Origin of the sequence: Nocardioides caeni, from assembly GCF_004912195.1 — a bacterium.
Classification (GTDB): domain Bacteria; phylum Actinomycetota; class Actinomycetes; order Propionibacteriales; family Nocardioidaceae; genus Nocardioides; species Nocardioides caeni.
Genome location: NZ_STGW01000001.1, coordinates 625,851 through 740,319, shown reverse-complemented (window position 1 = coordinate 740,319; position 114,469 = coordinate 625,851). Strand labels below are relative to the sequence as shown.

105 protein-coding genes, 1 pseudogene and 1 riboswitch (1 of these 107 running past the window's edge) are annotated in these 114,469 nt (G+C 70.8%); of the genes and pseudogenes, 26 read left to right on the top strand and 80 right to left on the bottom strand.

All coding sequences use genetic code 11. From position 1 onward, the window contains the following. The 7 genes from E9934_RS03575 to E9934_RS03545 all read right to left on the bottom strand — a co-directional run. A protein-coding gene (locus tag E9934_RS03575; protein ID WP_136561406.1) for a riboflavin synthase crosses the window boundary here: on the bottom strand, positions 1–572 show its 5' portion. Its footprint begins 49 nt before the window's first position; the window shows 572 of its 621 coding nt (coding positions 1–572); its start codon is at positions 570–572; the stop codon falls past the left edge of the window. A gap of 4 nt (positions 573–576) precedes the next feature. Next, positions 577–1,620: a bifunctional diaminohydroxyphosphoribosylaminopyrimidine deaminase/5-amino-6-(5-phosphoribosylamino)uracil reductase RibD gene (gene ribD / locus E9934_RS03570; protein ID WP_136561531.1), complete on the bottom strand. Its 1,044-nt coding sequence runs from the start codon at positions 1,618–1,620 to the stop codon at positions 577–579. 134 nt (positions 1,621–1,754) lie between these two features. After that, positions 1,755–1,913, bottom strand: a riboswitch (FMN riboswitch). Between the two features lie 76 nt (positions 1,914–1,989). After that, entirely contained in the window at positions 1,990–3,165 is a 1,176-nt protein-coding gene (locus E9934_RS03565) for a lipid-transfer protein (protein ID WP_136561405.1), read from the bottom strand. After that, entirely contained in the window at positions 3,162–3,539 is a 378-nt protein-coding gene (locus tag E9934_RS03560) for a MaoC family dehydratase (protein WP_136561404.1), read from the bottom strand. The genes E9934_RS03565 and E9934_RS03560 overlap by 4 nt, the downstream gene beginning before the upstream one ends. Further along, positions 3,536–3,955, bottom strand: a complete 420-nt coding sequence (locus E9934_RS19985; RefSeq protein WP_238694733.1) for a Zn-ribbon domain-containing OB-fold protein — start codon at positions 3,953–3,955, stop codon at positions 3,536–3,538. The genes E9934_RS03560 and E9934_RS19985 overlap by 4 nt, the downstream gene beginning before the upstream one ends. After that, positions 3,952–4,497, bottom strand: coding sequence for a MaoC family dehydratase N-terminal domain-containing protein (locus tag E9934_RS19980; protein ID WP_136561403.1), 546 nt, complete (start codon positions 4,495–4,497; stop codon positions 3,952–3,954). The genes E9934_RS19985 and E9934_RS19980 overlap by 4 nt, the downstream gene beginning before the upstream one ends. Further along, a complete protein-coding gene (locus E9934_RS03545; protein ID WP_136561402.1) occupies positions 4,494–6,653 on the bottom strand; it encodes an acyl-CoA dehydrogenase family protein in 2,160 nt (719 codons plus the stop codon). Before E9934_RS03545 ends, E9934_RS19980 begins: the two co-directional genes overlap by 4 nt. An 80-nt stretch (positions 6,654–6,733) precedes the next feature. Here E9934_RS03545 and E9934_RS03540 point away from each other — a divergent pair, with 80 nt between their 5' ends. Next, positions 6,734–7,687: an alpha/beta fold hydrolase gene (locus tag E9934_RS03540; RefSeq protein WP_136561401.1), complete on the top strand. Its 954-nt coding sequence runs from the start codon at positions 6,734–6,736 to the stop codon at positions 7,685–7,687. On the opposite strand, the gene E9934_RS03535 is transcribed toward E9934_RS03540, so the two are convergent. Continuing rightward, on the bottom strand, positions 7,668–8,744 hold the full coding sequence (locus E9934_RS03535) for a DUF475 domain-containing protein (RefSeq protein WP_136561400.1): 1,077 nt from the start codon (positions 8,742–8,744) through the stop codon (positions 7,668–7,670). The genes E9934_RS03540 and E9934_RS03535 overlap by 20 nt on opposite strands. Before the next feature lie 129 nt (positions 8,745–8,873). Further along, complete coding sequence (locus E9934_RS03530; RefSeq protein WP_136561399.1) at positions 8,874–10,289, bottom strand: WS/DGAT/MGAT family O-acyltransferase; 1,416 nt, start codon at positions 10,287–10,289, stop codon at positions 8,874–8,876. 93 nt (positions 10,290–10,382) lie between these two features. Here E9934_RS03530 and E9934_RS03525 point away from each other — a divergent pair, with 93 nt between their 5' ends. Next, positions 10,383–11,648: an alpha/beta hydrolase gene (locus tag E9934_RS03525; protein WP_136561398.1), complete on the top strand. Its 1,266-nt coding sequence runs from the start codon at positions 10,383–10,385 to the stop codon at positions 11,646–11,648. Here the strand turns inward: E9934_RS03525 and E9934_RS03520 are convergent. Continuing rightward, positions 11,637–13,679, bottom strand: a complete 2,043-nt coding sequence (locus E9934_RS03520; protein WP_136561397.1) for an acyl-CoA dehydrogenase family protein — start codon at positions 13,677–13,679, stop codon at positions 11,637–11,639. The genes E9934_RS03525 and E9934_RS03520 overlap by 12 nt on opposite strands. 50 nt (positions 13,680–13,729) lie before the next feature. Here E9934_RS03520 and E9934_RS03515 point away from each other — a divergent pair, with 50 nt between their 5' ends. Then, the gene (locus E9934_RS03515) at positions 13,730–14,404 is read left to right on the top strand and encodes a class I SAM-dependent methyltransferase (RefSeq protein ID WP_238694732.1); all 675 of its coding nucleotides are present in this window, start codon (positions 13,730–13,732) and stop codon (positions 14,402–14,404) included. Here the strand turns inward: E9934_RS03515 and E9934_RS03510 are convergent. From E9934_RS03510 to E9934_RS03500, 3 genes are read right to left on the bottom strand one after another with little or no spacing between them, the layout of a single operon-like run. Beyond that, complete coding sequence (locus E9934_RS03510) at positions 14,375–15,526, bottom strand: prenyltransferase/squalene oxidase repeat-containing protein (RefSeq protein WP_136561396.1); 1,152 nt, start codon at positions 15,524–15,526, stop codon at positions 14,375–14,377. The two genes, E9934_RS03515 and E9934_RS03510, sit on opposite strands and share 30 nt — an antisense overlap. Then, positions 15,523–16,272, bottom strand: a complete 750-nt coding sequence (locus E9934_RS03505) for a class I SAM-dependent methyltransferase (RefSeq protein ID WP_136561395.1) — start codon at positions 16,270–16,272, stop codon at positions 15,523–15,525. The genes E9934_RS03510 and E9934_RS03505 overlap by 4 nt, the downstream gene beginning before the upstream one ends. Further along, the gene (locus E9934_RS03500) at positions 16,259–17,554 is read right to left on the bottom strand and encodes a glycosyltransferase family 4 protein (protein ID WP_136561394.1); all 1,296 of its coding nucleotides are present in this window, start codon (positions 17,552–17,554) and stop codon (positions 16,259–16,261) included. Before E9934_RS03500 ends, E9934_RS03505 begins: the two co-directional genes overlap by 14 nt. A 140-nt stretch (positions 17,555–17,694) precedes the next feature. Between E9934_RS03500 and E9934_RS03495 the strand changes: the two genes are divergently transcribed. Then, positions 17,695–18,315, top strand: coding sequence for a TetR family transcriptional regulator (locus tag E9934_RS03495; protein WP_238694731.1), 621 nt, complete (start codon positions 17,695–17,697; stop codon positions 18,313–18,315). A gap of 9 nt (positions 18,316–18,324) precedes the next feature. Here E9934_RS03495 and E9934_RS03490 read toward each other — a convergent pair whose 3' ends face one another. The 30 genes from E9934_RS03490 to E9934_RS03345 form a co-directional block, all read right to left on the bottom strand. Next, positions 18,325–19,080, bottom strand: coding sequence for a glucose 1-dehydrogenase (locus E9934_RS03490; RefSeq protein ID WP_136561393.1), 756 nt, complete (start codon positions 19,078–19,080; stop codon positions 18,325–18,327). Positions 19,081–19,091: 11 nt separating this feature from the next. Continuing rightward, a complete protein-coding gene (locus E9934_RS03485; protein WP_136561392.1) occupies positions 19,092–20,003 on the bottom strand; it encodes a 3-oxoacyl-ACP reductase in 912 nt (303 codons plus the stop codon). Between the two features lie 2 nt (positions 20,004–20,005). After that, positions 20,006–20,200, bottom strand: a complete 195-nt coding sequence (locus E9934_RS03480) for a ferredoxin (RefSeq protein WP_136561391.1) — start codon at positions 20,198–20,200, stop codon at positions 20,006–20,008. 12 nt (positions 20,201–20,212) lie between these two features. Further along, the gene (locus tag E9934_RS03475) at positions 20,213–20,686 is read right to left on the bottom strand and encodes a pyridoxamine 5'-phosphate oxidase family protein (protein ID WP_136561390.1); all 474 of its coding nucleotides are present in this window, start codon (positions 20,684–20,686) and stop codon (positions 20,213–20,215) included. A 6-nt stretch (positions 20,687–20,692) separates the two neighbouring features. Next, positions 20,693–21,727 carry an NAD(P)/FAD-dependent oxidoreductase gene (locus E9934_RS03470; RefSeq protein WP_238694730.1) on the bottom strand — a complete coding sequence of 345 codons (1,035 nt, stop codon included), beginning with the start codon at positions 21,725–21,727 and terminating at the stop codon, positions 20,693–20,695. A 19-nt stretch (positions 21,728–21,746) separates the two neighbouring features. Next, entirely contained in the window at positions 21,747–22,640 is an 894-nt protein-coding gene (locus E9934_RS03465; protein WP_136561389.1) for a hypothetical protein, read from the bottom strand. 11 nt (positions 22,641–22,651) lie between these two features. Beyond that, entirely contained in the window at positions 22,652–23,302 is a 651-nt protein-coding gene (locus E9934_RS03460; RefSeq protein WP_136561388.1) for a hypothetical protein, read from the bottom strand. After that, positions 23,299–24,570 (bottom strand): MCE family protein, encoded by a 1,272-nt coding sequence (locus tag E9934_RS03455; RefSeq protein WP_136561387.1) that lies wholly within the window; start codon positions 24,568–24,570, stop codon positions 23,299–23,301. The genes E9934_RS03460 and E9934_RS03455 overlap by 4 nt, the downstream gene beginning before the upstream one ends. Continuing rightward, entirely contained in the window at positions 24,567–25,889 is a 1,323-nt protein-coding gene (locus E9934_RS03450; protein WP_136561386.1) for an MCE family protein, read from the bottom strand. The genes E9934_RS03455 and E9934_RS03450 overlap by 4 nt, the downstream gene beginning before the upstream one ends. Next, the gene (locus tag E9934_RS03445; protein WP_136561385.1) at positions 25,889–27,112 is read right to left on the bottom strand and encodes an MCE family protein; all 1,224 of its coding nucleotides are present in this window, start codon (positions 27,110–27,112) and stop codon (positions 25,889–25,891) included. Before E9934_RS03445 ends, E9934_RS03450 begins: the two co-directional genes overlap by 1 nt. Positions 27,113–27,126: 14 nt before the next feature. Beyond that, positions 27,127–28,107 carry an MCE family protein gene (locus tag E9934_RS03440; protein ID WP_136561384.1) on the bottom strand — a complete coding sequence of 327 codons (981 nt, stop codon included), beginning with the start codon at positions 28,105–28,107 and terminating at the stop codon, positions 27,127–27,129. Positions 28,108–28,114: 7 nt separating this feature from the next. Next, entirely contained in the window at positions 28,115–29,233 is a 1,119-nt protein-coding gene (locus E9934_RS03435) for an MCE family protein (RefSeq protein WP_136561383.1), read from the bottom strand. Further along, positions 29,230–30,558, bottom strand: coding sequence for an MCE family protein (locus E9934_RS03430; RefSeq protein ID WP_136561382.1), 1,329 nt, complete (start codon positions 30,556–30,558; stop codon positions 29,230–29,232). The genes E9934_RS03435 and E9934_RS03430 overlap by 4 nt, the downstream gene beginning before the upstream one ends. 6 nt (positions 30,559–30,564) lie before the next feature. After that, positions 30,565–31,401 (bottom strand): MlaE family ABC transporter permease, encoded by an 837-nt coding sequence (locus E9934_RS03425; RefSeq protein ID WP_136561381.1) that lies wholly within the window; start codon positions 31,399–31,401, stop codon positions 30,565–30,567. Further along, a complete protein-coding gene (locus E9934_RS03420) occupies positions 31,401–32,123 on the bottom strand; it encodes an MlaE family ABC transporter permease (RefSeq protein WP_136561524.1) in 723 nt (240 codons plus the stop codon). Before E9934_RS03420 ends, E9934_RS03425 begins: the two co-directional genes overlap by 1 nt. A gap of 175 nt (positions 32,124–32,298) precedes the next feature. After that, complete coding sequence (locus E9934_RS03415) at positions 32,299–33,591, bottom strand: MFS transporter (protein WP_136561380.1); 1,293 nt, start codon at positions 33,589–33,591, stop codon at positions 32,299–32,301. Then, positions 33,588–35,717: an excinuclease ABC subunit UvrB gene (gene uvrB / locus E9934_RS03410; RefSeq protein WP_136561379.1), complete on the bottom strand. Its 2,130-nt coding sequence runs from the start codon at positions 35,715–35,717 to the stop codon at positions 33,588–33,590. Before uvrB ends, E9934_RS03415 begins: the two co-directional genes overlap by 4 nt. 47 nt (positions 35,718–35,764) lie before the next feature. Continuing rightward, on the bottom strand, positions 35,765–36,301 hold the full coding sequence (locus E9934_RS03405) for a carboxymuconolactone decarboxylase family protein (RefSeq protein WP_136561378.1): 537 nt from the start codon (positions 36,299–36,301) through the stop codon (positions 35,765–35,767). After that, entirely contained in the window at positions 36,298–37,191 is an 894-nt protein-coding gene (locus E9934_RS03400) for an SDR family oxidoreductase (protein WP_136561377.1), read from the bottom strand. Before E9934_RS03400 ends, E9934_RS03405 begins: the two co-directional genes overlap by 4 nt. A 9-nt stretch (positions 37,192–37,200) precedes the next feature. Next, positions 37,201–38,463, bottom strand: coding sequence for a phospholipase D-like domain-containing protein (locus tag E9934_RS03395; RefSeq protein WP_238694729.1), 1,263 nt, complete (start codon positions 38,461–38,463; stop codon positions 37,201–37,203). Between the two features lie 5 nt (positions 38,464–38,468). Continuing rightward, on the bottom strand, positions 38,469–39,086 hold the full coding sequence (locus E9934_RS03390) for a hypothetical protein (RefSeq protein WP_136561376.1): 618 nt from the start codon (positions 39,084–39,086) through the stop codon (positions 38,469–38,471). Continuing rightward, positions 39,083–40,177: an MCE family protein gene (locus E9934_RS03385; protein WP_136561375.1), complete on the bottom strand. Its 1,095-nt coding sequence runs from the start codon at positions 40,175–40,177 to the stop codon at positions 39,083–39,085. Before E9934_RS03385 ends, E9934_RS03390 begins: the two co-directional genes overlap by 4 nt. Position 40,178: 1 nt before the next feature. Further along, positions 40,179–41,255 (bottom strand): MCE family protein, encoded by a 1,077-nt coding sequence (locus tag E9934_RS03380; protein WP_158294914.1) that lies wholly within the window; start codon positions 41,253–41,255, stop codon positions 40,179–40,181. 11 nt (positions 41,256–41,266) lie between these two features. Next, the gene (locus E9934_RS03375) at positions 41,267–42,292 is read right to left on the bottom strand and encodes an MCE family protein (RefSeq protein ID WP_275106606.1); all 1,026 of its coding nucleotides are present in this window, start codon (positions 42,290–42,292) and stop codon (positions 41,267–41,269) included. Positions 42,293–42,300: 8 nt separating this feature from the next. Continuing rightward, positions 42,301–43,275, bottom strand: a complete 975-nt coding sequence (locus tag E9934_RS03370) for an MCE family protein (protein ID WP_136561372.1) — start codon at positions 43,273–43,275, stop codon at positions 42,301–42,303. 5 nt (positions 43,276–43,280) lie between these two features. Continuing rightward, on the bottom strand, positions 43,281–44,297 hold the full coding sequence (locus E9934_RS03365) for an MCE family protein (protein ID WP_136561371.1): 1,017 nt from the start codon (positions 44,295–44,297) through the stop codon (positions 43,281–43,283). Next, positions 44,294–45,355 carry an MCE family protein gene (locus E9934_RS03360; RefSeq protein ID WP_136561370.1) on the bottom strand — a complete coding sequence of 354 codons (1,062 nt, stop codon included), beginning with the start codon at positions 45,353–45,355 and terminating at the stop codon, positions 44,294–44,296. The genes E9934_RS03365 and E9934_RS03360 overlap by 4 nt, the downstream gene beginning before the upstream one ends. Positions 45,356–45,364: 9 nt before the next feature. Further along, positions 45,365–46,234, bottom strand: a complete 870-nt coding sequence (locus E9934_RS03355) for an MlaE family ABC transporter permease (RefSeq protein ID WP_238694728.1) — start codon at positions 46,232–46,234, stop codon at positions 45,365–45,367. Continuing rightward, positions 46,234–47,058, bottom strand: coding sequence for an MlaE family ABC transporter permease (locus E9934_RS03350; protein ID WP_136561369.1), 825 nt, complete (start codon positions 47,056–47,058; stop codon positions 46,234–46,236). Before E9934_RS03350 ends, E9934_RS03355 begins: the two co-directional genes overlap by 1 nt. Positions 47,059–47,130: 72 nt before the next feature. Beyond that, positions 47,131–48,069 (bottom strand): DNA-3-methyladenine glycosylase family protein, encoded by a 939-nt coding sequence (locus tag E9934_RS03345; RefSeq protein ID WP_136561368.1) that lies wholly within the window; start codon positions 48,067–48,069, stop codon positions 47,131–47,133. Positions 48,070–48,202: 133 nt separating this feature from the next. Here E9934_RS03345 and E9934_RS03340 point away from each other — a divergent pair, with 133 nt between their 5' ends. The 3 genes from E9934_RS03340 (at position 48,203) to E9934_RS03330 (ending at position 51,130) form a co-directional block, all read left to right on the top strand. Then, the gene (locus tag E9934_RS03340) at positions 48,203–48,808 is read left to right on the top strand and encodes a TetR/AcrR family transcriptional regulator (protein ID WP_158294912.1); all 606 of its coding nucleotides are present in this window, start codon (positions 48,203–48,205) and stop codon (positions 48,806–48,808) included. A 26-nt stretch (positions 48,809–48,834) separates the two neighbouring features. Then, positions 48,835–50,370: an ATP-dependent DNA ligase gene (locus E9934_RS03335; RefSeq protein WP_136561366.1), complete on the top strand. Its 1,536-nt coding sequence runs from the start codon at positions 48,835–48,837 to the stop codon at positions 50,368–50,370. Positions 50,371–50,440: 70 nt separating this feature from the next. Continuing rightward, positions 50,441–51,130 (top strand): TetR/AcrR family transcriptional regulator, encoded by a 690-nt coding sequence (locus E9934_RS03330; protein WP_136561365.1) that lies wholly within the window; start codon positions 50,441–50,443, stop codon positions 51,128–51,130. 57 nt (positions 51,131–51,187) lie between these two features. Here E9934_RS03330 and E9934_RS03325 read toward each other — a convergent pair whose 3' ends face one another. Further along, the gene (locus E9934_RS03325; protein ID WP_136561364.1) at positions 51,188–52,468 is read right to left on the bottom strand and encodes an acetyl-CoA C-acetyltransferase; all 1,281 of its coding nucleotides are present in this window, start codon (positions 52,466–52,468) and stop codon (positions 51,188–51,190) included. A gap of 96 nt (positions 52,469–52,564) precedes the next feature. Between E9934_RS03325 and E9934_RS03320 the strand changes: the two genes are divergently transcribed. Then, positions 52,565–53,899, top strand: a complete 1,335-nt coding sequence (locus E9934_RS03320; protein ID WP_136561363.1) for a 3-oxoacyl-ACP reductase — start codon at positions 52,565–52,567, stop codon at positions 53,897–53,899. Between the two features lies 1 nt (position 53,900). After that, positions 53,901–54,770 carry a MaoC/PaaZ C-terminal domain-containing protein gene (locus tag E9934_RS03315; protein ID WP_136561362.1) on the top strand — a complete coding sequence of 290 codons (870 nt, stop codon included), beginning with the start codon at positions 53,901–53,903 and terminating at the stop codon, positions 54,768–54,770. Between the two features lie 64 nt (positions 54,771–54,834). On the opposite strand, the gene E9934_RS03310 is transcribed toward E9934_RS03315, so the two are convergent. From E9934_RS03310 to E9934_RS03235, 17 genes are all read right to left on the bottom strand, one after another. Next, positions 54,835–55,704, bottom strand: a complete 870-nt coding sequence (locus E9934_RS03310) for an acyl-CoA thioesterase (RefSeq protein WP_136561361.1) — start codon at positions 55,702–55,704, stop codon at positions 54,835–54,837. Further along, complete coding sequence (locus E9934_RS03305) at positions 55,701–56,657, bottom strand: PAC2 family protein (protein ID WP_238694727.1); 957 nt, start codon at positions 56,655–56,657, stop codon at positions 55,701–55,703. Before E9934_RS03305 ends, E9934_RS03310 begins: the two co-directional genes overlap by 4 nt. Positions 56,658–56,680: 23 nt before the next feature. Then, entirely contained in the window at positions 56,681–57,952 is a 1,272-nt protein-coding gene (locus tag E9934_RS03300) for a gluzincin family metallopeptidase (RefSeq protein WP_136561360.1), read from the bottom strand. Further along, complete coding sequence (gene dxs, locus E9934_RS03295) at positions 57,933–59,840, bottom strand: 1-deoxy-D-xylulose-5-phosphate synthase (protein WP_136561359.1); 1,908 nt, start codon at positions 59,838–59,840, stop codon at positions 57,933–57,935. The genes E9934_RS03300 and dxs overlap by 20 nt, the downstream gene beginning before the upstream one ends. A 10-nt stretch (positions 59,841–59,850) precedes the next feature. After that, positions 59,851–60,822, bottom strand: coding sequence for an SMP-30/gluconolactonase/LRE family protein (locus E9934_RS03290; protein WP_136561358.1), 972 nt, complete (start codon positions 60,820–60,822; stop codon positions 59,851–59,853). Then, a complete protein-coding gene (locus E9934_RS03285; protein ID WP_136561357.1) occupies positions 60,819–61,247 on the bottom strand; it encodes an NUDIX domain-containing protein in 429 nt (142 codons plus the stop codon). The genes E9934_RS03290 and E9934_RS03285 overlap by 4 nt, the downstream gene beginning before the upstream one ends. Beyond that, positions 61,247–62,014, bottom strand: a complete 768-nt coding sequence (locus E9934_RS03280; RefSeq protein WP_136561356.1) for a DUF3105 domain-containing protein — start codon at positions 62,012–62,014, stop codon at positions 61,247–61,249. Before E9934_RS03280 ends, E9934_RS03285 begins: the two co-directional genes overlap by 1 nt. Beyond that, entirely contained in the window at positions 62,011–62,310 is a 300-nt protein-coding gene (locus E9934_RS03275) for a thiamine-binding protein (protein ID WP_136561355.1), read from the bottom strand. Before E9934_RS03275 ends, E9934_RS03280 begins: the two co-directional genes overlap by 4 nt. A gap of 70 nt (positions 62,311–62,380) precedes the next feature. Next, a complete protein-coding gene (locus E9934_RS03270; RefSeq protein WP_136561354.1) occupies positions 62,381–63,667 on the bottom strand; it encodes an HNH endonuclease signature motif containing protein in 1,287 nt (428 codons plus the stop codon). A 75-nt stretch (positions 63,668–63,742) separates the two neighbouring features. Beyond that, a complete protein-coding gene (locus E9934_RS03265) occupies positions 63,743–65,566 on the bottom strand; it encodes a hypothetical protein (protein WP_136561353.1) in 1,824 nt (607 codons plus the stop codon). Positions 65,567–65,725: 159 nt separating this feature from the next. Next, a complete protein-coding gene (gene acnA, locus E9934_RS03260) occupies positions 65,726–68,404 on the bottom strand; it encodes an aconitate hydratase AcnA (protein ID WP_136561352.1) in 2,679 nt (892 codons plus the stop codon). 182 nt (positions 68,405–68,586) lie between these two features. Next, the gene (locus tag E9934_RS03255; RefSeq protein WP_136561351.1) at positions 68,587–70,467 is read right to left on the bottom strand and encodes an ABC transporter ATP-binding protein; all 1,881 of its coding nucleotides are present in this window, start codon (positions 70,465–70,467) and stop codon (positions 68,587–68,589) included. A 111-nt stretch (positions 70,468–70,578) separates the two neighbouring features. Continuing rightward, entirely contained in the window at positions 70,579–71,553 is a 975-nt protein-coding gene (locus tag E9934_RS03250) for an ERCC4 domain-containing protein (protein ID WP_136561350.1), read from the bottom strand. Between the two features lie 2 nt (positions 71,554–71,555). Beyond that, positions 71,556–71,690 carry a hypothetical protein gene (locus E9934_RS20420; protein ID WP_275106605.1) on the bottom strand — a complete coding sequence of 45 codons (135 nt, stop codon included), beginning with the start codon at positions 71,688–71,690 and terminating at the stop codon, positions 71,556–71,558. 17 nt (positions 71,691–71,707) lie between these two features. Next, entirely contained in the window at positions 71,708–72,424 is a 717-nt protein-coding gene (locus tag E9934_RS03245; RefSeq protein ID WP_136561349.1) for a helix-turn-helix domain-containing protein, read from the bottom strand. Between the two features lie 20 nt (positions 72,425–72,444). Beyond that, entirely contained in the window at positions 72,445–73,644 is a 1,200-nt protein-coding gene (locus E9934_RS03240; RefSeq protein ID WP_136561348.1) for a class I SAM-dependent RNA methyltransferase, read from the bottom strand. Further along, positions 73,641–75,683 (bottom strand): APC family permease, encoded by a 2,043-nt coding sequence (locus E9934_RS03235; RefSeq protein WP_162851526.1) that lies wholly within the window; start codon positions 75,681–75,683, stop codon positions 73,641–73,643. Before E9934_RS03235 ends, E9934_RS03240 begins: the two co-directional genes overlap by 4 nt. A 64-nt stretch (positions 75,684–75,747) precedes the next feature. On the opposite strand from E9934_RS03235, the gene E9934_RS03230 reads away from it, so the two are divergent. Continuing rightward, on the top strand, positions 75,748–76,416 hold the full coding sequence (locus E9934_RS03230) for a potassium channel family protein (protein ID WP_136561346.1): 669 nt from the start codon (positions 75,748–75,750) through the stop codon (positions 76,414–76,416). Then, positions 76,416–77,090, top strand: coding sequence for a potassium channel family protein (locus E9934_RS03225; protein WP_136561345.1), 675 nt, complete (start codon positions 76,416–76,418; stop codon positions 77,088–77,090). Before E9934_RS03230 ends, E9934_RS03225 begins: the two co-directional genes overlap by 1 nt. Here E9934_RS03225 and E9934_RS03220 read toward each other — a convergent pair whose 3' ends face one another. The 4 genes from E9934_RS03220 to dut are packed head-to-tail and all read right to left on the bottom strand — an operon-like array spanning position 77,091 to position 79,404. After that, positions 77,091–77,861, bottom strand: coding sequence for a DUF3159 domain-containing protein (locus tag E9934_RS03220; RefSeq protein ID WP_238694726.1), 771 nt, complete (start codon positions 77,859–77,861; stop codon positions 77,091–77,093). Next, complete coding sequence (locus tag E9934_RS03215) at positions 77,858–78,214, bottom strand: OB-fold nucleic acid binding domain-containing protein (RefSeq protein WP_136561344.1); 357 nt, start codon at positions 78,212–78,214, stop codon at positions 77,858–77,860. The genes E9934_RS03220 and E9934_RS03215 overlap by 4 nt, the downstream gene beginning before the upstream one ends. Before the next feature lie 11 nt (positions 78,215–78,225). Beyond that, on the bottom strand, positions 78,226–78,909 hold the full coding sequence (locus tag E9934_RS03210) for a DUF3710 domain-containing protein (protein WP_238694725.1): 684 nt from the start codon (positions 78,907–78,909) through the stop codon (positions 78,226–78,228). 15 nt (positions 78,910–78,924) lie between these two features. Beyond that, the gene (dut, locus tag E9934_RS03205; RefSeq protein ID WP_238694724.1) at positions 78,925–79,404 is read right to left on the bottom strand and encodes a dUTP diphosphatase; all 480 of its coding nucleotides are present in this window, start codon (positions 79,402–79,404) and stop codon (positions 78,925–78,927) included. Positions 79,405–79,457: 53 nt separating this feature from the next. Here dut and E9934_RS03200 point away from each other — a divergent pair, with 53 nt between their 5' ends. Continuing rightward, entirely contained in the window at positions 79,458–79,928 is a 471-nt protein-coding gene (locus E9934_RS03200) for a DUF3093 domain-containing protein (RefSeq protein WP_238694723.1), read from the top strand. A gap of 28 nt (positions 79,929–79,956) precedes the next feature. Beyond that, positions 79,957–80,247, top strand: a complete 291-nt coding sequence (locus E9934_RS03195) for a DUF4235 domain-containing protein (protein WP_136561341.1) — start codon at positions 79,957–79,959, stop codon at positions 80,245–80,247. A gap of 10 nt (positions 80,248–80,257) precedes the next feature. Here E9934_RS03195 and E9934_RS03190 read toward each other — a convergent pair whose 3' ends face one another. The 3 genes from E9934_RS03190 to E9934_RS03180 form a co-directional block, all read right to left on the bottom strand. Beyond that, complete coding sequence (locus tag E9934_RS03190; protein ID WP_056752675.1) at positions 80,258–80,548, bottom strand: DUF4193 domain-containing protein; 291 nt, start codon at positions 80,546–80,548, stop codon at positions 80,258–80,260. 135 nt (positions 80,549–80,683) lie between these two features. Continuing rightward, positions 80,684–81,481 carry an inositol monophosphatase family protein gene (locus E9934_RS03185; RefSeq protein WP_136561340.1) on the bottom strand — a complete coding sequence of 266 codons (798 nt, stop codon included), beginning with the start codon at positions 81,479–81,481 and terminating at the stop codon, positions 80,684–80,686. Further along, entirely contained in the window at positions 81,471–82,541 is a 1,071-nt protein-coding gene (locus tag E9934_RS03180; RefSeq protein ID WP_136561339.1) for a ferrochelatase, read from the bottom strand. Before E9934_RS03180 ends, E9934_RS03185 begins: the two co-directional genes overlap by 11 nt. A gap of 32 nt (positions 82,542–82,573) precedes the next feature. Between E9934_RS03180 and E9934_RS03175 the strand changes: the two genes are divergently transcribed. The 5 genes from E9934_RS03175 to E9934_RS03155 all read left to right on the top strand — a co-directional run bounded on the left by E9934_RS03175 (position 82,574) and on the right by E9934_RS03155 (position 88,820). Next, positions 82,574–83,803: an MFS transporter gene (locus tag E9934_RS03175; protein WP_136561338.1), complete on the top strand. Its 1,230-nt coding sequence runs from the start codon at positions 82,574–82,576 to the stop codon at positions 83,801–83,803. Continuing rightward, entirely contained in the window at positions 83,766–85,091 is a 1,326-nt protein-coding gene (locus tag E9934_RS03170; protein ID WP_136561337.1) for a D-arabinono-1,4-lactone oxidase, read from the top strand. The genes E9934_RS03175 and E9934_RS03170 overlap by 38 nt, the downstream gene beginning before the upstream one ends. An 83-nt stretch (positions 85,092–85,174) precedes the next feature. Next, positions 85,175–86,185: a septation protein SepH gene (sepH, locus tag E9934_RS03165; protein WP_158294910.1), complete on the top strand. Its 1,011-nt coding sequence runs from the start codon at positions 85,175–85,177 to the stop codon at positions 86,183–86,185. 47 nt (positions 86,186–86,232) lie between these two features. Continuing rightward, positions 86,233–88,278, top strand: a complete 2,046-nt coding sequence (locus E9934_RS03160; protein WP_136561335.1) for an SDR family oxidoreductase — start codon at positions 86,233–86,235, stop codon at positions 88,276–88,278. 83 nt (positions 88,279–88,361) lie between these two features. Next, the gene (locus E9934_RS03155) at positions 88,362–88,820 is read left to right on the top strand and encodes a hypothetical protein (RefSeq protein WP_136561334.1); all 459 of its coding nucleotides are present in this window, start codon (positions 88,362–88,364) and stop codon (positions 88,818–88,820) included. On the opposite strand, the gene E9934_RS03150 is transcribed toward E9934_RS03155, so the two are convergent. Beyond that, positions 88,808–90,283, bottom strand: a complete 1,476-nt coding sequence (locus E9934_RS03150) for a glutamate-cysteine ligase family protein (RefSeq protein WP_136561333.1) — start codon at positions 90,281–90,283, stop codon at positions 88,808–88,810. The two genes, E9934_RS03155 and E9934_RS03150, sit on opposite strands and share 13 nt — an antisense overlap. A 9-nt stretch (positions 90,284–90,292) precedes the next feature. After that, on the bottom strand, positions 90,293–90,931 hold the full coding sequence (locus tag E9934_RS20150; RefSeq protein ID WP_238694722.1) for a DUF4192 domain-containing protein: 639 nt from the start codon (positions 90,929–90,931) through the stop codon (positions 90,293–90,295). 508 nt (positions 90,932–91,439) lie between these two features. Between E9934_RS20150 and E9934_RS03135 the strand changes: the two genes are divergently transcribed. From E9934_RS03135 to E9934_RS03125, 3 genes are all read left to right on the top strand, one after another. Beyond that, positions 91,440–92,810 carry a DNA polymerase IV gene (locus tag E9934_RS03135; protein WP_136561330.1) on the top strand — a complete coding sequence of 457 codons (1,371 nt, stop codon included), beginning with the start codon at positions 91,440–91,442 and terminating at the stop codon, positions 92,808–92,810. A 9-nt stretch (positions 92,811–92,819) separates the two neighbouring features. Further along, positions 92,820–95,033 carry a S9 family peptidase gene (locus E9934_RS03130; RefSeq protein WP_136561329.1) on the top strand — a complete coding sequence of 738 codons (2,214 nt, stop codon included), beginning with the start codon at positions 92,820–92,822 and terminating at the stop codon, positions 95,031–95,033. A 157-nt stretch (positions 95,034–95,190) separates the two neighbouring features. Further along, positions 95,191–96,168: a sigma-70 family RNA polymerase sigma factor gene (locus E9934_RS03125; protein ID WP_136561328.1), complete on the top strand. Its 978-nt coding sequence runs from the start codon at positions 95,191–95,193 to the stop codon at positions 96,166–96,168. Between the two features lie 19 nt (positions 96,169–96,187). Here the strand turns inward: E9934_RS03125 and coaE are convergent, their stop codons facing one another. Both coaE and E9934_RS03115 read right to left on the bottom strand, forming a co-directional pair. Next, positions 96,188–96,778, bottom strand: a complete 591-nt coding sequence (coaE, locus tag E9934_RS03120) for a dephospho-CoA kinase (RefSeq protein WP_136561327.1) — start codon at positions 96,776–96,778, stop codon at positions 96,188–96,190. A 28-nt stretch (positions 96,779–96,806) separates the two neighbouring features. Next, positions 96,807–97,841, bottom strand: a complete 1,035-nt coding sequence (locus E9934_RS03115) for a GDSL-type esterase/lipase family protein (protein WP_158294908.1) — start codon at positions 97,839–97,841, stop codon at positions 96,807–96,809. Between the two features lie 131 nt (positions 97,842–97,972). Here E9934_RS03115 and E9934_RS03110 point away from each other — a divergent pair, with 131 nt between their 5' ends. Further along, positions 97,973–99,280, top strand: coding sequence for a class I adenylate-forming enzyme family protein (locus E9934_RS03110; RefSeq protein ID WP_238694721.1), 1,308 nt, complete (start codon positions 97,973–97,975; stop codon positions 99,278–99,280). On the opposite strand, the gene E9934_RS03105 is transcribed toward E9934_RS03110, so the two are convergent. Both E9934_RS03105 and E9934_RS03100 read right to left on the bottom strand, forming a co-directional pair. Next, complete coding sequence (locus tag E9934_RS03105; protein ID WP_136561325.1) at positions 99,270–99,938, bottom strand: response regulator; 669 nt, start codon at positions 99,936–99,938, stop codon at positions 99,270–99,272. The genes E9934_RS03110 and E9934_RS03105 overlap by 11 nt on opposite strands. After that, positions 99,935–101,122, bottom strand: coding sequence for a sensor histidine kinase (locus tag E9934_RS03100; protein ID WP_136561324.1), 1,188 nt, complete (start codon positions 101,120–101,122; stop codon positions 99,935–99,937). Before E9934_RS03100 ends, E9934_RS03105 begins: the two co-directional genes overlap by 4 nt. A gap of 132 nt (positions 101,123–101,254) precedes the next feature. On the opposite strand from E9934_RS03100, the gene E9934_RS03095 reads away from it, so the two are divergent. Continuing rightward, positions 101,255–103,348: an MMPL family transporter gene (locus E9934_RS03095; protein ID WP_136561323.1), complete on the top strand. Its 2,094-nt coding sequence runs from the start codon at positions 101,255–101,257 to the stop codon at positions 103,346–103,348. A 321-nt stretch (positions 103,349–103,669) separates the two neighbouring features. Here the strand turns inward: E9934_RS03095 and E9934_RS20145 are convergent. The 5 genes and pseudogenes from E9934_RS20145 to E9934_RS03065 all read right to left on the bottom strand — a co-directional run. Next, positions 103,670–103,723, bottom strand: a pseudogene (locus E9934_RS20145) (NAD(+)--rifampin ADP-ribosyltransferase); the annotation flags it as partial. A 250-nt stretch (positions 103,724–103,973) separates the two neighbouring features. Next, the gene (locus tag E9934_RS19490) at positions 103,974–105,296 is read right to left on the bottom strand and encodes a DUF222 domain-containing protein (protein ID WP_238694720.1); all 1,323 of its coding nucleotides are present in this window, start codon (positions 105,294–105,296) and stop codon (positions 103,974–103,976) included. A 60-nt stretch (positions 105,297–105,356) separates the two neighbouring features. Beyond that, positions 105,357–106,361, bottom strand: a complete 1,005-nt coding sequence (locus tag E9934_RS03075) for a phosphatase PAP2 family protein (protein ID WP_136561320.1) — start codon at positions 106,359–106,361, stop codon at positions 105,357–105,359. Between the two features lie 74 nt (positions 106,362–106,435). Further along, positions 106,436–109,432: a PQQ-dependent sugar dehydrogenase gene (locus tag E9934_RS03070; protein WP_136561319.1), complete on the bottom strand. Its 2,997-nt coding sequence runs from the start codon at positions 109,430–109,432 to the stop codon at positions 106,436–106,438. 88 nt (positions 109,433–109,520) lie between these two features. Then, the gene (locus E9934_RS03065; RefSeq protein WP_136561318.1) at positions 109,521–110,465 is read right to left on the bottom strand and encodes a helix-turn-helix domain-containing protein; all 945 of its coding nucleotides are present in this window, start codon (positions 110,463–110,465) and stop codon (positions 109,521–109,523) included. 94 nt (positions 110,466–110,559) lie between these two features. Here E9934_RS03065 and E9934_RS19485 point away from each other — a divergent pair, with 94 nt between their 5' ends. Further along, positions 110,560–110,724 carry a hypothetical protein gene (locus E9934_RS19485; protein ID WP_158294906.1) on the top strand — a complete coding sequence of 55 codons (165 nt, stop codon included), beginning with the start codon at positions 110,560–110,562 and terminating at the stop codon, positions 110,722–110,724. Between the two features lie 84 nt (positions 110,725–110,808). On the opposite strand, the gene rpsA is transcribed toward E9934_RS19485, so the two are convergent. Then, positions 110,809–112,284, bottom strand: coding sequence for a 30S ribosomal protein S1 (rpsA, locus tag E9934_RS03060; RefSeq protein WP_136561317.1), 1,476 nt, complete (start codon positions 112,282–112,284; stop codon positions 110,809–110,811). A gap of 148 nt (positions 112,285–112,432) precedes the next feature. Between rpsA and E9934_RS03055 the strand changes: the two genes are divergently transcribed. Together E9934_RS03055 and E9934_RS19480 are read left to right on the top strand one after the other, a co-directional pair. Next, complete coding sequence (locus tag E9934_RS03055) at positions 112,433–113,326, top strand: class I SAM-dependent methyltransferase (RefSeq protein WP_136561316.1); 894 nt, start codon at positions 112,433–112,435, stop codon at positions 113,324–113,326. 81 nt (positions 113,327–113,407) lie between these two features. After that, the coding region (locus E9934_RS19480) for a hypothetical protein (protein WP_158294905.1) at positions 113,408–114,469 on the top strand (1,062 nt) is incomplete at its 3' end.

The window sequence follows — 114,469 nt, the reverse complement described above, 5'->3', positions numbered from 1 at the left end:
TTCTCGACGTGCTTGGCGATGACGTCGACCTCGAGGTTGACCCGGTCGCCGACGGCGCGGAAGCCGAGCGTGGTGCGGGCGAGGGTCTCGGGGATCAGGCTGACCGTGAAGCTGGCGTCGCCGGCCTCGACCACGGTCAGGGACGTGCCGTCGACGGTGATCGAGCCCTTGTCGACGAGGTAGCGGCCCATCTCCGCGGGCAGGGCGATCTCCACGACCTCCCAGTGCTCGCTGGGCGACCGCGACACGATCTCGCCGACACCGTCGACGTGGCCCTGGACGATGTGGCCGCCGAGCCGCGTCTCCGCGGTGACGGCACGCTCGAGGTTGACCTGATCGCCGACGGCGATGCCGCCGAGGCTGGTCTTGGCGAGGCTCTCGGCCATCACGTCGGCGGTCCAGGTCGTGGCCGTGAGGTCAGCGACGGTGAGGCAGCAGCCGTTGACGGCGATCGAGTCGCCGAGCGCTGCGTCGCTGATGGCGACGTCGCAGGCGATGGTCAGGCGGACCGCGTCGCCCTGGTCCTCCACGACGGTGACGGTGCCGAGCTCCTCGACGATGCCGGTGAACATCTCCTCAGTTCCTCTCGTCGGTCGAGGTGCGAGCTTGCGAGCCTCGAGACCCAGGCCTCATGACGAGGCGGACGTTGGCCTCCTCGCCCGCGCCGAGCACGGTCGCGTCGACCAGCTCGAGACGCAACGCCTTGTCGATCGTGCGGATTCCGAGCTTGCCGACGCTGGACCTCCCGGCGCCCAGCAGCATCGGCGCGACGTAGGTGACGACCTCGTCGACGAGTCCGGCCTTGAGGTAGGCCGCGGCGAGGGTGGGCCCGCCCTCCAGGAAGACGTGGTGCCGGTCGTGCTCGGCATAGAGGGTCGCCAACGCCTTCGCGGGGTCCTGGGTGCGCAGGTGGACCGTCGGGGCCGCGTCGTCGAGGACGCGACGGGCGGGATCGAGGTCGCGCTCCCCCATCACCACCCGCAGTGGCTGCACGGGCGCGAGGACGTCGTCGGCGTCACGGACGGTCAGGTGCGGGTCGTCGACCTCGACCGTGTTGGTGCCGACGAGCATGGTGTCGCACAGCCCGCGCAGCAGGTGCGTGTCCAGCCGGGCCGCCCGGGACGACACCCAGCGGGAGGTCCCGTCGGAGGCGGCGCTGCGGCCGTCGAGCGTGGTCGCGAACTTCCAGGTCACGAACGGCCGGCCGTGCACGTGCGCGAAGGTCCACGCGGGGTTGAGGGCCAGGGACTCGTCGGCCAGCAGTCCGGCGTCGGTCTCGACGCCCGCCGCCGCGAGGACGTCGAGGCCGCCCTGGGCCTCCGGGTTGGGGTCGCGCTGGGCGACCACGACCCGCGCCACGCCGGCCTGCAGCAGCGCCTGCGAGCAGGGTCCGGTGCGACCGGTGTGGTTGCACGGCTCGAGCGTGACGACCGCCGTCGCGCCGCGGGCGCGCTCACCGGCCGCGGCCAGCGCCTCCACCTCCGCGTGCGGGGTGCCCGCGCCGTGGTGGAAGCCCTCACCGACGACCTCCCCCTCGGGGGACAGCAGCACACAGCCGACCCGCGGGTTGGGGTGGAGGGGTACGCCGGGCGTGGCCGCCAGCACGAGGGCGCGACGCATGGCGTCGTACTCCCGAGCGAAGCTCTCCGGCGGAGTGGTGGTCACTGCTGGCCTCTCTGGTCCGTGGTGTCACGGGCTCCGGGGCTGGCAGGACGTCGCGGGGTGGGCGGACTGCGCTCACCGTCACGACGCTCGTGCGTGCACTTCCCATCCGGACTTTGACCGTCGGTCCAGGATTTCCACCTGGTCAACCGATCACTGGCTGCGATCGGGTCGCGGACTTCTGAGCGAAGCGACGAGGCTTCGGATCAGTCACCGCCGGCTCGGAGTTTCACCGACCCCAGAGCACGCGAGCTCTTGCTCCCATCGTCCCACACCGCGCGGGCTGCGCGCTGTGGCGGGTCTCACCCCGGACGATCGGCATCTCCGTCAGGCCGACAGGATCAGCCCCGAGGTCGGCACGCCCGTGCCGGCCGTGACGAGCACGTGGTGCGCGTCGGCGACCGGGTTGACCGAGGTGCCGCGGATCTGCCGCACACCTTCGGCGATGCCGTTCATGCCGTGGATGTAGGCCTCGCCGAGCTGCCCGCCGTGGGTGTTGATCGGGAGCCGGCCGCCGACCTCGAGCGCGCCGTCCTTGACGAAGTCCTTCGCCTCGCCGCGGCCGCAGAAGCCGAGCTCCTCCAGCTGCATGAGGACGTAGGGCGTGAAGTGGTCATAGAGGATGGCCATGGGCAGGTCCGCGGCCGTGATGCCCGCCTGCTGCCACAGCTGTCGTCCGACCACGCCGATCTCGGGGATGCCGATGTCGTCGCGGTAGTAGGACGTCATGACGAACTGGTCGCGCGCCGATCCCTGCGCCGCAGCGGCGATGTGTGCCGGCCGCTGCGCCAGGTCCCGCGCCCGCTCGGGCGAGGTCACCACGATCGCGACCGCGCCGTCGGACTCCTGGCAGCAGTCGAGGAGGTGTAGGGGGTCGGCGATCATCCGCGAGGCCTGGTGGTCCTCGAGGGTGATCGGCTTGCCGAAGAAGAACGCCTTCGGGTTGGTGGCAGCGTGCTTGCGGTCGGCGACCGCGACCCGGCCGAAGTCCTCGGAGGTGGCGCCGAACTCGTGCATGTAGCGACGCGCCTGCATGGCCACGGTGGCCGCCGGCGTGCTGAGGCCGAGCGGATAGGTCCAGGCGTTGTCGAGGCCGTTGGTGTTGACCTGGACTGCCGCCCAGTTCTGCACCTGGCCGAAGCGCTGGCCGGATCGTTCGTTGAATCCGCGATAGCAGACGACGACGTCCGCGACGCCGGTCGCCACCGCCATGGCGGCCTGCTGCACCGTGCCGCAGGCGGCGCCGCCGCCGTAGTTGATCCGGCTGAAGAAGCGGAGCTCGGGGATGCCGAGCTCGCGGGCGACGGCGATCTCCGAGGAGGTGTCCATCGTGAAGGTGACCAGACCGTCGACGTCCGCGGGCGTGAGACCGCAGTCGGCGAGCGCGTCACGGATCGCCTCTACGGAGAGCTGCAGCTCCGAGCGGCCGGACTCCTTGGAGAACTCGGTGGCGCCGATGCCGACGATCGACGCCTTGCCCGACAGTGTTCGGTCGCCGGTCATGCCGCGACCCGGACCGTGCCGATGACGTGGTCGCCGAGGGACACCGACCCGACGACCTTGAGGGTGATCTCGCCGTCCTCCACCGCGGTGACCTCACCGGCGAACGTGAGCGTGTCGTAGGGGTGGGCCGGAGCGCCCAGCCGGATCGAGATCCCCTTGATGAGGACGTCGTGACCGAGGGCGTCGGCGACGTACTTCTCCACCAGGCCGTTGCTGGTCAGGATGTTCATGAAGATGTCCTTGGAGCCGGCCGCCTGCGCGATGTCGCGGTCGTGGTGGACGTCCTGCCAGTCCCTGGTCGCGATGGCCGTGCTCACGATCGTGGTCGGCGTGAGCGGGAGGCTCCACTCCGCCAGACGGTCCCCGACCTTCATGCCCTGCTCCCCTCGACCCGACGCCAGATCGGCAGGGTCAGCTCGTCGTCGATCACGTTCCAGTCCACGGCGAGGCGCTCGCCGATCTGCAGGCCGTCCGGGCCCTCGGGTGGCACCCCGGCAACCTCGGCGACCATCCGCACGCCCTCGTCGAGGTCGAGCAGGGCGATGACGAGCGGCAGCTCCTTGCCCGGCACCTGTGGCGCGTGGTGGACCAGGAACGAGAACACCGTGCCGGTGCCGGCCGCGACGACGTGGCCACGGTCGAACGCACCACAGTCCGGGCACGCCGGCCCGGGCGGGTGCCGGAGGACGCCGCAGGCGTTGCACTTCTGCAGGCGCAGCTCCTGATCGCGCGTACCTTCGAAGAAGTAGGCGTTGTCCCGGTTGACGACCGGGCGCACCGGGCCGGTCACGACTGCGCCTTGGTCCGCGGGATGAACTTGAGCACACGGAAGAGCATGGTCGCGACCTTCTCGGACGTGCCGTCCTCGCGATCCACGTACCAGGTGTTGCGCGAGGTCACGAAGTAGCCGACGCCCATGCCGGTCGCCTTCGGACCCACCACCGACTCGAGCGCCGTCGTCACCCGCGGCTGCTCACCGACCTTGAGGTAGCGCTCATAGGTCTGCTCGCAGTTGGTGCCGAGGACGGCAGTGAAGCCCTCCGCGGTGAGGACGCCCATCATCGAGTGCAGGGGGTCGTCGTCGGAGCGCTTGCGCCCCAGGCCCGGCATGGTCCAGACCTGGGCCATCGACGGCGGTGCCTCGCCCTCACGGAAGCGTGCGTTGTCATAGCCCATCGCGTCGAGCCAGGTCCCGATCGTCGCCTGGTTGACCGGGTACGGCGCGAGGGTCTCGGCGGTCTCGCCGTAGCCGGCGATGCGGTCGGCCTCGGCGGTGATCCGGGCGTGGACATCCGCCGGGACGAGCTCCCGGGCCTCCTCGGCGGCGCTCATCGCGGAACCCGCGGGAGACCGAGGCCGAACATCGAGATCAGCTCGCGCTGGACCTCCTGGACCCCACCACCGAAGGTGATGACGAGGTTGCGCTTGGCCTGGCCGTCGAGGTAGTCGAGCAGCTCCCTGGTCGCCGGGTCGCCCGGATCGCCGTGGCGGTGGACCAGCGAGACCAGGTCGGCGAGCAGGTGCTGGACCTGGTCGGACGCGAAGACCTTGGACGACGACGCGTCGGCCACCTTGAGCTCGCCCGAGGCCGCGGCACGCGCGACCTCCCAGTTCAGCAGCTCGTTGATGCGGAAGACGGCGGTGGTCTTTCCGAGCAGGTCGCGCACGTCGGGCTCGTCGCGGACACCCGCCGCGTCGGCCCACCGGACGACCCGGTCGCGCAGGCCCTCGATCCTGCCGGCCGGGCCGAGCATGACCCGCTCGTGGTTGAGCTGGGTCGTGATCAGCCGCCAGCCCTGGTTCTCCTCGCCGACGAGCATGTCGACGGGCACGCGGACGTCGTTGAAGTAGGTCGCGTTGACGTGGTGGGAGCCGTCGGCCGTGATGATCGGCGTCCAGCTGTAGCCGGGGTCCTTGGTGTCCACGATGAGGATCGAGATGCCCTTGTGCTTCGGCGCGTCCGGATCGGTGCGCACCGCGAGCCACAGGTAGTCGGCGTGGTGGCCGCCGGTGGTCCACATCTTCTGGCCGTTGACGACGTAGTGGTCGCCGTCCCTCCTCGCGGTGGTCCGCAGGGAGGCGAGGTCGGTGCCGGCGTCGGGCTCGGAGTAGCCGATCGCGAAGTGCACGTCACCCTCGAGGATCCGCTTGAGGAACAGGTCCTTCTGCTTCTCGGTGCCGTAGCGGATCAGGGTGGGGCCGACGGTCTGCAGCGTGACGGACGGCAGGTGCACGTCGGCGTACTGCGCCTCGTTGGCGAAGATCGTCTGCTCGATCTCGCCGAGCCCGTGGCCGCCGTACTCCTTCGGCCAGCCGACGCCCATCCAGCCGTCGGTGCCGAGCTGTCGGATCAGTCGGGAGTACGTCGGGCCGTGCCGGTCCCACGCTCCCTCGACCGGATCCGGGTCGTGCTGGCCGGCGTACTCCGCGGCGACACCGCCGAAGTAGTCGCGCAGCCGTGCCTTGAGGGCGCGCTGCTCGTCGGTCAGCTCCAGGTTCTTCGTCGCGCTGGACTCGACCGGGACCTGCGCGGCGGTCGTGTCGAGCACGTGGGCGAGGTCGGTGCCCCAGGTCGTGTAGCCGACCAGCGGATAGGTGATGTCGACGCCCATGCCACCGTGCAGGTGGTGGCAGGTGCGGAAGGCGTAGGGCGCCACCTGGCTGGCCCAGTAGCCGGCGACGGCGAGGTCCTCCCCCGCCGGCAGTCCCTCCGCCACCCGCCAGACCGCGTTGTCGGCGGCGAGGTCGAGGGTGCGCGAGGCGACGTAGACGTCGGCCATCTGGAGCGACACGGCCTGGAACTCGGCAAGGGCACGCCCGAACTGGCGACGTCCCTTGACGTAGTCGGCGGTCAGGTCGCGAGCGCCCGCGAGCACGCCGGCCGCCAGCACGGCGAGGCCCGCCCGGGCCAGGTCGTCGAGGCGGGCGGCGGCGCCGTCCTCCAGGACGTCGGCGGGGGCGTCGTCGAGGACGACGGTGTGCTGCGGGGTCGCGCTCGATGCGCTCGCGGGCAGCAGCGTGACGCCGGGGCCCTGCGGGTCGACGAGGGCGACGACGTCACGGTCGCCGTCACGGGCGGTGACGAGCAGGCGGTGCGCCGCATCGGCGTGGGTCACGGCGACCTTGCGGCCGGACACGCGCCCGTCCGCATGGCTCGCCTCGCCCCGGAGGGCGGGCGTCAGGACGATCTCGCCGGCGGCGACGCCGGGGAGCAGCTCCTTGCGCTGCGCCTCCGTGCCATGGGACGCCAGGGTCAGCGCTCCACAGCAGAGGGTCTCCCACGCGGGGACCTGCACGCCGGCGCGGCCGGCCTCGCGCAGCAGGACGGCGATCTCGGTGAGCCCGAGACCCTCGCCACCCTGGTCCTCCGGCACCGCCAGGGAGGTGAGTCCGGAGCTGGCCCAGGCCGTCCACGACCCGGCATCCGCCTCACGCTCGAGCACCTCGCCGACGACGGCGCGAACTGCGTTGATCGCCTCTTCATCCACGAGGAAACTGTAACGTGTTCTAGTTCGAAATGCAGGGCGTGTCCCACGCGCGACCTGCAACGTGTTCTAGTCTCCGGGCCATGGCCTCGCCCCTCGACCTCGCGCGGAACCGGGTCTACGTGCCGTGGACGTCGATCCCCGCGGGACGCATGGTCGAGCTGCCGGGGCGGAGCGGGGCGACGTACGTCACCGACACGCCGGGCCCCGACCCGAAGTCCCCCACGATCGTGTTGCTGCACGCACTCGGCACGACCGGGCTGCTGTGCTGGTTTCCCTGCATCCACCCCCTCGCCCGGCGGTTCCGCGTCGTCACCCTCGACCTGCGCTGGCACGGACAGGGCATCAAGAGCGACGAGTTCTCGCTCGTCGACTGCGCCGACGACGTCGCGGCACTGCTCGACGTGCTCGGGATCGACCAGGCCATCATGGGCGGCTACTCCATGGGCTCGATCGTCGCCCAGCGGATGTGGCGCCAACACCCGGACCAGGTCACCGGGCTCGTCCTGGGAGCCACCACCGACCGGTTCCAGATGAATCCCGTCGAGCGGGCGTTCTTCCTCGGCACGAGCGCCACCATGCTCGCCCTGCGCGGGATGTCCAGTGCGCGGTCCGCCGAGGCCGGAGTCCGCGCCACGGCAGCGAAGGACGGGTTCGTGCCCGTCGACATGCACGAGTGGGCCCTCAAGGAGTTCCGGTCGACGAGCCCGTGGGCAGTCGGTCAGGCCCTCGCCGCGCTCGGGCGGCACCATTCCCGGCCGTGGTTGCCCGACATCGACGTCCCGACCGCCGTGGTGGTCATGATGCGCGACCGGGTCATCCCGACGGCCCGGCAGATCGCCCTGGCCCGCGCCATCCCCGGCGCGACCATCCACGAGGTCGACGACGGGCACGCCGGATCGGTGCTGCGCTCCGAGCGCTTCGTCCCCCGCTTCGTGGAGGCGGCGGCCACCGTCAACGCGCGTGGCCGGGACTTCACCCGGCCACGCGACGCCCAGCCTGGCGGTCCTCCGCGGGTCAGCCGGCGAGTTCCTTGACCGACTCGGCGGCCTCGCGCTTGTTGGCCCGGATGCTCATGAAGAACGCGGCGCCGATGAAGGCCACGCCGATGAGACCGGTGATGACCTCCGGCACGTGGTAGCCGATCGAGACGATCAGCAGCGCGGCCAGAGCGCCGATGGCCCAGTGGGCGCCGTGGTCGAGGTAGCGGTAGTCCGACAGCGTGCCCTGGTGGACCAGGTAGATCGTGATCGACCGGACGTAGAACGCACCGACGCCGAGACCGATGGCGATGATGATCGGGTCGGTCGTGACCGCGAAGGCGCCGATGACGCCGTCGAAGCTGAAGCTGGCGTCGAGGACCTCGAGGTAGAGGAAGAGGAAGAACGCGGCCTTGCCGACGACCTTCATCACGTTGCCACTGGCGTCCTCACCGAGGTGCTCGAGCTCCTCCTCGTCGGGCCCGAAGGCCTCGGCCAGGCCATTGACGACGAGGTAGGTGAGCAGGCCGGCGAGACCAGCGGTCAGGACGGACGCCTCGTGCTCGCTCCCGAGGGTCTTCGCGGCGATGAACAGGGTGGCGACGGCGACGATGATCGAGAGCGCGTCGATCTTGCCGGCCTTCTCGAGCGGCTTCTCGATCCACGACAGCCAGGTGATGTCCTTCTCCTCGAAGAGGAAGTTCAGGAAGATCATCAGCAGGAACATGCCACCGAAGGCCGCGATCGTGTGGTGCGCGTCGGCCAGGTAGTAGCCGTAGGTGCCCGGCGTGTCCGGGTCACCCTTCTCCAGCGCGAGGTCGATGACCTCCACCGGGGAGAGGCTCGCCGCCAGCGCGACGACCACGAACGGGAAGACCAGCCGCATGCCGAAGACGGCGATGAGGATGCCGACGGTCAGGAAGATCTTCTGCCAGAAGTCGGACATCCTCTCGAGCACCTTGGCGTTGACGACCGCGTTGTCGAAGGACAACGAGATCTCGAGCACGATGAGGATCAGCGCGAGCACGATCCCTTCGGTGCCGCCGTACCAGAGGGCACCGGCGACGCCCAGCGCGGTGAAGAGGAAAGACCACCCGAAGGTGCGGAAGATCATGGCGTTGGGGTCCTCGATCGGTTGGCGACAACGTCAGGCCCGACACTGCCGCGACCGCGGACCGTGTCGGTCACGCCGGAAGCGGATCCGCAAGGACGCAAAACACCCCAGACCGGCGTCAGCCCCGCCTCACGCCGGGTCTTCGGCGCTGCTCCCGAGACGTGCCAGCTCTGCCGGGAAGTGCCGCACCAGGGCATCGGGGTCGGGCATGGACTCACGACAGGCGATCACTCCGACGTGCATGTTGCCGGCATTGGACATGACCGTCACGTTGAGGCCCGCGCCGTGGAAGACCGGTCCCAGCGGACAGAGCGCCTCGATCCGCGCGCCCATGAAGAAGAGCGGGATCGGCGGGCCGGGGACGTTGGAGATGACGAGGTTGTGCACGACCGGGTGCCGCTCGGCCAGGCGCAGGTTGGCGTAGGTGCGCACCGCGAGCCCGAAGGTCCGCGGTGCGGCGAACTCCGCCCAGTCCTGCAGCGAGTCCGCACTGATCGCGTTGTGGTGCTCCTTCGCGTGCCGGTTGCGCTCGGCGATCATCGCCAGCCGCTCGAGCGGGTCGTCGATGTCCGTGCCCAGCTTGGTGAACAGCGCGGAGACCTTGTTGGCGCCGGTCGTACGACGGGAGCTGTCCCGCACGCTCACGGGGACCGTGGCGAGGAGGGACGAGTCGGGGAGCTCGTCGCGGTCGGCGAGATAGGCGCGCAGGGCGCCACCGGCCACCGTGAGGACGACGTCGTTGACGGTCGTGCCGGTCGCCTTCTTGACGCGCCGGATCTCGTCGAGGTCGAGGTCGGCCATCCCGATCGCGCGGTGGCTGGTGATGGTGCCGTTGAAGGAGGTCCGCGGAGCCGAGAAGGGCGCGGCCATCGCGGTGCCCTGGCGAGCGCGCCCGACCGTCTTGGTGACGAGCTGGGCGGACGGCTTGAGCACACGGGCCAGCGTCAGCGGACGGGACGCGGTGCCGATGACCGCCCGGCCGAGGAGCTCGCCGCGCCCCGGGTCCCGAGGGTGCGGCTGCTTCTCGCCCAGGTCCAGCGGCGGCGCGTCGGGCTCGAGGGAGCACAGGTGCGAGAGCAGGTTGGCGCCCGAGACGCCGTCGACGGTCGCGTGGTGCATCTTGGTGAAGGTGACGACCCGCTCCGCGCCGTCCGGGCCGTCCGGCCGGTAGCCCTCGATGATCCACATCTCCCACAGCGGTCGCGACCGGTCCAGCGGCAGCGAGGCCAGGTGGGCGCAGAGCTCCATCAGCTCGCCGTACCCCCCGGGCGTGGGGAGGGCCAGGCGGTGGACGTGACGCTCGATGTCGAAGCTGGTGTCGCGCACCCACACCGGGTGGTCCAGGCCGAGGGGGACGCGACGGACCTTCCTGGTGAAGGTGGGCATCTCCCGGACCCTGTCGTCGATCCCGGCCTGCACGGTCGCGAACGAGTAGGGCGTTGACATCGTCGACGGGTCGAGGACCATCACGGCGCACACGTGCATCAGCTGTGCGGGCGTCTCCAGGTAGAGGAAGCTCGCGTCCAGCCCGGACATCCGGTCCATACCGCCCTCGTCTCTCGTCGCGTCCTGGGCCACGATAGACCCGGGAGGTAGAACAGGTACCAGTCCACCCAACGACCCCGATATCCTCGGGTCATGGGTTTCGTACGGCGCCAGGTCGTCACCGCAGCGCTGACCGCCAACGCCATCCGTCCACTGCCGGGCTATCGCACCGGCATCCCGGCCTTCTTCGCCGGCTGGCTCACCGGTGAGCTCGCGCCGCAGGTGCTCGGCCTCACCGTCGCCGACGCCGCCGCGCATGCGACCGGCTCGCGCCGCGACGTCCGGGGCCTCGCTCTCGCGGGGCTGTCCACGGCCGGGCTCGCCTACCTGGTCCGGCAGAGCCGACAGGCCGTGTCCGACGCAGAGGACGCCCTGGTCGAGGGGCTCGGTGTGGACTACCTCGACCAGCTCGACGCCAAGCCCACTCCGGCAGAGCTGGCGACCCCCTGGCGCCGCATCGCCAACCCGTTCGCCTTCCGACGAGCCGCCCGCAAGGCCGGTGTCGAGGTCACCGGCAACATCCCCTTCGCGCCCTACGGCGCGCGCGGGACGCTCGACGTCTACACCTCCGAGGTGACCCCGCCCTCCGGCGCACCCGTGCTGCTGCAGGTGCACGGTGGCGGGTGGACCATTGGCAAGAAGGAGCAGCAGGGGCTGCCGCTGATGCAGCACCTCGCCGCCAAGGGCTGGGTCTGCGTCGCGATCAACTACCGACTCGCTCCCCGCCACAAGTGGCCCGCCCAGATCGTCGACGTGAAGGCGGCGATCGCCTGGGTGAAGGACAACATCGCGGCCTACGGCGGCGACCCCGACTACATCGCGATCACCGGACAGTCGGCCGGCGGACACCTCACGGCGCTGGCCGCGGTCACCCCGAACGCTCCGGAGTTCCAGCCGGGCTTCGAGGACGCCGACACCACGGTGCAGGCCGCGGCGCCCTACTACGGCGTCTACGACCTCGCGGCAGCGAGCGGCCTGCGATCGGCACGGCTCCTGCGCGACACTTTCCTGGCGCCCTGGGTCTTCGGCAAGGACCCGGGCGCAGACCTGACCACCTTCGAGGACGCCAGTCCCCTGCTGCGAGTCACCGCCGACGCCCCCGACATGTTCGTCGTGCACGGCGCCCGCGACACCCTCGTGGACGTGGGGCAGGCCCGGGCGTTCGTCGAGGCGCTGCGCACGACCTCGAAGAGGTCGGTCACCTACGCCGAGCTTCCCGGCGCCCAGCACGCCTTCGACATCTTCCCGTCGATCAGGTCGCAGCACCTGGTCCGCGCCACCGACCGCTTCCTGCACTGGCACTGGAACGGCTGGCGGCGGGAGCGCGCGGCCGCGCCCGCCGAGCACTCAGCGGGGTAGACCCAGGATCCGCTCCCCCGCGACGTTGCGCAGGATCTGGGTCGTGCCGCCGGCGATCGACAGGCACCGGGTGTTGAACTGCTCCCACACGTCGGCGGCCAACGCCTCGCCCGTGGTCTTGTCGACCCCGTCGAGCAGCGCCAGCGCGTCGCCCTGCAGCTCCACGACGAGCTCCGAGGACTCCTGACGCGAGCGCACGCCCAACAGCTTGGCCACGCTCGACTCCGCCCCCGGCCCCCGCCCGCCCAGCGCCCGCAGGGTCGTGCGGACACCGAGCAACCCGCAGACGGTGGCGAGGGCGACCTGGTGGCCGACCCGTGCCTCGTCGACGGGTCCCAGCGCGCCGGTCGAGGCGATCTCGACGGCGCGCTCCACGCTCTTGGTCAGCCGTGCGCTGGCCATCGCGACCCGCTCGTTGGCCAGCGTGGTGCGCGCCAGCCGCCAGCCGTCGCCGGGCTCGGCGACGACGCAGTCGTCGGGCACGAAGACGTCGTCGAGGAACACCTCGTTGAAGAGCGCCTCCCCGGTGATCTCCCGCAACGGCCGGACCTCGATGCCGGACGACTTCATGTCCACGAGGAAGTAGGTGATGCCCTTGTGCTGCGGCGCGTCCGCGTCCGTGCGGGCCAGGCAGATGCCCCAGTCAGCGCGCTCGGCGACCGACGTCCACACCTTCTGCCCGCTCAGCGACCAGCCACCCTCGACGCGGACGGCGCGCGTGCGCAGGGAGGCGAGGTCCGAGCCCGAGCCGGGTTCGGAGAAGAGCTGGCACCAGGTGAGCTCGCCCATCAGCGAGGGCCGCACGAAGCGCTCTCGCTGGGCGTCCGTGCCGTGGGACAGGATGGTCGGGACCGCCCAGCCGGCGATCACCAGGTCCGGTCGTACGACGCCCGCCCGGCCGAGCTCCTGGTCGATGACGATCTGCGTGGTCGGGTCGGCGCCCAGCCCGAACGGCGCCGGCCAGTGCGGCGTGAGGTAGCCGGACTCCACCAGCTGCGCACGCTGCCCGGCTGCCGGCAGTGCCGCCAACCGCTGCGCTGTCGCCCGGATCTCGGGCCGGATCGCCTCGTCGCGCCCCTCGAGGTCGACGTCGACCCGGCGGCGCACGCCCTGCACCGCGGCGGCGGTCAGCCGGGCGGCCGCCTCGTCGGCCGGACCGACCAGGGCGCGGAGCGTGGTCGCTCGTCGCAGGTAGAGGTGGGCGTCGTGCTCGAAGGTGAAGCCGATGCCGCCCAGCACCTGGATGCACGACTTCGCGACGTCCACGGCGCCGTCGAAGCAGATCGCCCGGGCGACCTCGACCGCGAAGGCCCACTGCTCCTCGTCGCCACCGTCGCCACCCCCGGCGGGAGGGGCGGAGGCCGCAGCGTCCCACGCGGCCGCAGTGACGGCCTCCGCGGTCTCCAGCATCTCCGCGCACAGGTGCTTGATCGCCTGGAAGGAGCCGATCTTGCGGCCGAACTGCTCGCGCACGCCCGCATACTCGACCGCCGTCTCCAGGCACCAGCGGGTCACGCCCGCGGCCTCAGCGGCGGCGAGGGTGATCGCGATCCGGCGCCGGGCCTCGTCGGTCCGGCCGGGCGTGCCGTCGACCAGACGTGCGTGCCGCGACGTCAGATCGACCCCGGCGCTCGCCCGGAGCGTGCCTCCCTCGTCGAGCAGCAGGTGCTCTGTCGCCGTACCACCGTCCCAGACGGCGCCCCCCGTGCGCACCTGCACGCCGAACCGACCGGGACGTCCCGTGAGGACGGAGCCGATCGCGGCGCCGAGGAGCCCACCCGGCAACAGCTCGTGTGCGGCGGCCTCGAGCGCGATCGCCTGGTCGAGCAGGGTCCCGCCACCGCCGCCCGCGGACTCCGGGGCCGCGATCGCGGCGATGCCCATCTCCTCGGTGGCCGACCACAGGTCGCCGAAGCCGGCACCGGCGTCCCCCTCGGCGGCGCGGGCGGCGGCGATGGGGTCCAGGCTCGCGGCCCACTTGCGCAGGGTGTCGCCGAGCTCGACCTGCTCGTCGCTGATACCGAGGGACATCGGGACTCCTTGAAAACTAGAACGCGTTCTAACTCTACTAGAGTGGTGACGTGCCCGACACCATGCCGTCCGACCTGCTGGAACTCGCCCGCGCCACCAAGGGCTTCATGCCCGAGGACGAGGGCGCCCTGCTCCACGCCGTCGCTCACCGGCGCCTCCCCCACGGCCCGGCCCTCGAGGTCGGCACCTACTGCGGCAAGTCGGGGATCTACCTCGGCGCGGCCGCTCGGGCGGTGAGCGGGCCGGGCGCGCCCGCGGTGGTCTTCACCGTCGACCACCATCGCGGCTCGGAGGAGAACCAGGCCGGCTGGGAGCACCACGACGCCAGCGTCGTCGACCCCGAGTTCGGGCTCATGGACACCCTCGGTCAGTTCCGCAAGAACATCGCCCGCGCCGGTCTCGAGGACCACGTGATCGCGGTCGTCGGGCAGTCGACGACGGTCGCCGCGCACTGGCGCACCCCCCTGTCGCTGCTGTTCATCGACGGTGGCCACGGCGAGCAGCCGGCGCGCGACGACTTCCTCTCGTGGCCGCGCTGGGTGCAGCCCGGCGGCTACCTCGCGATCCACGACGTGTTCGCCGACCCTGCCGACGGCGGGCGGCCGCCGTACGAGCAGATCTATCTGCCGGCACTCGCCAGTGGCCAGTTCACCGAGGTCGAGGCCGTCGGATCGCTGCGTGTGCTGGAGCGCACGTCAGGCGCGACTGGCGACCCGCTCGCCTGACGGGCAGTCGCACTCGAGCGCGATCTCGTCGAAGTGCGGCGCCAGCGAGGTGCCGCGCATGATCCCCGAGCCGGGCGTGCCGTGGCCGTGGGTCTCCCCCAGCGCGTCGACCGCGAGGATCACGGCCGCCGCGGTGTAGGTCGTGTGCTCGTCGGGCCAGTGCACGTTGCGGGGCTCGTCGTCGGGCGCGGGGCGGGCGGGGTCGTCGTAGACCCAGCCGGTCCAGTAGCGGCCGTCGTCCTCGCGCAGGTGCTGCATGTCCGTCACCAGCGCCAGGGCGCGGCGACTCGACTCGGGGTCACCGAGGATGTCGAGCGCCATCGCCAGCTCGCAGGTCTCCGCGCCGGTCACCCACGGGTTGGTGTCGACGCAGTGGATGCCGAGCCCGGGCTTGACGAAGTCGTCCCACCGGCGTGCCAGCAGCTCGCGGGCGGCGTCGCCGCGGACCGGACCGCCGAGGACCGGGTAGTACCAGTCCATCGAGTACGACGACTTGTCGGCGAAGCGGTCGGCGTGGTGCCGCACGGCGTGCCCCAGGCGCCCACCGGCCAGCTCCCACTCCGGCTGGGGGTCGTCCATGAGGTCCGCGAGGGCGCCCCCGGCACGCAGCGAGTGGTAGATGCTCGAGTTCCCGGTGAGCAGGCAGAAGTCGTCGACCGGCGTCCAGCGGATGCCGCCGAACGGCTCCTGCAGCGACACCACGAAGTCGAGTCCGGCACGGACCGAGGGCCAGTAGCGCTCGATGAAGCGGATGTCGCGTCGCACCAGCCAGTGGTGCCACAGCCCCACGGCGAAGTACGCCGACATGTTGACCTCACCGCGCTCGTCGTCGGCGACGCCGTTCACGATCTTCATCGGCCACGAGCCGTCCGCGCGCTGCATGGTCGGGATCCAGGCGTAGGCGCGCTCGGCGGCCTCCACCTGGCCACCGACCAGCATGGCCATCGCCGCCTCCACGTGGTTCCAGATGTCGACGTGCTCGCCGGTGGTCCACGGCACGGCACCCCACGGCTCCTGCATGGCCGCGATGGCCGCCGCCGTGTCGGCGACCTGCTGAGCGGTGAGCAGGCCGTCGACGTACGGCAGGCGGCCGAGCGCCACCTCGGGGACAGCGGGGGTCATGCGGCCTCGGGCTTCCGGAAGTAGAGGACCATCGACTTGCCGATGGTCGGGTCCAGCACCTTGCCGGCCAGCTGGAGGGCCTTGGGCTGCTTCATGATCTCCCACACCAGCAGCTTGTGATAGGCCTTCGCGAGCGGGTGGGCGTCGTTCTCGACCCCCACGGCGCACTTGATCCACCAGTACGGCGTGTGCAGGCCATGGGTGTAGCTCTTGCCCTCGAAGAGCATCGCGTCACCGGGGGTGCCGTCGTTGAAGCGCCCGCCCTTGGTCACCTTGTCGATCAGCTCGTGGTCGGTGTAGATGCGGATGTGACCGCCCTCGGCGTTGTGGTAGTCGGGCGACAGGCGCCAGTTGATCACCTCGGGCAGCCAACGGGGCACCGTCACGGCGAGCGTGCCGCCCGGCCGCAGCACGCGGATCAGCTCCCGGATCGCGGCGACGTCGTCGTGGATGTGCTCGAGCACCTCGGAGCACACGATCCGGTCGAACTCGCCGTCACCGAAGGGCAGGGCGAGGGCATCGCCCTGCTTGACGTCGGCCTCGGCACCCTCGGGAACCTCGCCGGCCTGGGCCATCGCGACGAACAGGTCCTTCACACCGGCGAGCTCGTCGGCGTCGAGGTCGAACGCGATGACGTCCGCCCCACGCCGATACATCTCGAAGCTGTGGCGGCCCGCGCCGGCGCCCATGTCGAGGACGCGGTCTCCTGCCTCGAGACCCAGGCGGTCGAAATCAACGGTCAGCATCGGCATTCTCCTGGTGGTACTGGGTGATGACCTCGTCGAAGACATCGGCGGTCTTGGCCGCGACAGCGGTCCAGCTGAAGAGCTCCTTGACCCGCTGGCGTCCGGCAGCCCCCATGCGGGCGCGGCGCTCGGGGTCGTCGAGCAGTGCGGCGACAGCGTGCGCGAGGGCCTCGACGTCGCCGGGCTCCACCACGTCGGCGCACAGGCCGTCGGGACCGACGACCTCCGGGATGGCACCGGCGCGGGACACCACGAGCGGCGTCTCGCAGGCCATCAGCTCGGCCGTGGGCAGGGAGAATCCCTCATAGAGGGAGGGCACGCAGGCGAGCTCGGCAGAGCCCATCAGCGCGACCAGCTCGTCGTCCGTCAGCCCGCTCGCGAAGGTCACGTGCTCACCGATGCCCAGCTTGTCGATGAGCTTCTCGGTGACGCCGCCCTCCTTGGGCCGCGTCACGAGCACGAGCTCCAGGTCACGTTCGGTGAGCAGCTTGGCGAAGGACTCGAGCAGGATGTGGATGCCCTTCAAGGGGGCGTCGGCGCTCGCCATCGCGAGGATCCGCCCCGGCACGCGCGGCTCGGTCGGCGGGGCGAAGCGCTCGTCCACGCCGAGGAGGATCGTGGTGATCCGGTCGGCGTCGACCTTGAACTCGCGGACGACGTCGCGCTTCGAGGACTCTGACGGCACGATCACGCGGCGGATCAATGGTGCGGTCGCCTTCTGCTGACGCAGGAAGGAGTACCAGCGCCACACCCCGATCTTGGGCAGCTCGATCCTGATCCGGGATCCGGGCTTGCGCCGGATCCACGTCGCGGTGTCGAACTCGATGGCGCGGTCGAGGGTGATCGGGTGGTGGATCGCCGCGGTCAGCGGCAGACCGATGGTCGAGGGGTCCTCGATCTCCAGGAGTGGAAGGGCCAGCGTCTGGTTGTCGAAGACGATGTCGAAGTCGTCGCGGCGCTGCCGCAGCAGCTTGACCACGCGCTTGGAGAAGGTGAGCGGCTCGGGGAAGGCGCCGGTGCGCATCCGGACCCACTCCTCGACGTCGACCAGGTCACGGAACTCGCCGGGCCGCGGGTTGCGGAACTCGTCGCCCGGTCGATAGAGATCGAGGCTGGGCACCTTGGTCAGCGTCACGCCCTCGTCCAGCTCGGGATAGGGCTGGCCGGAGAACACCTCGACGGTGTGGCCGAGGGCGACGAGCTCCCGGCTCAGACGCCGGATGTAGATGCCCTGGCCGCCCACGTGCGGCTTGCTGCGGTAGGACAGCATCGCAATTCGCATCAGGTCTTCCTCCCCTGGACTGCTCCGGGGAAAGTGACCGGAACGAAACTGGAACGTGTTACTGATTTTGCACTACCTGCAAGTAGCCTATAGCCGTGGGGCCAACGACCCCGCTTTTCCCCACCAGCACAGGAGACCCGGTGACCATCGCGAACCCGTCGACGAGCACGTCGACCGAGGAGCCCGGTTCGGCGGCTCAGCGCGACCGGCGCAAGCGCATCCTCGACGCGACCTACGATCTCGCGGCGGCCGGCGGCTTCGACGCGGTCCAGATGCGCGCCGTCGCCGAGCAGGCCGACGTGGCGCTCGGGACCCTCTATCGCTACTTCCCGTCGAAGATCCACCTGCTGGTCTCCGCGCTGGGACGCCAGTTCGACGAGGCCTCGGCTCGACTCAACGAGCGCGAGATCCCCGGCGACACCCCCGCTGATCGCGTCCTCTACGTCCTCAAGCGGATGGCCCGCGGCATGCAGGGCGACCCCAAGCTGACCGAGGCCCTGACCCGCGCCTTCATGTTCGCCGACAGCACGGTCACCAACGAGATCCACGTGGTCGGCATGGCGATGACCTCGATCGTCACCCACGCCATGCACGGCGGCGAGCCCGCCGAGGGGGCCCTCACCGACGAGGACGTCGCGATCGCCCGGGTGATCGGCGACGTCTGGCTCTCCGCGCTCGTCGCCTGGGTGACCGGCCGCTCCACCGCCGCGGAGACCGCGGCCCACATGGAGACGGCCGTTCACCTCATCCTCCGCGACTGACGGTCGGGATCACGCACCGAACGCGTGCGTGGACGTGACGCCGCCGTCGACAGCGATCTCCGCGCCGTTGATGTACGACGACTCGTCGCTGCCCAGGAAGACGTAGACCGGGGCGATGTCCTCCGGGTGGCCGACGCGACGCAGGGGGACCCGGCTGGCGCCGAACTCCATCGCGGCGTCGCCGCCGTGCACCCGCGTCATCGGGGTGTCGATCATGCCCGGGTGCACCGAGTTGACCCGGATGCCCTTCGGTCCCAGCTCCATCGCCGCGCACTTGGTCATGCCGCGAATGGCCCACTTGGTGGCGGCGTAGGCCGTGCAGGAGGGCATGCCCGCGAGCCCCTCGACGGAGGAGGCGTTGATGATCGAGCCGCCGCCGTTCTTGCGCATGGTGCGGGTGACTGCCTGCATGCCGAGGAAGACGCCCATCTGGTTGATGCGCCACAGCAGCTCGACCTCCTCGGCCGGCTGACGCTCGATGTCGCCGAAGCGGAGGATGCCGGCGTTGTTGGCGAGCACGTTGACCGGACCGAAGCGGGTGTTCACGTCGTCCACGACCGATGCCCACGAGGCAGCGTCGCTGACGTCGTGGTGCACGAAGTGCGCGGCGTCGCCGAGCTCGTCGGCCAGCGCCTGGCCGTGATCCTTGGCCACGTCGGCGATCAGGACCTGCGCGCCTTCGGCCACGTAGGAGCGCACGATCGACGCACCCTGTCCCTGCGCACCACCGGTGACGATGGCGACCTTGTTGTCCAGACGTCCCATGTTCGTTCCTCTCAGACGCTCAGGCGCATGATCGAGTCGGCGGCGAAGCCGACCGACGGGTCCCGGTCGGCAAAGAAGCCACCGAGCTGCTTCTCGAGGTCGTCGCCGGTCCACAGGTCGCCCGAGGCGTCGAAGCGCTGCTCCACCACCGGCGCCGCGACCAACGCGACCATGCCGCCGTAGACGACGAACACCTGACCCGTGATCCGCTCGGCCGCGGGCGAGGACAGGTAGGCGACGAGCGGCGCGACGTGCTCGGCCGAGTAGGGATCGACTGCCTGGCCGGACTCGTCCTCGCCGAAGACGGCCGAGGTCATCGCCGTGCGCGCCCGGGGACAGATCGCGTTGGCGCGGACGCCGATCTTCGACAGACCGCGCGCCGTCGACAGTGTCAGGGCGGCGATGCCCGCCTTGGCGGCGGCGTAGTTGGCCTGGCCGGGCGATCCGCCGAGGAAGGCCTCGGAGGCGGTGTTGACGATGCTGCCGTAGACCGTGCCGCTCTCGGACTCCTTCGCCTTCGTCCGCCAGTAGGAGGCCGCATTGCGTGAGAGCAGGAAGTGCCCCCGCAGGTGGACCGCGATGACGGCGTCCCACTCCTCGTCGGAGAGGTTGAAGAGCATCCGGTCGCGGGTCATGCCCGCGTTGTTGACGACGATGTCGAGGCCACCGAGGCCCACCGCGGTCTCGACCATCGCGTCGGCGGTGGAGCGCTCGCTCACGTCGCCGGCGACGACGACGGCCTCGCCGCCGAAGCCACGGATCTCGTCGACGGCATCGTCACCGGCACCCGGCAGGTCGTTGACAACGACCTTGGCCCCGGCGCGGGCGAGTGCCACGGCCTCCGCGCGGCCGAGACCGGCACCGGCTCCTGTCACGATCGCGACCTTGCCGTCGAGGTCCGTCGTTGCGGCGCTGCTGGGCATGCTCACTCCTCGACCAGCGTGATGGCGGCGCGCGGGCAGGCCGCGACGGCACTCTTGACGCTGGCGATGTTGTCGTCGGTGGTGTGCTCGGCGTGGAGCTGGAGGAAGTCGTCGTCGTCCAGCTCGAACACGTCGGGAGCCATGGCCTCGCAGAGTCCGTTGGACTCACAGAGGTCGAAGTCGACCTTGATCTTCATGGGGGGTGCCTCCTAGGTCATCTTCCGGTGGTCCCAGGTGGCCACCTGCTCGGGATGGATGATCACGGCCACCCGCTTGGTGGCCTGCTTCTCGACGGTGGCGCGGCCGAAGTCGCCCAACGCCTCGAACGACTCGGCGTTGAGCATCCGGGTGGCGACGGCCGAGCCGATCTCGAAGATCCGGTCGCGGTCACGCACGATCTCGGCGCGTCCTCGGATCGAGACCCCGCGGAGCTCGAAGTAGTCGGTGCCGTCCTCGACGAGCGCCGTCACGCGGTCGTCCCGCTCGAGGTTGCGGATCTTTTGGCTGCGGCCATAGGTCCAGAACGCGATCCGGCCCTCGTGCACGATGTAGAACAGCGTCGTCAGGTGGGGGAAGTCGTCGTGACCGTTGGAAGCCACCTGGACCTTGAGGTTCTCGGCCAGCAGGGCCTGCACCTCCTCGTCGGTCAGCTTGACCGCGTCGCGTCCTGCAGCTCGACTCATGGTGGCTCAGCTTCCTTCCGAGGAGTGTCCGGGGAACACGTGGGCCGACGGGTCGATGACCACGGCGGCGTTGTTGACGGCGGTGGCGGCCTCGCCGAAGCCGACGGCGATGAGGCGCACCTTGCCGTCGTAGTCGGTGATGTCACCGGCGGCGAAGACGCGCGGCAGGTTGGTCCGCATCGCCGAGTCGACCACGAGATGCCGGCGGTGCGTCTCCAGTCCCCACTGCTGCAGTGGCCCCAGGTCGGCCACGAAGCCGAGCGCTGCGACGACGGCCTGGACCGGCACGCTCTCCTGGACCCCGTCGACCGTCAGGTCGGCCCGCGCGAGCGGTCCCGCCGTCGCGCCGTCGGCGTCCACGAGCGCGCTCACCTCGGCCTTGGTGACGATGCGGACCGATGAGTTGCGGACCTGCTCGACGGTCCGCTCGTGCGCGCGGAAGGCGTCGCGGCGGTGGACCAGGGTCACCGAGCGGGCGATGGGCTCCAGGTGGTGCGCCCAGTCGAACGCACTGTCGCCGCCACCGACGATGAGGACGTCCTTGTCGGCGTAGGGAGCGAAGCTCGGGACGAAGAACTCGACGCCACGACCGATCCAGTCACCGGCCGCCGGCAGCGGTCGCGGGCTGAACTTGCCGATCCCGGCGCTGATGATCAGGGTGGCGGCGGCCACGATCGTGCCGTCGTCGAGCGTCAGCCGTACGCCGGACTCCTGGTCGGCCGTGAGGCCGACAGCCGTGCGCCCGAGGAGCTGGACCGGCTCGGCCGTCAGCGCTTGCGCGACCAGGCCGTCGACGAGGTCACGGCCCTTGACGTCGGGGAAGCCCGCGACATCGAGGATCGCCTTCTCCGGATACATCGCCGTGATCTGGCCGCCGAGCTCGGGCAAGGAGTCCACCAGCGCGACGCGGAGCCCGCGGAATCCGGCATAGTAGGTCGCGAACAGGCCGGTCGGACCGGCGCCGATGATCACGAGGTCGACCTCGATCGCCTCACCGTCGGATGCGGCATCGTCGCTGAGCATCGGTGCTGAGGTGGCCACGGCCAAACTGTAACGTGTTCTAGTTGCTCTTGTCTCGCGGCGCGTCGGTGTCGAGACCGTCGACCAGCCATCCCTGGTCCGTGTGGACCATCGTCACCAGCACCTTGAACGGCGTGTAGACGGTCTCAGGCTCGCCCTCACGGACCCGGGAGACGACCTGGTTGAGGAAGACCAGCGCCTGCAGACGGGTCAGGTTGGCGCGGACGACGCCCTGCGCCACGACGGTGGCCTGCACCTGGGTCTGGTTCGCGACGAACTGCTCCTGGATGCCGGCGGTCGTCTCGCGGTACTGCTCCTCGAACTGGTCGGTCATCAGGTCGGCTGCCGCGTCGACCTCGTCGTCGAACTTGCGATGGTCGACGGCGACGATCTCCAGCGCTGCCTTCGCTGCGGCGTCGACGCCCTCGCGGACGGCCTTGTCGTCAGCGATGACCGGTCGCTCGTCGGTCGTCTCCACCGACGACGCCTCGCTGGCATCGACCTGCGGCTCGTCGCGTGCCAGGTCGACGATCAGGATCGCGCACTGCAGCGCCAGGGCGAGCGCGACCACCACCAGGGTGGCGATCAGCATCCGGGTCGTCTTCGCACGGGCCAGGACGCCGGGCCGGTCGGGCCGCTCCCCCGCGCCCACCCGCCGGACGCTGGGGCCCTGCGGCGAGACGGTCGAGGACGACGACGGTGGCGACGACGGTGGCGACGACTTGCGCAGCGACACCGACGGCGCCGCCTTCGTCGTGGCGGCCTCCGACACGACGGTGTCGTCGCTGTTCTCGTCGGTGATGTCGTCGACGCTCTCGTCGACGCTCTCGTCGACGGGGGCATCCGGACGCACGGTCGCCTGGCCGGCCAGGCGCCGCGGACGGGGCGTCGTGCCGCGCGAGCTCGCGGGACGGCGGGGGGTGGGGCGGCTCATCGGATCCCTTCTCAGCCCAGCTCGACGAACTGGAGGTCGTTGGCCAGCCAGTCGTCGCCGTCGCGGACCAGCTGGACCTGGATCCGGTAGTTGACCGACTCCTCCTCGAACTTCGTGGTCTTGTTCTTCACCGTGCCCGAGGTCGCGACGATCACGGTCGCCGAGTCGTCGTCGCCGGCGACCAGCCCGCTCCAGACCACGGCCGAGACCATGGTCGACTTCGCCTTGACAGCCAGCTCCTCGAGCTCGGCCGCCCCCTTGTCGTACTGCTCCTGGAAGTCGCCCGTGGCGAGGGATCGGACCACGTCCATCGACGCGGCGGGGTCGGCGTGGTCCAGGTTGGCGAATGCGTCCACCAGGCGGGTGGCAGCGGCGAGCTGCTCGCCGATGCGGTCCTGGTCGGACTCGGGAGCCTGGTCGACCGCCTCGACCACGCCTCGTCCGACGTCGACGCCCTCACCCGGACGCTCGGCGGACGCCTTCTCACCGCTCCAGAAGTCCGCTGTCCAGAACTTCACGTCGACGTCGTCGTGGCGCAGCAGCACACCGAGGAAGACCGCCACGCAGGCCAGCGCCACCGTCGCGACGTAGAGACCGACGTTGAGCCGGATCCGGCTGCGCTCGTCGTCGTCGTGTCGAGGTGCTCCGGCTCCTGCCGTCACCGACTCGCCACCGGACCGACCAGCAACCACTTCCACGCATCCCCTCCCAGGACGGACAGGTCCTCCGGCTGGTTCAGCCGCACCGGATTGCCTGCTGCGTCGACCAGCCCCGGAACCTCACCGGTGGACGGGTCGTAGACGCCACTGTAGACGCGCCCGTTGGACGCCTTGTTGTTGCGTACGCCGGGGGCGTACTTGCTGCCCCGCATCGAGTACGGCGCGCCAGCGGTGCAGCTGACCTCGGCGGCGACCGCGTCGGTGAGGTCCTGCGTCGAGCGCCACTGCTCGGGAGGCACGTAGCCCTGGGTGCACGGCGGGACGCTGTAGTCGAACTGCAGGTTGACGTGGCCCCACCCGTCCGCCGTGCTGCCCGTGGGACCGCCGGAGATCAGCGCCGGATAGGTCACGAGGAGCTGCTCGATGCCGTCGAGCTCGCTCACGAGCACCTGCCCGACACCCACCAGGTCGCCGAGCAGGACCGGGATCGTCGGCTCCAGCTCACGCAGCAGCCGGGTGACGGCGCGCGCGGCACCCGGAGTCTCGCTCAGGACCGTCCGCAGGGCGCCGTCGCTGCGCCGCAGCGCGGACGTGATCGTCGCGAGGTCGGACGCGAAGCGGCGGATGTTCTCCTTCTGGCCGCGCTGGGTCCGCAGGACGGTCAGGCCGTTGTCGAGCAGCGCGATGGTCTCGTCGGTGTGCTCGCTCGCCTCCGCGATGAAGGCCGAGCCGCCGTCGAGGAGCCGCTGGAGGTCCTGCCCGGTGTCGGTGAACATCAGGCCGAGCTCCTTGACGACGTTCTGGAGCGCTTCCTTGTCGACCGACTGGACGAACTTGTTGATGTCGACCAGGAGGTCACCCTCGTCGACCGGGAGCGAGGAGTCGTCACCGACGTAGTGGGCGCCGTCCTCGGCGTAGGGCCCGTCCTTGCTCTCCGGCTGGAAGTCGAGGTACTGCTCCCCCACGGCCGAGAGGTTGTGCACGTACATCGTCGCGTCGAGCGGCAGCTCGGTGCCGGGCTTGAGCTCGATCGACAGGTCGACGCCCTCACCCGTGGCGTCCATCCGGGAGACCTTGCCGATCTTGACGCCGCGGTAGGTCACCTCGCTCCCCTCGAACAACCCGCCGGACCCGGGGAGGCTCGCCGTCACCGAGATCTGCCGGCCGGTGACCTTGTCGACCACGCCCAGGTAGGCAGCGGTGATGTAGGTGATCCCGACCGCGCTCATGACGACGAAGGCCATCAGTCGGATCCGCACTCCGCGCGTCATGCGACACCCCCCAGCAGGGTCTCCGTGCTGGTGGCGCCATAGGACGTCGGCCGACCCAGCAGACCGCCCAACAGGCCGCCGAGCAGGCCGTCGTCCCCGGTGAGCAGATCGTTGAGATCGATCTCGGGCAGGGCGTTCAGCAGCTTGCAGACCGGGCTGTCGCGCAGCTGCTTGGTCTTGCACTGGTCCTGCAGGTCCTTGAGCAGGTTGATGTCGTTGAGCACCCGCGAGCAGGCGGTGCTCGTCAGCCGGCCGCTCTGCAGGCAGCGGACGACCTGGTTGGCGACATCGGCAAGGTCCGGAAGCTGGATCTCGGGCAGCCCGAGCGACCGGTAGAGATTCTCGAAGTTGATGTCGACGCGGATGATCGTGTCGGCATAGTCGCCCTCGACGATCTTGTTCGCCGCCTGCGGGAACGGGAAGCTGACGAGCAGGTTGAGCCCCGGGGCCAGCTGCTCGTCGGCGGACCGCAGCTTGCGGAGGATCGGGCTGAGGTGGCGCAGGATCTTCAGGATGTCCGACTTGCTCGCGTTGATGACCCGGGTGCCGACCTCGCCCAGCTCGTCGAGCGCACCGAGGACCTCGATCAGCTCGTCGTGCTGGTCGGCGAGGACGTCGATCGCGGGACCGGTGGCGTCGAGTGCCTCACCGATCGTGTCCTTCTCGGCGTTGAGCGTCGCGGTCAGTCGGTTCATCGACTCGAGCGCCTTGATGATGTCGCCCTTCTGCTGGTCGAGGGTGCCCACGACGGAGTCCAGCGAGGACAGGAGGCTCTTGAGCCGGTCCTCGCGGCCCGACATCACCAGGTTGGCCTCCTCGGTGATCTGGCCCAACTGGGCCACACCCCCACCGCTGAGCAGGAAGGACAACGCGCCCAGGACCTCCTCGACCTCCGGGTTCCTGCCGGTCGCTGCCAGCGGGATCGTGTCGCCGTCGGCGAGCTCCCCGACAGGTGCCTGCTCGGTCGGCTCGACGAGAGCGACGTACTTCTCGCCCAGCAGTGAGACCTGGCGGATGTCGGCGATGGTGTTGTCGGGCAGCTCGATGTCGTCGCGGATCAGCAGCGTCACCTTGGCGTTCCAACCGGACCGCTCGACCTCGTCGACCTCGCCGACGACCACGTCGTCGACCATGACGGGCGAGCGCGGCACGACGTTGAGCACGTCCCTGAAGTAGGCGGTGACCTCGTAGGCGTCGTCGGCGTCGACCTCGTGGCCCGGCAGGGGCAGGTCGTAGGCACCGTCGAAGTCGCAGCCCGTCAGCAGGACGGCTCCAGCGAGGAGCGCGACGGCGCTGCGCAGGTGCCGGTGAAGCCGCATCACGATCCACCTCCCAGCAGGTCGTCGACCGACGAGCCGCTGCCGTAGGTCACCTCGGCCGTCTCGGGCACCTTCACGCCCTGGGACGTGTTGGCCTGCTCGGGCAGGTACGACGCGTACTCCGGCGGCAGGAAGGGCAGGCCGGCCAGCAACGGCTCGATCAGCTTCTCCAGGAGGCCGCAGGCAGTGTCCTTGAGGGCGGCGGGCATGGCCGGGTTCTGCTGGACGATCGCGCAGATGAAGCCGTCGGCGTCCCAGACGTTGCCGCCGATGCCGATCCGCGAGCTCTGGGTGCCGCTCACTGGCTCGAAGCCCATGTGCAGGTTGCCCATCGCGACGGGTGCGATCTTGACCGCCGTGTCGATGTTGTCCTTCTCCGAGATGATCGTGTTCATCACCCGGGTCAGCTTCTCGACGTCGGTGACCAGCTTGTCGCGGTTGTCGGTGACGAAACCGCGCACGCTGCCCACCGCGCGGGCCACGGCAGCGACGGCCCGCTGGAGCTCGTCGCTCTCCTCGGCGAGCATCGCCGAGACGCCGGTGAGGTCCCTCATGAAGGCCCGGACGAGCCGGTCGTTGTCGGCGAGGGTCTGGGTGAACTCGGCGAGGTGCGTGACGGTTTCGAACAGCGGACCGGCTCCGTCACCGAAGGTCTCGGCGGCCTCAGCGAGGTCGCGGATCATCTGGTTGCCGCGCCTGCCCTGACCCGAGAACGCCTTCTCGCCGGCCTCGAGCAGATGGTCGAGCGTGCCGTCGGCGTTGACGCCGTTGGGCCCGAGGGCTCGGGTCAGCGACTGGAGGCTGGCGTAGATCCGGTCGAGCTCGACCGGGACGCCGGTCTCCTCGAGCGGGATGTCGGCACCGGTGGCCATCACCTCACCGCCGGTGAAGACGGGCGTGAGCTGGACGAAGCGGTCGGCGACCAGGGTCGGAGTGACGATCACGGCCTTGGCGTCGGCCGGGACGTCGTAGGACGCGTCGTACTCCATGTCGACGCGGACGGAGTTGCCCTCGGGGGTCACCGCCGTCACCTCCCCGACGTTGACACCGAGGATGCGGACGTCGGTGCCCTCGTAGACGCTGACCGCCCGCGGGAAGTGGGCGGTGACGGTCTTCATCTCCGCCGGTGAGCGGAAGACGTTGACGAGGACGGCGACCAGGGCCACCACCCCCAGGACGATGAGCAGGCGGCGGTCGATGCGCTTGATGATCGTGGACACCATGTCGTTGCGCCCCCTCAGCCCGTGAACCCGGGAACGAACTCACCGGTGGGGATGGCCAGCAGGTTCGAGGCGTAGGCGTCGAACCACGGACCGGTGCCGATGATGTTGCTGAGGATGGAGACGTAGGGGCCCAGCGCCGCCAACGTCTCCTTGAGCTTCTTCTCCTTCGAGACGAGGAACGAGAGCAGGCCGTCGACCTCCGTCAACGCGGGCCCGATCTGGGCCTCGTTGTCCTTGACGAGGCCGCGGAGCTCCTGGGCCAGGATGCGTGCGTTGACGAGGAGGTCGTGGACCGACTGCTTGCGCTCGGTCAGCTCCTGGAACACCAGGTCGCTGTTCTTCATCAGGGACACGATGTCCTCGCTGCGGTCCGCGAGGACCTGGGTGACCTCCTGGGAGCTCTCGAACAGCGACTGGATCTCGGCGTCGCGTGAGGCGACCGTGCGCGAGAGCCGGGCGATGCCGTCGAAGGAGGCCTGGATCTCGGGCGCGGCCACGTCGAGGGTGTCCGCGACCGAGCTGAGCGCCTGCGAGAGCTGCTCGGTGTCGATCTCCTCGGTCGTCGTCGTCAGGTCGCTGAACACACCGACGATGTCGTAGGCGGACTGGGTGTTCTCCACCGGGATCGTGCCACCCTCGGCGAGCTGGCCCTCCCCGACGGGCTGCAGGTCGAGGAACTTCTCCCCGAGCAGGTTGAGCACCTCGATGGAGGCCGTGCTGTCCTCCCCGAACTCCACGCCGCCGTCGAGCTCGAACTTGACCTTGACCCGGTCACCGGCCAACGTCACGTCGGTCACGCGACCGACACGGATGCCGCCGACCTGGACGATGTTGCCCTTGTGGATGCCGCTGGCGTCGCTGAACTCGGCGTAGTAGGTCGTGCCGCGGAAGCCGGGGAACTTCCCGAGGTTGAAGGTCGCCGCCGTGATCAGGGCCATCAGCACGAGCGTGATGACCCCGAGGCGGAGGACGCGGGCGTCGCTGGGTCGACTCATCGGATGCTCACCTGTCCTGGCACCGGGGCGCGGTGGAGTGGAAGTCGAACTTCTCGATGTATTCCTGCAGCTCCTTGAGGATCGGCAGGTTCGCGATGATCGGCAGCCGGATCCGGGCAGAGACGCCGCAGACGTAGTAGCTGTACCACGATCCGTAGGTGCCGGTCCGCGTCTGGTCCTGCATCGTCTCGGGCATCCGGTCGAGCAGCTCGGACAGGTTCGCGCGGTTCTCCTTCTTGTTGAGGAGCTTGGCCAGCGAGCGGAGCGCAGCGAGGTCCTCCTTGAGGAGCGGCCGTCCCTGGCGCAGGAAGTCGGCCACCGTCACGGTCAGCTGGGAGATGTTGTCCAGCGACGAGCCGATCGTGTCCCGGTCGCGTGCCAGGTCCTTCATCCAGTCCTTGAGCTCGACGATCAGCGTGCTCAGCTGGTCGTGCCGGGCGTTGACCGTGCCCAGGGTCTCGCTGAGGTTCGTGACGACGTCGCCGATCAGCTGGTCGCGGTCGGCGAGAGCCGTCGTCAGCGATGCCGTGTGGTCGAGCAGGCTCTTGACCGTGCCACCCTCGCCCTGCAGGACCTGGACCAGGTTGAGGCTGAGCTCGTTGACCTGGTCGGGCGTCAGCGCGGCGAAGAGCGGCTTGAAGCCGTCGAACAGCACGGTCAGGTCGAGCGCGGGCTTGGTGTTCTCGATCCGGATGGTCGCGCCGTCCTCGAGCTCGTCGGCGGCGTCGGCCCCGGTGCCCTCCACGAGAGCGAGGTAGCGATCGCCCACCAGGTTGAGGAAGCGGATCTCGGCGCGCGAGGCGGTCGTCATCTCGACCCCCGCATCCACCTTGAAGGTGATCCGCGCCTTCGACCGCTCGTAGTGCTCGACCTTGCTCACCTCTCCGACGCTGACGCCGGCGACGCGTACGTCGTCGCCCTCCTCGAGCATCGTGGCGTTGGCGAAGATCGCGTGGAACTCGTTGCGGTCGCCGAAACCGATGTTGCCCATGATGATCGTCAGCACGCCGGTGACCACGAGCGAGACGGCCGTGAAGACGGCGAGCTTGATCGCGGCGCTGGTGGTGGCGGCGTTGCGGCGGTGACGCAGTTTCGCGACGTCGACCGACCCGGGAGGCTGGCTCATCCGGCGGCCCTCCCCTCGCGCACGACGGGACCGTAGAGCAGCGAGCCGAGGGAGCCGTAGGCCTCCGGGTCCGCGCCGGTCCGGGCGGCGAGCACGGCGTTGACGACCTGCTGGTCCGCCGAGGAGCCGGCGTAGCCGCTGTCGATGCCGCTGGACGTCAGCTTGATCGGGTCGAAGAGCCCCAGCGTCGGCAGCGGCAGGGTCCCGGTGTTCTCGTCGATGTCGGACCCCTGGTCGAGCGGGTGGAAGTCGGCGGGGATCTTGAAGCCGGGCAGGCCGGCGCACCACGGACCGTGACCGACCTCGCCGTACTCCGGGAGGTCTCGCTCGTCGAAGTGGCGGTACTGCGGCTGGAAGAACTCGATGTACTGCTTGACGACATTGCCCTCGAAGGTCTTCGACAGGATCGGCTCGTAGTTGGCCGCCCCGCGAATCAGGCAGGGGAACTCCGGTGAGTACTCCGCGAGGAGGCCGAGGACCGGCTCGGTCACCTCGCCCATCCGGATCAGGTTCTGCTCGTTGGTCTCGAGCACCCGGGTCGCGGTGCGCGCCAGACCGGTCAGGTCGGAGAAGAAGACGTCGAGGTCGGCTGCCTTCTCGGTCAAGGTCTTGCTGGTGACGGTCACGTTGTCGAGGACGTCGAGGAGATCGGGCGCCGCGAGGTCGTAGGCGTCGGCCACCTCGGCCAGCGCAATCAGGTCCTGACGGAGGGTCGGCAGGTGCTCGTCGATGGCGCCGATGTAGTCGCCCAGCTGGTCCATCGTCTCGCCGAGGTTCTCCCCACGCCCCTCCAGCGCCGTGGACACGGCGTGCAGCGTCGCGTTGAGGTCGGCCGGGCGCACCGACCGCAGCAGCGGGAACAGGTCCGCGAGCACTTGGCTCAGCTCGACATTGGTCACGACCCGCTCGGCCGGGATGACGTCACCGTCCCGGAGCGGTCGCGCGGCCTCCCCCTCGGGTGGCGTGAGCGCGACGAACTTCTGACCGAAGAGCGTCGTCGGGAGGATGTGAGCGCCGACGTTGGACGGGATCTCGTCGGCCGCGTCGGGGTCGAGGGCCAGGGTGATCTCCGCCTGCTCGCCGTCCTGGTCGATCTTCTGGACCCGGCCGACGAGCACGCCGTTGATGCGCACGTCGCCGAACTTCGCGAGCTGCAGGCCAGCTCGGTCGGCCTTGACGATCACGGTGGTCTCGCTGGCGAAGGTCTTGTTGTAGATCGCCACCGACAGCCAGATGAGCAGCGCGATGGCCGTCAGGAACGCGACGCCGGCCACCAGCAGGCGACGGTGCTCGCGGGGGGTGTCGTGATGGATGTTGATCAGCATCGGCGCCTACCCCGTGATCCGGACGGTCGTCGTCGAGCCCCAGATCGCGAAGCTGAGGAAGAAGTCGGCCACCACGATGGTCACGATGCTGGTGCGGATCGCGTTGCCGACCGCGCGACCGACCCCGGCCGGTCCTCCGGACGCGGTGTAGCCGTAGTAGCAGTGGATGAGGATCACCGCGACCGCGAGGAACAACAACTTGAAGAACGACCAGATCATGTCGATCGGCGGGAGGAACTGCAGGAAGTAGTGGTCGTAGGTGCCGGCCGACTGTCCATAGATCAGCGTGACGATCAGTCGCGGCGACAGGTAGGACGCACACAGCGCCACGATGTAGAGCGGGATGACGGCGATGAAGGCCGCGATCATCCGGGTGGTCACCAGGAACGGCAGCGACGGGATGCCCATGACCTCGAGCGCGTCGATCTCCTCGGAGATCCGCATCGCGCCGAGCCGGGCGGTGTAGCCGCAGCCGACCGTTGCCGCGAGCGCGATGGCCGAGACCAGTGGCGCGACCTCACGCGTGTTGAAGTAGGCCGAGATGAAGGCCGAGAACTTGGCCACGCCGATCTGGCTGAGCGAGGCGTAGCCCTGGATGCCCACCTCGGTGCCGGCGAAGAAGGCCATGAAGGCGATGACGCCGACCGAGCCGGCGATCAGGCTCAGTCCGCCGGCGCCGAACGCGACCTCCGCGAGCGTGTTGCTGATCTCGCGGGGATAGCGGCGGATGGCCCGAGGGACCCAGGCGAGTGCCTTGACATAGAAGAGCAGTTGGTCGCCGTAGCCCTCGAGGGAGTCGCGACGCGCCTTCGCGGCGCCGGTGACGATCTCGGTCAGTGCCATCACAGACCCACCGGCGGGGAGATCTGGAAGTAGATGGCGGTGATGACCGCGTTGAGGAAGAACAGCGCCATGAACGCGATGATCACGGACTCGTTGACCGCCCGTCCGACGCCGCTGGGCCCGCCTCCGGCGTTGAGGCCCTTGTAGGCGCCGATGATCGCCGCCAACCAGCCGAAGATCAACGCCTTGACCATCGCGATGTAGAGGTCGGGCAAGGACGCGAGGGCCGTGAACGACGACAGGAAGGCACCGGCGGAGCCGCCCTGGACGATGACGGTGAAGAAGTAGCCGCCGCCGATGCCGGTGCCGATGACGATGCCGTTGATCATGAGCGCCACGAACATGGTCGCCACCACCCGGGGCGCGACGAGTCGCTCGAGGGGGTCGATGCCGAGGACCTCCATGGCGTCGATCTCCTCGCGGATCTTGCGGGCACCGAGGTCGGAGCAGATCGCCGAGCCCGCAGCGCCGGCGATGATCATCGCCGCGGCCATGGGTGCGGCCTCGCGGACGGTGGCGAGGACGGCCGTCGCGCCTGCGAACGACTGTGCCCCGAGCTGACCGGTCAGGTTGCCGACCTGCAGCGAGATGACCGCGCCGAAGGGAATCGAGACCATGATCGTCGGCATCAGGGTCACGCTCGTGATGAACCAGGCCTGCTCGAGGAACTCACGGAACTGGAACGGCCGGGTGAAGATGCGCTTGGTGACCTCGACCACCATGACCGCGATCTCCCCTGGGCCGCGGACGACCGAAACGGCGTTGATCGCCACGCCCCGTCTCCTCTCCCATGTGAGCGCTACCCGGGCCTCCCCGCCCGGTTACGGACTGTATTAGAACACGTTCTCATTTTGTGACCAAGGTGACACGGGGACAACGTGCCTCGGACGGTGTTGGTCACGCCGGCGTCGACTCCACCGCGACCATCGTGGACCCGGCCTCGACCTGGTCGCGTCCCACGGCCTGGCGGACGCGTCGCCGCCACCGCAGGACCTGGACGACCCCGAGCCCCCAGAGGAGGTACTGGAAGGCCAGTGCCCACCGGAAGGCCTGTGGCGAGTAGGACGACTCCCCCGGGGTCTGCAGGTCGAGCAGGATGCCGACCGCGACGATCACGATGAGCGAGGAGGTGAAGCCGCCGACGTTGATGATGCCGCTGGCGCTCGCGGTGCGATGGCCGGGATTGCTGGTGCGGGCGACGTCGAAGCCGACCATCGACCCGGGGCCACCGGCACCCACGACCAGCACCAGCACGACCAGCAGCCACAGCGGCGCGTCGCCCGGCCACAGCAGGACGACGGCCCAGGTGGAGGCCATTGCCCCCACGATCACCAGCGTCACGGTGGATCGGTGCCACGGATGCCGGCCGACCAGCCACCCCAACAACGGGCCGTAGCCGAGGTTCGTGAGCACCAGCAGCGAGATCAGGGCGCCCGCCACCGCCTCCGAACGGTGCTCCGCCGCCACGAAGAACGGGAAGCCCCAGAGCAGCCCGAGCAGCGCAGGGCTGAACGGCGTCGAGAAGTGGATCCACAGCCCGAGGCGCGTGCCGGGTTGCGACCAGGAGGCACCCAGGCTCGCCGCGAGCGCGCGAGCCGTCATCGGCACACCCCGCAGGTGCGCGCGGTCCGGTGCGTCGTGCAGCACCAGCCGCAGCGCGACCAGCGCCACCGCGCCCACCACAGCGCTGGCGAGGTAGGCACGCGTCCATCCGAGCTCGCCCAACGCCCACGTCATCGGCGCCGCGGCCGCCAGGGCGCCCAGCTGGCCCAGGTTGCCGGTCAGCTGGCTGACGAGCGGGATCTGCCGGGCGGGGAACCACGACGTCACGAGCCGCAGGACACAGATGAAGGTCATCGCGTCCCCCGCGCCCACGAGGACCCGTGCACCCAGGGCCACCGGATAGCTCTCGGCCAGCGCGAAGGCCGTCTGGCCCAGGCTGACCACGATCACGGCGGACGTCAGGACCGTGCGCGATCCGAACCGGTCCACCATCAGCCCGACCGGAATCTGCATCGAGGCGTAGACCAGCAGCTGAAGCATAGTGAACGACGCCAGCTGGCTGGCGGAGATACCGAAGCGCTCGGACGCCGCGAGACCCGCGACGGCAAGGCTGCTGCGGTGGAACACCGCGAGGCCGTAGAGGAGGAGGCCCACGCTCCAGACGAGGTGGCGTCGGGAGACACTCACTTCGTGGCTGCCACCATCTGCCGCAGCTCCTTCTTCAGCTCCCCGATCTCGTCACGCAGGCGAGCCGCCAGCTCGAACTGCAGCTCCGCGGCGGCCGCCTTCATCTGGTCGGTGAGGTCCTGGATCAGCTGTGCCAGGTCGCTGCTCGGCATCCCTGCCAGCTCAGCAGCGTGTCCACCGATGTCGGTGCTCCGCAACTGCGGGGTGGGCGCCACCTTCGGCTTGACCCCGCCGGCCCGCCCCTTCTGCCCGACGTCGGCCCAGGTCTGCAACAGCTCCTGGGTGGACTCGTCCTCACGGGCGAGCATCTCGGTGATGTCGGCGATCTTCTTGCGCAGCGGCTGCGGATCGATCCCGTTGGCCTCGTTGTAGGCGATCTGCTTCTCGCGCCGCCGGTTGGTCTCGTCGATGGCCGACGCCATCGACGGCGTCACCCTGTCGGCGTACATGTGCACCTCGCCCGAGACGTTGCGGGCCGCGCGCCCGATCGTCTGGATGAGGGACTTGTCGGAGCGGAGGAAGCCCTCCTTGTCGGCGTCCAGGATCGACACCAGCGACACCTCGGGGAGGTCCAGGCCCTCCCGGAGCAGGTTGATGCCGACGAGGACGTCATAGAGCCCCAGGCGCAGGTCCCGCAGCAGCTCGATCCGCTTCAGGGTGTCGACCTCGGAGTGCAGGTAGCGCGTGCGGATGCCGGCATCGAGCAGGTAGTCGGTGAGGTCCTCCGACATCTTCTTGGTCAAGGTCGTCACCAGGACCCGCTCCTCCCGCTCGGCGCGAGCCCGGATCTCGTCGATCAGGTCGTCGATCTGGCCCTTGGTCGGCTTGATGACGACCTGCGGGTCGACGAGTCCCGTCGGCCGGATGATCTGCTCGACGACGTCACCGCGCACCTTGTCGAGCTCGTAGTCGCCGGGCGTCGCGGACAGATAGACCGTCTGACCGATGCGGTCCAGGAACTCCTCCCACCGCAGTGGCCGGTTGTCCATGGCGCTCGGCAGCCGGAACCCGTGCTCGACCAGGTTGCGCTTGCGCGACATGTCGCCCTCGTACATCCCGCCGATCTGCGGTACGGCGACGTGCGACTCGTCGACGACGAGCAGGAAGTCCTCGGGGAAGTAGTCGATCAGCGTGTTGGGCGCGCTGCCACGGCTGCGGCCGTCCATGTGCATCGAGTAGTTCTCGATGCCGGAGCAGGACCCCACCTGTCGCATCATCTCGATGTCATAGGTCGTGCGCATCCGCAGCCGCTGCGCCTCGAGCATCTTGCCCTGGCGCTCGAACGTCTCCAGCTGCTCGGCGAGCTCGGCCTCGATGCCCCGGATGGCGCGCTCCATCCGCTCCGGGCCCGCGATGTAGTGGCTCGCCGGGAAGACGTAGAGCTCCTGGTCCTCGGTGAGCACCTCACCGGTGACCGGGTGGAGCGTCATCAGCCGCTCGATCTCGTCGCCGAAGAACTCGATCCGGACCGCCATCTCCTCGTAGACGGGAAAGATCTCGAGGGTGTCGCCACGGACGCGGAAGGTGCCGCGCGTGAACGCGAGGTCGTTGCGGGTGTATTGGATCTCCACCAGGCGCCGCAGCACCGAGTCGCGGTCGTGCTCCTCGCCGACCCGGAGCCTCAGCATGCGGTCGACGTACTCCTGCGGGGTGCCGAGACCGTAGATGCAGGAGACGGTCGACACCACGATGACGTCGCGCCGGGTGAGCAGGCTGTTGGTCGCGGAGTGCCGGAGCCGCTCGACCTCCTCGTTGATCGAGGAGTCCTTCTCGATGTAGGTGTCGGTCTGGGGGACGTAGGCCTCGGGCTGGTAGTAGTCGTAGTAGGAGACGAAGTACTCCACCGCGTTGTCCGGGAACAGTTGCCGCAGCTCGTTGGCGAACTGGGCGGCCAGGGTCTTGTTGGGCTGCAGCACCAGCATCGGCCGCTGCACCTGCTCGGCGACCCAGGCCACCGTCGCGGTCTTGCCCGTGCCCGTCGCCCCCAGCAGCACGATGTCCTGGACGCCGTCGCCCAGCCGCTTCGAGATCTCCTTGATGGCGGCCGGCTGGTCACCGGACGGAGAGTAGTCGGACTGGACGTGGAAGGGCGCGACACGACGTTCGAGATCGGTGACCGGGCGCATGGTGGCAGCCTACGAGGGAGCGCCGACATCACCGGAGCGGAGGCGGATCAGCGGGAGCGGTCCGGCTGCACGCGCAGCACGTGCAGCGCTGTCGCGAGCATGGCGTAGTGCCCCACCAGCATGACCATCTCGATCCGTTCGCGATCGTCGAAGTGGTCCCCCAGCTCGGCCCACAGCGGATCGGAGACGTCCTGGTCCACGATCAGCTCGTCCGTCACCGCGAGCAGCAACCGCTCCCGGGCCGAGAAGCCGGCTCCCCGGCCACCGGACTCGATCTCGGCGATCTCGTCCCCGGAGAGGCCCGCGCGGCGACCGAGTCTCCGGTGCTGGGTCAGCTCGTACGTCGATCCGCGGCGGCTCGCCACTCGCAGGATCACCAGCTCCGACTCGCGGCGCGAGAGCCGACCGCCCGGCATCAGGCGTCCGGCGAAGTGCAGCCAGCCCCAGAACAGCCGACGGTGGCGACCCAGGGTCAGGAAGACGGCAGGCGGCTCGGTGCCCTGCACCCGACCCGCGATCCGGGCGAGACCAGCGACGGCGGGTCCGACCTCCCGCCAACCGCCCGGCTGGATCCGGGCGGTCACGACGGCTCCGGGCGTCGCGCCCGGTCCACCGCCGGCAGCACCCGGTTGGCGCCGTAGTTGAAGACCCGCATCGCCAGCGCGTAGCCGGGCGGGAAGTAGCGCTGCAGCCAGTGCACGAGTCGGATGTCAGCCGAGGTGTAGACCCAGTAGCGGTTGCGCAGCGCGCCCTTCCACAGGGCTGCCGCCGCCTGCTCGGGCGACACCGCTCGCCGCTGGAATGCCTTGCGCGCCCGCACGAACGAGCGGCTCTGCTGATCGATGCCGGCGATCCGGATGGTCTCGACCAGCCCCGTGTCGACGCCGCCCGGGCACACCAGGCTGACGCCGATCCGGTGGCGCCGGAGGTCGTAGCGCAGCACCTCGGACACACCCCGGATCCCGAACTTGGTGGCGCTGTAGGCCGCATGCCACGGCATCGCGATGATGCCGGCGGCCGACGACACGTTCACCAGTTGACCGCCACGTCCGGCGTCGATCATGGCCGGCACGAACTCCTCGATCACGTGGATCGGACCCATCAGGTTGACGTCGACGAGACGCTGCCAGTGCTCGGGCTCGAGGCTGCGGACGGTGCCCCAGATCGCGATCCCGGCCACATTGGCCACCACGTCCATCGCGCCGGCCTGCGCGGTGACGGTCTCGGCGAGGCGGCGCACCTGCGCGTGGTCGGAGACGTCGGCGGGCTCAGCGGTCACGACGGTGCCGCCGCGGGCCCGGATGCCGTCGGCGACCTCGGCGAGCAGGTCGGCTTGCAGGTCCGTGAGGTGCAGCAGCGCGCCGCGCTCGGCGGCGTACTCGGCAACGGCTCGACCGATACCGCTGGCGGCGCCGGTCACGAGCACCTGCTTCCCGGTCAGGTCACGGACAGGTGCGCGGAACCACATGGACATCGGCCTTTCTCACAGGAGCGGTCGCAGCGGCGCGAGGACCAGCTCGGTGAACTTGCGGTGCAGGTCACGGGCCTCCCACTCGCCACTGGTGAGCTCGAGACAGTGTGCCTGGTCGGTCTCGAAGATCGCCTCCAGCTCGGCGGCGAAGTCCTCGTCGATGATCTCGACGTTGATCTCGAAGTTGCCCTGCAGGCTGAGCCGGTCGATGTTGGCCGTGCCGACCGTCGACCAGGTGCCGTCGACCGTGGCGGTCTTGGCGTGCACCATCGCGTCGCGGTAGCGCAGGATCCGCACCCCGGCGTCGAGCAGCTGGGAGAAGTAGCCCCGCGAGATCCAGTCGGCGACGATGTGGTTGGACTTCAGGGGCAGGACGAGACGCACGTCGACTCCCCGCCGCGCGGCGTCCTTCACCGCGTCGACGAAGTCCTGGTCGGGCAGGAAGTAGGCCTGGGTCATCCACACGTTGCGGCTGGCCCGGTTGATCGCCTCGATGTACATCGCCCGGATCGGGAACATCCACAGCCGCGGCACGTTCCGCTGGACCCGCACCCGCGGCTCCCAGTCGGAGGCCGTCTCGAGGAGCAGCGGTCGCTCCGACCCACGGAGACGACGGCGCCGGTTGAGGTTCCAGAAGTCGGCGAAGGCGCGCTTGAGGTCCCACACGGCCGGACCGGTGATCCGGACATGGGTGTCACGCCACTCGGTCTCGTAGGGGGTGCCGACGTTGTAGCCGCCGACGAACCCGACCCGGTCGTCGATGACGAGGATCTTGCGGTGGTCGCGGCCATAGCGGCGCAGGTCGAAGAAGCGCCATCCGGCCGGATAGACCGGATAGCGGAGCACCTTGACGTTGGCGGGAAACCGCTGGAAGGCAGGATTGACGACGAGGTTGGCGAAGGCGTCGTAGATGCAGTAGACCTCGACGCCGCGGTCGGCCGCCGCGATCAGGGCGCGCTTGAAGCGCTCCCCCATCGCGTCGCCCTTCCAGATGTACGTCTCGAAGAGGACCTGCCGCTGCGCACCCTCGATCGCGGCGAGCATGTCCTCGAACAGGTCGCCGCCATAGGTGTAGGTGGTGATCTCGCCGTCGCCGACGGTGACCGCACGAGGCGCGGTCGTCGGGAACGCCTTGGGCCGCTTGCCGCGTCGTCGGTAGGAGTCGATCAGCGACATCGCGATGGCGACGACGAAGGGAACCCCGACCAGCGTGACCAGCGTGCGGCGCAGGATCCTTCGCAGGCCCGTGAGTGGGTCCTCCTCGCGTCGCGACACGCGGGTCAATCTAGAGCACGCTCGTCTTCCGCCTGACCGAGACCGCCCGACTGGAACACCAGGTCGTCGACGAGCCACTCCCCGTCCGTGCGCTGCATGGTGACCACGATGCGCATCTGGTCGATGCTCACCTGGTCGTCATCGGCGCGGGCCAGCAGCTGGTCGACGAAGGCGAGAACCTCCACCCTCGAGGGGTCCACGACCCGCGCAGCGGCGTCCACGACCTCGCCCTGGGCGGTCAACCTCTGGTCGACGATGCTCTCCTCGAGACCGACGATGGCCTCCTCGATGCCGCTGCGGACCTCGGCGTTGCCGAGCTTGTCGAGCCAGGCGAAGTCGTGCTCCCCCTCGCGCCAGGAGTACGTCGTCGCGGTGGCCAGGAACGCCTTCGCCTCGGCCAGGGCATCCCGCCCGGCGACCTTCTCCTCGCGCAGGGCCTCGAGCTCGGCCGAGCTCGAGGCGGGGGCGTCCGAGGAGGACTCCGGCCGGTCCACGAGCAGCCAGATGATCGCACCGAGCGCGACCGTGAGTGCAGCAGCGAGCGCGATGACGGCCGTCGCGGTCCCGGAACCTCCGCGACCCCGGGGGGAGCCGGCGTTCGGCCCCTTGACGGTCACGCTCACCGGACGGGACCGGGGGCGTGGGCCGCCCCCCGCTGCAAGGTCGCGAACGACCCGTCACAGGCGCCGTTCTTCTGCAGCGGACGACGTTCGTCGACCGTGGGCTTCACCCGGGAGTTCGCCGTGTAGCGGCATCGCGGGTCCTTGTCGGGGATGAGGGCGATGTGGAGCTCGCCGCCATAGATCTTGTCCAGCAGCGAGCGCAGTCCGGGCGAGTAGTTGCGCAGCAGGGCCCGCAGGTGCGGGTCGTAGGACCGGAACACGTCGGTGAAGCTGACCCCCGTCGAGAGGAAGCCGGGCAGCACCTCGTTCGCCTCCTGCACCAGCGCGATCAGCTCGTCGAGCTGGCCGGGGCCGCGCTTGAGGATGTCGCGCAGCTCCGGGTCGTAGTCGCGCAGGAACTCGGCAAAGCGCTTCGACGAGCGGGCCAGGACCCGAAGGGAGTCGGCGTTGTCGGTGGCGATGGAGAGCACCGGGCCGGCGTTGGTGATGATCCGGTCGGTCTCCGGCCACACCCGGTCGAGGGTGGCGAGCAGCTCGGTGCCCTGGTCGAGGATCCGGCCCAGGTCGTCGCCGGTGCCCTTCAGGCCGGTGCTGAGCTCGTTGAGCACGATCTTGAGCTTCTTGTCATCGATCTGGCGCAGCAGGTCATTGACCGCGATCACGGTCGAGCTGAGGCTCTTGGGCAGGTCGGTGGACTCTGCCGGGACGACGTCACCATCGGCCAGGAACGGACCGTCCGGGGTGTTCGGCTGGAAGTCGAGATACTGCTCACCGACCGGCGACAGGCTGCGGACTCGCGCGATCGAGTCCTGGGGGATGTCGGTGCCGGTCGTGATGGAGACGGTCGCGAGGACCCCGCCCTCGGCCGGGACGATCGTGGAGACCTTGCCGACCTTGATGCCGCGGTAGGTCACGGCAGAGCCCTCGAACAGGCCACCGGTCTGCGCGAGCTCGACCTTGACCTGCACCGGCCGGGACGTCAGGGGCTGGTCGAGGACCGCCGCGAAGATGTAGGCCACGGTGACGACCAGCACCACGATGATGCCCACGAGGCTGAGGTAGAGCTTGTCGGTCAGGATCTTGCGCACCATCTCAGTTCCCCCCGCCCAGCAGGCCACCGAGGAGGCCGCCGAGGTCGATGCCCAGGTCCGACAGGTCGATGCCGGCCAGACCGAGCAGTCCGGCGAGCGTGCCCTCCACGAGGCCGTCGGCCTGGAGGCCCGACAGCCGCAGGTTGAGGCTGATGTTGAGGTAGTCGGTCTGGACGGCTTCGTCCGCAGCACCGGCAGCCTCGATCAGCGCCTGGAGCGAGGAGTCGAAGGTGCCGCTGTTCTTGGCGAACTCGGCGAGCACCGGCTCGACCTCCTTGAGGAGGTTGAGCAGCTGCGTGCGCGTCGCCGAGACGGTGTCGTTGGCGGCGCCCGTGAACTTCTCGATCTCCGCCAGTAACGTCGTGAAGTCGGGGGTGTTCTCCCGCAGGACCCTCGCCGCAGGCGTGATCTGTCGGACCGCGCGGTTGATCGTGTCCTCACGGTCGGCGAGCGTGCCCGACAGGGAGTTGAGCGACGTGAGCACCAGGTCGATGCTCTGCGTGGTCTGGTTGGCCTGGGTGAGGAAGGTCGAGGCCTTGTCGAGCAGGGCGCGGTAGTCGGACTCGTTGCCGCTGAGGGCGGTGTTGAGCTCCTCGGTCACTGTCTGCAGCTGCTCGAGCCCACCGCCGTTGATCAACAGCGAGGCCTGGGCCAGCGTGTCCTCCACCGACGGTGCAGTATCGGTGTCGGACAGCTCCAGGACGGCACCGTCACCGAGGTCCGCCCCCTCCTCGGGGTTGGTCACGTCGACGAAGAGCTCGCCGAGCGGGGTCGTGTAGCGCAGCCGTGCCCGCGCGCCCTCGCGCAGTCCGGCCTCGGCCTCGAGCGTCAGGGTCGCCTCGGCCCTGAAGTCCGCAGCCTGGATCTCCTTGACCTTGCCCATGTCCACGCCGTTGACCTTCACCGGTGCGCCCACGGCGAGGTTGAGGGCGTCGTCGAACTCCGCCGTGACCTCGATCGTGTCGCCCGGGACGCCCGTGCCGGGAATCGGCAGGTCACGCATCGTCGTACCGCATCCCGTCAGGGCGGCGGTCGCGAGCGTGGCCGCGACCAGCCAGGACGTCGTGGATCGCCTCATCGTCATGGCCCTCACCGACCGAACTCCGTTCCGCTGAGGATCTCGCACAGGTTGCCGGGCAGCTGCTCGCAGATGTCGCCGAGGAGGCCACCCAGCGGGTCGAGGATCATCAGCGGGTCCATCCGGACCGGCAGCCGGTTGCCCTCGATCATCTTGATGTTCTCCAGTGCGAGCGGCATCGCCCGAAGGATCTCCTCGAGCCGGTCCTGCTTGCCGAGGACCGTCTTCATGAAGGTCGTCGAACCCTTGACGCCGCGGATGATCTGCTCCCTGTTGTCGACCGCGAACTGCGCGACCGTCGTGACGGCGTCGTCCAGTGAGCGCAGCGCCTGGCGGAAGTTGGTCCGCTCGTCGGCGAGCAGCTCGGAGGCCGCGGACACCTGGCGGATGAAGCGGCTCGCCGTCGACTCGTTGCTCGCGATCGTCGTGAGCAGGACGTCCAGCGACTGCAGGGTCGCGGCCACGTCCTCACGCTGCGACGACAGGCCGTCGACGCCCTCGGCGAGGGAGTGGATGGTCTGGTTGAGCAGCGGTCCGCGACCCTCGAGGGCGCGGGTGCCGGCGTCGATGAACTTCTTCACCGCCCGCGTGGTCTCGCGGTTTCCTCCGATGCCGGTGGCGAACTCGTTGAGCGCCTCGAGCACCTGGTCGAAGTCGACCGGCGTCTGGGTGCGATCGACCGGGATGGTGTCACCGCTCTCGAGTCGCTCACCCTCGCGGTAGACCGGCGTCAGCTCGACATAGCGGTCGGTCGCGACCGAGCGGGCGACCACGACGGCGCCGGCGTCGGCCGGGATCGGCTGGTCCCCGTCGATCTCCATGGTCACGAGCACCTGGTCCCCGGCCGGCTCGATCGCGGTGATCTCGCCGATGGTCACGCCGAGGACACCGACGTCGTTGCCGACGAAGAGCCCGGCCGAGTCGGCGAAGTAGGCCTTGACGGTCGACGTGTCCGACCCTCCCACCAGGCCACAGCCGCTCAACAGCGCACCAGATGTCATGGTGGCAATGACAAGCGCGATGACCCCGCGCGGCATCCGGGCCCTCATCGCACGCACGTCCCCTCGAGCTTGCAGTTGATGTCGTCGGCCTTCAACGCCGGCGGGTAGGCGTAGAGCGGCACGAACGGCCCGCTTCCTGTCGCGTTGGCCAGATAGCGCAGGGACGGACCCATGACCTCGAGCAGGTTGGTGAGCTGCTTGTCCTGCGCGTTGAGGGTCTTGAGCACCGCGTTGATGTCGGCCAGCGCCGGCTTCAGCTTGCCCTTCGTGGAGTCGACCACCGCCGTGAGCGCGGTCGACAGCTCCGTCGTCTCGACCAGCAGGCGGTGGATCGCCTGCCTGCGGGCCGTGATCTCGGAGACGACGAGGTTGGTCTGCTTCATCAGGCCGACGATGTCGTTGCTGCTCTCGGACAGCTGGTCGGTGACCTCGCGGGTCGCGGCCAGCAGGTCGCCGACCTGGTCGGACCGGCTCGCGACGACCTCGGAGAGCCGGGCCACGCCCTCGAGCGCGGGACCGATCTCCTCCTGGCTGGCCCCGAGGGTGCCGGCCATCGCGGTGAGCGCCTCCGCGAGGAGCTCGGGGTCGAGCTCGTCGAGGGCTTCGGTGCCCGACTCGATGACGTCCTGGAGGTTGTAGGGCACCGAGGTGCGCTCGAGCGGGATCTGGTCGCCCGCGAGAGCGCCCGAACCGCCCGGGTCCACCTCCAGGTAGTGGGTGCCGAGCAGGGTGGACACCTTCACCGTGGCCGTCGTGCGCTCCCCCAGATCGATGTCGGAGTCGAGCACGAAGGTCACGAGCACGATGTCGTCCTTCAGTTCGATCCCGGTCACCTTGCCGGAGATGACTCCGTGCACCTCGACGTCCTCGCTGGTGCGCAGGCCCGCGGTGTGCTCGAGCACCGCCGTGTATTCCTTCGTGCCGAAGGTGGCGAAGCTGAGCCACACCACGAAGCCCGCGATGAGGCCGAGGATCGCGAGGGTGATCATGCCGACCCGCAGTGGGTCGCGCTCGTTCATGGGCTTCACTTGCACACCGCCGACCAGGGTCCGTTGTTGCCTGCGGGGTTGATGCCGCCGCCGGTCGAGCCGACGGAGATCGCCAACGAGCACACGTAGATGTTGAGCGCGTTCTCGTACGACGACGCCCGCCCGAGTGACTCGAAGATGGTCGAGAAGGCGGGGATCGCCTCGGACAGCCGACCCCGTGAGCGATCCAGCATGTCGGCGACGGTCACGAGACGGTCGGTCGCCCGGGTGAGCGGCACCTTGACCTCCCGCAGCAGCGAGCTCGTGGCCCCCACGAGTCGGCTGACGCCGTCGATGGACGCGCCGATCGACTGTCGGTCGCGGGCGAGGCCCGTCATCAGTGCACGCAGCTCCTGGACGGCGGTCGTGATCTGGTCGTCCTGGCCGGCCAGGTTCTCGAGCACCGGCTGGAGGTTGGTCATCACCTGCCCGACGACCTCGTCGCGGTCGGCGAGGAAGTTGCTGAGCTCCGCGGTCTGACCGAGCAGCTGCTCGACGGTGCCGCTCTCGCCCTGCAGCACCTTCACCAAGGAGGTGGCGAGCGTGTTGACGTCGCCCGGCTCCAGGACCCGGAACAGGGGACGGAAGCCGTTGAGGAGGGCCGTGAGGTCGAAGCCGGGGTCTGTCTGGGTGACCGGCATCGTCGCGCCCTCGTCGAGCTCCTCACCGCGGTCCTCGCCCTGCACCAGCGCCAGATAGCGCTGACCGAGGAGGTTCTGGTAGCGCATGACCATCGTGGTGTCGTCGAGGAGAGGCTGCTCCTCGACGAGCTCGAAGGCGATGGTCGCGTTGTCGCCGGAGACCTCGATGGAGGTCACCTGGCCCACCCGCACACCGGCCGCCTTGATGTCGTCACCGACGCGCAGTCCGCTGACGTCGGTGAACTCGGCCTGGAACTCCCGGGTGTCACCGCTGACACCGTTGTTCATCGTGTTGGTCAGCAGCAGGAGCAGCAGCCCACTGACGGCAGCGAAGGCAGAGAACTTGATCGCGATCGTCCGCAGCCCGGTCATCGGCCACCCCCGGCGATGGCGCCGAAACCGGCCTCGTCGACGCTGCCGGTGCGGTAGCGAGGACGCTGGGTCGGCTGGTAGTAGTCCGGCGCCGACAGACGCAGCACGCCTTCGGTCTTCACGAATCCCTCTCGGATGACGCTGGGCAGTCGATTGCCCAGCGCCAGGTTGATCGCGATGGCGTCGGTGATGCCGGCCTTGCGATTGTCGTAGACGGCGTCCAGCAGGGAACCGGAACCGTTGATGAAGTCGATGAGGTCCTGCTGGTTGCTCGCCAGGAAGGCCGACGACGTACGGGCCAGACGCGTGCCGCCGGTGATGAGCGCGGTGAGCGAGGCCTGCTGCTTCACGATCGTGTTGAGCGTGACCAGGGCATCGTCGGTCGCGTCCAGCAGGTCCGGGGCGATCTCGTCGAGCAGCTGGGTGGTGCGCGCGAACGCCTGCAGGTCCGAACGCACCTGCGGCATCCGCGGGTTCAGCCGGTCGAGGTAGGAGTTGAGGCTGCGCACCGTGGTCCCGATCTGGTCACCACGGCCGCTGAGCGCCTCCGCCGCCGACCCGATCGCCGAGGCCAGCTGGGCCGGTCCGAGCGCCTTCACGAGACGGTCGATGTCGTCGAGCGCCTGCTGGAGCTCGAGCGTGCCCTGGCTCTCGTCCGCGGGGACGACGTCGCCGGCGCGGAGCTCGCCGGCGCCGTCACCGTGCACCACCAGGTCGACGTAGGTCGTCCCGAAGACGGTCGCCGGCAGGATCCGGGCGACGACGTTGCCGGGGACCTCCTTGAGGTCGTCGGGCGACATCTCGAGGTCGACGACGACGCCGCGTCCGTCGTCGGACCGGTCGATCGAGCTCACCTTGCCGACGATGACGCCGTTCATCTTGACGTCGGAGCCCGAGCGCAGGGCGCCCCCCGCATTGGCCACCTCGGCGGTGACGTGCGGCTTGGACCCGAAGGTCCCGTTGCTGCGCAGGGTGATGAAGGTGCCGATGACGGCCAGCGCCACGAGGGCGATCAGGCCGCGGCGGGCCAGTTGCTGTCGAGAGACTTCGCGTGCCATGTCCTCACCTCACCCCGAGATCCGGAAGCCGGGGTCGCCGCCCCAGAAGACGAGCGTCAGGACCATGTCGAGCACGACGACCGAGACGATGCTGGCCCGGATGCCGGTGCCGGTCGCCTCGCCGACCGCCTGCGGTCCGCCACCGACCCGCATGCCGTACCAGCAGTGGATGAGGGCGACGGTGAGCGAGAAGATCAGGATCTTGATGATCGAGAAGATGATGTCGCGCCCCTGGATCAGGGTGGAGAAGTAGTGGTCGTACTGTCCCGGCGACTGCCCGAACAGGAAGACGACCGACGCCTCGGAGGCGACGTAACTGCCGATCAGGCCGATGAGATAGAGCGGCAGGATCGCGACCATGCAGGCGATGACGCGGGTGGTGACGACATAGCGCATCGCGCTCACCGCCATCACCTCGATGGCGTCGATCTCCTCGTGGATCTTCATCGATCCGATCTGCGCCGTGAACCGGCAGCCGACCTGGGCGCCGAGCGCCAGAGCGGCGATGAGCGGTGCCAGCTCCCGGGTGTTGACGCTGGCGGAGATGAAGCCGGTCAGCGGCGCCAGACCGACGATCTCGAGGCCGTTGAACCCCTCGATGCCGATCGACGTGCCTGCGGCGACGGAGAGCAGCACCATGACGCCGACGGTGCCGCCGCCGACGAGGAGTGCGCCGCTGCCCCAGGCGATGTCCTTGATCTGCCGGAGCACTTCGCGGGGATAGAGCGCGACCGTCGACGGGATGTTGCGGAAGACGTTCCAGGCGAAGGTCACGAACGAGCCCAGCGTCGCCAGCTGGTTCATGACCGAGTCGGTGACGCCGACGATGGCGTCGGAGAAGCGGGCGCCGATCCCGCGGCCGAGTTGGACCTCGGACATCAGGCACCTCCGGGGAACAGCATCACGTAGGCCTGGGTGAGTCCCACGTTGATGACGGCGAGCAGGATCACGCTGAGGACCACTGCCTGGTTGACGGCGTCGGCGACGCCCTTCGGTCCGCCGCGCGCGCTGAGGCCCTTGTGCGCCGCGACGATGGTCGCGACGAATCCGAAGATGAAGGCCTTCACCTCGGCGAGGATCAGGTCAGCTGGTTGGGCGAGGCCGACGAACGAGTCGAGATAGGTGCCCGACGAGATCTGGCCGCCGCCGACGACGATCGCGAACGCTGTCGTCATGGCGGTCATCGCGACGATGACCGTCAGCAGGACCGAGACCAGCAGCGCCGCGAGGATGCGGGGCGCGACCAGACGCTGGATGGGTGAGATGCCCATGACCTTGAGCGCGTCGATCTCCTCGCGGACCGTGCGCGCGCCGAGGTCGGAGCAGATCGCCGAGCCGACCGCGCCGGCGATCATCAGCGAGGTCACCAGCGGCGCCCCCTGACGCAGCACGCCGATGCCGTTGACCGCGCCGATGAACGACTGCGCACCGATCTGGTTGGCCGCGGCGCCGATCTGGACCGAGGTGATGACGCCGAACGGGATCGACACCAGGATCGTGGGGAGCAGCGACACCCGGGTCATGAACCAGCACTGGAGCAGGAACTCCGACCACGAGAATCGTCGCGCGAGGATGTCGGAGAATCCCCACTGGATCGACTCGACAGCCAGCTTGACCAGTTCACCGGTCGTGACGACGCCGGCCTTGAACCGCCCGGTTAGGTTGTCGACGACGGAACGACCGCCAGCAAAGACCGCACTCATGGCAGCACCGCCTCAGTTGGGAGCACCCGTTTCGCCTCTCGACCTCGTGTCTGTTGCTCGGTGTAACAGATATCACGGCTGGTGGTTACGGGTCAGTAGATGACCACGTGGAGACATCCGCGGTCCACGCCGTTCGCGACGCAGCCCGGACAGTCCGACGAGGAAGGTCACGCGGCCGCGATGACCCCGCCACGGCTCGAGGTACGACGCCAACTCCCGGTCGTCGAACGGCCGGCCGGTCAGCGCCCAGCCGACGTCCTTGGCCACGTGGTAGTCGCCGAACGAGACGGCGTCCGGGTCGCCGAGCGCTCGCTGGCGCACCTCGGCCGAGGTCCAGACCCCGATGCCGGGCAGGCTGCGCCACGCGCGCTCGGCCTCCTCCCCCGATAGCGCGGCAGTGCGCTCGAACGCCTCCGCCCGCGACGCCGCGGCCACGAGCGGGCGCGAGCGCGCCGGGTCGACGTGGAGCTCCAGCCAGTCCCAGGAGGGGATGCGGGCGAGCACGGCCGGCGTGGGCTGCAGACGTAGTCCCAGGTCGGCGCCCGGCCCGGGAGCCGGCTCGCCGAAGCGCCGGACGAGCGCACGGAAGCCCGCGAAGGCCTCCTGACCGGTGACCCTCTGCTCGATGATCGCCGGCACCAGCGCCTCCAGCACCAGACCGGTGCGACCCCTCCGAGCGTGGGGGTGTCGCCGACGGGTCTCGACGAGCACGGGGTGACGGGCGTCGAAGCCGGTCCAGTCGTCGTGCTCACCCAGCAGTCCGGGCAGACGATCGAGGGCCCACTCCGCGCCCGGCCCCCACGCGCTGGCCCGGATGACACCGTCGGGGCGCTGATCCTCGATGCGCACCGCGGCCGCGCCCTCCGGCGTACGGCTGGCACGCCAGTGCCCGCCGGCCTCGGCGAGGCGGTGGGTGGGATCGCCCGCGCCGCGTCGGTGCTGGCGAAGGAGCGCCGCGACGGACACCGGACGGCCGGGCCGCCACGTCCGCTGCGTCACCGGCTCCGTCACCGCAGCACTGTAGCCAGCGTCGGACGGAGCGGCACGCCACGTGGACGACTTCGATGCGGCCGGGGCGCGCTCGGACTAGGCTCTCTCATGAATGGACGAATCCGTTTCACTTCCTCATGCTCCGGGGGGCACGTTGACCAGCGACACCATCCGCGGCCGCCGCGGGCGGCTCGACCAGGAGGCCGTGCTCCAGGCGGCCGAGGCCCTGGTCGACCGCGAGGGCTACGACGCCCTCACCATGACGTCGCTCGCCGCCGAGCTCGAGGCCCGGGTCTCCTCGCTCTACAACCACGTCGCCAACCTGGAGGACCTGCGGGCGCTGATCCAGATCCGCGCGATGCGCATGCTCGGCGACCACGTGCGCAGCGCCGCGATGGGTCACTCCGGCACCGAGGGTCTGCGCGCCCTCAGCAACACCCTGCGCGCCTTCGCTCGCTCCCACCCCCACCGCTATGCCGCGCTCACCCGGCCACCGATCGACCGGGAGGGCTTCTATGCCTCGGCGCTCGAGGCGATCGAGGCGCTGGCCGTGATGATCCGGTCCGCCGGGCTCCCCGAGGAGCGCATGCTCCAGACGGCGATGGCCCTCTTCGCCTCGCTGCACGGGTTCGTGTCGCTCGAGGTCGCCGGCTACTTCGGCGATCTGTCGGGGACCAAGGTCGACGTCGACCTCGACGCCGTCTACACGCAGGTGATCGACGGTGCCGTGACCGCGGCGGCGCTCGAGTCGACACACTGAACCTGGCGTACGACGGGAGGCCGGCCATGCTGCTGCGAGAGCTGGTCGCCTGCTCCGGGGCCGTGGCGGCGACCCGATCGCGCACGGCCAAGATCGGTCTGATCGCCGACCTGCTGCGCCAGGCGTCACCAGACGAGCGGGCGCTCGCCGTGCTCCTGCTGAGCGGCCGGCTCCGGCAACGACGCACGGGCGTGGGCTGGCGCACCCTCGTCGACCTGCCCCCGCCGGCGACCGAGCCCGCCCTCGACCTGCTGACCGTGGACGCGGCCTTCGAGGCCATGGCCGGGCTGTCGGGTCCGGGCTCGGCCACGGCGCGCGGCACCGCCGTCGCTGCCCTCTTTGCCCGGGCCACCGCCGACGAGCAGGCCTGGCTGCGCGCTGTCGCCACCGGAGCAGTCCGACAGGGCGCCCTCGACTCGGTCGTCACCGATGCCCTGGCCCGCGCCGCGGACGTCCCGCTCACTGCCGTGCGCCGGGCCGCGATGCTGGCCGGCGGCGCGGCGCCGATCGCGGAGAGCGCATTCGCCGGCGCGGACGCACTGGCGGCGATCGGCCTGAGCGTCGGCCGGCCGGTCCTCCCGATGCTGGCCTCCTCGGCGCCCGACGTCGCGAGCGCCGTGCTGAAGGTGGCCAGGGCCGCCGGCGACGGCGGGCAGTTCGCCGTCGACGCGAAGCTCGACGGGATCCGGATCCAGGTGCACCGCGCGGGTGACGAGGTCGTGATCGCCACCCGGAGCCTCGACGTGATCACCGACCGGCTGCCCGAGGTCGTGGAGATCGTCCGGGCGCTGCCGGCGGAGCGGCTCGTCCTCGACGGCGAGGCGATGTGGCTGGCCGACGACGGCCGCCCCCGGGCCTTCCAGGAGACCGCGGCGCGCACCGCGTCGGGCGCCGTCGGAGCCGATGCGCAGGCGGGGCACGTGACGCCGTACTTCTTCGACCTGCTGCACCTCGATGGCACCGACCTCCTCGACCGGCCCGCCTACGAGCGCTGGTCGGCCCTCGAGGCGCTGGTCGCGGCCGAGCACCGGGTCCGACGCTGGCACGGCACCGATGCCGCGGCCGCCGACTCCTTCGCCCGAGAGGTCCTCGCCGCCGGCCACGAGGGCGTGGTCGTCAAGGATCCCGAAGCACTTTACGAGGCGGGCCGCCGCGGCTCGTCGTGGGTGAAGGTGAAGCCCGTCCACACCCTCGACCTCGTGGTGCTCGCCGTCGAGCACGGCTCGGGGCGCCGACGCGGCTGGCTCTCCAACATCCACCTGGGCGCCCGCGACCCCGACTCCCCCACCGGCTTCACGATGTTGGGCAAGACGTTCAAGGGCATGACCGACGCGATGCTGACCTGGCAGACCGAGCGCTTCCGCGAGCTCGAGGTCGCTGACGACGGCTGGGTCGTGACCGTGCGTCCGGAGCAGGTCGTCGAGATCGCCTTCGACGGCCTGCAGCGCTCGACCCGCTATCCGGGCGGGCTGGCGCTCCGCTTCGCCCGGGTCGTGGGCTATCGCGAGGACAAGACCGCTGCCGAGGCCGACACGATCGAGACCGTGCGCGCGCTGGCCTGACTCGCCGCGACACCGGTCCCATCGTCGGAGATGTTGCAACTCCGAGTTGCACGAGCCGTACACTCGGCCCATGGCAACGAGGGCACCCGCGACCGATGGTCGCCGGAAGGCGGCGGCCGCACGTCGACGGGCCCGTGAGGCCGGGATCATCGCAGCCACCCGACAGCTCTTCGACTCCAAGGGCGTGCGGGACGTGCAGATCGAGGAGGTCGCCTCCGCGGTCGGCATCAACCGGGCGATCGTCTACCGCCACTTCACCGGCAAGGAGGAGCTCTTCGCGCTGACGCTGGTCGGCTACCTCGAGGAGCTCCACGACGCCATGGTGGACGCGGCGCAGAGCAGCGCGGTCCCGGCCGAGCAGCTCCGCGCGATCGTGGGCGCCTTCGTCGACTACGGCGTCGCCCACCCCGCCTTCGTCGACTGCGCCCAGGCGCTGATGGTCCGGCCGGGCGACGAGCTGCTCGACGAGATCGCCGAGGGTCCGCTCTTCCGCCTCGGCCGCGGCATCACGTCGTGCCTGACCGTGCTGTCGGAGACGCTGGCCGGCGGGGTCGAGAAGGGCGCGTTCACGCTGAGCGACGACCCGGTGCTGCTCGCGAACGCCCTCTACGCCTCCGGCCTCGGTGCCCTCCAGCTGGCCCGGCTCGGCATCCTCGTCAGCGAGGTCGCCCCCGGCATCCCCACCGTCGGACAGATCTCCGCGGCGCAGGTGCGCGACTACATGGTGACCTCGGCGCTCGCACTGGTCGCCGCCCGATGACGAAACGGCCCGCCCGGATCTCTCCGGACGGGCCGCTCCAGTGGTTCAGCGGGGCGCTCAGCGCTCCACGATCGCGACGACGCCCTGGCCGCCGGCTGCGCAGACCGAGATCAGCGCGCGACCGCCGCCGTTGGCCTTGAGCAGCTTGGCCGTGTTGGCGACGATGCGGCCGCCGGTCGCCGAGAACGGGTGGCCCGCGGCGAGCGAGGAGCCCTTGACGTTGAGCTTGGCGCGGTCGATCGAGCCGAGCGGGGCGTCCAGGCCCAGGCGCTCCTTGCAGAAGACCGGGCTCTCCCAAGCGGCGAGGGTGGAGAGCACCTGCGACGCGAACGCCTCGTGGATCTCGTAGTAGTCGAAGTCCTGCAGGGTCAGGCCGTTGCGCTCGAGCATCCGCGGGACCGCATAGGCCGGAGCCATCAGCAGGCCCTCCGCGCCGTTGACGAAGTCGACAGCCGCGACCTCGGAGTCGACGAAGTAGGCGAGCACCTCGAGACCGTGCGCCTCGGCCCACTCGTCGGTGCCGAGCAGGACGGCGGAGGCGCCGTCGGTCAGCGGGGTCGAGTTGGCAGCGGTCATCGTCGCCGCCTCGCCCTTGCCGAAGACCGGCTTGAGCTTGGCGAGCTTCTCCAGCGAGGAGTCGGCGCGCAGGTTGTTGTCGCGCTCCAGGCCGCGGAACGGCGTGATCAGGTCGTCCTGCCAGCCCTCGTCGTACGACGCCGCGAGGTTGTGGTGGGACGTGACGGCCAGCTCGTCCTGGGCCTCGCGGGTGATCTGCCACTCCAGCGCGGTGAGCGCCTGGTGCTCGCCCATCGACAGGCGGGTGCGCGGCTCGCCGTTGGACGGGATCGCCAGGCCGATGTCGCCGGGGCGGATGGTCGCGAGGATCGCGAGGCGGTCCTTGGTGCTGCGCGCGTTGTTGAGCTGGATCAGCTTCTTGCGCAGCTTCTCGCTGATCGCGATCGGGGCGTCGGAGGTGGTGTCCACGCCGCCGCCGATGCCGGAGTCGATCTGGCCGAGCTTGATCTTGTTGGCGACGTAGTTGATCGCCTGGAGACCGGTGCCGCAGGCCTGCTGCAGGTCGACCGCGGCGGTCTCCGGCGCGAGGCGGGTGCTGAGCACCGACTCGCGGATCAGGTTGAAGTCACGGCTGTGCTTGAGCACGGCGCCGCCGGCGACCTCGCCGATGCGCTCGCCCTCGAGGCCGTAGCGCGCGACGAGACCGTCGAGCGCGGCCGTGAACATCTCCTGGTTGGAGGCGGTGGCGTAGGCGCCGTTGGAGCGGGCGAAGGGGATGCGGTTGCCACCGATGACGGCGGCCCGACGAACGTTGTCTGCCATGTTTCCATCCTCACAGCGAGGCCCGCCGCGCGGAAGCGCTTGAGGGCCAGATCACGAAATGTGGACTCAGAGTTACACATCTAGTTACATGGTGTCATGACCGACAAGTACCAGGGCTTCGTGAGCTCTCCCCTCGGCAAGCTGCTCGTCAAGAACCTCGGCCTGCCCAACCCGGTGAAGCTCGACCGCTACACCGCGGGCGACCCCCTCGTGCAGGGCACCGTGCTCGTGGGCGGCAAGGGTCGCCTCGCTGAGTCCCTCACCGGTCTCCTCGACCTCCTCGACATCACCTCCGCGACCGCGCAGGTCGACGGCGAGAGGTACAAGGGCCTCGTCTTCGACGCGACCGGCCTGAGCAGCACCGAGGACCTCGTCGCGCTGCAGGAGTTCTTCACCCCCCTGATGCGCAGCCTCAGCACCTGCGCCCGCGTGGTCGTCCTCGGTACGCCGCCGGAGCTCACCACCGGCTCGGAGCGGGTCGCGCAGCGCGCCCTCGAGGGTTTCACCCGAAGCGTCGGCAAGGAGATCGGCAAGGGCGGCACCGTCCAGCTCGTCTACGTCGCCGAGGGCTTCGAGGACTCGGTGCTGTCGACGCTCGGCTTCCTGCTCAGCCCCAAGTCCGCCTACGTGTCGGGCCAGGTCGTGCGGATCGGCGCCCACGGCGAGTCCAACGCCTCCGGCGTCGAGGACTGGAGCCGTCCGCTGGCCGGCAAGGTCGCCTTCGTGACCGGTGCGAGCCGCGGCATCGGCGAGGAGATCGCCCGGGTGCTGCACCGTGACGGCGCCACCATCGTCGGTCTCGACGTCCCGCAGGCCGCCGACGACCTCGTCAAGGTGATGAACGAGCTCGGCGGCGACTGGCTCACCCTCGACATCACGGCTGCCGACGCGCCGCAGCGCATCGCGCACCACCTCAAGGAGAAGCACGGCGGGGTCGACATCGTCGTGCACAACGCGGGCGTGACGATGGACAAGAAGCTCGCCAACCAGACGCCGGAGCGCTTCGGCAAGGTGTTGCAGATCAACCTCGAGGCGCCCGAGCGGATCACCGCCGAGCTGCTCGCGCAGAAGGTCGTCAACCCCAACGGCCGCATCATCGGCGTCGCGTCGATCGCCGGCATCGCCGGCAACCTCGGCCAGACCAGCTATGCCGCGTCCAAGGCGGGCGTCATCGGCTTCGTCGACTCGCTGACCAGCGAGCTGTCCGACGGCATCACCCTCAACGCCGTCGCGCCCGGCTTCATCATCACCCAGCTGACCGCCGCCGTGCCGTTCGCCACCCGTGAGGTCGGCCAGCGCCTCAACGCCATGTCGCAGGGCGGCCTGCCGGTCGACGTCGCCGAGACCATCGCCTGGTATGCCTCCCCCGCGTCCACCGCCGTCAACGGCAACGTGGTCCGGGTCTGCGGCCAGATGATGCTGGGTGCCTGACATGGCGACCACGAGGACCTTCGACGGCACGTCCGGCGTCGGCGACCTGGTCCGAGCCGCCCTGCCGGCGATCCCCGTGCTCGGCTCGCTGCCCGGCATCGCCAAGGTCGGCGGCTACGACGGCTTCGTCTTCGACCGCCCGCCGGTGACCATCACCCGCGAGATGGTCGAGCCCTTCGCCGAGGTCTGCGGCTTCGAGCCCAAGGACGTCGTCCCGCTGCCCTACCCGCACATGCTGTCGTTCCCGCTGCAGCTCAAGGCGCTGGCCGACCGCAGCTTCCCGGCGCCGGCGATGGGCATGGTGCACCTCGACAACTCGATCTCCCAGCACCGGCCGATCGCCTTCGGCGAGACGCTGGCCGTCGAGATGAGCGTCGGCGAGGGCGTCCCGCACCCGGCCGGCACCATCTTCCTGTTCAAGACGGCCGGGACCATCGACGGCGAGCTGGTCTGGGAGGAGACCTCGGCCTACCTCAGCCGCGGTCGGCGCAACCCCGACGCCGAGTGGCCCGACACCTACGAGCGGGTCCCCGCCGGTCCGGTGACCTGGAGGCTGCCGGCCAACCTGGGGCGCAAGTACGGCGCGGTGTCCGGCGACATCAACCCGATCCACCTGACCGCGCCGACGGCCAAGGCGCTGGGCTTCAAGCGCCAGATCGCCCACGGCTACTGGACGATGGCCCGCAGCGTCGCCGCCATCGAGAACCGACTGCCGGACGCGGTCAAGGTCGACGCGTCCTTCCGCAAGCCGACCTTCCTGCCGTCCACGGTCGCGTTCGGCTGCCGGCCGACCGCCGAGGGCCAGGCGTTCTCGCTCACCAAGGCCGGCTCGGACACGATCCACCTGCTGGGACGCACGACGGCGCTCTGACGCTCACCCGTCGCACGTACGTCGAGGGCCGGTCACCGCGGGGTGGCCGGCCCTCGGTGTCGAGTCATCCGTGCGGACGGTCGAGGTCCTCGCGCGGACGGATCAGGCCCTCCTGCGCCACCGTGGCGACCAGGGTCCCGTCCTGGGCATAGACCCGGCCCAGGCAGAGGCCGCGTCCACCGCCCGCCGAGGGCGACCACTGGTCATAGAGCCACCACTCGTCGGCGCGGAACGGCCGGTGGAACCAGATGGTGTGGTCGAGCGAGGCCATCTGCACCTTGCCCGGGTCGGTCGGGTGCGCAGCCAGCGCGGACCCCAGCAGGCTGATGTCGCTGGCGTAGGTGAACATCGCGAGGTGCTCGATCGGGTCGTCGGAGAGCCCGCCACTGATCCGCAGCCACAACTGGGTGCGGGAGGGGCGCGCCTCGTCGGGCTCCAGACCACCGTGCCGGGAGTTGCCGAGCCACCGGACGTCGACCGCCGCCCACTCCTGGGCCAGGCCGGCGTCGGCGCCGCGCTGCTCGATGATCTCGAGCAGGTTGAAGCCCTCCTCGGGCGACTTCACCGTCGGCATCGCGTCCTGGTGCTCGAAGCCCTCCTCCGGACGCTGGAAGTTGAGGGTCTGGTAGTAGATCGCCCGGCCGTGCTGGCGGGCCACGACGCGCCGGGTCGCGAAGGACCGCCCGTCGCGGATCCGCTCCACGTCGTAGATGATCGGCACCTGGTAGTCGCCGGGCAGCAGGAAGTAGGAGTGCAGCGAGTGCACGTGGAACTCCGGGTCCACGGTGCGCTCGGCGGCGATCAGCGCCTGCGCCGCGACCTGCCCGCCATAGACACGCTGCCGGATCGTCTCGGGCTGCTTGCCACGGAACAGGTCGACGTCGAGGTGCTCCAGGTCGAGCAGGTCGACGAGCTTGCGGGTCGCATCGGTCATCGGGGACTTCCTCCCTGGCCCTCGTCGGGCCCCTCCAGCCCGGCGAGGAACTGCTCGAACTGCCGGCCCAGGTCCTCGCCGGTGGGCAGCGGCTCGTCCTCGGCGAGGAGGCTGCGTCCCTCCTCCTCCGCGCGAGCGAAGGTGTCGTACTGCTGCTCGAGGGCCGTGACCACGTCCTGCACCTCCGCATTGGCCGAGAGGTAGCGGGCGATCTCCTCCTCGCGCTCGTCCGCGGCGACCCCCAGGTCGTCGAGGTCGATGGTGAGCCGACTCGCGATCTCGACCTGCTCCAGCAGGGCCTTGGAGGCACGCGGGTAGTCGAGCTGCGCGAGGTAGTGCGGCACGTGGGCGACGAAGCCCTGCGCATCGCGACCCCACTCGCCCAGGCGCACCTCGAGCAGCGCCTGGGCACTGCTCGGCACCCGCAGCTCGCCCCGCCACGGGCTGGTGCCGGTCAACAGGTCCGGGTTGTTGGCGTGGTGGGTGATCGCGATGGGGCGCGTGTGCGGCACCGCCATCGGGACCGACCCCATCGAGACGACCAGGCTGACGGAGAAGCGGTCGACGACCTCGAGGACCGCCCGGCAGAAGGCCTCCCAGCGGATGTCGGGCTCCGGACCGTGGAGCAGGAGATACGGCGCCCCGCAAGCGTCGTGCAGCAACCGCACCACGAGCCGCGGGGCGTCGTAGCCCTCGTAGTGGTCTCGCGCGAAGGTCATCGGTGGGCGCCGTGCTCGATAGTCGTGGAACTCGTCGACGTCGAAGGTCGCCACGACCACCCCACCGCCGTCCGGCGTGGAGGCGCCGGTGCGGACCAGGTGACGGGCGGCGAGCGCCCCGGCGTTGCCGGCGTCGAGGAAACCGTCGAGCGCCACCACCATGGGCAGCCGCTCGACCTCGGCCAGCTCGGGCACCTCGTCGACGATGTGGACGAGGCGGATCGGCGAAGTCACGTGGCAAGCCTAGTGGTGCCGGATCAGCTGCCGTAGGTCGTCTCCATCAGCGCGACCCCCCGCTGGGCGAGCTGCGGTCCCGTCAGTCCGAGCACCTCTCCCAGCACCCCTTCCTGCGCGGCACCACCAGCCAGCCGGTCGAGGAGCAGCAGGAGGACGTCGGGGCCGTAGGACGTGGCGACGTATTCGCACACCCACCACGACACGGCATACCAGGCCTCGGCGTCGGCGCTCGCGAACTCTGCGTCACCCGGCAGGTCGGTCGCCGTCGTCCCGATGCTCAGGGCGCTGGCCGGGAGCCGGCGCTTCGCGGGTGCCATCGGCCGGACCGAGACGTACTCCGCCAGGCCCTCGGTGAGCCACAGCGGAGCGCCGCGGCCCCGTGCACCGAGCGTCGCGTGGGTGAGCTCGTGGCGCACCAGCCGGCCCAGCACGTCGGGCGACTCGTCGAGGATGCGGGCGTTGAGGAAGACGCGATAGGAAGCGGTCCCCCGTCCGGCCGCACGCTGGTCGACCGGCACGGCGATCGTGAGCCCGTCCGCACGATCAGGGTCCCCGACCGTCTGGCCCGCCAGACCGCGCAGGAAGGTCGGGTCCTGCACCGCATAGACCACGACACCGCGGTCGCCCACCGGGTCGTCCCCCGAGCCGACGACGGAGCGGACGTCGTAGCGTCCGTTCGATGCGGCGAGGATGACCGCGTCGGCGTCCCCGATCGTGGTGTCGTCGAAGATCCCGAGGACCCCACCCCGCTCCTCCACCTCGATCTCCTGCAGGTCCCACGGCTGCGCATTGCCCGGGTGGTCGGTCTCCCAGTCGAAGTCGGTGGTCGAGGCGACGAGCATCCGCTCCCCCGACGCATCGACGCGGAACCGGAAGCGGTCACGGGTGCGCACCGGCGCGGCGTCGTACCCCACGAGCTCGAGGGCGAGGACGACCTCGGCCCAGTAGTCGTCGGTGCCGTCGACGGGGGTGATGGTCTCGGTGTCGACCCGATAGCGGAAGGTGCCGATCGGCAGCTGCTGCAGGTTGTCCCAATAGGTCTGCTGGTCCTCGACCAGACCGTGGTCGCTGCGGTCGAGGGTGCGACGGAAGCGGCTGAGGTCGTCGGAGGTCACCGCCCGGGCGCGCTGGTTGAGCGCGCGCTGCATGAGCACGGCGACGTCCTCGTAGGCGGAGCCGGAGTACGTCGGCGGCGGCCGATCGTCCGAGCAGCCGGCCAGCGGCAGCAGCAACGCCGGCAGCGCCACCGCGAGGACCGCTCGCCGGATGAGGTCAGCGCGGCCCGTCGACATTGAGGAGCGCCCGCGGGTCGGCCGACTCGGCCGTGATGTCGTGCAGCACGTCGAGCGCGATGGTCGACGCGGTCAGACCGATCCGTTCGAGGATCGCGGCGCGCTTGGCGTGGTCGAGGAACTCCTGGGGGATGCCGTGGAGCCGCACCGGTGTGCGGACGCCCTCGGCGGTGAGGGTCTGCAGCAGCACGGCTCCGACGCCTCCGACGACGCCATTGTCCTCGATCGTGACCACGCGACGGTGGGCACGGGCCAGGTCGACGAGCGCTGGGTCCACGGGCTTGACCCAGCGCGGGTCCACCACCGTGACGCCCACACCCTGGGCCTTCAGGCGCGCCGCGACATCGACCGCGACGGTCGCCATCGAGCCCACCGCGACGACCAGGACGTCCTTGGCGCCGTCGCGGACCAGCACGTCGCAGCCGCCGGCCTTGCCGACGGCCGGGATGTCGTCGGGCGGCGGACCCTTCGGGAAGCGCACCACGGTCGGCGCGTCGGCGACCTCGACGGCCTCGTCGAGGAGCTCCTTCATCCGCGTCACGTCACGCGGCGCCGCCAGGCGCAGGCCCGGCACCACCTGGAGGATCGACATGTCCCACATGCCGTTGTGGCTGGCGCCGTCGTCGCCGGTCACGCCGGAGCGGTCGAGCACGAACGTCACGCCGCACTTGTGCAGTGCGACGTCCATCAGGACCTGGTCGAAGGCCCGGTTGAGGAAGGTCGCATAGACGGCGAACACCGGGTGCAGGCCGCCCATCGCCAGTCCGGCCGCGGAGGTCGCGGCGTGCTGCTCGGCGATGCCGACGTCGAAGGTGCGCTCGGGAAAGCGGGTCTGGAACTTGTCGAGGCCGACCGGGTGCATCATCGCCGCGGTGATCCCGACGATGTCGGGGCGGCGGGCGCCGATCTGCACGATGTGGTCGGCGAAGTGGTCGGTCCAGATCGGACCCTTCGGCTTCTCCGCGCCCGTCTGGACGTCGAACGGGCCGGGGGCGTGGAACTGGTCGGCCTCGTGGCGCAGCGCCGGGTCGTAGCCGAAGCCCTTCCGGGTGATCGCGTGGACGATGACCGGCCCGCCGAAGCGCTTCGCCTGCCCGAGCGCGTGCTCCATCGCTGCCCGGTCGTGGCCGTCCACCGGGCCGACGTACTTGAGGCCGAGGTCCTCGAAGAGGCCCTGCGGCGCCAGCGCGTCCTTGAGGCCCTTCTTCATGGCGTGCAGGGCGTCGTAGGCCGCGGGGCCGACGCCCGGCACGGCGTTGAGACGGCGGCGCACGACATCGAGCACGTGCTCGTAGCGCGGGTTGGTGCGCAGGCTGGTCAGCGCCGTCGCGAGGCCGCCGATCGTCGGGGTGTAGGAGCGGCCGTTGTCGTTGACGACGATGACGAGCCGGGAGTCCTCGGCGATCGCGATGTTGTTGAGCGCCTCCCAAGCCATGCCGCCGGTGAGCGCGCCGTCGCCGATGACGGCGACCGTGTGGCGGTCCTCGCCGCGGATGCGGAAGGCCTTCGCGATGCCGTCGGCATAGCTGAGCGCCGTCGACGCGTGCGAGTTCTCCACCAGGTCGTGGCCCGACTCGGCCTGGCTCGGATAGCCGCTCATGCCGCCCTCACGGCGCAACGTGCCGAAGTCGCCGGCGCGGCCGGTGACGAGCTTGTGGACGTAGGACTGGTGACCGGTGTCGAAGACGATCTTGTCGCGCGGCGAGTCGAAGGTGCGGTGGATCGCCAGCGTCAGCTCGACCACGCCGAGGTTGGGCCCCAGGTGGCCGGTGTTGGTGGCCACCGTGCGGATCATCAGGTCGCGGATCTCGGCCGCGAGCTGGGTGAGGTCGTCCTCGGAGAGGGTCCGCAGGTCCCGCGGGCCGGTGATCGTGTCGAGGACTGCCATGGGGTCGAGTCTAGGACCTGCCCGATGCGAACGCCGAAAGGTCCAGGCACGCCAGCGCGGGCTCGTGCAGGGAGCCCATCCAGAGCTTGCCGTCGTGCTCCCGCACCCCCGTCACCATGTGGTACGACGCCCCGAACGCCGCCGGGTCGACGTCGATGTCGTGCACCCGATGCCCGTGGTCGTCGTAGGCGACGGCACGCACCGTCTGCTTTGGCTTCGGCTGCAGCGGCTCGGGGATCTTGGTCACCGCCTTGCGCAGTGCCAGCGGCGCCCGCCGGAGGGTCTCGACCACCGGGTCGGTCGGGCTGGCGATGCTGATCCAGATCAGGCCGTCGCTGCCGCGGGCGATGTTGTCGGGATAGCCGGGCAGGTCGGTGGCGAGGAAGTCGCGGGTGCCCCGCCGCGGCCCGTCGATCCAGTGCCGGACGACCGTGCGCGCTCCCGTCTCGGCGACCGCGACGTAGTCCTCGGCAGCGGAGAGCGCCACGCCGTTGGCGAACGCGAGGCCGTCGAGCACCGTCTCCACGGCGCCGCCGGGTGCCATCCGCAGCAGGCGCCCGGTGCGGGTGTGCTGGACGAAGTCGTCCTTCCACTTCTCGATGCCATAGCGGGTCGACGAGTCCGACCACCACAGGCTGCCGTCGGAGCCGATGGCGCCGTTGTTGCAGAACATCATCGGCGTGCCGCTGACGTCCTCGGTGATCACCTCGACGCCGCCGCTGGCGGGGTCGACCCACAACAGACCGCGTTTGGCGTCGCAGACCAACAGCCGGCCGTCGGGCGCGAACTCGATGCCGAGTGGCCGGCCACCAGTGTGGGCGACGCGGTCGATCCGCCGGCCGTCGTGGGAGATCCGGTGGATCGCCCCGTCCTCGGTGCCGGTGAACTGGGCTCCTTCGTCGGGGCCGGACGTCGCGAGCACGACGTCCTCCGCTCCGGCGCCGGGGACGGGGACGACCGAGAAGACGGGGTTGCGGGTCACGGGATCAGCTCCTGGTAGCGGTCGGAGTTCAGCAGCTCCGGAAGGATGATGGCTGCCGCCGCCGTCAACGGCAGGTGGTGGGCACGCACGGGGTCGACGAAGACGATCTGCCGGCCCTCCCCGACCACGATGTCGGCATCGGTGAGCAGCGTCGGGGCGAGGTAGAGCGACACCTCGTCCTCGGTGCCGTAGGCCTCGTGGACCACCGTGAAGCGGCGCCACAGCGGCAGGTCGCGACGGGCCAGGCTGAGACCGGTCTCCTCCTCGAGCTCGCGCACCGCGGCGTCATCGGGATCCTCGTCGTCGTCGACGTGGCCCCCCACGAATCCCCAGCACTCCGGGTCGATCACCGGGTGCTCGTCGCGCTCCTGGAGGAGGAGCCAGCCCCGCTGGTCGACGAGGACGATCGAGGAGAAACGCTGCATCAGGCGCTGACTCCCCCGCCGCTCGGTGCGAGGTCGCCCAGGTCCTCCAGGGTCAGGCCGCCGTGGCAGGACGCGAACGGCTCGGGCGCGGTGTCACCGGCGCCGTACTCCTCGATGAAGAGGGGGATCCGGGAGTCGTCCGGGCCGTCGAGCGCGAGCTGGCGCCCCCAGACGGTGATCACCACCGGCGCGTCCTGCCCTGCGTACGGCGACAGGATGCCGTTGTCCGGCAGCTGGTCACCGAGCTGGTCAATGCCGGCGTCGTCAACGAGGTCCTCGCGGTAGGTGATCCAGACGGTGCCGTGCTCGAGGTCATGGACCACGTTGACCTCGGGGAGCTCCTCGTCATAGACCCCGCACTCGAGCCAGACGGGCGCGTGCTCCCCTCCGACCGGCGGGGACTGCGAGTAGTCGTGGTCCTCTCCCGGGTCGAGGTGGTCGGTCGCGAGATCGTCGTACTCGGCGACCGCTTCGAGGTCGCCGGTGTCGGTGCCGCCGGACTCGTCCCCACCGTCGGTCTCCCCCGTGCCACGGGACGAGTCGGTGCGTGAGGGCTCGTCGTCGTCACCGCGGGTGAGGATCAGCGGCACGAGGACGGCGGCGCCGACCACGATCAGCGCGACGAGGACGGCCAGCACGACCACCAGCGGGTTGGCGCGGCGGCGCGGCGGTGGTGACGGTGCGAAGCCCGGCGAGCCGAAGGGCGGCGGAGGCGGCGGCCCCGGAGGGGGCGGGAAGCCGGGCGGGGGGAACGGTGGCTGGGTCATTCGGCCAGGGCCTCCTCGCCCCGCTGCACCTTCGCGGTCAGCTCACCGGTGAAGCCCGGCCGGATGTCGGCCTTGAGCACCAGGCCGACGCGGGGCGACACCTCCGCGACCACATCGACGGCCTGCTTGACGACAGCCATCACCTCGTCCCACTCCCCCTCGATGTTGGTGAACATCGCGTTGGTCTCGTTCGGCAGCCCGGACCCGCGGACGACGCGGACCGCGGCTGCGACGGCCTCCGCGACGCCGCCGGTGTCGTCGGCCGCCGAGGGACTGATGCTGAACGCGACGAGCATGGCTCCACCGTAGTCAGGCCGTCCGAGGACGTGCCGACTCACCCCACCGGCGGTGGGGTGAGGGGCGAGGTCACGTTCGATCGGGGTCGCGATGGTCGAGGGAGAAGGTCCCGAGCGCCGTGACGAGGAATCCGAGCCCGAGGGGCGACCGCCACTGGTAGAGACCGGGAGCGAGGACGCGGTAGGTCCACCGGGAGTGGGTCTTGGCCCGATGGTGGCGTCGACACAGCGGAACCAGATTGCACGGGCAGGTCGCGCCGCCGTCGCCGTGCGGTACGGCGTGGTCGACATCGCAGGCCACGGCGACCCGGGTGCAGTGCGGGTGGCGACAGGTGTGGTCGCGCAGCGTGACCTGGCGTCGCAGGCGATCGGGGATCTCGTAGGAGTCGACGGGGACACAGCCGGCGAGGTCGATGACCGGACGGATGGTGACGGTGGTGTCGTGGGCCGTCAGCCATTCCTCGATCTGCTGGATGCTGACCGGGGTACGGCCTTCCTCCCAACGCCCGACGGTCTCCTCGGCCCGGTCTGTGACGTGCACGGTCATGGTGACCTTGCGGCCGGGGGCTTCCGCGATGACCTTCCCGGTCTCCTCGTCGTGGACGAGGAGGTCGAGGACGAGGTCCCGCCTGGCCAGGGCGCCGGCGGCCTTCGATCGCCGTACGTCCAGTGACGACCCGTCGCCGAGCTGGCCCAGCAGGGTGGCCTCGCGAGCGATCGCCTCGTCGAGGTCGCGGCCGTCGGCTGCGTCCAGCAGGCCGGAGACCGTCACCAGACCGTGGTCGTCGATCTCACTCAGGTCGAAGTGGCGGTGGTCGTTGGCCCGCGCCCTCTCTGCCTCGGCGCGCTCAGGTTCGAAACGCAGGACCGCCTCCTTCACGAGCCGCTCGATGAGCGCCCAGGAGACCGCACCGACGGCGGTGGCGAGGTGGTGGTCGACGTGGGCCGCGGCCTCCGCGCACAGCGGGTGGGTGAGCTCCGCGACGCGCAACGCCCGCCAGACCTCCACACGACCGGCCATCACCTCGGCGTGGAGCTCGGGCAGCCGCCACGCGCACTCGATGATCTTGCCGACGTAGGCCCGGCCGCCGTCGGGCGTACGGCCCAGCACGGCGACGAGCTCCATCAGAGCGAACTCCGACACTAACGGCGCGCCCGGCCCGGCGATCGGGACGCCGGTGTCGACGAAGCAGTCCCGGATCGTCGCGGCGCCCTCGGCGACGTCGACCACGTTGTTGCCCGCCCACGCCACGATGTGCTGCCACTCGCGGATCAGGAGGTGGCTGCGGGCCTCGGCGTCGTCGCCGATGAGCGCCAGCAGCTCTGCTGTCGACACTGCACCGGTCCCGAGGTCCATGGGAAGGACTCTGCCAGCAACCTCCGACATCTCCGCTCCTTCACGTGGATGCCTGTGGAGGGCCGATCCCTGGCGTCACCGGATCGCGCGGGTCGCCAATGATCCGCGCGCCAGCGTCGCGTAGCCGGCGCGCGATCGGGTCACGACGACCTTGATGCGCTGGCCACGGTCGGCCGCGGTGAGGACGTAGGTGCGAGCGGACGCGCCGCGGATCAGGCGTCCCGACCGGTACCACCGGTAGGTCGTCCGCGTCGGCGTGGGCGACCAGGTGCCCACCACGGCGGTGAGTCGCGAGCGCACGGTCAGTCGGCCGCTGATCCGCGGAGCGGGCGCCCGGAAGACGCCCAGAGCGACCGTGACCGGGGCCGAGGCGGCCTCCTGGGTCGCCAGGCCGCTCAGGGAGCCCGTGACCCGCACGCCGATCTGGCGTCGCGCGTCGGCCGCGGCCAGGCGGTAGGTGCTGCCGGTCGCACCGGGGATCGCGACGCCCGAGCGGAACCACTGGTAGGTGAGGTTCGACGGCGCGGGCGCCCAGGTCCCGGCAGTGGCGGTCAGCAGGGACCCAACGCGTCGCGTGCCGGTGATCGTCGGTGTTGGCACGGTCACGAATGCCCCCGCCGCCACGGGCGCCGAGGCCGCCGAGGTCTTCGCGGTGGTGGCATAGCCGCTGCGGGTGGCGGTCACCCGCAAGGTGAGCGCCTTGCCCAGGTCGGCCGCGGTGGCGTCGTACGTCGACGAGGCCGCACCCTCGATCGCGACACCCGCGCGGAACCACTGGTAGGCCAGCCCCGTCGGGACCGGCGCCCAGGTGCCAGGGGTCGCCGTCAGTGTCGAGCCCACGGCCGCCGTACCGCTGATCGTCGGTGTCGGCGTCGTCGTGAACGGCAGCGGGAGAGCGATGTCCTGCTTCAGCTTGGGCTGCGCGGAGGTCCACCTCCAGGCCGTGGCCGTGGCGAGGCTGGGCGCACCCCCGAGGCATCGGGTGACGCGCTGCTCGGCCGGGGTCGCGCCGCGGGCGTCGTCGTAGAAGCAGAGGGTGTAGTCGCGGGTCTTGTCGCGGACCTGGAAGGTCATGCTCCCGTTGGCGTCGGTCGCGAGGGGGCCGTACTGGAGTCCGGCGTCCCAGGCACCCCCGGGAGTGCGGGAGAAGACGTTCCAACGGATCCCCTCGAGTGGCGTGCCGCTGGGCGTGACCGCACGGAGGTGGAAGCCGGACCAGTTCTCGACGGCCAGGTCGATGGCGGCGGTCTGGCCGGCCGGGATCGCGAAGGTCTGGTCGGGCACGGTGGTCAGGAACGGCTCGGCGCCGTAGGGCTCGCGACCGGTCACGGTCACGGTGCCGGGTGCGACCTTCTCGATCACGAACGTCCCGTTCGGCTGGACGGCGACCTCCGGGTAACTCGACCAGTAGGAGCGCGCGTCGTTGGTCGCCGTGATCCCGCCGGTCGGCCACGGGGTCACCACGCCTCCCTTCTTCACCGTGCCGGTGATCCGGCCCCAGCGCTCGAGCGTGGCGTTGATGACCGTCGAACCGGTGATCGTCCGGGAGATCGTCGGGTCCGGCGCATAGCTCTCGGCGCAGGCGTAGTCACCCCAGCACTCGACATCGATCTGGTAGGTGCCGGTCGCAGGCACCGTGAACTGATAGGTGCCGTCCGACGCCGTGTAGGCGTAGCGCCGCGGAGAGAGGGGTGCGCCGTCGGCACCCGAGGCCTCGATGAAGACGTCCTTGATCGGAACCGTCACACCCGAGGCATTGAGGCCGGTGACCTTGCCGCTGATGACCACGTCGGCCGCTCGGGCCGGGCTGGCCAGCAGGGGCACCGATGCGATGGCGAGCAGCAGTCCGAGAAGGGCCGGGATCAGGGCAACGCGAAGTCTCGCGTGTGGCGGGCGCATGGCGGCAATGCTGCCTTGGTGAAGGCTTCTTCAAACGTGGTGCCCCCTGCCGGACAGCCTCCTGGTGAGGCAGGTCACATGCCGACGGCCCGCCCCTCACTGAGGGACGGGCCGTCGATGCGTCTCGGGGCCGCTGCGCGACCTCTTCGACAGGGACTGTCAGCCGCGCAGGAGGTTGCGCAGGACGTACTGCATGATGCCGCCGTTGCGGTAGTCGTTCGCCTCGCCGGGGGTGTCGATGCGGACGACGGCGTCGAACTCGACGCCGCTGTCCGTGGTGACCTTCACCGTCGAGGGCGTGGTGCCCTCGTTGATCTCGGTGATCCCCGAGATCGAGAAGGTCTCCTCGCCGGTCAGGCCGAGCGAGTCGGCGTCCTGGCCCTCGGGGAACTGCAGCGGGATGACACCCATGCCGATGAGGTTGGAGCGGTGGATGCGCTCGTAGCTCTCGGCGATGACCGCCTTGACGCCCAGCAGCGAGGTGCCCTTGGCGGCCCAGTCACGCGACGAGCCGGAGCCGTAATCCTTGCCGGCCAGGACGACCAGCGGGGTGCCGGCAGCCTGGTAGTTGACCGAGGCGTCGTACACGGTCGTGACGGGGCCGTCCGCGACGGTGAAGTCGCGGGTGAAGCCGCCCTCGGTGCCCGGCGCGATCTGGTTGCGCAGGCGGATGTTGGCGAAGGTGCCGCGGATCATGACCTCGTGGTTGCCGCGGCGCGAGCCGTAGGAGTTGAAGTCACGCTGCTCGACCCCACGCTCGATCAGGTACTGGCCCGCAGGGCTGTCCTTCTTGAAGCCACCGGCCGGCGAGATGTGGTCGGTGGTGACCGAGTCGCCGAGCTTGAGCAGGGCGCGGGCGCCCTCGATGTCGGTGACCGGGGTCGGCTCGAGCGGCATGCCGTCGAAGTACGGCGCCTTGCGGACGTAGGTCGAGTCGGCGTCCCAGGTGAAGGTGTTGCCCTCCGGGGTGGGGAGCGAGCGCCAGCGCTCGTCGCCCTTGAACACGTCGGCGTAGGACTCGCCGAACATCTCGGAGTTGATCGCACCGCGGATGGTCTCCTCGACCTCGGCCGGCGAGGGCCAGATGTCCTTGAGGAACACGTCGTTGCCGTCGGTGTCCTGGCCGATCGCGTCCTGGAACAGGTCGACGTTCATGTTGCCGGCGATCGCGTAGGCGACGACCAGCGGCGGCGACGCGAGGTAGTTCATCTTGATGTCGGGGCTGATGCGACCCTCGAAGTTGCGGTTGCCCGACAGCACCGACACGACGGCCATGTCGTGGTCGTTGACCGCCGCGGAGACCTCGGGGATGAGCGGACCCGAGTTGCCGATGCAGGTCACGCAGCCGTAGCCGACGAGGTTGAACCCCAGCTTGTCGAGGTACGGCGTGAGGCCGGCCTTGTCGTAGTAGTCGGACACGACCTGCGAGCCCGGCGCGAGGGTCGTCTTGACCCAGGGCTTGCGCGTCAGGCCCTTCTCGACGGCCTTCTTGGCGAGCAGCGCCGCACCGATCATCACGCTCGGGTTCGAGGTGTTGGTGCAGGAGGTGATCGACGCGATCGTGACGGCGCCGTTCTCGAGCTCGAAGGAGGTGCCGTCGGCGAGGGTCACCGGGACCTTGGCGTCGACGTTGCTCGTGTAGCCCTTGACGTCCTCGGCGAAGTTCGTCGCGGCGGAGGTCACCTCGATGCGGTCCTGGGGACGCTTCGGGCCGGCGATCGACGGGACGACCGTGGCGAGGTCGAGCTCGAGCTTCTCCGAGTAGCGGGGCTCGGCGGCGGGGTCGAGCCAGAGGCCCTGCTCCTTGGCGTACTTCTCGACGAGCGCGATCTGCTCCTCGGAGCGACCGGTCAGGCGCAGGTAGGTGGTGGTCTCCTCGTCGATCGGGAAGACCGCGATGGTCGAGCCGAACTCCGGGCTCATGTTGCCGATGGTGGCGCGGTTGGCGAGCGGGAGCGCCGCGACACCGGGACCGTAGAACTCGACGAACTTGCCGACGACGCCGTGCTTGCGGACCATCTCGGTGATCGTGAGCACGAGGTCGGTGGCGGTGGAGCCCTCGGGCAGCTCGCCGTTCAGCTTGAAGCCGACGACGCGCGGGATCAGCATGGAGACCGGCTGGCCGAGCATGGCGGCCTCGGCCTCGATGCCGCCGACGCCCCAGCCGACCACGCCGATGCCGTTGACCATGGTGGTGTGCGAGTCGGTGCCGACGCAGGTGTCGGGGTAGGCGAGCAGCTCGCCGTCGACCTCGCGGGTGAAGATCGTGCGGGCCAGGTGCTCGATGTTGACCTGGTGGACGATGCCGGTGCCCGGCGGGACGACCTTGAAGTCGGAGAAGGCCGTCTGGCCCCAGCGCAGGAACTGGTAGCGCTCGCGGTTGCGCTCGTACTCGATCTCGACGTTGCGCTGGAAGGCCTCGGGCGTGCCGAAGACGTCGGCCATGACGGAGTGGTCGATGACCATCTCGGCGGGCGCGAGCGGGTTGATCTTGGTGGCGTCGCCGCCCAGGTCGGCCATCGCCTCACGCATGGTTGCCAGGTCGACGACACAGGGAACGCCGGTGAAGTCCTGCATGATCACGCGCGCCGGCGTGAACTGGATCTCCTTGTCGGGCTGGGCGGTCTCGTCCCACCCGGCCAGCGCCTTGATGTCCTCGGCGGTGATGTCCGCGCCGTCCTCGGTGCGCAGCAGGTTCTCGAGCAGCACCTTGAGCGAGAACGGCAGGCTGTCCACGTCCAGGCCCTCGCCCGTGACGGCATCGAGCCGGAAGATCTCGTAGCCCTTCCCGTTGACGTCCAGGGTGCTCTTCGCACCGAAGCTGTTCTTGCTCGCCATCCGCTTCTCCGTCCTCAGCGACTTCTGGTGTCGGTCGGTCCGTCCTTCATCCTGCCGCCGGGAAGCGGCCCACGGATAGTGAGGCTGACCTAACCCTTCCCCGTCGCGGCGCCTGGCCGCCAGGGCACATCTCTTGACATCAAGATACATGGCTTCCGGTCGAATTCCTACAAAGGCAAGCCTTAGTTCGTCGTGGTCGCCGTCTGCGGTGCGAACTGGGTGTCGTGCAGCTCCCGGTAGCGTCCGCCGGTCCGCAGGAGGTCGTCGTGGCTCCCCCGTTCCACGATGCGTCCGTCCTCCACGACCAGGATCTGGTCCGCCGCCCGGATGGTCGACAGCCGGTGCGCGATCACCAGGGCCGTGCGTCCCGCGAGTGCCTCGTTGAGCGCGGCCTGCACGGCCGCCTCGGAGGTGGAGTCGAGGGAGGCCGTCGCCTCGTCGAGGATCACCACCCGCGGCTCCTTCAGCAGCAGGCGGGCGATCGTGAGGCGCTGCCGCTCACCGCCGGAGAGACGGTAGCCACGCTCCCCCACGACCGTGTCGAGGCCGTCGGGCAGGGCCCGGACCAGGTCGATGAGGCGGGCCCGGCGCAGTGCCTGCCAGATGTCCTCCTCGCTCGCCTCCGGGCGCGCGAGCAGCAGGTTGTCCCGGATCGAGTCGTGGAAGAGGTGGCCGTCCTGGGTGACCATGCCGACCGTGGCGCGGATCGAGACGGCGGTCAGGTCGCGGACGTCGACTCCCCCGATCCGTACGGCGCCCGCGTCGACGTCGTAGAGGCGGGAGACCAGCTGCGCGATGGTCGACTTCCCCGCGCCCGACGACCCGACGAGGGCGACCACCTGTCCCGGCTCCGCCCGGAGGCTGATGCCGTGCAGCACCTCCTCGCCGCCACGGGTGTCGAGCACGGCCACCTCCTCGAGCGAGGCCAGCGACACCTTGTCGGCGGACGGGTAGGCGAACCGGACGTCGTCGAACTCCACCGCGACGGGACCCGCCGGGACGGAGCCCGCATCCGGCCGGTCGGTGATCAGCGGCGCGAGGTCGAGGATCTCGAAGACCCGCTCGAAGCTGACCAGTGCGCTCATCACGTCGACCCGGGCGCTCGCGAGCGCGGTCAACGGCGCATAGAGGCGGACCAGCAGCAGGGACAGCGCCACCACGTCGCCGGCATCGAGCGTGCCCCGCAGCGCCAGCGTGCCGCCGAGCCCGTAGACCACCGCCACCGCCAGCGCCGAGACCAGGGTCAGGGCCGTGACGAAGGTGGTCTGGACCATCGCCGTACGGACCCCGATGTCGGCGACGCGGCGGGCGCGCGACGCGAACTCGGCGGACTCCTGGGCCGGCCGCCCGAAGAGCTTGACCAGCGTCGCGCCGGGCGCGGAGAAGCGCTCGGTCATCTGGTTGCCCATCGCCGCGTTGTGGTCCGCGGCCTCGCGTTGGATGCCGGCCAGGCGCCGCCCCATCCGGCGAGCCGGGATGACGAAGACAGGCAGCAGCACCAGCGCCAGGCCCGTGACCTGCCAGGAGATCCCGATCATCACGACCAGGGTCAGCACCAGCATCACGAGGTTGCCGACGACGCCGGAGAGCGTCGTGCTGAAGGCGCGCTGGGCGCCGATCACGTCGTTGTTGAGGCGGCTGACCAGGGCGCCGGTGCGGGTGCGGTTGAAGAACGCGATCGGCATCTTCTGGACGTGGTCGAACACCGACGTCCTCAGGTCGAGGATCAGCCCCTCCCCGATCCGCGACGAGAGCCACCGCGACCAGAGACCGAAGCCCGCGTCCAGCACCGCGATACCAGCGATGACGAGCGCCAGGCGGATCACGGTGCGCTCGCCGTCGCCTTCGACGATCGCGTTGACCACGTCGCCGGCGAGGACCGGTGTCGCCACCGCCAGCGCCGCCGAGGTGATGCTGAGGAGCACGAACCCGATCAGACGACCGCGATGGGGTCGGGCGAAGGCCAGGATCCGGCGAGCGGTCGCCCCGCGCACGCGCCGCGGCTCCTCAGGCCCGTGCATCTGGCGGTAGACCTGGTTCCAGGCGATCGACTCCATGCTCATGGCGTGACCGTAGGACCTCAAGTCGACTTGAGGGCAAGCAAGTGTCACCTCACTTGACGGATCCCCGCTCCAGCAGGGCGGCCCCCTCGATGCGGTGGCCGCGGTGGCCGTTCAGGTCTCGCCTCGAGTGCGGGCGGCGAGGTACTGATCCATCACGACCGCCGGGATCCGGCCGCGGTCGGAGACCACGATGTCGACCCGCGCGGCCCAGCGACGCACGTCGGCCGCGGTCGGCGGTGCCGGGCCGAGTGGCGGGGCCGCCGTCAGACCGCGCAACGCGAGGTCACCGACCATCTCCTCCGACAACCCGACCCGAGCAGCCGCGAGAAACCGGTAGGTCCACTCCTGGGCGAGCTTGCGGGTCTCGCAGAAGACGATGGGCACGGTCGGGAACCGGATCTGGCACTCGGCGATGCCGTCGGCCACGACGCTCGGGCGGACGCGGTCGAGCTTGAAGACCTGGGAGTAGCGCTCCTCGACGACGACGGCAGCACGCGGGACAGCGGACAGCTCGGTGAGCTGGAACCTGAGCCGGCCGGTGGTCAGCGACGTCACGAGATCGCCCAGGGACTTGCGCTCGACGCTCGCCTGCAGCACGCCGTCGACGACGAGTCCGTAGTCGCCGGCGCTGAGTGACTCGCGTCGGGTCGTCGCCTGCCGGTCGGCGAAGGTGAACGGGTAGCGCTCGCGGATGTCGACCGCGATCTCCAAATCGGCGACTCCGCTGGCGCGGGCGCCGGGAAGATTCACGGCTGGACGTGCCTGCTTCGAGGTTCGAGCGGTCTGCCAGAAGATCATCTGCCGGCCGCGCGCGTTCGTGATCACGATCTGGGAGCGGTTCTCGCGGCCACGGTCGAGCACGAGGTCGATGGCGGCGCCTCGCCGTACGCAGGAGCGCACAGCGACCCGTTCGATGACCTCTGCATCCTCCGGCCACTCGTCCACGCGGTGGCAGTAGACCTTGCCGGTCCGCGGCCAGGTGTCCTTCGCCTTGAGGATGATCCCGTCCCCGAGCGGGATGCGGAGAAGGTAGGGCAATGTCGACCCGGGCTCGGCATTGCGGGCGATGACGAAGTCCTCGGCCACAGCTACAACTCCCCCGCTGTGACGAGCCGCTCGAGTGAGTTCTCGGCATCAGGCACCTCGAGCAGCAGCGCGCGGTCCTTCCGGACCGCCGAGACCATCACCCTCAGCCGCTGCCGGTCCTTCTGCTCGGGCGGCATCGAAGGAAGGATGATCATCACTGCCCGGCCTTCCACTCCAGGGCAAGCTCGTGCAGCAACTCAGCCGCCCGCGCCTCCTCACGTGGCCCGCGATGCTCGGCGAGGTCGGCCGCGAGCCGAAGACGTGAGTCGGGGAATGGATACTGCCCGTCGACAATGACATGCAGGACGACGTTGGCGTCGCGGTCGGCGTTGACCAACAGGTGGTCCTTCACTATTTCCTTCACCTCCGACTCCTCCACGTAGCCCTCGACGTCTGCCGACGCTATGCCGCTCCCGCCGAGGTCGACCAAGGCCGCCCAGCGCTGGTCAGCCCTGAGATCGGCAAGGTCCGACGGCGCAGCGCGAAGCAGATGGCGCTCAGCGCGATTTCGGAGCAGCGACCGAAGGGACACGGCCAACGCGCGAGCCGCCTCCTCCCCGAAGACGGGCTCGCTGGCAGGCACGAGCAGGCGATTCAGCTGCATCCGGGGACGGGCCGAGGCTGCCGCCCCGCGTGAACCCAGCCGATCACGGTCGGCCTCAGCGGCCCCTATGACGGCCCAAGCAGACCGGGCCGACAGCGGGCGACCTGCCTTGCTTCGCTCTTGGATCCGCAGGAGCGAACGCTCGTCGACCACCCACTGCGATCCGATCCGCTCGGCGAGAAGCGAACCGTCCGCGATTCGCTGATGGATCCGGGGCACGCTCACACCGAGCCGCTCGGCGGCCTGTGCGACGCTGATTGCTCCCACGACACAATCCTAGAAGACTTTCAAGGATTGTGAAGTGTCGTCGCCCGCCCCGTCTCCAACAGTGCGACGCACTCCACATGGTGCGTCATCGGGAACAGATCGAACGCGCGCAGCGACGCCAGCCGGTAGCCGTGCTCGGCGAAGATCGCCACGTCGCGCGCGAGCGCAGCAGGGTCGCAGGCGACGTAGGCGACCGCCCGCGGGCTCCGGGCGACGACCGCCTCCACGACGGCTCGCTTGGCACCCGCTCGGGGCGGGTCGAGGACGACGAGGTCCGCGTGGTCCCACTCGGCCGGCAGGCCGCCTGCCAGGACCTGGCCCACGTCGCCCGCGCGGGCGGTGATGCCCGGCACGTTGCGCTCGGACAGGGCTGAGGCAGCTCGGTCACCCTCGACCGCCGCGACCCGGCCGCTCGGGCCGACGGCATCGGCCAGGAAGCGGCTGAACAGCCCGACCCCGGCGTAGAGGTCGAGCGCCGACTCTCCCGGCTGCGGCGCCAGCGCCTCCATGACGGCATCCACCAGCGCGGCGGGCGCACCGGGGTGGACCTGCCAGAAGCCGCCGTCGGCGACCTCGAAGACCCGCCCGTGCACGACGTACGACGGCCCGGCCGGCGCCGCGAGGAGGCAGGTCTCCACCGGGATCACGTCATGGGAGCGGTGGCGACGCATGCCGCGACCGCCGTCCGGGAGGGCGACGTAACGCTGGCGGGTGCGCCAGTGCAGACCGTGGTCGTCGCCGGGCACGGGCTCGACCGTCACCTCGACGTCGAGACCGGCGAGCCGGCGCAGCTGCTCGGCCACGACGTGCGCCTTGAGGCGGCCCTGCGCGGCGAGGTCGACGTGCTGGAAGTCGCAGCCGCCGCAGGCCCCGGGACCGGCGTAGATGCACGGCGCCTCGACCCGGTCCGGGGAGGACTCGAGCACCTCGATGGCGTCGCCGCGCCAGAAGCGGTCGCCCTCGGTGCCCTCGGTCAGCTCCACGACCACGCGCTCCCCCGGCAGGGCGTGCCGGACGAACACCACGCGGGTCTCGACAGGCTCGACCGACGACGGGTCGCCGACCGGCACCCGCGCGACGCAGTGGCCGCCGTGCGCGACGGGACCGACCTCGACCTCGAAACGGCGTCCGACGACGCTCGGTCCGCGTGCGGCCCGCTGTCGGGTCGGTCGCCCCCTCCCGCGACCCTTCCCGCGACCCTGACCCGGCGCGGGACTCACCGCGGATACTGCCGGTTGTTGTCCTGACGGACCCGACCGCGGCGCAGGTCGCCGGCGTGGACGCGGTGCTCGTCGCGCTCCTCGCGCTCGAGGGCGAGCTCGGAGGACCGCAGCTGATAGGGCACGGAGGTGACCATGACGCCCGGGGTGAAGAGCAGGCGCCCCTTGAGGCGCAGCGCGGTCTGGTTGTGCAGCAGCTGCTCCCACCAGCGACCCACGACGTACTCCGGGATGTAGACCGCGACGACGCCGCGCGGGTTGGCGCGCCGGATGGCCGAGGCGTATTCCACGATCGGCTTCACGATCTCGCGGTACGGCGAGTGCAGCACCTTGAGCGGGACGCCGGTGTTGCGCTCGTCCCACTCCTCCAGCAGCCGCGCGGTCTCGCGGTCGTCGACCGACACATAGACGCCCTCGAGCGCGTTGGGCCGGGTGGCCTTGGCGAAGGCGAGCGCCCGCAGCGTCGGCTTGTGGAGCTTGGAGACGAGGACGATGGCGTGCACGCGAGTGGGCAGCGCCTTGTCGGTCTCGTCGGCCGCCAGCTCCAGCTCGACGCCCTCGTAGTGCTTGCGGATCGACTTCATCATCACGAAGAAGAAGCCCATCGCGAGGATCGTGATCCACGCACCGTGGAGGAACTTGGTGACGAGCACGATCACGAGCACGACGCTGGTGAAGCTCAGTCCGATCGCGTTGATGACGCGGGAGCGCTGGATCCGGCGCCGCTCTGCCTGATCGCGTTCGGTCTCCAGAGCGCGGGTCCAGTGCCGGATCATGCCGAGCTGGCTGAGGTTGAAGGAGACGAAGACGCCGACGATGTAGAGCTGGATCAGCTTGGTCGTCTCGGCGTCGAACGCCCAGATCAGCACCATCGCCATGACGGCCAGGAAGACGATGCCGTTGCTGTAGGCCAGCCGGTCGCCTCGGGCACCGAGGGCACGGGGGGCGAGGCCGTCCTTGGCGAGGATGGAGCCCAGCACGGGGAAGCCGTTGAAGGCGGTGTTGGCGGCGAGGACGAGGATCACGCCCGTGACCGTGACGACGAAGTAGAAGCCCGGGCTGAAGTCGTGGAAGACGGCGTCGGCGATCTGCGCGATCACCGTGTGCTGGTCGTAGCCCTCGGGCAGCGGCTGACCGTTGAGCGTGAGGCGGTCGAGCTCGTGCGGGTCGACGTACTTCAGTCCGATCTGCTTGGCGAGCACGATGACGCTGACCATCATCGTGATCGCGATCAGGCCGAGCAGCAGCAGCGTCGTGGCGGCGTTCTTGCTCTTCGGCCGCTTGAACGCCGGCACGCCGTTGGAGATGGCCTCGACACCGGTGAGTGCCGCGCAGCCGGACGAGAAGGCGCGCGCCAGGAGGAAGAGCAGCCCGACCGTGGTGAGGGGCTCCTCCCATCCCGGTTGCGGCGTGATCTCGAGGCTCGCGCTCTCGGCGTCGGGCAGATTGCCGCCCAGCAGCTCGATGAAGCCGTAGGCACACATCCCGAGGATCGCGAACATGAAGAGGTAGGTCGGGACGGCGAAGAACGAGCCCGACTCGCGGATGCCGCGCAGGTTGACGGCGGTCAGCAACGCCACGAGGACCAGGGCCACGGTCGCCTCGTGGCCCTGCAGCGCGGGTATCGCGGCCGCGGCGTACTGCGAGCCCGAGGAGATCGACACCGCGACCGTGAGGACGTAGTCGACGAGGAGCGCGCTGCCGACGGTGATGCCGGCGGTCCGCCCGAGGTTGACGGTCGCGACCTCGTAGTCGCCGCCGCCGGACGGATAGGCGTGCACCGTCTGGCGGTAGGACGCGATGACCGCGGCCATCACGATGGCGACGGCGATCGCGATCTTCCACGACCACACGTAGGCGGAGGCCCCGGCGATCGCCAGCATGATGAAGACCTCGTCGGGCGCATAGGCCACCGAGGAGAGCGCGTCGCTGGCGAACACCGGCAGCGCGATCCGCTTGGGGAGCAACGTCTCGCCCAACTGCGCGCTGCGGAGCTTTCGTCCGAGCAGGATCCGCTTGGAGACGTCACCGACACCCACGAGCGACAACGGTAGGGCATCCACGCCCTCGGGGTCGCATGCCCGGTGCTATAGCGTTCTCACCGTGCACGTCGTGATCATGGGTTGTGGCCGAGTCGGCTCGACGCTGGCGCGCAGCCTCGAGGACCGCAACCACACGGTGTCGATCATCGACACCGAGCCCGATGCGTTCCGGCGGCTCGGCCCAGGGTTCAACGGCGACAAGATCAAGGGGCTCGGCTTCGACCAGGAGGTCCTCGAGAAGGCCGGCATCCGACGCGCCGACGCGTTCGCCGCGGTCTCCAGCGGTGACAACTCCAACATCATCGCGGCGCGGGTGGCTCGCGAGACGTTCGGGATCCAGCAGGTGGTGGCGCGAATCTACGACCCGGGCCGCGCCGAGGTCTATCAGCGCCTCGGCATCACCACGGTCGCCACCGTGAAGTGGACCGCCGACCAGGTGCTGCGACGGATCCTCCCGGCGGGCGCCGAGCCCGACTTCCGCGACCCGTCGGGCACGGTCCGCGTCGACCACATCCCGGCCCCCGAGGTGTGGGTCGGCGCCCGGGTCGGTCAGCTGCAGGAGCAGGCCCGCTGCCGGGTCGCGTGGATCGACCGGCTCGGCGAGGGCATGCTGCCCGACCGGGAGACCGTGATCCAGGAGGGCGACATGTTGCACCTGGTCACCCGCGAGGAGTCCGCCCAGATGGCCTACGACGTGCTCGGGCAGGGTCCCGACGGAGAGCGGGACTGATGAGGGTCGCCATCGCCGGCGCCGGGGCCGTGGGCCGATCGATCGCCAGCGAGCTGATCGAGAACGGTCACGAGGTGCTGCTGATCGACAAGGCACCCGGATCGATCCAGCCCGAGCGCGTCCCCGACGCCGAGTGGCTGCTCGCCGACTCCTGCGAGCTGTCCTCGCTCGAGGAGGCGCGGCTCGACCGCTGCGACGTCGTGATCGCCGCGACCGGCGACGACAAGGCCAACCTGGTGACCGCACTGCTGGCGAAGACTGAGTTCGGCGTGCCACGGACGGTCGGGCGCGTCAACCACCCCAACAACGAGTGGCTGTTCACCGAGGCCTGGGGCGTCGACGTCAACGTCTCGACGCCGCGGATCATGTCCGCCCTCGTCGAGGAGGCCGTGACGGTCGGTGACCTCGTCCGGCTCTTCACCTTCCGCCAGGGCAACGCCAACCTGGTCGAGATGACCCTGCCCTCCGACTCGCCCTACATCGGCAAGGCCAGCGGCCTGATCCCGCTGCCGGAGAACTGCGCGCTGGTCACGATCCTGCGCGACGGCCAGGTCTACGTGCCGACCCCGGAGCAGCCGGTCGAGTCCGGCGACGAGCTGCTGTTCGTCGTCCCGGCCGAGGCGGAGGACGAGCTCGAGCGCCTGCTCGCGCCCGCGTCCCACCCGAAGAAGTAGCTACGCCTCCGGCGTGGCGGTCTCCTCCACGGCCGTGATCGGCGTCGCGTTGCGCGCCAGCAGCCAGACCATCGCCGCCCACGAGCCGATCCGCAGCACCCAGCCGAGGCCGGTGCGCAGGATCAGGATGAGGATGACGGCGCGGTCGGGGTCGATCACGTCGCGGTGTCCGAGCAACCAGATCGGTCCCTGCAACAGGACGCCGACCGCGCCGGGCAACAGCATCACCCAGGTCAACCGGCTGCACAGCCGCACGACCTGGCGGTCCTGGTGCCAGGCGGTGGCATCGCCCGTGACGCTGCCGAGCATGAAGCCGAGCATGGGCCACCCGACGAGGCAGGAGAACCCGAGGACGATGGTGTAGCCGAGGCTGATCAGGATGCCCGGCAGGAAGAACGCCAGGGCCTGGTCGGACTCGGAGCCGCCGGAGCTCTCCGCCCAGCGGACGAACACCCAGCCGATCCCGATGCCGAAGATCGCGTTGAGCACGTACTGCGTGCTGCCGCGCTGCACCAGCCGCAGCACCAGCGCCGCGCCCGCCACCGCGAGGCTCGCGACGAGGGCCGTCTGCAGCTCGCGGGTGGTGAGCCAGAGGACCGTGAACACGATGCCGGGGATCGCAGCCTCGACCATGCCCCGGCGTCCGCCCAGAGCGGTCGCCAGCTGGTGGCGGACCAGCGCCTCGACGGTGTCGATGCCGACGTGATCGGGGACCTCGGGCACCTGCTGCGGCGACGGGGCGTCGTCGTGCAGGGACTTGTCGTCGCTCACAGCAGCTCGTAACGGGGGTTGTAGAGCACGCGGACGCCGTCGTGGGTGCCGACGCGCCCGCTGACCTCGATCGCGCGCCCGGGCCCGATGCCGGCGATGCGGCGCCGTCCCAGCCAGATGACGTTGACGGTGCCGGTGCCGTCATAGAGCTCGGCCTCGAGAGCCGGCACGCCACCGCGCGGTCGCAGGGTGACGGTGCGCAACGTGCCGCGGAGCCGCACGACCTCACGGTCGGGGGCATCACCGACGCAGAGCACGCCGTCGCTGGTGAACGTCTTGCGCAGGTCGCGGGCCTCGGCCTCGTCGGGGTTGGCCCACTTGCTGATCGTGCGCCGCAGACGGCTCTTGGTCACGGGGACGTCGCTCAGGTCGCGGGCACGGAAGCCGGCCGCGCGCCGTCAGGCAGCGAGAGCGGGAGCTGCTCGCCGACGGGCATCGCGTGGTTGCCGCGGCGTACGACGACCTGCGCGATCGCGGCCTCCCACTCCTCGGCGTCCTGCGGCTGACGGGCCGGGTCGCCCAGGAAGGTGGCCCGCAGCAGCCAGCGCGGGCCGTTGATCCCGATGACGCGGGACGTCTGGGTCCCGGTCTGGCCGTCGGCCCGGGTCATCCGGACCTCGCAGACGAGCTCGGTGCCGAAGCGGCCCTCGCGCTCGGTGGCGGTGCCGCCACGCCGTGAGGCGTCCGCGGCGATCTGCGGGCGCACCTCGGCCCACAGGTCGCCGTTGCGGGGTGCGGCGAAGGCACGCAGCTCGAGCGCCCCCGACTCCCCCGCCAGCAGCACGGCCCGGACGTCGCCGGACTTCTCGTCGACCTGGACCCTCAGGTCCCGGTCGGCCAGCGGAGCGACCAGCAGGGAGCCCAGGTCGAGCCGGGTCAGGCCGTCCTCGGGGTCCTCCTCGTCGAACGGGCCGTCGAACGTGCGACCAGCGCCCGGGGCGGACGCAGCCGCATCGGCCTGCTCCGCCTCGTCGATCTGGTCGACCTTGTCCACCTGGTCGACGACGTCGCTCTGCTCGTCCTCGGCAGCCTTGCGCCGCAGCCTCACTGTGCTCTCCTCATGTCAGAACCCACCAGTAGAACCGTAACCGCCCGCGCCACGCGCGGTGTCGGTGAGGGCGTCGACGGCGACGAATCGGGCCCGCTCGACGCGCTGGATCACCAGCTGCGCGATCCGGTCACCGCGCTTGAGCTCGATCGGCTCGACCGGGTCGTGGTTGATGAGGAGGACCTTGATCTCGCCGCGATAGCCCGCGTCCACGGTGCCCGGCGTGTTGACGATCGACAGGCCGTGGCGCGCGGCCAGCCCGGACCGTGGATGGATGAGGGCGACGTGTCCCTCGGGCAACGCGATCGCGACGCCCGTGGGGACCAGGCCGCGCTCCCCCGGCGCGAGGCTGATGTCGGCGGCGGCCAGCAGGTCGGCGCCCGCGTCGCCGGGGTGGGCGTAGGCCGGGAGCGGCAGACCGGGGTCGAGCTGCTGGATCTGGACGACGAGCTCCTGGGAGCCGGCGTCGGGGTCGCGGGGGACGTCGGTGGACACGGGGACGACCCTAACGACTGCCTGCCACAGGACGGATGGGATCATCGGTGCCCGTGAGCGATCGAGCCGGAGCGGCCTACCACGAGCGGCTGCGTGTGCCGTTGCGCTGGTGGGCGCAGGGCACGATGTTCGTGGCGACGATCTGGCTCGCCGTCGTGGTGGCGGTGCCGGGGCCCACGCCGTGGATCGTCACCGGTGTCGCCCTGGGCCTGCTGGCCGTCGGGCTCTTCTCCTACGGCGACGCGCGGGTCGTCGTCGACCGCGACTCGTTCCGCGCGGGCCGGGCGAGGATCGACCTGCGTCACGTCGGCGCGGCCACCGCGCTCGACGCCGCGGAGACCAACCGGGTCGCGGGCCGGGACGCCGACGTGCGGGCGTTCCTGCTGCTGCGGCCCTACGTCAAGCGGTCGGTGCGGGTCGAGATCACGGACCGGGCCGACCCCGCGCCGTACTGGCTGGTCAGCTCCCGGCACCCGCAGGCCCTCGCCGACGCCCTGGCGGCCGCCCGGGACGCCCAGCAGTAGGGATCCCGCCAGCCGCTAGGGTCGTCCCATGGCAAAGGACAGCTCGAAGGTCTGGTCGACGTTCTCACTCGTCGCGGCGCTCGGCGCGGCGGCGGTCGCGAAGAAGGCGCTCGACAGCGGCTGGAAGGCCGCGACCGGCAAGCAGCCGCCGGCCAACCCGGCCGACCCGGACGTCGACGTGCGGGAGGCCATCGCCTGGGCTGCGGCGAGCGGCACCTTCGTCGCGCTCGCCAAGATGCTGGCGCAGCGCCGGGCCGCCAACTACTACCTCAAGTCGACCGGCGACCTGCCGCCCGGGCTGCGCAAGGGCAACGCCTGACCGACTGCGATCAAGCGCAGTCGAAGCAGATCATCTTCTTCGCGTCGGCCAGCTGGCTGCGGTGGTGCACCAGGAAGCAGCTCATGCAGGTGAACTCGTCGTCCTGCTTGGGCTTCACCTCGACGGCGAGCTCCTCGTGCGACAGGTCGGCGCCGGGGAGCTCGAAGGCCTCGGCGGCCTCGGTCTCGTCCTCGTCGACCTTTCCGGAGTTCTTGTCGTGGCGGCGCGCCTTGAGCTCTTCGATGCTCTCCTCGGACTGCTCGTCCTCGTTCTTGCGCGGCGCGTCGTAGTCAGTCGCCATGCTCCAGCTCTCTCCCCTCAGACAGCCACCCGCTGCACTGGTCGTGCGGAGCGGCGCGGCAGATTGTGCACCATGGGCGTCGGGTTGCGACACCCGGGTGGGATGCGAGTCGCCACAACAGTGACTTCCCGCGTGCTATTCCCGCGGCGATTCCCGGAGGAATCCGGCTGATCCTACGGCCGCGAGCAGCTCGTCGAAGCCGTGATCCGGCGCACACACGACGGCCTCGCGGCCCGCGGCCCCGACCGTGGTGGTCAGGCGAGCTCCGGCGAGGACCGCGATGAGTCCAGCCGCGGCGTGGTCCCACAGGTTGACGCCCTCCTCGACGTAGCCGTCGAGCGACCCCTCGGCGAGCCGGCAGAGGTCGAGGGCGCAGGATCCGGAGCGGCGGATGTCGCGGACCTCGGGCAGGAGCCGGGCCGCGGCGGCGGCCTGCACCTGTCGGACCTCCCGCACGTAGCTGAAGCCGGTGGCGACGAGACGGTGCGGCAGCGCCGCGGGTCCGCGGACCGCGATCGGGACACCGTCGCGCGTGGCCGGCGCTCCGCGACGCCCGGCGTAGGTGATGCGCTTCGCCACGTCGACGACGACCCCCACGGCGATCTCGCCGTCGACCTCGGCGGCGATCGAGACGGCGTAGTCGGGAAGTCCGTAGAGGAAGTTGACGGTGCCGTCGATCGGGTCGACGATCCAGCGCACGCCCGAGGTGCCGGGGACGTCGTCGCCCTCCTCGCCGAGCAGGGCGTCGTCGGGGCGGGCGCCGAGCAGACGGGCGCGGATGAGCTCCTCGGTGGCCCGGTCGGCGGCCGTCACGACGTCGATGTCACTGGACTTCGTCGCGGCCACCTCCACCCGCCCGGCGGCGTGGGCACGCACCAGCTCCGCGGCCTCCAGCGCGACGTCGGTGGCGAGGGCGAGCAGCTCAGCCGACACAGCAGGTGTCCGGACACCCGTCGTGTGACGGCCCGCGGCCGCCCAGGCTGCGGCGCTCGACGTCCTCGCCCCGGGCGAGCGCGACCCGCTCGAGGACGAGGTCGCGCAGGCCCGCGACGAAGTCCGGGTGGACTCCAGCGGAGGCAGCCCGGCGGGCGGGGAGACCCAGCCGCTCGGCGGTGGCGAGCGCCTCGGTGTCGAGGTCGTAGACCACCTCCATGTGGTCGGAGACGAAGCCGACGGGGATCAGCACGACCGCAGCCGTCCCCTCGCCGGCGAGCTCCTCGAGCCGGTCGTTGACGTCGGGCTCCAGCCAGGGGATGTGCGGTGCGCCCGACCGGGAGCAGTAGACGAGCTCGTGGTCGCGTCGGGAGCCGGTCGCCTCCGCCACCCGGTCGGCGACGACCGCGGCGACGTCGAGGTGCTGGGCGACGTAGGCACCCCCCGTCGGGCCGCTGGCGTCGGCCATCGTGATCGGGATCGAGTGGGTCACGAAGACCAGGCGCGCCTGGTCCCGCACGTCCTCGGGCAGGTCGGCGAGGGCGGCGAGGACTCCGTCGACATTGGCCTCGACGAAGCCGGGGTGGTTGTAGAACGCGCGCACCTTGTCGATCCGGGGCGGCTCCACGCCCTCGGGCAGCGCGGCGAGCGCGGCGGCGATGTTCTCGCGGTACTGACGGCAGCTCGACCAGGAGGAGTACGCCGAGGTGGTCAGGCACAGCACCCGCTGCGCCCCGGCGCGGGCGAGGTCCGCGACCACGTCGTCGAGGTAGGGCTCCCAGTTGCGGTTGCCCCAGTGGATCGGCAGGTCGATGCCGTGCGCGTCGAAGTCGGCGCGGAGGGCCGCGATCAACGCCTTGTTCTGGTCGTTGATCGGCGACTTCCCGCCGAACAGGAAGTAGTGCTCGCCCACCTGCTCGAGACGCTCGCGCGGGATGCCACGCCCACGGGTCACGTTCTCGAGGAAGGGGACGACGTCCTCGGGTCGCTCGGGGCCTCCGAAGGACAGCAGCAACAGGGCGTCGTAGGGGGCGGCGAGGTGGGTCTCCGGATTCGGCACGCCTTCATCGTAGGGAGCATGATCAGGGCGTCATGCTGGAGTCCTACCGTCAGATCTTCTCGCCCGTCTCGGCCCGCTTCAGCCTGACCGGCCTGGTCGCCCGCCTGCCCATCTCGATGGTCGGCCTGGGCATCGTGCTGCTCGCCGAGGACGCGACCGGCTCCTACGGCTTCGCGGGTGCCGTCTCGGCAGTCGCGCTGATCGCCAACGCCACCTTCGCGGTGGTGCAGGGTCGGCTGATCGACCGCTTCGGACAGGGCGCGGTGCTGTCGATCGTCATCACGGTGTGGGGTGTCGCGCTCGCGCTCGCGATGGGCTCGCTCGAGTGGGACTGGCCGCGGTGGACGACCTTCGCCCTGGCGGCCCTCGCCGGTGCCTCGCTCCCCTCCGTCGGGACCTGCGTGCGGGCCCGGTGGTCGCACCTGCTGGCCGAGCGGCCCGACCGCCTGCACACGGCCTTCTCCTTCGAAGCCGTGGCCGACGAGACCGTGTTCCTCGTCGGCCCGATCCTGGTCACGCTGCTGGCCACCGGCGTGCACCCGGCCGCCGGCCTGACCGCGGCGCTGGTCGTCGGCGTCACGGGCACCCTGGCCTTCGCGGCGCAGCGCGGCACCCAGCCGCCGCGGCACCCGCGCGTGACGGACGACGGGCTCCGACCGGCGATCCCGTGGCGCACGATCGTCCCGCTGACCCTGGTCGCGGCCGCGATGGGCGTGCTGTTCGGCGCCGCCGAGGTCGTCACCGTCGCCTTCGCCGACGAGCAGGGCAGCAAGCGCGCGGCCGGCTTCCTGCTGGCGATCTGGGCATTCGGGTCGCTGCTCGCCGGGCTCGTCTCCGGGGCGATCGCCTGGCGCCGTACTCCCCTGGCACGGATGCGGATCGGCGCGGTCGGGATGCTGCTGGCGATGGCGCCGCTGCCCTTCGTGCCCTCGCTGAGCGTGATGGCGGCGATCCTGCTGGTGGGTGGGGTCGCGATCTCGCCGACCCTGATCGCGGCGATGTCGCTGGCCGAGAAGGAGCTGCCGACCGCGCGGCTGACCGAGGGCATGGCGTTCGTGCAGACCGGCCTCGCTGCGGGCCTCGCGCCGGGTGCGGCGATCGCCGGTGCGGTGATCGACGCGGAGGGGGCCTCGCCCGCCTACCTGGTCTGCGTCGCCGGCGGCGCCCTCGCCGTGCTGGGTGCCCTCGCGACCCGTGCGGGACGTCCGACTACCGTGCCGTCCCATGCGGAGCACCTCGAGGACGAGCCCGAGCTGGCGTAACTGGTCCGGGCTGGAGCAGGCGACCGGCCTCGAGGTCGTCGTCCCGTCCGGCACGGACGAGGTGGTCGCCGCCGTCGGGTCCGCCCGCGCGGCGGGCCGTCGCCTGAAGGCAGCCGGCACCGGCCACAGCTTCACCGGCATCGCCCGCCCGGTCGACCACCACCTGCTGCCGGACCGGATGCGCGGGATCGTGGCCGTCGACCGCGAGGCGATGACCGTCACGGCCCTGGCCGGCACGCAGCTCAAGGTGCTCAACGCCGAGCTCGAGCGGCTCGGCCTCAGCCTGCACAACATGGGCGACATCGCCGAGCAGACCCTCGCCGGGGCGATCTCCACCGGCACCCACGGCACGGGCGGGCGGGCCGCCGGGCTCGCCGCGCAGGTCGTCGGGCTGGAGCTCGTCACCGGCACCGGCGAGGTGGTGCGGGCCACCGCCACGGAGAACGCCGACGTCCTGGACCTGGCCCGGGTCGGCCTCGGCGCCCTCGGCGTCCTCACGACGATCACCTTCGCGGTCGAGCCGCTCTTCCTCCTGCGCGCGCAGGAGCGGCCGCTGTCCTGGTCCGACGCCCTGGCCGGCTTCGACGACCTGACCGCCCAGCACGACCACGTCGACATGTACTGGTTCCCCCACTCGGACCGGATGTTGACCAAGGCCAACACCCGGGTCGGGACCGACCTGGGCGCGGCAGAGCCCCTGTCCAGGTGGCGGGCGTGGCTCGACGACGAGCTGCTCTCCAACGGCGTCTTCGGCGCCCAGACCGCCGCGCTCAACCTCGCCCCGCGCGCCATCCCGGCCGCCAACCGGTTCGCCTCCCGTCTGCTCGGGCCCCGGACCTACACCGACGTCGCCCACCGGGTCTTCACGGCCGAGCGCCGGGTGGTCTTCCGTGAGATGGAGTACGCCGTCCCCCGCGCCGCCGGCCTCGACGTCCTGCGGGCCTGCCGGTCGGCCTTCGAGCGCTCGGGGCTGAGCGTGTCCTTCCCGGTCGAGATCCGCGTCGCGCCAGCCGACGACGTCCCGTTGTCCACGGGCTTCGGCCGGGACTCGTTCTACCTCGCCTTCCACACCCACCGGCGGGCCGACCACCGGGCCTACTTCGCGCTGCTCGAGCCGATCCTGCGCGACCACGACGGGCGGCCGCACTGGGGGAAGCTGCACACCCTCGACGCGGCCCAGCTGGCTGGCCGCTATCCGCGCTTCGGGGACTTCCTCACCCTGCGCGAGCGCCTCGACCCCGACCGGGTGTTCACCAACCCCTACCTGGACCGGGTGCTCGGCGGATGAGCGCCCGCGGCGAAATGTCGACAGATCGTCACACGCCGAGCGAGCCTCCCGAGCCGCAGGCGCCGCGGGCGTACGCTCGCCCCATGACGGATGATCAGGCCCCGGCCGATCCGGTCCGTCTTGCTCTCACGGGTGTCAGCGAGGACCGAGGTCACCTGCTGCTCGTGGACGACCAGGGCGGCGAGTTCACCCTCGACCTGACCCCTGAGCTGCGCGCCGCTGCGCGCAGGGAGACCGAGACCCCCCGCACCGGCCGGTTGGAGACCAAGATGAGCAGCACGATCCGTCCCCGCGAGATCCAGACCCGGATCCGGGCGGGCGAGACCGCCGAGACGGTTGCTCAGGCGGCCGGCACGACCGTGGACGCGATCATGCCCTACGTCGCCCCGGTCCTCGCCGAGCGCGAGCACGTCGCGGCGCGCGCCCAGAAGGCCTCGGTGCGCCGTGCCCCCGGGGAGGGCTCCGCACCCCAGGGACGCCTGCTCGGCGACGCCGTCTCCGCCCACCTGGTCGGCATCGGCGTCAGCATCGAGGACGTCACCTGGGACGCCTACCGCCGCGAGACCGGTCGGTGGGTCCTCACCGGGACCTACGCCTGCGACCAGCGCAGCGGCACCGCCCGGTTCACCTACGACGCCCCCGGCAACTACGTGCTCTCCGACAACGACGACGCGCGGTGGCTGATCGGCGACGTGCTGCCCGAGCCGGAGCCGGCACCGGCCCGCGACGACCTCCAGCAGGCTCGTGAGCGGCGCCTGTCGGTGGTCGCGGCCGACGAGCTCCCCCTCGGCGGACTCGACGAGCTGCCCCTCGGCGGCCAGGTCGACCGGCCGGTCGTCGAGGAGCCGGCCGGCGTCGCCGCTCCCGCCACCCCGGTCCACGACCCCGCCGACGCCCCCGCGACGGCCGCCGTCGAGGAGGCACCGGTCCTTGACGAGCCGCTGCGTCCCACCGCCGACGAGCCCCTCTCCTCCACGGATCCGGCCAGCGACGCCGAGCACGCCCGCCACCGCCGGCCGGCGCAGAAGAAGCGCGGTCGGGCCTCGGTCCCGAGCTGGGACGAGATCATGTTCGGGAGCTCTGACCAGGGCTGAGCCCAGACTGAGGCACGACCCGGCGATCTGGGCGTAGCCTTCGGGCCATGGCCTACTTCGTGACCGGCGCCACAGGTTTCATCGGGCGTCATCTCATCGCCGAGCTCGTCGACCACCGGCAGGGGCCGGTCTTCGTGCTGGTCCGTGCCTCCTCCCTGTCCCGGATGGAAGCGCTCATCCGGCAGTGGGGCTCCGACGACGTCCACGCCGTCGTGGGCGACCTGGGGGCGCCCGCCCTGGGCGTGGACCCGGACTGGGTCGCCGAGCACGCCGGCGACGTCGAGCACTTCTTCCATCTGGCCGCGATCTACGACATCACCGCCGACGACACCACCAACGACGCGATGAACATCGAGGGCACCCGCAACGCCCTCGCCCTCGCCGAGGCGCTGCAGGCCGGGCACTTCCACCAGGTCTCCTCGGTCGCCGCCGCCGGCGACTACCACGGCCGTTTCGACGAGACGATGTTCGAGGAGGGACAACCGCTCCCCTCGCCGTACCACCGGACGAAGTACGAGTCCGAGAAGATCATCCGCGACGAGGCGACCATCCCGTGGCGGGTCTATCGGCCGGCGATCGTGGTGGGCCACTCCGAGACCGGCGCGATGGACAAGGTCGACGGACCCTACTACTTCTTCCCGCTCATCAAGCGGCTCCGTGACGTGCTCCCGGCGTGGCTCCCCCTGGTCGGGCTCGACCTGGGCGACACCAACCTCGTGCCGGTCGACTACGTCGCCAAGGCGATGGACCACCTGGCGCACCTGCCCGACCGCGACGGCGAGGCCTTCCACCTGGTCAACCCCGATCCGCAGCCGGTCGTGGAGATGATCAACGCGTTCTGCGCGGCGGCCGGCGCTCCCCGGTTCGCGACGCCGGTGGACCGCAGCGTCACCACCGCCGGCCCGCTCGGGCTGATCCCGCGGGCCCTGCGCCCGCTGAGCGTCATGAACGCCGTCGTCCGCAGTGCCCCGGCCCAGCGGGTCCTGGACCAGACGATCGGCCGCCTCGGCATCCCGGCGGAGGTCCTGGCCCACACCTCCTTCTCCTCGGTCTTCGACTCCCGCGTCACCGAGAAGGCCCTCGCCGGCTCCGGCATCGGCGTGCCGCCGCTGGACACCTACGTCCGCGCCCTGTGGTCCTACTGGGAGGAGAACCTCGACGACGCCACCGCGCACGACGCCAAGGCGATCGCCGCCCTCGAGGGCAAGTACGTCGTCATCACCGGCGCCTCGTCAGGCATCGGGCAGGTCGTGGCGCTCAAGGTGGCACAGGCGGGCGGCATCCCCGTGCTGGTCGCGCGCGGCAAGGAGAAGCTCGAGACCACCAGGGCGACCATCGAGCTGCGCGGCGGGCGGGCGGAGGTGTTCCCGTGCGACCTGTCCGACCTCGAGGCCATCGACCGGCTCTGCGAGCAGCTGGTCACCGACCTGCCGAGCGTCGACTACGTCGTCAACAACGCCGGTCGGTCGATCCGGCGCTCGCTCAAGCTGTCGCAGGATCGCTTCCACGACTTCGAGCGCACGATGCAGCTCAACTACTTCGGGGCCATCCGCCTCGTGATGGGGCTGATGCCCCAGCTCCACACGCAACGCTCCGGCCACATCGTCAACATCTCCTCGATCGGCGTGCAGACCAACCCGCCCCGCTTCTCGGCCTACGTCGCCTCGAAGGCCGCGCTCGACGCGTGGAGCAACGTCGTGTCCTCCGAGGTCGTCGGCCACGGCATCACCTTCACCAACGTGCACATGCCGCTGGTGCGGACGCCGATGATCGCGCCGACCAAGATCTACGACAAGTTCCCCACCATCTCCCCCGCGCAGGCCGCGGACGTGGTGATCCGGGCGCTGGTGGACAAGCCCCACGAGATCAACACGACGCTCGGCACCGCGGGCGCCCTGGCCCACACGATCGCCCCGAAGACCGCCTTCCGGGTCCTCAACCTCGCCTACCAGGTGTTCCCCGACTCGGCCGCGGCCAAGGGGCAGAAGCCGGCTTCCCAGGCGGCGGCCGCTGCCGAGGAGGCCCCCGCGTCCAACCGTCGCGAGACCGAGCAGATGCTGCTCGCGCAGCTCTTCCGGGGCGTGCACTGGTGACCCTCGCCCCGCCCTGAGCCCGGACCGGCCGGGACCTGTGGAGGACCCGGGCGGGTCCGGCTCCCATCGGGCACCCTGTGCCCATGGCAGGTCGAGGGACACCAGGTTTGCAGGAGCCGCTGCCGCGGCTGCTCGAGCGGGTGCTGCGCGACCTCGTGGTTGCGCAGGCCCGCTGTCCCGTGGCCGAGGAGGACCGCTCCGCAGCGACGCTGCACGTCGGCATCCCCGGTCGTCGTCCGCGACGCTTCCGCTGCGAGTCCGGTGGCCTCGATCAGGCCCTGCGGGTCGAGATCGTCGAGGCGATGGCCCGCGACAGCCTCGCCGACGGCCAGGTGCCGCTGGTGTGGTTGACCCGCGCTCCCGACGGTCCCGACCTCGAGGACCTCGCGTGGGCGACCTCGACGGGAGCCGCCGGCGCCGAGCTGGGGGTCCTGCTCGAGATGGTGGTGATCACCCGCCGGTCATGGGCCGATCCCCGCTCGGGCGCAGGTCGCACCTGGACGCGTGTGCGCCCCGGGCCACGGGCCGATCAGCCGGACTGACCGTCCCAGGTGTGCACCGGTGCCCCGTCGTGCATGCGCTCGCGATAGTCGGCGAGGACCGCGCGGAGCGCGTCATAGCGCTCGAGGCCCTCGTGATCCCGCATCCTCCGGACGAACCACTCGGCGCCGTTGGTCTCCAGCAGGCAGCGCTGCTCGATGATGCCGAGGTAGTGCTCGATCTCGTCGGCGTCGACGCCCCAGGACGCGAGCCCTTCCCGGGCCAGCGGCAGCAGGCGGCGCAGCACGAGCTCGGTCACCCGAACCCGGCCGACCGCCGGCCAGTAGACCTCCGCGGCGATGCCGTCGCGGGCCGCGGCATGGAAGTTCTCCTCGGCCGCGCTGAACGACATCTGCGACCACAGCGGCCGGTCCTGCTCGGCCAGGCGCCGCACGAGCCCGAAGAAGAAGGCGGCATTGGCGACCGTGTCGACCACGGTCGGCCCGGCAGCGAGGATCCGGTTCTCCACGCGGAGGTGGGGAAGGCCGCCGGCGATGTCATAGACGGGACGGTTCCAGCGATAGATGGTGCCGTTGTGCAGGCGCAGCTCGGAGAGGTTGGGGGTGCCGCCCGCCTCGAGCACGGTCAGCGGGTCCTCCTCGTCGATGACCGGGAGCAGCGCGGGGAAGTAGCGCACGTTCTCCTCGAACAGGTCGAAGACCGACGTGATCCACCGCTCGCCGAACCACACGCGAGGACGCACCCCCTGCACCTTCAGCTCCTCGCTGCGGGTGTCGGTCGCCTGCTCGAAGAGGGGGATCCTGGTCTCGGCCCACAGCTGCTTGCCGAGGAGGTACGGCGCATTCGCGGCCAGCGCCACCTGCACCCCGGCGATCGCCTGCGCGGCGTTCCAATAGGCCGCGAACCGGTCGGGACTGACCTGGACGTGGAACTGGGTGCTGGTGCAGGCCGCCTCGGGCATGATCGTGTCGACCGTGGTGCGCAGCCGGTCGACGCCCTGGATGTCGATGGCGATGTCCTCGCCGCGAGCACCGAGGATCTGCTCGCTGAGCAGCCGGTAGCGAGGGTTGGCGCTGATCGCCTCGTCGGTGAGGTGCTCGGATCGCAGGGTCGGCAGGATGCCGATCATCACCTGGTGGGCCCCGATCCGCGCCGCCCGCTCCTCCGCCGCGTTGAGGCTCTCGCGCAGCGTGGTCTCGCAGGCGGTCAGCCCGCCACCGGACAGCGGGCCGGGCGGCAGGTTGAGCTCGATGTTGAACTGGCCCAGCTCGGTCTGGAAGTCGGGGTCGGCGATCGCCGACAGCACCTCGTCGTTGCGCAGGGCCGGATCACCGGCGCCGTCGACGAGATTGAGCTCGACCTCGATGCCGGTCCACGGGTCGTCGGTGTCGAACGCCGACTCGCGCAGCATCCGTTCGAACACGTCGAGGCAGCGGCGCACCTTCTCGCGGTAGCGGGTGCGGTCCGCCGGAGTGAACTCCTGCTCAGCGACCTCATCGCCCATGCAGGCAGCCTAGAGGAGTCCCTCTGACGGCAACCCGATCGTCCAGTCGAAGCCCGGCTCCCACGACTCCGGTGGCACCGCGCGCTGCAGGATCGAGCCCAACGCCTCGGCCAAGGCGTAGTGCGGGTCGACACCCACGCAGCGGTCGACCGCCACCCAGGCGAGAGCGCCGTCACCGGCCTGCCACGCGGCCCAGCCGAGCAGGATCGCGGGCGCTGGGAGGTAGTGGTCCGGCACCTGTCGCACCAGCGCTCTCCAGAAGGCGACCTGGTCGAGCGCGGTCTCGGGGCTGATCAGCGACCAGGCCGCGTCGCGGATCCGGACCGAGCGCATCCCGCTCACCAGCCGCGCGAGATCGACAGGGTCGGGCAGCTCTCCCCGCGCCACGCACCCGCCGACCAGGTGGCGAGCCCAGGTCCCCTCCCTCAGCAGCCAGCGTGGGTCGGTCGGATCGCCCGGCGTCCACTCCTGACGCGACAGATCTGACGCGCAGCGGGCGACGGCGACGGGGTCCGGCTGCACCGAGGCGACGAGGTCGGCTCGGCTGGTGTGGCGCAGCCGCCCGCTGACGAGCGCCTCGACGACGAAGGGATGGCAGGACACGTCGAAGTCCACGAAGCCCCCACCCGGCCCCTGCGTCGAGCTCACGGAAGCGCTCGCCGTCGACGTGCAGCGCCGTGACGACCGCGATCCCCGAGCGACGGCAGCCGCGCCGCAGCGTGTCGTGGACGGGACGGATCGCGGCCGGGTCGGCGCCGTAGTAGACGAGCACCACGGCCCGGGCACCGTGCTCACGCGCCGGACCGAGCAGCACCTCCTCCAGTCCGGTCAGCACGGCGCGCGACTGCGCGGCGCGCGGAGGGAGGTCGGTGCGGCCGTGGAAGGGCCGGTCGGCACCGAAGGTCATGATCACGATGTCGTCGTCGCCGGGCCAGAAGCCGAGCACCGAGGGCACCATGGCCACCAGGTCCTCGGGGCAGCGGGCGGTCATGGAGGTGGTGGCGGGGTCGCGGGTGGAGGTCATGGCTCGACCATGGCCTCGGGGACGGACGGAGAGCACCGGCGTCGCGTCGGCCTGTGGCGGGAGGAGCGGACCCGACGGGCTGTGGAAGGGACGTGGTCGGTCGGGTGACGTGCGACGACTAACGTGACGCGCGTGCGCGCCCAGGCCTCGGTCCTCCATCTGGACCTCGATGCCTTCTTCGCCGCGGTCGAGCAGCGCGACAAGCCGTCGCTGCGTGGCAAGCCGGTGGTCGTCGGCGGCACCGGCGGGCGCGGCGTCGTCTCGACGGCCTCCTACGAGGCCCGGGTCTTCGGCGTCCGCTCAGCCATGTCGACCCGGGAGGCACGGGCCCGATGTCCCAACGCCGCCTATCTGTCGGGTCGCTTCGAGGCCTATCGGGCGACCAGCCAGGCAGTGATGACGCTGCTCCGCTCGGTGTCCCCGCTCGTCGAGCCGCTGTCGCTCGACGAGGCGTTCGTCGACCTCGAGCAGGCCGGGCTGCCCGACCTCGAGGTGCCGACCGTGACCGCGTTCGCGGAGGACCTGCGCACCCGGGTCCGCGAGGTCACCGGCGGCCTCACCGCCTCGGTGGGCATCGCGTCGTCGAAGTTCCTCGCCAAGATCGCCAGCGACCTCCGCAAGCCCGACGGGCTCGTGGTCGTCGCCCCGGGCACGGAGACCGCCCTGCTCCACCCGATGCACGTCTCCGTCATCCCCGGCGTCGGCCCCGCCACCGTCGAACGGCTGCGGCGCGCCGGGCTCCACACCGTGGCCGAGCTCGCCCGCGTCAGCGAGGAGGAGCTCGTCCAGCAGGTGGGCCGGTCGCTGGGTCAGGCGCTGCACCAGCTCGCTCGCGCGGAGGACGACCGGGCCGTCGTACCGGATCGGGAGACGAAGTCGGTGAGCGTCGAGGGCACCTATGAGCACGACCTCACCGACCGTCGCCAGATGGAGGCGATCGTGGTGCGGCAGGCCGGCGAGGTCGCGCGCCGGATGAAGGCCAACGGCCTGTCCGGTCGCACGGTGTCGCTGAAGGTCCGGATGTATGACTTCACCACCCTCAGCCGGTCCTCCACCCTGCCCGCGCCGACCGAGGACGCGGCGACCATCGCGCGCCTCGCCCGGGCGCTGCTCGCCGACCTCGACACGTCCGGTGGGGTCAGGCTGCTGGGCGTCGGGGTCTCCGGGCTCGCGGACTGGGTGCAGGAGGACCTGTTCGCGACCGCCTCCGAGACCGAGGACGCCGACGCGGCCGACACCGACCCCGGACAGCCGGACCTGCCGGAGCTGCTCGAGCTGGAGCAGGCCGGCGCCCGCCCCCGGGGCACGACGTGGTCGCCCGGCATGGACGTCGTCCACGACGAGCACGGCCGCGGCTGGGTGTGGGGCGCGGGCCGCGGCGTGGTGACGGTCCGCTTCGAGACGGCCGAGACCCCGCCCGGACCGGTCCGCTCCTTCCCCGCGGACGATCCCGCCCTGCAGCGCTGGCGCCCACCCGTCGAGGACCCACCGGAGCCCCAGTAGCGTTCACGCATGTCCGTCGAGCAGTCCCGACCGCCCCGCGCGGAGCAGCGCCCCGTCACCACGACCCACCACGGGCGGGAGCGCACCGACGAGTACGAGTGGCTGCGCGACAAGGAGTCGCCCGACGTGCTCGCCCACCTCGAGGCCGAGAACGCCTGGACGAAGGCCCGCACCGCGCACCTGGCCGAGCTGCGCGGGCGCATCTTCGAGGAGATCAAGGCCCGCACGCTGGAGACCGACCTGTCGGTCCCGACCCGCGTTCGCGGCCACTGGTACTACGGCCGCTCCTTCGAGGGCCGGCAGTACGGCGCCAGCTGCCGCGTCCCGGTCGCGGACCCGGCCGACTGGACTCCCCCGCAGCCCGCCGCGGACGCGCAGCCCGACCAGCCGGCACTCCCCGGCGAGGAGGTCCTGCTCGACCTGGACGCCCTGGCCGAGGGCCACGACTTCTTCTCGCTGGGCGGGTCGGCCGTCAGCCCCGACGACCACCTGCTCGCCTATGCCACCGATGTCGTCGGCGACGAGCGCTACACGGTGCGGGTCCTCGACCTGCGCACCCGCGAGCTGCTGGCCGACGAGCTGACCGACGTCCTCGGCGGTGTGACCTGGGGCGCCGTGTCGGCGTCCGGGGAGGCCGACCACTTCTACTACACGACCGTCGACGAGGCCTGGCGTCCGGACAAGGTGTGGCGCCACCGGCTCGGCACGACCCAGGCGGAGGACGAGCTGGTCTTCCACGAACCCGACGGCCGCTACTTCGTGGGCGTCGGCAAGACCCGCAGCCAGCGCTACGTGGTGATCGCCGCGAGCTCCAAGACCACCTCGGAGTTCCACCTCCTCGACGCCGACGACCCCAGCGGGACGCCGGTCTGCTTCGCCACCCGCACCGACGGCGTCGAGTACTCCCTCGAGCACGCCGTCGTCGGCGGCACCGACCTGCTGCTCGTGCTGCACAACGCGACCGGCCCCGAGTTCGAGCTCGCGATCGCACCCGCCGCGCCCACCCCGCCCGCCGACTGGCGCCCGCTGCTCGCGCACGACCCCGACGTCCGGCTCGAGGACGTCGACGCCTTCGCCGGCCACCTCGTCGTCCACCAGCGCAGCCAGGGCAGCACCCGCGTGCGGGTCCTGACGCTCGGCGACGACCCCCACTCCCCCGTCGTCGGCGACCGCTTCGTCGACTTCCCCGGCGAGCTCGCCTCGGTCGGTTCCGGCGGCAACCCCGCCTGGGAGCAGCCGACGATCCGCGTCGGAATGACCAGCCTGAGCCGCCCGTCCGCCGTCTACGACCACGACCTCGCGACCGGCGAGCAGGTGCTGCGCAAGCAGGCGCCCGTGCTCGGCGGCTACGACCAGGACGACTACGAGGAGCACCGCCTGTGGGCACCGTCGGTCGACGGCGTGGAGGTCCCGATCTCCCTCGTGGTCCGCAAGGGCGTGCGCGGCCCGGCCGGTGACCGGCCGGTGCCGGTCCACCTCTACGGCTACGGCGCCTACGAGGCCTCGATCGACCCCTACTTCGCGGTCGCCCGGCTCTCCGTGCTCGACCGCGGCGCGGCGTTCGCGATCGCGCACGTCCGCGGTGGTGGGGAGATGGGACGCCACTGGTACGACGACGGCAAGCTCGCCCACAAGCAGCACACCTTCGACGACTTCATCGCCGCCGCCCGCCACCTGGTGGCCAGCGGCTGGACCACGGCCGACCGGATCGTGGGCGAGGGCGGCAGCGCCGGCGGCCTGCTCATCGGGGCCGTCGCCAACCAGGCTCCGGAGGCGTTCGGAGGGTTCGTGGCCGAGGTGCCGTTCGTGGACACCCTGACCACGATGCTCGACGCGAGCCTGCCCCTCACCGTCCCCGAGTACGACGAGTGGGGCAACCCGAGCGACGACCCGGTCGCCTACGACCGGATCGCCGGCTACGCGCCCTACGAGAACGTCGCCGACCGCCCCTACCCCCCGATGCTGGTCGAGACGTCCCTCAACGACACCCGGGTGCTCTATGTCGAGCCCGCGAAGTGGGTGGCGCGGCTCCGGGACCGGGCGCCGCAGGCCGACGTGCTGCTGCGCACGGAGATGTCCGCGGGCCACGGTGGGGTCTCCGGCCGCTACCGCGCGTGGGAGGACCGGGCCTTCTCCCTGGCATGGATCCTCGAGCGCCTCGGTCTCGCCGACGCCGAGCCGCTGACCAGCCGGGGCGCCGCCCCGGGTGCCGAAGGTTCATGAGAACTCCCTGAGATTCGTCCCTGCATGCAACTTCCCCCGCGTGCCATACGTCATTGCGGGTAGAGCGACACCGTGGTCCGGGGAATCCCCGGCCCGACACCGGTGTTGGGAACACACGTGCGGATGTCCACACCGCACGACGGCAAGGAGGGACGCGATGGCTACCGCAACTGCGAAGAGGACACGCAACACCGGCCGCGAGATCGAGGGTCGCGACAGCGTCGGCCTCTACCTCGACGAGATCGCCCGGACGCCGCTGCTCGATGCTGCCCGGGAGGTCGAGCTCGCCAAGGCGATCGAGGCAGGGCTCCTCGCGGAGCACCTCCTCGCCGAGGGCCGGGTCGGACGCCGCAAGGGTGGCGCCCCCAAGCAGGCCACGCAGGCCGAGCTCGAATGGATCGCCGAGGAGGGCCGCGCGGCCACCCAGGAGTTCATCAACGCCAACCTGCGTCTGGTCGTCTCCATCGCCCGCAAGTACGGTCGGGCCCAGATGCCGATGCTCGACCTGATCCAGGAGGGCAACACCGGCCTGATCCGCGCGGTCGAGAAGTTCGACTACGCGAAGGGCTACAAGTTCTCCACCTACGCCACCTGGTGGGTCCGCCAGGCCATCACCCGCGGCATCGCGCAGCAGGCGCGGGTCGTGCGGCTCCCCGTCCACGTGGTCGAGGAGCTCAACCAGGTGGGTGGCGCCCGTCGTACCCTCGAGCGGCAGCTGGGCCGCGACCCGGAGCCGGAGGAGATCGCCGCCGAGCTCGGCATCGAGGTCGACCGCGTGCTCGACCTGATGGCGTGGGGTCGTGAGCACGTCAGCCTCGACACCCCGGTCGACGAGGACGGCGACACCTCGCTGGGCGACCTGATGGCCCAGGAGACCGCGCCCGGTCCCGACCTGACGGTGCTGGACGTGGAGGCCCGCGACCGGCTCAACAACCTCGTCGACCAGCTCGACGAGCGGGCCGCCGACATCATCCGGTCCCGCTACGGCCTCACCGACGGCCGGCAGCACAAGCTCGCCGACATCGGCGTCAAGCACGGCATCTCGGCCGAGCGGGTGCGCCAGCTGGAGCGGGAGGCGCTGCAGAAGCTGCGGCGGCTCGGCGACCCCGACCTGGCGTCGGGCTCAGCCGCCTGACCTGCACGACCTCTGGCTGCTAGTCCCCGGCAGTCAGCTCCTCGAAGACCTCCGTCACACGCTGACGGAGGTCTTCGAGCGTTCCGGTGTTGTCGATGAGGTGGGTGGCGACGGCGCGGCGCTGCTCACGGGTCGCCTGGGCCGCGATGCGGGCGCGGGCGTCCTCCTCCGCCATCCCGCGGTCGCCGACCATCCGCTCGACCTGGGTCTCCTCGGGGACGTCGACGACGATCACGGCGTCGAACTCGCCCGGGCGGCCGGTCTCGACGAGGAGCGGGATGTCGTGGACCACCAGACCGTCGGCCGGCGCCGCCGTCTCGAGCTCGAGGTAGCGCTCGAAGACGAGGGGATGGACGATCGCCTCGAGCCGGCGGCGCTGCTCGTCGTCTCCGAAGACGAGCTGGCCCATCCGCGGACGGTCGAGGTCTCCCTCGGGGGTCAGCAGCTCGGGGCCGAACGCCTCCACCACGGCGGCCAGGCCGGGCGTGCCGCGGGCGACGACCTCACGGGCGATCTGGTCGGCATCGATGACGACGGCGCCCAGCTCCCTCAGGATCGAGGCCACCGTGCTCTTCCCCGAGGCGATCCCCCCGGTCAGTCCCACGCGCATGACGCGGACCCTACTGGTGTCGTCGGGCTCAGCACCGGCCGGTGCGACGTACGACGCGGACGGCACGGGGCGGGCCGACCTCGCCGGGTCGCACCGCGCGCACCCGCAGCCGCCAGACCCGCGCCACCGGGAGCCGGGTCAGGGTCGCCCGCTGGACGGTCGGACGCGCGGCGAGCCTCCAGCGCCTCCCGTCCCAGCGCAGCACCTGGTAGGACGCTGCCCCCGGGACGCGTGACCAGGCCATCCGGGCGCAGCGCAGCCCGGCGACCGCACGAACGTTGCCGGGCGCGGTCAGCGCCGGGACAGGCGGCGGGACGGGGTCGGACCCGATGCCGAGGCGCGCCAGGGCCCGCGCGATGCGGTCGGCGATCAACCGCTCGCCCTCGGCGTCGGGGTGCGAGCCGTCCCGCGTGCGCTCGATCGTGTAGTCCGTCGCGGCGTCGGCGAGCTCGACCGGCGAGGACGCGCTGTCGAGCTCCGTCGTGAGCGCCGCGATGCCCGCGTTGAGCTCGGGGACACCTGCGAACCAGGTCTGCGTCGCCTCGGCGAGCACGACCCGAACGTCCGGCCTCGCCGACCGGGCGGTCGCGACGATGCCCCTCAGGCTGTCCACGACGTCGGGAACGGGCCGCTGGAAGAGCACGTCGTTGACACCCAGCATGACGACGAGGACGTCGGGATCGTGATCGGCCATGAGGTCGGCGACCGGGACGTCGAGAAATCCGGCCCACATCCCCCACCGCGCCGCGTGGTCGCGGTCGAAGGCCGGGTCGGCGTAGGCGGTGGAACCGCCGTGGTCGGTCACGCTGTCGTGGAGGTCGGCGCGGGGCCCGACGAGGTCGAAGGCGACGCCGTCGTCGCGCAGGTGCTGCCAGAGCCGGTAGCGCCAGGTCCAGTCGCCCGTGGCGCCCTGGGTGACGGAGTCGCCGAGGAGCATGATCCGCAGGTGCTCGGACGTCGAGGCAGACGTGGCCGTGGGCGCCGCGTCGGCCTCGGCCGTCGACGGCAGGCCGAGCAGCGCCGTCAGCGCGGCGACGAGCAGCACGAGCACGGGCGCGCGCATCACGCCACCTCCTCCCCCTCCCGCGGAGGCTAGGCGCGCGACACCGGTCGTGACCGGCGATCCGGTGAGGTCGGGTCGAACGACGCGGGGGTCTGGCCCGATCGGGCCACACCGCCCCCTACGGTGGGGCGGTGCCCGCCCCCTCCCCATCGTCGACTCCCCCGCCGTCGACGCCCGTGCCGCTGACGCCCCTGCCCGGCGACCGGGTGGCCCTGTTGGTGCCGGGCTCGGTGGAGTACGTCGACGCGGTGTGGCGCCTGCTGACGGCCGGGATCTTCCCCATCCCGCTCGACCCGCGGCTCACGGCGAACGAGCAGGAGCGGATCCTGCGAGGCTTGGCGCCCTCGCGGGTGGTCCGGTCGACCGAGGAGCTGGCGGAGCTGGTCGATGACCTGCCGGTGCCCGGACTGCCGCTGGGTCGGCCGATGCACTGCACCAGCGGCACGACGGGCGTCCCGAAGGGTGTCTTCTCCGGCCTGCTGTCACCCGCCGACGCCACCGCGCTGTGGGCCGAGGAACGCGACCTGTGGGGCTTCGACGCAGGCGACGTCAACCTCGTCCTCAGCCCGCTCCACCACTCCGCGCCGCTCCGCTTCGCGATGGGGACCCTGCTGGCCGGCGGTCGGATCGTCGTCCCCGGCCCGTTCGACCCCGCAGCCGTCACCGCCGCGATCGAGGCCGAGCGGCCCACCACCATGTTCTGCGTCCCGACCCACCTGCAGCGCCTCTTCGCGCACTGGGACGCGGTCGGCACCCCCGACCTGTCCTGCTTCCGCCTGGTCGCCCACGCCGGTGCCCCCTGCCCGGTCGACGTCAAGCGTCGGCTGATCGATCTCTTCCCGGCCGGGTCGACCTGGGAGTTCTACGGCGCCACGGAGGGACAGTTCACCGCCTGCCGCAGCGAGGAGTGGCTCGAGCGGCCCGGCACCGTCGGCCGCGCGCGGCCCGGCCGCACCATGACCGCCGATCCCGACGGCACCCTGTGGTGCGAGGTCCCCGACTTCGCCCACTTCAGCTACTTCGGCGCACCGGAGAAGACGGCCGCCGCCTGGCGCACCACCGCCACCGGGGCCGCCTTCAGCGTCGGCGACCACGGGCGGATCGACGACCACGGCTACCTCTACCTCGACGGTCGTCGGGAGGACCTGATCATCACCGGCGGCGTCAACGTGTACCCGACCGAGGTCGAGCAGGTGCTCGGCGAGTGCCCGGGCGTCGTGGAGGTCGCGGTCTACGGCGTCGACGACCCCGACTGGGGACGACGGGTCTGCGCCGCAGTCGTCGGCACGGTGAGCGAGCAGGCCTTGGCGTCGTACGCCCGCGAGAGGCTGGCACCGCCCAAGCGACCCAAGACATGGACGTTCATGGACGCGCTGCCGCGCACCCTCACCGGCAAGGTGCTGCGCGGCGAGCTGGCCCGGCCCACGCTCAGGCCTTGATCCGCCCCGTCTCGTGGGCCCACATCGCGACCTCGACGCGGTTGCGGGCGCCGAGCTTGTTCATCAGCGCCGCGACATGGGTCTTCACCGTGCTCAGGGTGATGTGCAGCTCGGCGGCGATCTCGGCGTTGGTGCGGCCGCGCGCGACCGTGAGCAGCACCTCCTCCTCACGCTCGGTGAGCGGCTCGATCGGCTGGGGCGGCGGGGCGGCTCGCTCCAGCCCCGCGAGCGTGGTGAGCAGGCGGCGGGTGATGTCGGGTGAGATCAGCGCGTCCCCGTTGGCGGCGGCGTGGATCGCCTGGGCCAGCAGCTCCGGCCCGGCGTCCTTGAGGAGGAAGCCCCGGGCGCCCGCCTTGAGGGCGCCGTGGACGTATTCGTCGAGGTCGAAGGTCGTGATGATCACGACGGCCAGGGGATCCTCGACGCCCGGCCCGGCGAGCTGGCGGGTCGCCTCGACGCCGTCGATGCCGGGCATCCGGATGTCGAAGAGGCAGACGTCGGGGCGCAGCTCGCGCGCCACGGCGACTGCCTCGTGACCGTCGGTCGCCTCGCCGACGACCTCGATCCCGGGCTGGGCGTTGAGGATCATGGTGAGCCCGGTGCGGATCAGGAGCTGGTCGTCGGCGACCACCACCCGGATGGTCCCCTGGCCAGTCACTGCGGCACCTCCCGCGGGATCGTCGCCTCGACGGTCCAGCCGCCGAGCGGGTCCGGACCGGCGTGACAGGTGCCGCCGAGCAGCTTGGCCCGCTCCGCCATCCCGACCAGCCCGTAGCCCACACCGGCCGCGAGGCGCGCCGCTTCTCCGTCGTCGTGCACACGCAACCGTACGACGCCGACCTCCTCGTGGGCATCGCTGGTGACCTCCACGGCAATCACCGTGGCGTTCACCGAATGTCTGACGGCGTTGGTGACCGACTCCTGGCAGATCCGGAAGACCGCCGCCTCGACCGCCTGCGGCAGGTCAACGAGGTCGCCGTCGCGGTGCACCCGCACCGCGGGGCTCATCCGGGTCAGGTCGTCCAGGTCACCGATGCCCCGCTGTGGCGCGTAGCTGACCGGCACCGGGTCGGTGGTGTCGCCGTCGCCGTCGCCGTGGTCGTCGTGACGCAGCACCCGGACCATGGTGCGCATCTCGAGCAGGGTGCGCGATGCCTCCGCCTCGATGACTGCCAGCACCTCGACCGCAGCGGCCGGGTCGGTGGCCGCTACCGCACGCCCCGCCTGCGCCTGGATCGCGATGGCCGAGACGTGGTGCGCGACCGTGTCGTGCAGCTCACGGGCGAGCTCGCCGCGCTCGAGCGTCCGGACCTGCTGCACCTCACGCTTGTGCGCAACGGCGCGGTAGCGCATGGCGGCCCCGAGGGCGAAGGACGCGATCAGCACGGTGGTCCCGCCGATCACGTCCCCGGCGGTCTCGGCGGTCGCGAGGCCGAGGACCGCCGGGACGGCGACGACCGCCGTCCCGATCAGCGCCTCGCGACCGGACGCCCAGCGATAGAGGGAGTAGGGCAGCAGCAGGAGACAGACCATGGTGTTGAGACCCGCGTTGGCGGTGCCGTCGAGGAGCAGCGGGAGGTGGAGCACCATCGCGCCACCGAAGCCGACCGCGGTCGCCATGAGCGGATGCGTCCGCCGCCAGAGCAGGGCCGGGATCACGATGAGCGCGACCGCGATGGCCAGGGGTCGGGCCGGCACGTCGGAGCGGAAGGCCGCCTCGCCCGCGGCCGTCAGCAGCAGGGCTCCGACCAGCGCCCGGTCCCACCAGGCCCGGGCCGCCGGGCCCGACGGGACGGGAGCGCGCGGCTCGGCGAGGATCGAGCGGAGGAAGGCGGCGGGCACCCCTCCAGCCTAGGGAGCGCTAGCCCGCGTCGTACGGGGCACAAGCACGAGCCGTGTCTCGTACTTTCGGTGGAGGGGTCCCCCACTCCTCAGCCCGATGTACGTCGCTCGTCGGCGGGCCACGGTGGGGGCATGTCGAATCTCCTCCACCGGCTCGGCCGGTCCGCTGCCACCCGCCCCTGGGCCGCGATCGGCGCCTGGCTGGTCCTCGCCCTCGTCGTCATCGCCTCCTCCGCCGCCTTCGGGCGCGATCTCGAGGAGAGCTTCGAGGCTCCCGGCCTCGACTCCTACCAGGCTGCGGAGCTGCTCGCCGAGGCCGGGGCCGACGAGGGCGGCGTCACCGCCCACGTCGTCCTCGAGGCTCCGGACGTGGCGTCGGAGTTGGCGCCGGTCGAGGCCGCTCTCGAGGCACTGCCCCACGTAATGGGGACGACCGGCAGCGTGTCGCCGGACGGCACCATCGCACTGGTGCGCGTGCAGTATCCGGCGATCGAGCATCTCGACGCCTCCGACCTGGACGACCTCAAGGACGCCGTCGCCGACCTGCGGGACGAGTCGTCGTTGACCCTCGAGACCGGAGGCGACCTGTTCTTCGCCTTCGAGGAGGCACCCACCGGCCTCGGCGAGACCGCGGGCATCGTCGTCGCGATGATCGTCCTGCTGATCGCCTTCGGCTCCTTCGTGGCGATGGGGCTGCCGATCGCGATGGCCCTGCTCGGTCTGGTCGTCGGTGTCACGTCGATGAAGCTGGTGACCTACCTGGTCGACATCCCGGCCTGGGCGCCGGAGCTGGCGGCCATGGTCGGGCTCGGCGTCGGCATCGACTATGCGCTCTTCCTCGTCACCCGGCACCGCGAGAACCTCGCGCTGGGCATGACGGTCCCCGAATCGGCCGGCCGCGCCCTGGCGACCGCGGGGCAGGCAGTGATCTTCGCCGGCGGCACCGTCGTCGTGGCGATCCTCGGGTTGCTCGTCGCGGGGATCCCGTTCGTGACCGGCGGCGGCGTCGCGATCTCGGCGATGGTGCTCGTGATGGTGCTCGCCTCGGTCACCTTGCTGCCGGCACTCCTCGGGCTCGCGGGGCACCGGATCAACGGACGCCGCCGCACCCCGCGCCGGCCGGGCACCGGCTGGGCCCGGTGGGGTGCTCACGTGACCCGCCACGCGACGGCGTATCTCGTCGCCGGTGCGGCTCTCATGGTCGCGCTCGCCGCCCCCGTGCTCGCCCTCGACCTCGGGTTCCCGGACGACGGGACCAAGCCCGAGTCGAGGACCGAGCGCCGCGCCTACGACCTGATCGCCGACGGGTTCGGCCCCGGCGCCAACGGTCCGCTGGTGCTCGCGGTCGACATCTCCGGGGACGACTCCGTCGTGGCGCCACTCGCCGCGGCCATCGCAGCCGACCCGGGCATCGTCGCAGTGGGCGAGCCGACCATCGATCTCGACGCGGGCGTGGCGACCCTGGTGGCGCAGCCGACCACCTCGCCCCAGGACGTCGCCACGCAGGACACCGTCGCGAGGCTCCGCAGCGAGGTGCTCCCGACGGTGCTCGACGACACCGGAGCGACCGCCCATGTCGGCGGTCAGACGGCCACCTTCGCCGACCTCGGCGACCGGGTGCAGGAGCGGATGCCGCGCTTCGTGGTCGCCGTGCTGCTGCTGTCGTTCCTCCTGCTCACGCTGCTGTTCCGGTCGGTGCTGGTGCCGCTGAAGGCGGTGATCCTGAACCTGCTGAGCGTCGGCGCGGCGTACGGCGTCCTCGTCATGGTCTTCCAGTGGGGCTGGGCTGCCGCGCTGATCGGCGTGGAGTCGACGGTGCCGATCGTGTCCTTCATCCCGCTGTTCATGTTCGCGATCCTCTTCGGCCTGTCCATGGACTATGAGGTGTTCCTGCTGTCGCGGGTGCGCGAGGAGCACCGTCGCGACGGCGACAACACCCGCGCGGTCATCGCGGGCATCGCCGGCACGGGACGCACCATCACCGCCGCCGCGCTGATCATGGTGGCGGTCTTCTCGGGCTTCGTCCTCGGCAGCGACCCCGTCGTGAAGATGATGGGAGTCGGGCTGGCCACGGCGATCTTCCTCGACGCCACCGTCGTGCGTCTGGTCCTCGTGCCGGCCACGATGAAGCTCCTTGGCGACGCGAACTGGTGGCTGCCGGGCTGGCTGGACCGCCTGCTGCCGGAGCTGGATGCGGAGCCGGAAACAGCGCTGGTGGAGGCGTGACACACCGGCCTCCTTCCGCGGCGAACTGGACCGTCAGAGGTAGAAGTCGGTCCGCCCGTCCGGCTCCCCTGGGCGACGGGCCGCCAGGTCGAGCAGCTGCGAACCACTGGCAGCACGGGCACCGACCTCGCCGACGAGCGCGCCGCTCAGTTGATGATCTCGCCCCGCTCGTGGTGACGAAGCACCGCCAGCCGGTCGTGCCAGTCCTGCAGCGCCTCCGGCGTCAGCCGCACCCAGTCGGTCACCTCGCCGACGACCCGGATCGGCCGCCAGCCCCGCTCCCGGCATGAGGGCGGTGAAGTAGATGTGGTTCATCACCACCTCCGGCCGATAGTTCGACCGGAACCCCGAGGTGAGGAGATCCCCAACCCTCACGTCCGCCTTCGTGCCGTGGAAGAAGGGGCCCTCGTCCAGTACGTCGCTCACCGGGACAGGGTAGGTCGCGCGTGGGGTTGGCGAGGGTGAGCAGGTCTCTAGTAGCCCAGATTGACGTGGGCGGTAGTCCTGATGATCGACCGGGATCCGATCAAGCAGGTTGATGCGATCCCGGTCGATCACTCGACTCGGTCATCCACGACGGCGAGCCGTCGCTGTGGGTGCATGTCGTCGCCCACGACCCTGACCCTCAAGCGGTCTGGGTGTCTTCCTGGTCGTCACGATGTCGTGCTGAAGGTCGCCGCTGGCCGGCTGCTGGTGGTGCATGGGAGCGGTAGGTGTGGCCGGTGGGCGTGGTGGTCTCGACCACGTGACCCTCGGGACCGGCTCGGGGCCGTTGCCGCCAGCCGGGAGCCTGCTTGGCGTAGTTGCAGGCCTCGCAGTAGCCCTGTCCGGACTCCGCGGTCGTGGCACCGCCCTCGGCGACGGGATCGACATGGTCGAGGTGGCGGATCGGAGCGTTGCACCACGGGGTGCGGCACCACTGGTCGCGGTGGCGAAGGAACTCTCCGAGCAGTCGCGGGAAGCGACGTTGACGCGAGTCCATCGCGATCAGCTGCCCGGTGCGGTGGCTGGCGTAGAGACGCCGGATCCACACGGCGAGGTCGGCGTCGACGTTGGCGGCGATGAGCTCGCGGGCCAGATCCGCCGGGATCGGGCCGTGGTCGGTGAGCGCGGCGGGGTCGTGGGCACCGGTGAGCAGCGCGGCGTCGGTCATCACGACTCCGACGGTGACGGGGACGACCGGCGCGCCGTCCTCGGTGGTGGCGCACCCGGTGGTGCGGGTGACGAGGGTGTCCGCCATGACCTGTCCGCGGCTCCGCTCGTCGCCGGCGGCGCGGGCCTGGTCGGCCTCGGCCTTGAGGGTGGCGTAGACCGCGACGCCTTGGGCGACCGGCAGCAGCGCGGTCACGTAGGCCATGGTGTCGGGTGCGGGCCGAATGGTGACGCACCGCTCGGACTCAGCCTTGCGTCGCCGTTTCGCGACCGCTGCCGGGTCGAGCTCGGCGGTGAGGCGACGCACCGTGCCGTGGACCTCGCGGTCCGACATCGCCGCGAACGCCGCATGGTCGGCAGCGAGCTGCTGATCGATCGCAGACCGGTGCTCGGCCTCCAGGCAGGCGGTCTCGCGGGCCACGACGGTGGCCCGCCACTCGGTGATCAACCCGAACCGGAAGGCGGCCATGGTGTGGGGCAGCTCGTGGGCGATCCGCGCCAACGCAAGGTGCTGGCGGCCGCGATGGGGCGACTCCCGGCGGGCCAGCGCTATCTGCTCGGCCACACCCCGACCCTGACGCCGGGCCGGAACCCCCTCCTCGGCCTGACGGGCGCGTTCGACGACGTCGAACGCCTGGGCCACCCGGAGCTGGCGCGCCTGGGCCGCGCAGACCAGCTCCTCGAGGGCCCGCAGCTCGTCGATCAGCTCGGCCGGCTCACCACTCGCCTCGATGAGGGCGAGCGTGCGACGCCAATCCCGCAGTCGCGGAGTCGTCACCCGAGTAGAATCGAACATGGGAACGAATATAGGCCCGACCACCGACACAACGCGTCGGTCGCGTACAGGCCTGTGGAACTAGCCGGCCCTCTCGCCACCGCCGTCAGCCGCATCGCGCCGAGCCCCGCTCCGCCGGTCCCACCACGCCCAGCCAGCCATGACGACAGCCACGAGCAGGGCGCCGGCGATCTCGTCGACAACGTAGTGCTCGGCGTAGTAGACGAGCGAGAAGAGCATGCTGGCCGGATAGAGCAGGACGATCCAGCGCCACGGGTTCTGGAAGCGCACGATCACCCACCAGGCGATGAAGATCGCGAGAGCGGAGTGCAGCGACGGCATGGCCGCGACCTGGTTGCCGATCGCGGAGACGTGCTCCTGCGCGGTGGTGCCGTTGGGGTCCTGTGCGGTGACGGAGTTGGCGGACGGCGTGAGGTCGAACCAGCCACGTCCGGTGATCCGGGAGATGTCATCGGTCAGGTAGCCGTCACGCGCGGCCATCCACGGCGGCGCCATCGGATAGAGCAGGTACCCCAGCACCGAGAGCGAGATGATCATCAGGTAGCGCCGCATGTAGTAGATCCACTCGTCCCGGTTGCGCTTCCAGAGGAAGGCACCGATGGCGAGGGCGGCGAAGAAGTGGGAGTAGTAGACGGTGGTCAGCACGACGTCGTACCAGGCCGGGGCCATCGACTGGCTGCACGGCACCCCGCACAGCTTCGCCTGCAGCCACTCGGTCGGCAGCGTGCCACCGAAGAGCCAGCGGTCGGCGTCGATGGGCCAGACGATGCTGACCGAGGTGAAGCCGAGGTCGTCGGAGATGCCGCGGCTGTAGAGATACAGCATCAGTACGGCGAACGGCGGCCACCAGTCGCGCAGGAACGCGAGGTGCTCGCGCACCGGCCGCCGCACGTCCCAGGCAACCGTCGCAAGCCACAGGATGATGACGACCTGATAGCCCTGCCGCGGGAGGCCGTTGAGCTGGATGTAGAGCGTGAGGCCGACGACGAACACCAGCACACCCGCCACGCGCGCAAGGTCGACCTTGCGCAGGCTCGGGACCGCCGCCTCGGCTTCCGCAGTCATGCACACCTCCGGGAGCGAGGGTAGTCACTGCACTTGGCGGGGCCGACGGCGGCCGTCCGCCGATCGGAGATCCGTCACCAGTCCGGGCCGCAGGGCCCGACCGCTCCCCCGGCGAAGCACACGTAGACCGGCGCGGACCGCGACCGTGATCCCGTCTCGTCCACCGCCACCGCGCGCACCCGCAGTGCGCCCGATCCGGGCGCGTGCTCGTCGCTGACCTGCAGCGACCCGGACCGCTGACCGACGATGCGCGACGACGGGTGCGCATGCAGGGCGTCGCCCGTGTAGTGGAGGAAGTCGACCTCCAGCACGACGTCGGGCTCGGCGCCGCCGTCGGGATCTGTGGCCGTGATCGACCACGACAGCAGGTTGTCGGTGGCGACGGAGCCGTTGGCCGGAAGGTCGAGGCTCACCTCCGGCGGACCGCCCACCTGCTCCCAGGCCACGTCCGCGGCGGCGAGGCCCTGGTCGCCGTGGACCAGCTCGGCGCGGACCACGTGCTGGCCGGCGCCGAGCTCGACCACGTGCTGACGCTGCTCGAGGGACCACCAGCCGTTGGACCAGAAGTTGTGCACGGGCTCGCCGTCGACCCACAGCCGCACCCACTCGCTGCCGCTCACGGTGAACCGGTAGGTGCCCTCCGGGACGTCGATCCGGCCGCGCCAGGAGGCGCCGAAGCGGTCACCCGGGTGCGCGCGCCCGTCGACCTCGCCGTCCGCGAGCCACGGCGAGCCCGTGGTGGACAGCTGGATGCCGTCGACGCAGCTCGCGGGTGCCATCGCCTCGACGGGCAGCTGGATGGCGGCGTAGGGCAGCAGCCAGGCATAGGGGCTCGGTGGGATCTCCTCGTCGAAGGCGGAGTCGGGGCCGTCGAGGTCGTGGAACGTCCGCCGGAAGGTGCCCACCGGGCACCGGTCGGCCAGGCCGTCGCCGGTCCACCGGATCCGCCGCAGCGAGCCGTGCATGATCGACACCGACCACACCAGACCGTCGGGCCCGGTGAAGAACTTCACCGGCCCACCCGCCGCGGTGGCGTCCGCGAAGGGCGCCACCCCGGTCACGACGCCGTGGTGGTCGACCTCGGCCGTGCGGATGTGGTTCTGCGCGTAGTCACCGAAGACGTAGCGGCCCCGGAAGGCCGCCGGGTAGGCGTCGGAGTCGAGGAAGACACCACCGGAGACGGAGCCGCCGTTGACATGCGGATAGGAGTACGACGGACCGAGAGTCGCGTCGTCCGCGCGCACCGCGGCGCAGGCCTGCCAGGGGCTGTCGGGTGCGTCGACGACGCCGAGCGGCGTGGGGCCGTCGCCCTCCAGGCAGGGCCAGCCGAAGTTCGGCACGGACGCGCCGGGGCGGTCGATCACCTCGTCGAACACCAGCGTGTCGATCTCCTCGACGTCGCCCTCGCCGACGTCGCCGACGACCAGCAGGCCGTCGTGGTGGGTGAACCGAAAGGGGTTGCGGAAGCCCATCGCCAGCACGCGCGAGGCGTTGCTGCTGCCGTCGCCGGTGTGCAGCGGATTGCCCGGCACTCCGCGGCCGGTCTCCGAATCGATGCGGAGCACCTTGCCGGCGAGCACCTCGGGATCCTGCACCCGCAGCGCCTCCAGCCGTCCGCGGACGCCGTCGGGCGTGTAGTAGAGCGAGCCGTCGCCGACGCCGACGAGCAGGTGGCCCCCGTCGTCGAAGCCCAGGTCGCCGATGGTGTGGGCACTGCCGATGAGCGGCACGCAGTCGGGGGTGCGGACGTTGTCCTCGGCCCAACAGGCCTCACCGCCCACGTTGCCGAGCACGACGTGCCGCGACGCAGGATCGAGGCGCTCACCGTCCCAGGTGAAGCGCGCGACCTGCTGGCTGCGGCGGTCCACCCCGTCGGCGGAGTCGTCGCGGACGAAGCTGACATAGACGAACCCGTTGTCCACGAATCCGGGATCGACCGCCAGCCCGATCAGGCCCGCGTCACCCTCGGAGTGCACCTCGGCCGACAGGTCGAGCACGGTGCGCGCCGGAGCGAACCCGTCGTCCTCGCCGTGCTCGACCACCAGCACGCGGCCGCCCTTCTCCGTCACCAGCACTCCGCCGCTGGGCAGGGTCGCCGCACTGGTCGGCAGCTCGAGACCGCCCTGGACCTCCTCCAGCTCGAAGCCCTCGGCGACCCCGGAGTCAGCGACGACGGCGGCCGTCGTCACCATCGCCACCGGGCTCACGGTGCTGCCCAGTGGGCTCACGGCACGCGCCACGACGTCGTGCTCCCCGATGCGCGGACTCCACGTCACCGACCACGGCGCACTGGCGTCCTCGCCGATCAGCACGCCGTCGCCGAAGAACCGCACCCGCTCGACCGCGCCGGTGGTCCGGGCCGTGACCACGACATCACGACCGTCGGCCGCTGCGTCGACCTCGGCGGTCGGCGGCGCGAGCACGGGCGTCACCACGGCGGGCAGCCCGTCGTACGGCGCCAGCACGGCGCGCACCCGGCGGCCCGCGGTCTGCGTGGCGGTGGCGACGGCAGGGAAGCGCACCGACCGGGTGCGACCGATCTCGGCGCTGTCGAGGGTCGACCAGCCCGAGCCGCTCTCGAGCTGCAACCGGACCACTCGCCCGGGCCGCACGTGCGACACGGTGACTGCGGCGCTCACCACGCCGCCGACAGCGGTGCTGAGTGCGGCCGTGGCGGTCTGGGGCGACGCCGTGACCCTGGCGACAGCGGAGACGACCGCGGGCAGTCGCCGTCCACGGTGCACGACCGCCGGCGCGACGACCCGGTAGGTCGCGCGGGCAGCGGTGGCGCGCTGACGCGACGACACCACACCCGCACGGTCGCTGCGGGTCCGCGCGACCGTGGTCCATCGCCCGCCCGTCGAGCGCTCGACGCGCACCGGGCGGGCAGCGCGGGAGCCCAGGCGGGTGCGCAGGGTGACGGCCTCGCCGGTGATCGCCGTCGCGGGCGAGGCGAGCAGCGCGGGGTGGGGCGCGGCCTGCGCCAGCGCGACCGGCAGCACCAGCCAGCCGGCGAGGCTCACGACGAGGCATGCTCCCAGCACGACCGACGACCCCACGACACGACGCACCCCGCGATTGTCCGGCGCTCGCACCCGGTCCACGTGCGGATCCGGGACGGACCGGGACCATGGTCCCGGTCGGTCCGTCCGATCGTCGTCAGCAGGCGAACTGGCGCCGGTAGGCCTGGGGGCTCACGCCCCGCACCCGCGTGAAGTGGTGGCGCAGCGTCGCGGCGTTGCCGAAGCCCACCTCGGTCGCGATCCACTCCACGGACTGGTCGGAGCGCTCGAGCAGCTCCTCCGCCGCCGCGACCCGCTGGCGGGTGACCCACTGGTGCGGGGTCGTGCCGGTCTCGTCGCGGAAACGACGCGCGAAGGTGCGCGGCGACATGTGCGCGCGCCGCGCCAGCGTCTCGATGGCGTGGTCGTCGGCGAGGTTCTCGGTGATCCAGGCGAGGAGGGGCCCGAGCGTGTCGCTGTCGCACTCGGGGACGGCGCGGGCGATGTATTGCGCCTGTCCCCCGTCCCGGTGGGGCGGTACGACGGCGCGGCGGGCGATCATCGAGGCGACCCCGGCGCCGTACTCCTGGCGCCAGATGTGGAGGCAGGCGTCGAGCCCGGCCGCGGTGCCGGCGCTGGTGACCACCTGGCCGGCGTCGACGTAGAGCACCTCGGGGACGACCCGGGCCAGCGGGAAGCGTTGCTGGAGCTGGTCGGTGTACATCCAGTGGGTGGTGCACTCCCGACCGTCCAGGAGACCGGCGGCGCCGAGGGTGAAGGCCCCGCTGCAGACCGACAGGATGCGGGCGCCCCGCTCGTAGGCGTCGCGGATCGCGGTGATGACGGACTCGGGCGGCAGGCCGCCGCGCGGGATGGCCGGCACGGCGACCAGGTCGGCCTCGGCCACCCGGCCCAGGTCGGCCTCGACCTGGATCGAGAAGCCCATCGTGGTGCGGATCGGCTCACGGTCGGGCGCGCAGACGGCGAACTCGAGGCGCGGCACCCCGTGGTCGCGCCGGTCCAGGCCGAAGGCCTCACAGAGGACGCCGAGCTCGAAGGGAGCGACGCCGTCGAAGGCCAGGACGGCCACGTTGGTCAACACCCCCCACAGGATGCCAGTCGGATGGCAGGAAATCAACGCAGACCGTCATTCCTGCCACTGGTGGCAGGAATGCGAGGAGAGCAGGATTACTGCCATGACCACCGCACTGCTCCTCCTCGGAATCCTCGCCCTCCTCGCCGGCGCCGTCGCCACCGCGAGGACGGTCATCCACGACGGCCGCGGTCACACCGCGCCGCCCCGCTCCCGCGCCCTCGACCCCGACACCGTCGCGCCCGCACGGCGTCTCAGCCGCCGCTGAGCCGGCCCGTGCCCGGGCACGAAAAACCCGAAGGCCCCGACCATCAGGTCGGGGCCTTCGTGCGATCAGATGCCGATCAGGCGATCAGTTGCCACCCGTCAGCTTCTCGCGGAGAGCCTGCAGCGCCTCGTCGGAGGCGAGCGATCCGCCCTCCTCCTCGGCCGGGGCGGCGGAGGAGTACGAGTTGGCCTCGCCGGCCTCGATCTCGGCCTGCTTGGCGTCGGCCTGCTGCTTGACGTGCGCCTCCCAGCGGGCGTGCGCCTTGGCGTACTGCTCCTCCCACTTGGCGCGCTGCTCGTCGTAGCCCTCGAGCCACTCGCCGGTCTCCGGGTCGAAGCCCTCGGGGTAGATGTAGTTGCCCTGGTCGTCGTAGGTCGCCTCCATGCCGTAGAGCGTGGGGTCGAACTCCTCGACGTCCGCGGCGGCGGCGGTCTCGTTGGCCTGCTTGAGGGACAGCGAGATCCGGCGACGCTCGAGGTCGATGTCGATGATCTTGACCATGACGTCGTCGTTGACCTGGACGACCTGCTCCGGGATCTCGACGTGGCGCTCGGCCAGCTCGGAGATGTGGACCAGGCCCTCGATGCCCTCCTCGACGCGGACGAACGAGCCGAAGGGCACCAGCTTGGTGACCTTTCCGGGCACGATCTGACCGATCTGGTGGGTGCGGGCGAAGTGCTGCCACGGGTCCTCCTGCGTCGCCTTCAGCGACAGGGAGACACGCTCGCGGTCCATGTCCACGTCGAGGACCTCGACGGTGACCTCGTCGCCGACGGTGACGACCTCGGACGGGTGGTCGATGTGCTTCCAGGACAGCTCCGAGACGTGCACGAGGCCGTCGACGCCACCGAGGTCCACGAAGGCACCGAAGTTGACGATCGAGGACACGACACCCTTGCGGATCTGGCCCTTCTGGAGCTGGGTGAGGAAGCCGTGGCGGACCTCGGACTGCGTCTGCTCGAGCCACGCACGACGGGACAGGACCACGTTGTTGCGGTTCTTGTCGAGCTCGATGATCTTGGCCTCGAGCGTCTGGCCGACGTAGGGCTGCAGGTCGCGGACGCGACGCATCTCGACGAGCGAGGCGGGCAGGAAGCCGCGCAGGCCGATGTCGATGATGAGGCCGCCCTTGACGACCTCGATGACGGTGCCCTCGACGACGCCGTCGGCCTCCTTGACCTCCTCGATCGTGCCCCAGGCGCGCTCGTACTGGGCGCGCTTCTTGGACAGGATCAGGCGACCCTCCTTGTCCTCCTTCTGGAGGACCAGGGCCTCGACCTTGTCGCCCACCTGGACGACCTCGGACGGGTCGACGTCGTGCTTGATCGACAGCTCGCGCGAGGGGATGACGCCCTCGGTCTTGTAGCCGATGTCGAGCAGGACCTCGTCACGGTCCACCTTGACGATGGTGCCGTCGACGATGTCGCCGTCGTTGAAGTACTTGATGGTCTGGTCGATGGCGGCCAGGAAGTCCGCCTCGGAGCCGATGTCGTTGATCGCGACCTGGGGCGCGTTGTCGTCGTAGTGGCTCGAGACGGGGGTCGAGAGGGTGCTGGTCATAGAGAAGGACAGTCCTTGGATGGGCAGATGTAGTTGGATCCGGACACCGTCATGAGACGGGGCCGGGCCGCCCGGCTGGCGGCACGCGTCAGGGTCCTGTGAGGACACAGACATTCCAGAGTACCCGTCCCGGCGTACGACGGTCCAAATGACGACCACTACCCTCGGCGTCGTGCAGGAGTGGCCCCAACGACCGGTGACCGCCCATCGACGCGACGCCGGCGAGGACGAGTCCCGCGGCGCCAACGGCGCCGACTGGGACCGCTACGCCGACGAGTACCAGGCCACCCACGGCGAGTTCCTCGGAGACGTCGGCTTCCTGTGGGGTCCGGAGGGACTCACCGAGGCGGCGGCCCGGATCCTCGGCCCGCTGACCGATCGCGACGTGCTGGAGGTCGGCTCCGGCGCCGGACAGTGCTCGCGCTGGATCCGCAGCGAGGGCGGGCGGGCTTTCGGGCTCGACCTGTCCCACCGCCAGCTCCAGCACTCGCGGCGCATCGACGAGATGACCGGGGTGGCAGTGCCGAGCGTGCGGGGCACCGCGACCCACCTGCCCTTCGCCGACGCCTCCTTCGACGTCGTCTTCTCCTCCTTCGGCGCCCTGCAGTTCGTCGCCGACATCGACGTCGCCGTGGCCGAGACGGCCCGCGTGCTGCGTCCCGGCGGCCGCTTCGCCTTCTCGATCACGCACCCGACCCGCTGGATGTTCCCCGACGACCCCGGCGAGGAGGGCCTGGTCGCCTCGCAGTCCTACTGGGACCGCACGCCCTATGTCGAGGTCGACGACGAGACCGGCGCGACGTCGTACGTCGAGCACCACCGCACGCTGGGCGACTGGGTGGGCCTCCTGGCCGGCCACGGATTCCGCCTGACGACGCTGCTCGAGCCGGAGTGGCCGGACGGCAACGACCGCCTCTGGGGCGGCTGGTCGGGCGTTCGTGGCCGGTTGACGCCGGGGACCGCGATCTTCGGCGCCGACCTGGCAACCGGGACCAAGGTCCCAACTTGCGGACCGGGACGTGACCTGACCGGCGATCAGTAGTTGGCTGGACGAGGGATACCGGGATTCTTCCGATTTCTGGTGTCCCTGCCGCCATCCCCCAGGGACAGGATCATCACCACCATGTCGGACACCTCCTTGCGTCGCCGGATCCGCGCCGGCGCTCTGCTCGGGACCTCACTGGCCACCGCCGCGACCCTCGCGCTCGCGTCGCCCCCTGCCGCCACCGCGGCCCAGGAGGACACCGGGCACGCCGACGCCCAGGCCGTCGAGGGCACGGGCCTCCTCGAGATCCTGGACACGAGCGCCGCCTGCTCGGCCGACGACACCGCCGCGACGACGACGGCCACACCGACCGGACGCTGCGGCGCCGGACTGGCGTTCGAGGGTGAGCAGGTCGCGACGTTCACCCAGACCGCCTCGGCCGGCAACGGCAGCTCGGCGGCCGACGCCGGGACCGCGCCGATCGACATCGCGGACTTCTCCTCGCTCGACATCGACGGCATCCTCGGCGGCCTCGACGCCATCGACAGCGGCACCGTCCTCGACCCGCTCGTCACTGCACTGGACCCGATCACGCAGGGCCTGGTCCGCATCGCCCTGGCGCCGCTGCTCACGCCTCTCAACGAGGCGCTGCAGACGGTGCTCGGCGGAGTGCACGAGGCGATCCCGCTGACCGCGGAGATCGGCGCGGTGACCGCGCAGTGCACCGCCACGGCCAGCCCGCTGTCGGCCACCGGCAGCTCGACCGTCTCCGGCATCGACATCGTCGTCCCGCTCGGGACCACCCAGGTCCGCGTCCCGATCGACCTCGGCACCGGCGCCAACGCCCCGTTGACGATCACCGCCCCGCAGGACCTCGTCGACGGCGTCCTCGACGGTGTGCGCGCCACCCTCGTCGAGACGCTCGACGGCAGCCTTGCCGGACTCAACGTCATCCTCACTGGCCTGCAGGACACGGTGATCGACACGCTGCTGGAGGCCCTCGAGCCGACCCTGCTCACGGCCCTCACCGACGCCCTGAGTGGACTGGTGTCGGGCACCGTCAACATCCAGACCCCGGTCTCGCCGTCGAGCACCGGAGAGATCACCGTGCGGGCCCTCGAGCTCAACCTCGCCGGCAGCACTGGCCGGCTCGCCAACGTCCACTGTGGCCCCAACACCGTCGGGACCACCGATCCCTCC

What these genes read in the sequence shown, in the direction of transcription:
- E9934_RS03350 (WP_136561369.1), bottom strand. Translation starts at nt 47,058, where the DNA reads ATGAGTGCGGTCTTTGCTGGCGGTCGTTCCGTCGTCGACAACCTAACC.
- E9934_RS03485 (WP_136561392.1), bottom strand. Translation starts at nt 20,003, where the DNA reads ATGCCCAGCAGCGCCGCAACGACGGACCTCGACGGCAAGGTCGCGATC.
- E9934_RS03535 (WP_136561400.1), bottom strand. Translation starts at nt 8,744, where the DNA reads ATGATCTTCCGCACCTTCGGGTGGTCTTTCCTCTTCACCGCGCTGGGC.
- E9934_RS03435 (WP_136561383.1), bottom strand. Translation starts at nt 29,233, where the DNA reads ATGAGCCAGCCTCCCGGGTCGGTCGACGTCGCGAAACTGCGTCACCGC.
- E9934_RS03330 (WP_136561365.1), top strand. Translation starts at nt 50,441, where the DNA reads ATGGCAACGAGGGCACCCGCGACCGATGGTCGCCGGAAGGCGGCGGCC.
- E9934_RS03360 (WP_136561370.1), bottom strand. Translation starts at nt 45,355, where the DNA reads ATGGCACGCGAAGTCTCTCGACAGCAACTGGCCCGCCGCGGCCTGATC.
- E9934_RS03325 (WP_136561364.1), bottom strand. Translation starts at nt 52,468, where the DNA reads ATGGCAGACAACGTTCGTCGGGCCGCCGTCATCGGTGGCAACCGCATC.
- E9934_RS03335 (WP_136561366.1), top strand. Translation starts at nt 48,835, where the DNA reads ATGCTGCTGCGAGAGCTGGTCGCCTGCTCCGGGGCCGTGGCGGCGACC.
- E9934_RS03475 (WP_136561390.1), bottom strand. Translation starts at nt 20,686, where the DNA reads ATGAGTCGAGCTGCAGGACGCGACGCGGTCAAGCTGACCGACGAGGAG.
- acnA (WP_136561352.1), bottom strand. Translation starts at nt 68,404, where the DNA reads ATGGCGAGCAAGAACAGCTTCGGTGCGAAGAGCACCCTGGACGTCAAC.
- E9934_RS03455 (WP_136561387.1), bottom strand. Translation starts at nt 24,570, where the DNA reads ATGACGCGCGGAGTGCGGATCCGACTGATGGCCTTCGTCGTCATGAGC.
- E9934_RS03450 (WP_136561386.1), bottom strand. Translation starts at nt 25,889, where the DNA reads ATGCGGCTTCACCGGCACCTGCGCAGCGCCGTCGCGCTCCTCGCTGGA.
- E9934_RS03265 (WP_136561353.1), bottom strand. Translation starts at nt 65,566, where the DNA reads ATGCGCCCGCCACACGCGAGACTTCGCGTTGCCCTGATCCCGGCCCTT.
- E9934_RS03310 (WP_136561361.1), bottom strand. Translation starts at nt 55,704, where the DNA reads ATGACCGATGCGACCCGCAAGCTCGTCGACCTGCTCGACCTGGAGCAC.
- E9934_RS03190 (WP_056752675.1), bottom strand. Translation starts at nt 80,548, where the DNA reads ATGGCGACTGACTACGACGCGCCGCGCAAGAACGAGGACGAGCAGTCC.
- dxs (WP_136561359.1), bottom strand. Translation starts at nt 59,840, where the DNA reads ATGGCAGTCCTCGACACGATCACCGGCCCGCGGGACCTGCGGACCCTC.
- uvrB (WP_136561379.1), bottom strand. Translation starts at nt 35,717, where the DNA reads ATGCGCCCGGTCACCGATCTCGAACGTCGTGTCGCGCCCTTCCACGTC.
- sepH (WP_158294910.1), top strand. Translation starts at nt 85,175, where the DNA reads ATGACGGATGATCAGGCCCCGGCCGATCCGGTCCGTCTTGCTCTCACG.
- E9934_RS03540 (WP_136561401.1), top strand. Translation starts at nt 6,734, where the DNA reads ATGGCCTCGCCCCTCGACCTCGCGCGGAACCGGGTCTACGTGCCGTGG.
- E9934_RS03275 (WP_136561355.1), bottom strand. Translation starts at nt 62,310, where the DNA reads ATGCTCGTCGCGTTCAGCATCAGTCCCTCGGCGGCCGACGACACCGGC.
- E9934_RS03445 (WP_136561385.1), bottom strand. Translation starts at nt 27,112, where the DNA reads ATGGTGTCCACGATCATCAAGCGCATCGACCGCCGCCTGCTCATCGTC.
- E9934_RS03115 (WP_158294908.1), bottom strand. Translation starts at nt 97,841, where the DNA reads ATGCGCGCGCCCGTGCTCGTGCTGCTCGTCGCCGCGCTGACGGCGCTG.
- E9934_RS19980 (WP_136561403.1), bottom strand. Translation starts at nt 4,497, where the DNA reads ATGAGCGCCGCCGAGGAGGCCCGGGAGCTCGTCCCGGCGGATGTCCAC.
- E9934_RS19485 (WP_158294906.1), top strand. Translation starts at nt 110,560, where the DNA reads ATGACCACCGCACTGCTCCTCCTCGGAATCCTCGCCCTCCTCGCCGGC.
- E9934_RS03315 (WP_136561362.1), top strand. Translation starts at nt 53,901, where the DNA reads ATGGCGACCACGAGGACCTTCGACGGCACGTCCGGCGTCGGCGACCTG.
- E9934_RS19490 (WP_238694720.1), bottom strand. Translation starts at nt 105,296, where the DNA reads ATGTTCGATTCTACTCGGGTGACGACTCCGCGACTGCGGGATTGGCGT.
- E9934_RS03525 (WP_136561398.1), top strand. Translation starts at nt 10,383, where the DNA reads ATGGGTTTCGTACGGCGCCAGGTCGTCACCGCAGCGCTGACCGCCAAC.
- E9934_RS03095 (WP_136561323.1), top strand. Translation starts at nt 101,255, where the DNA reads ATGTCGAATCTCCTCCACCGGCTCGGCCGGTCCGCTGCCACCCGCCCC.
- E9934_RS03430 (WP_136561382.1), bottom strand. Translation starts at nt 30,558, where the DNA reads ATGCTGATCAACATCCATCACGACACCCCCCGCGAGCACCGTCGCCTG.
- E9934_RS03365 (WP_136561371.1), bottom strand. Translation starts at nt 44,297, where the DNA reads ATGACCGGGCTGCGGACGATCGCGATCAAGTTCTCTGCCTTCGCTGCC.
- E9934_RS03300 (WP_136561360.1), bottom strand. Translation starts at nt 57,952, where the DNA reads ATGTCGACGGGCCGCGCTGACCTCATCCGGCGAGCGGTCCTCGCGGTG.
- E9934_RS03225 (WP_136561345.1), top strand. Translation starts at nt 76,416, where the DNA reads ATGAGGGTCGCCATCGCCGGCGCCGGGGCCGTGGGCCGATCGATCGCC.
- E9934_RS03170 (WP_136561337.1), top strand. Translation starts at nt 83,766, where the DNA reads ATGCGGAGCACCTCGAGGACGAGCCCGAGCTGGCGTAACTGGTCCGGG.
- ribD (WP_136561531.1), bottom strand. Translation starts at nt 1,620, where the DNA reads ATGCGTCGCGCCCTCGTGCTGGCGGCCACGCCCGGCGTACCCCTCCAC.
- E9934_RS03425 (WP_136561381.1), bottom strand. Translation starts at nt 31,401, where the DNA reads ATGGCACTGACCGAGATCGTCACCGGCGCCGCGAAGGCGCGTCGCGAC.
- E9934_RS03480 (WP_136561391.1), bottom strand. Translation starts at nt 20,200, where the DNA reads ATGAAGATCAAGGTCGACTTCGACCTCTGTGAGTCCAACGGACTCTGC.
- E9934_RS03505 (WP_136561395.1), bottom strand. Translation starts at nt 16,272, where the DNA reads ATGCTGACCGTTGATTTCGACCGCCTGGGTCTCGAGGCAGGAGACCGC.
- E9934_RS03055 (WP_136561316.1), top strand. Translation starts at nt 112,433, where the DNA reads ATGACGACCACTACCCTCGGCGTCGTGCAGGAGTGGCCCCAACGACCG.
- E9934_RS03195 (WP_136561341.1), top strand. Translation starts at nt 79,957, where the DNA reads ATGGCAAAGGACAGCTCGAAGGTCTGGTCGACGTTCTCACTCGTCGCG.
- E9934_RS03380 (WP_158294914.1), bottom strand. Translation starts at nt 41,255, where the DNA reads ATGAGGCGATCCACGACGTCCTGGCTGGTCGCGGCCACGCTCGCGACC.
- E9934_RS03270 (WP_136561354.1), bottom strand. Translation starts at nt 63,667, where the DNA reads ATGGACCTCGGGACCGGTGCAGTGTCGACAGCAGAGCTGCTGGCGCTC.
- E9934_RS03370 (WP_136561372.1), bottom strand. Translation starts at nt 43,275, where the DNA reads ATGAACGAGCGCGACCCACTGCGGGTCGGCATGATCACCCTCGCGATC.
- E9934_RS03160 (WP_136561335.1), top strand. Translation starts at nt 86,233, where the DNA reads ATGGCCTACTTCGTGACCGGCGCCACAGGTTTCATCGGGCGTCATCTC.
- E9934_RS03320 (WP_136561363.1), top strand. Translation starts at nt 52,565, where the DNA reads ATGACCGACAAGTACCAGGGCTTCGTGAGCTCTCCCCTCGGCAAGCTG.
- E9934_RS03255 (WP_136561351.1), bottom strand. Translation starts at nt 70,467, where the DNA reads ATGAGCATGGAGTCGATCGCCTGGAACCAGGTCTACCGCCAGATGCAC.
- E9934_RS03375 (WP_275106606.1), bottom strand. Translation starts at nt 42,292, where the DNA reads ATGCCGCGCGGGGTCATCGCGCTTGTCATTGCCACCATGACATCTGGT.
- E9934_RS03500 (WP_136561394.1), bottom strand. Translation starts at nt 17,554, where the DNA reads ATGCGAATTGCGATGCTGTCCTACCGCAGCAAGCCGCACGTGGGCGGC.
- E9934_RS03385 (WP_136561375.1), bottom strand. Translation starts at nt 40,177, where the DNA reads ATGGTGCGCAAGATCCTGACCGACAAGCTCTACCTCAGCCTCGTGGGC.
- E9934_RS03490 (WP_136561393.1), bottom strand. Translation starts at nt 19,080, where the DNA reads ATGGGACGTCTGGACAACAAGGTCGCCATCGTCACCGGTGGTGCGCAG.
- rpsA (WP_136561317.1), bottom strand. Translation starts at nt 112,284, where the DNA reads ATGACCAGCACCCTCTCGACCCCCGTCTCGAGCCACTACGACGACAAC.
- E9934_RS03440 (WP_136561384.1), bottom strand. Translation starts at nt 28,107, where the DNA reads ATGAGTCGACCCAGCGACGCCCGCGTCCTCCGCCTCGGGGTCATCACG.
- E9934_RS03420 (WP_136561524.1), bottom strand. Translation starts at nt 32,123, where the DNA reads ATGGTGGTCGAGGTCACCAAGCGCATCTTCACCCGGCCGTTCCAGTTC.
- E9934_RS03285 (WP_136561357.1), bottom strand. Translation starts at nt 61,247, where the DNA reads ATGCAGCGTTTCTCCTCGATCGTCCTCGTCGACCAGCGGGGCTGGCTC.
- E9934_RS03560 (WP_136561404.1), bottom strand. Translation starts at nt 3,539, where the DNA reads ATGAAGGTCGGGGACCGTCTGGCGGAGTGGAGCCTCCCGCTCACGCCG.
- E9934_RS03130 (WP_136561329.1), top strand. Translation starts at nt 92,820, where the DNA reads ATGTCCGTCGAGCAGTCCCGACCGCCCCGCGCGGAGCAGCGCCCCGTC.
- E9934_RS03150 (WP_136561333.1), bottom strand. Translation starts at nt 90,283, where the DNA reads ATGGGCGATGAGGTCGCTGAGCAGGAGTTCACTCCGGCGGACCGCACC.
- E9934_RS03530 (WP_136561399.1), bottom strand. Translation starts at nt 10,289, where the DNA reads ATGGACCGGATGTCCGGGCTGGACGCGAGCTTCCTCTACCTGGAGACG.
- E9934_RS03355 (WP_238694728.1), bottom strand. Translation starts at nt 46,234, where the DNA reads ATGTCCGAGGTCCAACTCGGCCGCGGGATCGGCGCCCGCTTCTCCGAC.
- E9934_RS03280 (WP_136561356.1), bottom strand. Translation starts at nt 62,014, where the DNA reads ATGACCCAGCCACCGTTCCCCCCGCCCGGCTTCCCGCCCCCTCCGGGG.
- E9934_RS03125 (WP_136561328.1), top strand. Translation starts at nt 95,191, where the DNA reads ATGGCTACCGCAACTGCGAAGAGGACACGCAACACCGGCCGCGAGATC.
- E9934_RS03565 (WP_136561405.1), bottom strand. Translation starts at nt 3,165, where the DNA reads ATGACCGGCGACCGAACACTGTCGGGCAAGGCGTCGATCGTCGGCATC.
- E9934_RS03075 (WP_136561320.1), bottom strand. Translation starts at nt 106,361, where the DNA reads ATGACTGCGGAAGCCGAGGCGGCGGTCCCGAGCCTGCGCAAGGTCGAC.
- E9934_RS20420 (WP_275106605.1), bottom strand. Translation starts at nt 71,690, where the DNA reads ATGCCGCCCGAGCAGAAGGACCGGCAGCGGCTGAGGGTGATGGTCTCG.
- coaE (WP_136561327.1), bottom strand. Translation starts at nt 96,778, where the DNA reads ATGCGCGTGGGACTGACCGGGGGGATCGCCTCGGGGAAGAGCACGGTG.
- E9934_RS03155 (WP_136561334.1), top strand. Translation starts at nt 88,362, where the DNA reads ATGGCAGGTCGAGGGACACCAGGTTTGCAGGAGCCGCTGCCGCGGCTG.
- E9934_RS03520 (WP_136561397.1), bottom strand. Translation starts at nt 13,679, where the DNA reads ATGTCCCTCGGTATCAGCGACGAGCAGGTCGAGCTCGGCGACACCCTG.
- E9934_RS03465 (WP_136561389.1), bottom strand. Translation starts at nt 22,640, where the DNA reads ATGAGCCGCCCCACCCCCCGCCGTCCCGCGAGCTCGCGCGGCACGACG.
- E9934_RS03400 (WP_136561377.1), bottom strand. Translation starts at nt 37,191, where the DNA reads ATGTCCATGTGGTTCCGCGCACCTGTCCGTGACCTGACCGGGAAGCAG.
- E9934_RS03510 (WP_136561396.1), bottom strand. Translation starts at nt 15,526, where the DNA reads ATGACCCCCGCTGTCCCCGAGGTGGCGCTCGGCCGCCTGCCGTACGTC.
- E9934_RS03175 (WP_136561338.1), top strand. Translation starts at nt 82,574, where the DNA reads ATGCTGGAGTCCTACCGTCAGATCTTCTCGCCCGTCTCGGCCCGCTTC.